Below are 115,343 nucleotides of genomic sequence, written 5' to 3'. Positions count from 1 at the left end.
AACGATTTATTTTGGTCGATACAACAATTGGTTTCAAGAAGAAATGCATTAGTAAAAGCACAAGCTGCTTTGAAAAACCAACTACATATTCAATTAAATCACCATTATCCAAGTTATAAAAAGTTTTTCTCAGAGGTAGATGGGAAAACAGCATTAGCGTTTTGGCAGCAGTATCCGTCAACCTCTTGTTTAGAGGGTGCGAATATAAAGCAATTAACAGCTTTTTTATTGGATGTTAGCAACAATACATGTTCAGTAAAGAAAGCAAGCGACATATTAAAAATTGTAAAAGAAGATGGACAAACAATGAAAGAGTATCAAGAAACAAGAGACTTTTTAGTAAGAAGTATTGTACGGGATATTGAGTTTAAAAAGAAGGAAATGAAATACATCGAAAGAGAATTAAAACGGTTAGTAAATCTACTAGATTATCAATTAGAGACGATGCCGGGAATAGAACTTGTGACGGCATCAGCATTAATTGCAGAAATTGGGGATGTAAGGCGATTTCCAAATGCCAACAAATTAGCACGATTCGCGGGGATTGCGCCTGTTTACTTTGGTTCTGGTGGGAAAGGTAAGACACATAAAAGCAAACAAGGAAACAGGGCGCTACACGCTTTATTTTATAATTTAGCTGTACAGCAAGTGCAAGTAGCAAAAGGAAGTAAGTTACCCAGAAACCCAGTGTTTCATGCATATTATCAAAAGAAACTTAAAGAGGGAAAAACAAAAGGACAAGCATTGGTATGTATTATGAGAAAGCTTGTAAACATTGTATATGGCATGATGAAATATAAAACAGCTTATGAATTGCCGATAGGGGAAGAAAAAGAAGTAGTTTAATAAGGTTTTACATGGTTTGCTTTTTTATTGTGAGAGTTTAAGATTACAACATAGGGTACGGGTAATACTCCTAAGATAACTGAAATAAAAGAGGGGGATCTTGGGAAACAAATTATTAAAGGGAAAAATGGAAGGAAAGAACTTGCGCCAAACGTACGTTATATTACTGAGGATGGTTATTAATATACAACAGATGAGCTTGGTAGAATAGTAGATGTTGAGGCAGAAGAATTAATACTTCAAAAAGGAAAACGAAATACAGGAATGCAGGTAGCAGCAGGACGAGAAAATAGGTTGCCTGATGATGACGGCGGACATTTAATTGCAACTATATTTAAAGGCTCTGGTAATATGGATAATTTAGTTCCAATGAATAGTAACTTAAACAGAGGAGAATGGAAAAAACTAGAGAATGAATGGGCTAATGCTCTTAATGATGGTGATAAAGTTAGGGTGAAAATAACGCCGAATTATAGCGGGAATTCAAAACGTCCAGACAGTTTTGTTATTAGATATAAAATTGGTGATGAAGATAGATGGAGATTGAGGAATTTTGATAATGTACCAGGAGGGAAATTAGATGAATGATGAAAAATTAAGCAAGTTATACAATGAAATAGCAGAGGTTGTAATTGATACAATTCCAGAGAATTGGTTTAAGGTTTACCTGTATGGTGAGGTTGGGGAAGGTGCTCAAGAGTCATATTTTTATTACTACCCTGAAGAGAATAGTACTCCTATTTACAGTCATAGTATTTTTGAACACTTTAATGTCCCAGAAGAAGAATATTTTAAGAAGTGGCATCGTTTGTTAGATTGTATCAAGAGAATGAAGAAAGAGTTTATTGATAATGATCAAGAAGCTTGGACAAATTTCACTATGATTTTTGATAATACAGGAAAGTTTAATATTGACTTTAATTATGATGACCTTTCGGATGAAAATTCGCACGAGAGAATGATTATTTGGGAATATGAACATCTTGGTCTTATGCCTAAAAGTAATTCAGGGAAAAAATACTTAGAAAAACATCTTAAAAATCTTGAAGATACAAAAAATTGAGTGCAATACCATATATGATAAAAGCTTGTAGTGGTTTAACGTAAACATGCATAAGCATATATGAGAAGTGGGTAGAAAAAGAAATGGCTATTTTGAAGAATAAACTCCATGATGGTTGTACCATTATGGAGTACAGTGTGCAATGATAGAATAGAAAACGAAGTACGAGCTTAGGCGAGATGACATTTTATTGGGTGCTGAATATAAACACATGGAATATATATTAAACTAACGAACTCGTACAAACTCGTAGGTTTTAACGTAGTAGTTGTCATGACATGTAAAAGGTGTCATATTGTTACTATAAAACTTACAAATTTAATGTTACTTAAAAAACATATGAACTTAAAGCACTTGATTGTCTATGAAAGGCAACAAGTGCTTTTTTGTGTTGTAACGTGAAAGTTTAAAAGAGAATAATAATTTTATAAGTGCATTAATTGTTAAATTTTTATAGATTGTAATGGCTATGTGCAGTGTATGACGATAGTAGAGGGATTGTATTATTTTTTGAAATCATCGTAAAGTACGTTTTAACGGGTGATGTAAGAATACATATAATAAGAGGTGGAGTTATGTCTACTACAACGGTAAATAACGCTATTCAACAAAAGGAGTCATCACAACAACAAGATGACGATGATCAAGAAGAAGGTACTGATGACGAAGGATAATGAAAAATAAAAAAGGATTTCTCATTAAAATTTAATATATACCTTGACAGTTACTAATATAACAGATATACTTCATATTAATTTCAAAAGAAAATATATTCTAAATATTAAAATGTGTTGAATAGGAGTAGTAAGGTCGTATATTTGTACAGAGAGCTATGGGTTGGTGTGACATAGTCAAATGACATCCTGAACTCGCCTAGGAGCAGTAAGGTGGAACGGAATCACATTCTTAGTAAATCTTAACGGTTAACCTTCGATATTAGGTTTGTAATCAAACGATTACTACTAAGGTGGATTCATAATGGAATCAATAAGGGTGGTACCGCGTTAAGTAAATGGCTTAGCGTCTCTTTATATAAAGAGATGCTGGGCCATTTTTTTATTTTATATAAAAAGAAATGGAGGGTTTATTTGGATAGGTTTATAAAATTTATTTATTTATATAAAAAGATTTAATTAGGAGGAAAATGAGATGAAACAGACGGAGCAATGGACTTCGAAATTAGGTTTTATAATGGCTGCAGCAGGATCAGCAATTGGACTTGGCGCGATATGGAAGTTTCCTTATATCGCTGGAAAGAGCGGGGGAGGAGCATTCTTTTTAATCTTTATATTATTTACTGTATTAATTGGACTACCACTACTTATAGCTGAATTTATGATTGGACGCAGTACACAAAAACAAGCAGTTGGAGCATTTAAAAGTATTGCACCAAATACAGGGTGGCACTGGATTGGACGCCTTGGCGTTGGAACGTGTTTTATATTACTTTCGTTTTATAGTGTTGTAGGTGGATGGGTATTAATTTATTTATTCAGAGGAGTAACTGGGCAACTTATTACTCCAGGACAGAATTACGGTACATTATTTACTGAAACAATTGGAAATCCCGCTTGGGCGATTATGGGGCATTTCGCTTTTATGTTCATTACGATTTGGGTTGTATCAAAAGGTGTACAAAACGGAATTGAAAAAGCAAGTAAATATATGTTGCCAGCATTGTTTGTTTTATTTGGTGCTCTTATTGTTCGATCACTAACACTTGATAATGCAATGGAAGGTGTGAAGTTTTTCTTACAACCAGATTTTTCAAAGATTACTTCAGAAAGTATTTTGTTCGCAATGGGTCAATCGTTCTTTGCGATTAGTATCGGGATTTCGATAATGGTCACGTATAGTTCCTATTTAAATAAAAAAGAAAGTTTACCAAAATCAGCAATAACAATTGTTGGATTGAATTTATTTGTTTCATTATTTGCAGGTCTTGCTATTTTTCCAGCTGTATTTTCATTAGGAATGGAGCCAACAGAAGGGCCTGGATTACTATTTATCGTATTACCATCTGTATTTAGTCAAATTCCATTCGGTGGGTTTTTCTTAACAGTATTCCTTGCACTATTTACATTTGCGACATTAACATCAGCATTTTCTTTATTAGAGACTGTTGTTTCAGCAGTAGCAAATGGTGAACAAGAAAGAAGAAGAAAATTATCATGGATGATCGGTTTCTGCATTTTCTTAGTAGGTATACCATCAGCGTTATCATTTGGAGTATGGAGTGATATTACGATTTTCGGAAAGAATATATTTGATGCAATAGACTTCTTATCTAGTAATATATTAATGCCACTTGGAGCACTATTTATTAGTATTTTCGTTTCATTCAAAATGGAAAAGAAGGTGCTAGAAGCAGAGTTTTTTGTAGGTGGAAATTATGGAAAGAAAGTGTTTACTTTCTGGGCATTTTTACTTCGATTTGTAGCACCGCTCGCAATAATTATTGTCTTTTTAAATGTAATAGGGGTTATTTAATATTGAATGTTATAATATTCAGTAAAAAAGAAGGTGATGATTATAAAGGCGCATTTGATAGAAACAGGGAAATACATGAATATTAGAGGGAAAAAGCTATACGTTGAAACGCATGGAAATCCTAAAAAGAATCCAGTCTTATACTTGCATGGTGGACCAGGAGAAAGTTGCTATGATTTTTCATTTCATCAAGCGGAACGTTTAAAAGATTCTCTATATGTAATTATGATTGATCAAAGAGGTGTTTGTCGCTCTGAAGAAATTACTGAGGACGAAGCTTTTGGATTAAAAGATTTGATTGAAGACTGTGAGGAACTAAAAAAAGTATTACAAATTGAGAAGTGGTCTGTAATTGGACATTCTTTCGGTGGATATTTAGCATTGTTATATGCGTCGATATATCCAAGTTCAATAGAGAAAATAATATTTGAAGGACCAACTTTCGATTTTGCATTAACAAGTAGAGCTTTGTTACAAAAGACAGGGGAGTTATTAAAAAAGTATGGAAAGGAAGAAGTAGCAGAAGAGTCCATAGCTTATTCATCTAGCAATGCTAGTTCAGAAGAGTTGCTTGATGCTTATATAAGATTAAGCGAAGAATTAGAAGAAAAAAGAATGGAGATTTACAATAATAAGGAAGATAGGACAGATGAGAGTTTATACAGTGATCAAGAGTGGGAAGTATTTTCAAAACGCTCCAAAATTCATTTTGATAGATTAAAATTAGAAGGAGCATGTCATACGTCATTATTATCTAAAATAAAAGATGTACAGAATCCAATGTTATTACTTGTAGGAAAATATGATGTAGTAACGTGTGAAAAACAAATTGAAACATTTAATAAAGATGCTCGAAACGGCAAGTATATCGCATTTGAAGAGAGCGGTCATTCACCTCATTATGAGGAAGCAGATAGATTCGCAGAAACAGTCATACATTTTTTGAAATGAAGAAAAGGGTGCTTCTATAAATAAGAAACACCCTTTCTAAATTTATGGATATGTGATTGTTATGTTAGGCCACTTACTTTGCCAATTCTTTTTAATAACTCTGTTTTTGTACATATGTATACGTTCTTTCGATTTAAGAAAATGAGCTGTTGGTCTTACTTGTAAGGAAAGAACATCTTCAATACCGCACGGAGTGGTTAATATAACTTTGTTTTTTTCGTTTAATGTAACCCCTAAAGCCGTTGCTGTTTCAGGAAATTTAGAAATAGCATCGATAGAAGAGGAATAGGGTGGCATGCTATTCACCACATGCATACGAGCTTGATTCTTTACTGACCAAGGTATAGAGGTATCCAAATTTATCAGTTTCTTTTCTAATGATTGTTCGTATACCTCATCTTTACGAAAAGGATCAAAATAAATGACATCAACGTCTGGTGTAGTCGTTCTTACTTCGTAGTTATGTAAAGTATCCCAAATTTTAGAACGAATAAATCCGGCACAAATCCACCAATCAGGTAGTTCTAATGATTTCGCTATTTGTAATACATTCATCATCCATGCATCGTTTTCTATTAAGCGAATTATATCTTGCTCTGTTTGTATATTCATTAATAAACTCACCTTTCTAGTAAATTAATGTATTAGTTCAATAATCCATAAAATCCAGTAAGCACCTGGTACAAATAGTAGTTGTGCTAATAATGTACCGAAAAGTCTAGAAAGCATTAGCCAACCGTACATTTTACTCATAGATTCAGCACCATGCTCTGATTGTAAAGCACGTTCTGTTAAAAGAGCGATGCGTGGATCGAGTAGTACCGTTAATAAAATTGTAGCAAAACCATTTACAAGACCAGAAGCTGTACTTGCGTTTGTTGCATAGTCTGGATTTAGAAAAGAAGCGTAAAGGGCAGCAAGAACACCTGCTGTATAAATAGCAGTAGCAAACATGTTAATAAGCATAATACGTTTTGGAATACCACCGATACGCAGTCTATGAATCATTTCTAACTTTGGAAACCGTACATATTTGTTTGTGTACTTTAATTTTTGAATGTTATTCGTCTTCATCATTCGAATGAATGAACCATCTGTTTCAAAGTTTTGAATGACGTATCCAAATAGTTTTGTCAAAGTTGGGTACAGTATAATCGCAAGCAATGTACCAACAGAAGCAGATAATAGAACGAGCCGTATAATATGCTCTAAATCAATAGAAGAATCTAATTTTGCTTCATCGACAATACCACCGATTAAAAAGGCTTGTAGTAAGTTAGATGTTCTTGAAATAAGCAGTACCATTCCTACGACGGATAAGGCAACGGCAATCTTTTTTAAACGTACACCAGCTAATCGAATACTATAAGAGCTAGTTTCAACAGCATGGATGACAATTGTGAAAGCCATTATAAAAATTAATGTAATTGACATTTGTTTCACCAGTTTCTATTAAAATAATTGTAACTTTTTTACTTTATCATATGTATCGTTTTTTGTAACTGAAAGTATGTGACATAGGAAAAGTAATTTTTCAGAAAAAAGATAATGATAGTATAATAGAAGGGGGAGTGGGGAAATATGTTATAGGTTACTTATAAAGTAAAATGAGTGGGGGAATGAAACATGTACACAACATTTCTATTTGATTTAGATGGAACATTAACGGATCCGAAAGAAGGGATTATAAATTCAGTATTGTATGCATTAAAAAAGGTTGGCATAGAAGAATTACATATAAGCGAGTTAGATTCATTTATTGGCCCTCCCATTCAGCAATCATTCATAGAGAGATATAATATGAGTGAAGGAGAGGTTGAACGAGCTGTTTTTTATTTCCGTGAATATTTAAAGCAGCGTGGTTTGTTTGAAAATAATGTATATGAAGGTATTCCGGATCTTTTACAACAATTAAAAAGTTCAGCTAATCGTTTATTTGTAGCAACTTCAAAGCCTACAGTATTTGCAAAGCAAGTACTAGAGCACTTTCAATTAACGGATTATTTTGAAGATATTGTTGGAAGTAATTTAGATAGTACAAGAATAAAAAAAGAAGAGATTATTGCTCATATTTTACACAAAAATGAAGAACTTAATAGAGAAGGGATTGTTATGATTGGAGATAGAAAGCATGATATAATCGGTGCGAATCATAATGAAATTGCTTCAATCGGCGTTTTATATGGTTATGGTAATAAAACAGAATTGACTGAAGTTGGTGCGACTCATATTGCGAATGATGTAAAAGAGCTACATCATTTTTGTATAGAGAATAGTTTAATAAAGCAGTAAATATAGAGAATACCAATCCCTTTATAACGTCTGACGATGAAATCGTTTTTTGTTTAAAGGGATTTTTTATATGTAATCGAATACTTATAATTAGACATTTTTAGCATGAAAAATTTGTATGAATAAGAGGAGGGGTGTCAGAATCAAAAGATTAGTAGTAGAAGTTTATCAATAGAAGTTTGAATTTTCAGTTTAATGGAGGGGTATAATTGGAGCTAGTTATTATATTATTAGCACTTAGTTTACTTATGTTTGTAGCATATAGAGGGTTTTCTGTTATTTTATTTGCACCGATATTTGCATTATTTGCGGTATTTTTGACAGAGCCTAGTTTTGTATTACCTTTCTTTTCTAATATCTTTATGGAGAAAATGGTAGGATTTATAAAGTTATATTTCCCTGTATTTTTACTAGGAGCAATATTTGGGAAAGTAGTAGAAATGTCAGGGATTGCGGACTCTATTGCAAAGACAATTATAGAGTTAGTTGGTGAAAAACGTACGATATTAGCGATTGTATTAATGGGAGCTATTTTAACGTATAGTGGTGTTAGTGTGTATGTAGTAGTGTTTGCTGTATATCCATTCGCAGCTAAGTTGTTTCGACAAGCGAATATTCCAAAGCGTTTAATCCCTGGGACAATCGTGCTAGGAGCAGTGACATTTACAATGGATGCGCTACCTGGATCACCACAAATTCAAAACGTAATACCTACAACATTTTTCAAAACGGACATTTATGCTGCGCCAATACTTGGAATTGTAGGAGCAATTTTTGTTCTTACATTAGGTTTACTATATTTAGAGAGTAGACGAAAGAAGGCCAAGGCAGCAGGTGAAGGATATTTTGGTTTCAACGATGGGAATACTGAAATGGCAGCATCTTTACAAGTAGAACAAAAAGATATGCCGTTACTTAAAAGTATTGAAATTACAAGAGTACAGCAAGTAATTGCTTTTATTCCACTTATTTTAGTAGGTGTAATGAATAAAGTTTTTACTATTATGATACCGAAGTGGTATCCGAATGGTTTTGATTTTTCTACAATTGGTATGAAAGCATTTGGAAAAGTAGAATTAAGCGCAGTAGTTGGAATCTGGTCAGTAGAATTGGCACTTATTATAGGTATAGTAACTACGTTATTATTATATTGGAAACGAGTAGTAACAGGATTTCAAGCTGGATTGAATACAAGTATTGGTGGAGCATTACTTGCAACGATGAATACAGGAGCTGAGTTTGGATTCGGTGGTGTCATCGCAGCACTTCCAGGCTTTGCGATTATGCGAGATGGCATCTCTGCCACATTCACAAACCCCCTCGTGAATGGAGCAGTCACGACGAATATTTTAGCTGGTATTACAGGCTCTGCATCAGGAGGAATGGGAATCGTTTTAAGTGCAATGGGAGATAAGTTTATTGCAGCGGCTAATCAATTTGATATTCCATTAGAAGTAATGCACCGTATCGTATCAATGGCATCAGGAGGAATGGATACATTACCACATAACGGGGCTATTATTACTATCCTTACAGTAACGGGATTAACTCATAAACAATCTTATAAAGATATCTTTGCCATCACAGTATTGAAAACGCTTGCTGTATTTTTGGTTATCGCATTCTATACTTTAACAGGAATTTATTAAAATTAGATAATAAATGAATGATAAGAAGGGGTGGAGTACTTGCAAGAAGTTGCTGAGTTTCGTATGCCGAAGTCTGTATTATATGGGAGAAATTCACTTGAAAAACTGGGGGAACAATCAAAGAAATTGGGGAAAAGAGCTTTCATAGTTTCTGATACAATTATGGAGAAATTAGGGTACATTGAAAAGTGTATAAAACAACTAAATGCAAAAGGTATTACTACTATTACATATAATAAAGTGAATGCAGAGCCTACAAATATACACGTGTTAGAAGCATTAACTGTATGTAAAGAAGGAAAATGTGATTTTATTATCGGTCTTGGTGGTGGAAGTTGTATTGATGCTGCGAAAGCAGTTGCGGTGTTATATACAAATGGTGGAGAAGTGGAAGATTATGTTCAAAAGGATTTAGAAATAGACAATGATCCGCTACCACTTATTGCAATTCCAACAACTTCTGGCACTGGATCAGAAGTAACAAGTGTAGCAGTAATAACGAATAAACGAACAGATGTAAAAATGATGATGAAGCATCCAAGTTTTACCCCGCAAGTAGCTATAATTGACCCGATTTTAACACGTTCGGTACCAGCTCATATAACAGCAGCAACAGGGATAGATGCATTATGTCATGCAGTCGAAGCATATATTTCTAAAGTTTCACAATCACTTACAGATGTACTCGCTCTTTCAGCAATTGAAAGTATTATGAAGTATTTACGTATTGCATATGAAGATGGAGAGAATATGGAGGCAAGAGAAGCGATGATGATTGCTTCCTTACAAGCTGGAATTGCATTTTCGAACGCATCTGTTACATTAGTTCATGGAATGTCAAGACCAGTAGGAGCATTATTTCATGTACCACATGGTATATCGAATGCAATACTATTACCTGCAGTTTTAGAATATACAAAAGGTAGTGCGGTAAAAAGATTAGCGGAAATTGGCCGCTGTTTAAATAAAGATTTGTATTCAGATTGTGATGAAGAAGTAGCTGACTACACGCTGAGGGAAATAAAAAAACTTTGTTTTGATCTTCGTATTCCAAATTTAAAAGAATATGGAATTGGTGAAGGTGAATTTGAAAAAGCTATTTCTAAAATGGCGTCAGATGCAATTGAAAGTGGTAGCCCAGGAAATAATCCACGAGTACCATCCTATGATGAAATCAAGCAGTTGTATCGAGAATGTTTTCATTATCGATATGAAGATTCTATAAAAACATCGAAGTGTTAATTTCAGAATATTCAACAAAAATTTCCGAGGAAATGAATTTAGAATTAATCTTCATTATTAACATCTTATTTAGGTTAAAACAAGACTTTATATGATAAACGTAAAGTCTTGTTTTATTGTGTATAATGTACATAATAAAATATCATTATTAGTTGTATAAAAATAGTTTAGGTAGGTGTTTGTATGAAAACGATAGGTCTTATTGGTGGGATGAGTTGGGAATCAACTTCTGAATATTACCGAGTCTTAAATGAAGAAATAAAAAGTAGATTAGGTGGGTTACATTCAGCTAAATGTTTAATTAATAGTGTGGATTTTGAAGAGATTGAACGATATCAGTCTAGTGGTGATTGGGATGGTGCAGGACAAATTCTAGGGAATGCAGCACATTCATTACAAAAGGGAGGAGCAGACTTTATAATTATTTGCACAAATACAATGCATAAAGTAGTTGGAAAAATAAAGGAGTATATTCATATTCCAATCGTACATATTGCTGATGCAACTGCAAAAGAAATTAAAAGAAAAGATATTCAAACAGTTGGTTTGCTTGGAACTAAATATACAATGGAGCAAGATTTCTATAAGTCACGTATTGAAGAGAATCATATAAAAGTAATGGTACCATCAGAAAAGGATAGAGATAAGATAAACGAAGTAATATATACGGAATTGTGTTTAGGAAAGATAATATCTCAATCTAGAGTATATTATAAAAGAGTTATAGATGAGCTAGTACAAGAAGGGGCACAAGGAATCATATTAGGTTGTACAGAAATAGGATTATTAATAAAGCAGGAAGACGTATCCATTCCGATATTCGACACAACTCATATACATGCAGTTGAAGCAGTTAATTTCGCCTTACAGAATAGAGTATAATTATATTATGTAACCTAGTGCGTATGTGTGGAAAACATTCAGAAAATACTTTATAATGTAAGTGGTTACATTTAAGGGGGAATGCGTATGTTTTCAGTTCAACCAATCGCATTTGTACATAATGAAAGAAGGGAAATAAAAGATGATGAGTGGGGAGAAGTAAGATCCTATATTACTTTAACTGAAATGTATACAGAGGAAAGTATACAAGGGATTGAAGATTTTTCTCATATTGAAGTAGTTTTTTATTTTCATAAAGTAACTGATGAACAAATTCAATATGTTGCTAGACACCCTAGAAATAATCATGATTATCCTAAAGTAGGCATTTTTGCACAGCGTGGGAAAAATCGTCCGAATCGCATAGGAGCAACAATTGTAAAGGTAATTAAAAGAGAAGGTAAATCAATTATTGTTGAGGGGTTAGATGCTATTGATGGCACCCCTATATTGGATATAAAGCCAATAATGAAAGAGTTTATGCCGAAAGAAGAAATTCTACAGCCTAAATGGGCAACGGATATAATGAGACAGTATTGGAAGGGGAACGGAGTAAAATGAGAATATATGAGGCAACAATTGCAGATTTAGATGGACTAGCATCAGTTTTTAATAACTATCGTATGTTTTATAGACAAGATTCTGATATAGAGGGAGCAAAAGTATTTTTACGAAATCGAATGGAGAGAAAAGAATCTGTTATTTTCGTGGCAGTTGAAGACGGTGAATATATTGGATTCACGCAATTATATCCATCATTTTCGTCTATTTCGATGAAAGAATTATGGATTTTAAATGATTTATTTGTACAAGCTGCTAAGCGCGGAGCAGGAACAGGAAAAAAATTATTAGAAGCTGCGAAAGAATTTGCCTTAGAAAATGGTGCAAAAGGTGTAAAATTACAAACAGAGATAGACAATCTATCAGCGCAGCGATTATACGCTGAAAATGGATATTTGAGAGATAATCGTTATTTCCATTATGAACTAACGTTTTAAAAAATCTTAGATGAAAAAGAGGCGCATTCATTTTGAAGGCGTCTCTTTTAAATTGCATTATAGTTGATTTAAAACCCAATTTGTTGCATCTTCAAAGTTTTCTGCAATGTAGTTTGGTTCAATATGAGCCCATTTGTCTCGGTATGTATGTAAAGCATCATATCCAGCGCCTGTTCGTACTAAAATCGTTGTTGCGTTTACTTTTGCTCCTGCAACGATATCAGTCCAGCGATCACCAACTACAGCACATTGTGTTAAATCAAGCCCATGTTTTTCCGCTGCTTTAAGAAGCATACCTGTACTTGGTTTCCGGCATTCACAACCATTACCATGTTTATGAGGACATACGTAAATATCATCAAAACCGAAGCCTTCTAATTCTTGTGAAAAATCGGCTATAGTCGCTATTCCATCCGCAATACCTGGTTGATTTGTGAAAGAGAAAATTTTTATATTTTGAGCTTTTAGTTTTTGCAAAGCTGCTTTTGTAAAGGGGAATAAAGTAAAAGATCCAGGGTAATGTATAGTAGTGTCACCGCCAATTGTACCGTCACGATCAATGAAAATTGCTTGAATGTTTGCCATAGTTATAGTCCTTTCCATTAAAAAGTAGTTTAAAAATATTTTACAAATCGATAGCCATTTACTTCATATCCCAATTTTTTATAAAAAGGATGAGCTTGTACTCGTTTTGTTCCACTAACTAGCCATGTGCCAATGCAATTATGCTTCTTTGCTAATTGCTCTGCATAATCCATTAATACTTGTCCAATGCCTTTTCGTCGTATTGTAGAATCAACGCTAATAATTGAAATTTCTCCATACCGAGTTACATCTTCTAAATTTTCACGTATACGAAACCCAAGTAATCCAAATGTAGTTTCTTCTTCTTCATAAACATATAAAAAATCAAAAGGACTCACTTTTACGAATTGCAATCGGTTGTTCATATCTTCATAGGAAATAGAGGATCCTTTTAATTCTTTCGTTAAAGAGCAAAGTGCATCTATATCGTCTATCGTCGCTTCACGAATTTGAAAAGACATATTATCCACTCCAATAAAATGTAATCAAATATTTATTATTCTGTTAAAAAATATTTTTTCCTGCTATGAAAATAAATATTTTATAATGATATATAGATAGTTATATGTTATTCTTTTCCTTGTTTGTATTGAAAATGGAAAGAAGGGGAATGTATGTTAGAAGTAAATATCCGCTCTGCTGGATATGAAATAGGTGAAAAAGCAATTCATGATATCGCTTTTTCTATTGAAAAAGGTGAATTAGTTGCTCTTATTGGCGCAAATGGTGCCGGGAAAAGTACGACGATTAAAACAATGCTCGGGTTGCTTGTAAATATGAATGGTGAAATATCATTTGGCGAGAAGAAGAATCCGTATGCATATGTGCCAGAACACCCGACATATTATGATTATTTGACGCTATGGGAACATATTGAATTATTAATGGCTGCTCGCGAGAACGAAGCCGAAAGCTGGGAATGGAAAGCTAAAGAGTTATTACATATGTTTCGAATGGATAAACATAAACATGAGTATTTATCAAAGTTTTCAAAAGGAATGAAACAAAAATCGATGCTCATATTAGCTTTTTTAACTGAGCCAGATTTTTATATCATTGACGAACCTTTTATTGGTTTAGATCCGGTAGCTACGAAAGAGTTTTTAAATTATTTATATAAAGAAAAAGAACGCGGGGCAGGAATTTTACTTTGTACGCACGTATTAGATACTGCTGAAAAAATTTGTGAGAGATTTTTACTCATTTCGCAAGGAACATTAGTCGCATATGGACATTTAGAATCTATCCAAACGTTAGCAGAAATGCCGGGTAGTTCATTATTAGACTGTTTTGATGTAATCGTAAGGCGTGAACAGCATGATTAAACAACAGTTTTATAAAAGATTGCGCCATGAACTAGGGCGGAAATGGAAATCCATACGTTCTATAACTGATTGGACAGTTGGGCTATATATTATTATTCCAGCACTTATATTTATAGGGATTTATTATCGTTCACTGTGGATGGAAGAACAATCGATGAGAGAGGCGGTTTATTTTGGATTAGGTCTACTGGCATTTTATGTGATTACATATGCAAGAGGAGTTCGTTCATTTTTTGAGCAAGCGGATAGTTTATTTTTAATTTCGTATCCAGCACACATGCAAAAGTTAATCCAGTATGGCATGACATATACGTTTATTCGGATAGCGATAACAAATGTAGTGGTAGTAGTTTCCATGTTACCAGTGTTGATAAAAAGTATTGGAGTGACGAAGGTACAAGTCGTATTATTTTGGCTATTCTTTACTGTATTTCGATTTATGTTGTCGTTGTTAACGAGATTTATTCATGTACGTGTGGGGAAACGATGGCTACTATGGATTATAAAAAATGTTATATTTTCTATAAGTCTATCCTTTTTTGGAGTGAGTCTGTTTCTTATTTATAAAAATTCATTTTATTCTATACTATGTATCGGTCTAGCAGTTTTTCTAATTATCGTATTGATAAAAGAAAAACTAAATTATAAAAATTCATTTTTTAAAGAGGTTGAGAAAGAGAAAGAAGAAAGTATGCGCTGGACGAGTGGGATTATGCAAGTTGGTGGTCATGCAGCTAAACCGAGTAGTTCGAATAAAAAACCGTGGATGTTTCCTCGTTCTAAAAAGTTTTTAGGGAAGAAAAAGGATTATCGTATTGTTGAATCCTTTTTGAAAGAATTCTTCCGTACAAGTAGTGCACGAATATTTTATATTCAAATTGTATGTATAAGCACAGTAAGTATTAGTATGAGTCCGAGGTGGATTGCGGCTATTATTCTCTTATTTGCCTTAGTTGCAATTTCTCGCTATGCACGTGATTATTGGAATGAATTTACGAAAAAAATGTTTCTTCATTTATATTGTGATGAAGGTAAATTACTATTGTTAAGATGGAAGGCAGATCGCTATTTATTACTTCCAGTAATACTTTTGTATGGAATAGTTATACTTTCTCATTTTTATTTATTACCAGCTGTAATTGCTGGGATTATTTTTATAGTATTGATTGGTTGGATTGTATTCTTACCATAGAAAAAGAGCCGGAAAATGGCTCTTTTTCTAGTCTGTAACACATTGATAAATAAAATATATTAAAACGAGTATACTTGCGGCGGAATACATGACATCTAAAGTCATCTGGTGGCCTCCTCATTGTTGTTGTATTTTTATTGTATGAAATCTTACAATTTCATATTCAAGTGAAAAATATGTGAACGTTAACAAAATTGTAAAGTGCAAAAATTACAATCATTTTGTATAATAGAAGAAACAACCGTTATATAAAATATAATGAGTGAAAGGGGAGGGAACATAAATGCCAAATTGGTTTAGAAAAACCTTAGTCGCATTAATTACCGTATTTACATTTGGTTTAGTGACGCCTCCTTCCATATTACTTGATAATGCCAAAGCTGCGGACAAGCCTACGAGCACAGCTGGGCAACCAAATTTGGAGAGCACGTCCTATACATATGAAGAAACGAATGACAGGTTAACCACTGATACTTTTATTACTTATGCGATGCAAGAAGCAGAAAAACAGTCTATGCAAAAGTTTGGTACTAAAATTGGTCCAGTAATTGAAGATGAGTTTAAAGATGTAGTATTACCAAAAATTGAAGAGGCAATTGCTGAACTTGCAAATGATGTACCAGAGGAGTCGTTACAATCATTAGCAATTTCTCAAAGACCGGCTGGTGGAAATAATGAAAAGATTTTTCACGTTTATGATACGAAATCAGGAAATGATTTACTTCGATTTCATGTAAGACGAGATCATCCACCGCAAGATGGTTACTATTTTAATTTCCACTATCATCGTTTTGATGATGGATACTCAGGACATCATGAATTAGGAAATATTTATTGGAATACGAATGTACCGCCAAAATGGCTTTCTTAAAAAGAACAAGAGAAAATCTTGTTCTTTTTTATTTTTATAGAAGGGTAAGACAACTATGTTGTTGAATAAGATAGGTTTAGAAAAAGAAGCAAAGGGTGTATGGGAATGCAAAAATATATTGTTTTTGACTTTGATGGCACATTAGTAGATTCACAAAATATATTTGTACCAATTTATAATCAACTTGCTGAAAAGCACGGATATAAAACGGTAAGGGAAGAAGAAATTGAGTATTTACGTAAATTAACGATGCCAGAGAGATGTAAACAGCTCGATGTACCACTGTATAAACTACCAATTTTAGCGCTGGAGTTTTATAAAATGTACCAACCGGCTATAAAAGACCTCGTTTTATTTCATGGGATGAAGGATGTATTAGATGAACTACATAAAAAAGGCTATGGAATTGCGGTCATATCCTCTAATTCAGAAGAGCATATTCGGGCATTTTTACACAATAATGATATAGAAAATATTCAAGAAGTATATTGCTCTAAAAACTTGTTCGGTAAAGATAAAATGATTAAAAGGTTTTTAAAATCGAAAAAGATAACAGAGAAAGATATGTTATATGTCGGTGATGAACAGCGAGACGTAGCAGCATGTAAAAAGGCTGGGGTGAATGTAATTTGGGTATCTTGGGGATATGATGTCATTGAAACGGTAAAAAAAGATGCGCCAGATTTTATGGTCAATACGCCGATGGAAATTGTCCAAGTAGTACAGGGGGCGTATTCTTAATATGAATACACTTCGAAAAGGTATTCATCATATTAAATTTTGGGTAGCAAATTAAGAGGAATCCATTTCTTTTTATGATATGCTTTTTCAATAATTTGATGGAGAAAGTGAAATATATTTTAAAGAAGTAGATGGGGAGATTGTAAAGACTTTAGGACCAAGACATATTTGTTACCAAGCTATTAAAAGAGAAGGTATTGATGAGGTAGCAGAGTTTCTTTCTAGTACGAAAGTGAACGTAATACGTGGTCCAATTGAAATGAATCATTATTCGGAAGGGTACTATACGATGGATTTTTATGATCCGAATGGGTTTATTATAGAAATAGCGTATAGACCAAATGTAGAAATATAAGGGGAATAAATATGAAGACAATTACAGCATGGCAAAACAATATACAAATAGTAAAAGATGCAGCGAATATTGAAGAAATTTCTAAAGGCTTTTCACCTGATAAAAAATATATAGTTACGACAATTGATGATGAAAAATATTTGTTACGGATTGGCGATATACAAGAGAATGAAAGAAGAAAAATAGAGTTTCAAATTTTAAATGAAATGGCAAAACGTAACGTACAGGCACAAAGGCCGATTGAAATAGGTATATTGGAAGAAGAAAGTGTATGCTATAGTATTTTTTCATATTTAGAAGGGGAAGATGCAAAGAAGCTATTGCCTACGTATTCACCAAAAGAACAATATGAAATTGGTATAGAGGCAGGAAAAGATTTAGCAAAAATGCATACATATGAAGCTCCTAATGATATACTTCCATGGTATGAAAGAGCAATGAAAAAACATCAAAAATATGTAGAGGCATATAAAACATGCGGAATAAAAATAAAAAATGATGATAAAATCATTAAGTTTATCGATGAAAATGAAATGTATTTACAAAACCGCCCGAATCGATTTCAACACGATGATTTTCATTTAGAAAATATAATTGTAGGGGATGGGAAATATGTAGGTATTGTTGATTTTAATGGTTATGATTGGGGCGACCCACTCCATGATTTCGTAAAAATTGCACTATTTGCAAGGGACATTAGTATCCCATATGCGATTGGACAAATTACTGGATATTATAACGGAATAATACCTGAGGAGTTCTGGAGATTATATGCGGTGTACGTTGGCATGACGGTTTTCTCTTCAGTTGTCTGGACATTACGAGCAGCACCGCATATGTTAGATGATACGTTAGAACGTCTTACTGTAGTTTTAGAGGATCATAAAGATTTTGAGCTATTAAAGCCCATTTGGTTTCAACCAGAAAAGATTAATATGAAATAGAAAGGTAGGTGTGAGTCACATCTACCTTTATTTTTTACCATTCTTCGTTTTGAAGTAGTTGTAATGCTAACTTTAAATCTACGTCTTCTTGTATATGTTCCGGAGTCCACGAGATATGTATATGTGGTTGAATACCAATTCCGGACATTCCTTCGCCTTTATCTATAATTGAAAGTCGTGAAGTAGGGTAGTAAAGAGCGAATGTATCAGCCCATTCCATTACTGCTAAATTAGAATAATCATTTAAACCAGCAGTAGGACGACCTATTACTTTTACTTTCAATGATTTTTTTGCAACTTCTACAAAAGAATCACCGGAACTTCCGCATGTAACATCTGTTAATATAACTACTCTATTAGGTGATTTTCTTCCGTTTATTTTTAATGATTGAAGTTCTTTTGGTAACTCAGAAGTATCAAATGTAACGAATCCTTTTTTATAATTCTTTTTTAAATCTTGAATAAACATATTAGTGAATAATTTGGAAAGTTCGTCTAAAGAATCATAATCTTCCATTTCGATGTCTTTTATACGTAAATGAAAGTTTCGTTCTGTATGATTTAATTGCATTATATCTGAAGGATCCAAAAGAGAAATTTCTTTGTCTTCAAATAAGTAAGGAAGTAGGTTGAAAAATGCGTCATCACTTCCGCCACGATTCAGTCGCACATCTATAATTAAGTTCGGAAAAGAATTAAGTTCATCTTTGTGTGAGTCTAATAGTTTATTAATAGCTTCAGTATTTGCAAAATCCGTCAAAGTAATTAAGAGTGTATCTTTATTATACTGTTTCAATGAATAAATAGGCGTGTATTCGTTTTGTTTATACTTTTGCAAAGTAATGGTTTCGGTTACTCCATTTTCATCTATGATTGTACAATTTGATGATTTTAATAAAACATAATCCCATTTTTCACGTTCATATGTATGCTCATTTAAATACTTCTTATATTTTATTAATAGCTCAGGAACTTTCATATTATCTAATGCTAGAATAGACTGTCCCTTTTTCACTCTTATTTCCTGTGAAGTGGATGTAATATATAGGCGGTCTTCGTATCTTTTTACTTGAAAGCCAACACTGTTAAGGGGTTGATTGTTAGAGATCATTTTGAAAAACATATGATTATCTTTAAAGTCTAATAAGTAATCACGTACAATTTCAGTAAATTGTACTGGTGTTAGTTCTCCTTGTTTCTCTAGTTTCTCGATTGTCTGTAAATAAGTAGTAGGATCGTCCCATCCTTTTTTATCTATACAAGCTGAATAATCGTGATGAGTAATCGAAACAATTTCTTTAAAAATTTCTATGTACACAGCTTTTCCTCCTGATAATTTAATTAGTTGAATAATAGAATTCTGTGCCCGTTACGTATTATCCTTTTTTTGATGAGGGATTTAAATGGAAATAGAGGGAAGTGTTATCATCCCTCTATTTAAAATTTATTTAATTTTCTTAAATGCAAGCGGCTGAGTACTTAGCATGGCTGGTACATGTAACTGAAGGGATGGGAATTCACCGTTCACATTCATTTCATATGCAAATAATAGATTCATTTTCATTTGGAATAAGTCAACTTTTGCAGAGAAGATGTCGTAATGATGATGCCCTAATTGAACATCCATCTCCATAAATTGTACATATAACGAATCATCTTGTTTGTATACTTGTAATGTTCCGTATGCAGAATGTTCAAAAGTACCAGTGTAGTCATCTAACTTGTGAGAAGGGGTAGTCCCTTTTATTTGTTCAGGAAGGGATTCAGTTGTTTCTTTCATCATTTCCTTCATTTTTTCAGTATCTTCTACTGCACGTTTATGCCAATCGATGGATTCTAATTCAAGTAGTTCATCATAAATTTGATTAGCGAGATAAGTAGGCAGTAATGTGCCTCCAGCATTCGTTAAAATGACAAGGCCTATGTTTTCTGTTGGTGTGAATGAAACAAGTGCTGAAAATCCATCAATATTACCGCCATGATGAATTACCTTATTACCACGATAAGCGCTAATAAACCAACCAAGACCGTAACTATTTAATGGAGATTCAGGAAGTGATAAAATTGGTTGATCTGGAATGAAATTATGTGGTGTATACATTTGTTGTAATAGTTCAGAGGAGATTAATTCATGATCTCCAAATTTCCCTTTGTTTAAGTGAAGCAGGACCCAATTTGCCATATCTTCAATTGTAGAATTAATACACCCAGCAGCGCCGACTGTATCGATGTTATGGAATGGAACTTCTTTTATTTCACCGTCATTTTCAACGTAAGGTAAAGCATAATCATCTGTAGTTTGTGAATCTGTAACAGAGAAGTTTGTATGTCTCATATTTAAAGGTTCTAAAATATGTTCTGTAGCGTATTGCTCCCACGTTTGATTCGTAATGTTTTCTACAATATAACTAATTGTCGCATACATTAAGTTGTTATACAGAAATGATGTGCGGAACGGTGCATCAAGCGGTAAATGTTTTATTTTTTCGACAAGATCTTCTCGAGATAAGGAAGAGCTATACCAAAGAGCCTCATGACGGCTTACACCAGTTCGATGAGAAGCTAAATCTCGTCCAGTAACTTGTGAGCTAGCAAGTAGTTCAGATAAAGAGAAGTTAGGTATATAAGACTGGACAGGAGTATCCCAATTAAACTTTTTTTGCTGTGCTAATAAACTTAATGAAAGTGTGCCAAAAGCTTTCGTTGAGGAACCGATTGCGAACCGAGTACTCGGTGAAACAGGCTCTTTTGTCTCTAAATTACGATAGCCGAAACCTTCTGAAATAATAACTTCACCGTCTTTTATAATAGCTACAGCAACTCCAGGAACATTTAAATCCTTCATCATTTTTTCAACTGTCGTTTGTAAAGTAGTCATTACAGGAGTTTCAATTTTAGACATACTTCTAACCTCCAAATATAAATTTTTCCCTACCGCCCTATACTTTCGGTAATAGAAAATGAAAACCTTTTTAATTATGGAAAGTTAATAATTTTGTAAGAATTACTGAAATAAATTTTATTAATCAAGATTATTAAATTTGCTGTTTTTCATGTTATGATAAATTCCATATAAGATTGAAAGAAGGTTTTTCTATATATGAAACATGCTGAAAATGAATACTTAAATTTATGCCGTCATGTAATGGAGCACGGTACGAAGAAAGAAGATCGTACAGGGACAGGCACTGTATCTGTATTTGGTTATCAAATGCGTTTTGATCTAAGTAAAGGTTTTCCTTTATTAACGACAAAGAGAGTGCCGTTTCGCCTTGTAGCAAGTGAATTGCTTTGGTTTATGAAAGGTGATACAAATATTCGCTATTTATTGCAGCATAATAATAACATTTGGAATGAATGGGCATTTAAGAGCTGGGTAGAAAGCGACGAGTATACTGGTCCTGACATGACTGATTTCGGTCTTCGCTCACAACAAGATGAGGAATTTAAAGTGCAGTACGATGAGCAAATGGAATTGTTTAAAAAGAACGTTCTAGAAAATGATGATTTCTCAAATAAATATGGTTATTTAGGTGACGTATACGGAAAGCAGTGGCGTGCTTGGAAAACGACAGCTGGTGAGACGCTTGATCAATTAAAAGATGTAATTGAAATGATTAAAAAAACGCCAGACTCACGTCGCCTAATTGTTTCCGCTTGGAATCCTGAAGATGTACCAAGTATGGCATTACCGCCTTGTCATACGCTATTCCAATTTTATGTAGCGGATGGCAAACTTTCTTGTCAGCTATATCAAAGAAGTGGTGACATATTCCTTGGAATTCCATTTAACATTGCAAGTTATTCATTACTAACACATTTAATTGCACATGAATGTGGTCTTGAAGTGGGTGAATTTGTTCATACAATTGGAGATGCACACATTTATACAAATCATTTTGAGCAAGTAGAAAAGCAATTGGCACGTGAAACACGTCCATTCCCGAAACTTACATTAAATCCAGATGTGAAATCTGTGTTCGATTTTGAAATGGAAGACTTAACAATTGAAGGATATGATCCACACCCAGCAATTAAAGCACCGGTTGCAGTGTAATTGTAGAGGAGATGAAAAGATGATAGTTTCATTTATGGTCGCAATGGACGAGAATAGAGTAATTGGTAAAGATAATAATTTACCTTGGCGTTTACCGAGTGAATTACAGTATGTAAAAAAAACAACGATGGGTCATCCGCTTATTATGGGCAGAAAGAACTATGAAGCGATTGGTAGACCACTGCCTGGAAGACGTAATATTATTGTAACTCGTAATGAAGGATATCATGTGGAAGGCTGTGAAGTAGCACATTCTGTAGAAGAAGTGTTTGAGCTATGCAAAAATGAAGAGGAAATTTTTATTTTTGGCGGGGCGCAAATTTATGATCTCTTTTTACCTTACGTAGACAAGTTATATATAACAAAAATCCATCATGCATTTGAAGGAGATACATTCTTCCCAGAAATCGATATGACAAATTGGAAAGAAGTTTTTGTAGAAAAAGGTTTAACAGATGAAAAAAATCCTTATACGTACTATTACCATGTATATGAGAAGCAGCAATAATAATAAAGGTTGATGTGAAAATTCACATCAATCTTTTTATTTGTATTCATCAATATGAGTTTATAGATGACATTCGATAGTGCTATAATAAAAGATAGCATGTAAAAATGCTAAAATTTTCTAAAGTATTTGTGTAGAAAAAGGAGGAGAATCGATTGAGAAAGATATGGGGGATTCTTTTTCTTTGCTTAACATTCATGTTAGTTGGATGTGGTAAAGAAGAAAAACCACAAGAAGCATTTGATACATATGCAAAAGCATGGAATAAACAAAAATTTGCAGAAATGTATGATCAATTATCAGAAAAGGCAAAAAAAGATATTTCAAAGAAAGAGTTCACTGAGAAATATGAAAAAATTTATTCTGGCATTGAAGTGAAAGATTTAAAAGTAGAAACAGGGGAAGTAAAAGAAGATAAAAAAGATGAAGGTCCTGTCCCTTTTAAAGTAAGCATGGATACAGTGGGTGGTAAAATCACTTTTGGCCATGAAGCAAAAATGGTGAAAGAAAAAGATGGAGATAAAGAATCTTGGAAAGTAGATTGGACTCCTGATTTCATATTCCCAGGCATGATGAAAGATAGTAAAGTGCGCATGCAAACGACGCAACCAAAACGAGGAGAAATATATGACCGTAACGGTAAATATCTTGCGGTAAATGGTAAAGCCTCTGAAATCGGAATGATTCCTGAACAGCTAGGGGATGCTGCTCCGCAAACGAAAGAAACGGTAGCGAAGTTGTTAAATATGTCTGTAGAAGAAATTGATCAAAAACTAGCAGCTAAATGGGTAAAACCAAATTACCTAGTACCAATGGGAATATTGCCTGAAGGAGCAACACAAAATACGTACATAGATTTACCGGGTGTTGCAACAAAACCAGTAAATGTTCGTTCATATCCGTTAGGAGAAGCAGCAGCACATCTTACTGGTTATATTGGAAAAGTGAATGCTGAAGATTTAAAAACGCTACAAAAGAAAGGCTATCAAGCGGATGATTCAGTAGGTAAAGCTGGTTTAGAGCAAGTACTGGAAGAGAAGCTACGCGGTAAAAAAGGTGGTCGTGTCTTTGTAGAAGATGCAAAAGGAAAAGAAATTAAAAATTTAGCCAAAACAGATGCTGTTGATGGAGAAAATGTAACTTTAACAATTGATAGCGCTGTTCAAGCCGAAATTTATAATGAAATGAAAAATGAGGTAGGATCAAGTGCAGCAATTAATCCAAAGACTGGAGAAACACTTGCACTTGTGAGCACGCCAGCGTATAATCCAAATACGATCGCAAGAGGGGCATCAAAAGCGCAACGCGATGCGGTAAATAATGATCCGAAGAAACCGATGACCAATCGATTTACACAATTATCAGTTCCGGGTTCTGTATTTAAGCCTATTACAGCTGCAATCGGTCTTGAAACGAAAACAATTGATCCAAAAGAAGAGTTGAAAATTGAAGGATTGAAATGGACAAAAGATTCTTCTTGGGGTAATTATTATGTAACGCGTGTAAAAGATGCAAATCCGGTTGATTTTGATAAGGCGATGAAATACTCGGATAATATTTATTTCGCACAAGAAGCTTTGAAAATCGGAAAAGATAAATTTATGAGTGAAGCGAAAAAATTCGGATTCGATGAGAAATTACCAATTGAATATGGATTCCCAGCTTCTAAAATCGCCAATGATGGTATTAAAAATGATATTCAAATGGCAGACACAGGTTATGGACAAGGGCAAGTATTAATGACGCCACTCCATCTAGCATTAACGTACGCACCAATTGTTAATGACGGAAACATACCTTCTCCATATATTATTAAAACAGATAAGCAACCAAAAGTTTGGAAAGAGAATGTCATTTCAAAAGGCAACCAGGATATATTAAAAACTGCTATGACGAAAGTAATTAATGATCCAGATGGTACAGGGAAAATTGCTAAAATTGATGGCATGACTCTTGCTGGGAAAACAGGTACAGCGGAATTAAAAGTATCAAAAGAGGCTGAAGGAAAAGAACTAGGTTGGTTCGCTGCATTTGATTTAAATTCACCAGATATGGTCATTACAATGATGATTGAAGATGTAAAAGGTAGAGGTGGAAGTAATATTCCAGCTGAAAAAGTGAAACATGTTTTTCAAAAATAATATGTAATAAAAGGCTATCTCTATAATTTGTAGAGGTAGCCTTTTTGTATGAAAAAACTCTTAATATCTATATAATTAATTTTAAAGAAACAAAATAAATCATTAACTTACGAAAAAAAAGTAGCTATTTTTTATTGACATTAATTAAAACTTTTTGTATTATACTTACATAAGGTAAGTTATTAACTTTTAAAAAATAAATCTTGAATTAAAGGTAAAGAGAGAAAAGGGAGAGAATACAATGACAAAAGTACTATTTATCACAGCAAATCCAAATTCAGCAGAAGGTTCTTTCGGAATGGCAGTAGGAGAAGCTTTCATCGAAGCTTATAAAAACGAGCATCCACAAGACGAAGTTGTAACAGTTGATTTATTCAATACTACTGTACCAGCAATTGATGCAGATGTATTTGCTGCTTGGGGTAAATTTGCAGCAGGTGAAGGATTTGAAACTTTAACTGAAGCTCAACAACAAAAAGTTGCAGCAATGAACACAAACTTAGAAACATTTATGCATGCAGATCGTTATGTATTCGTAACTCCAATGTGGAACTTTAGCTATCCACCAGTAGTAAAAGCATACTTAGATAACTTAGCAATCGCGGGTAAAACATTCAAATATACTGAAAATGGTCCAGTTGGCTTATTAGAAGGTAAAAAAGCACTTCACATTCAAGCTACAGGTGGCGTTTATTCTGAAGGAGCATATGCAGCTGTAGACTTCGGTCGCAATCACTTAAAAACAGTATTAGGATTCATCGGTGTAAACGATACTGAATATATTGCAGTTGAAGGTATGAATGCAAATCCTGAAAAAGCACCAGAAATTAAAGAAGCAGCAATTGCTAATGCTCGTGAATTAGCAAAACGTTTCTAATATAGAATACTTAAAAATGTCCAAACACTTGCTGTTTGGACATTTTTTCTTCTTTTTCCTTCGTTTGTCTAGTATAATGAAGGTCGGAATGATAATAGGTGGGGGTTCTGTATGATTCAAACGTTTTTTAAAATCTTTTATTTAATTTTAATCGTAATAGCGATTACACCGAGAATGTGGCGTCTTAAAAGACAAGTAAATACGATGTCGCCACAAGAAAAAGATAATGCTGTGTACAAAACGACAAATTGGTTTGGTAAGAAAATGGTACGTGTAGCTGGTGGGGCAGTAGAAGTTAAAGGGCTTGAAAATGTCCCGAAAGACAAGCCGGTACTAGTTGTAAGTAATCATCAGAGTAATATGGATATCCCTATTTTACTAGGTTACTTAAATAAACCAATTGGATTCGTTTCAAAAGCAGAGATTAAAAAGTTTCCAGTTGTACCAACTTGGATGGAACTTATGAATTGTGTATTTATGGATCGTAGCGATCGTCGTCAATCACTTCAAGCAATTAAAGATGGAATTGAGCTATTAAAGAATGGACATTCTATCGTAATTTTCCCAGAAGGGACAAGAAGTAAGGGTGGCGAAATTGGAGAGTTTAAAGCGGGAAGTTTTCACCTTGCAGTAAAATCTGGTGTAGCAATTTTACCTGTAACACTAGATGGGACATATAAAATGTTTGAAGCGAATGGAAACCGTATGAAACCAGCTCATGCAACAGTAACAATTTCTAAGCCGATTACACCTAAAGAGTATGCGAATATGGATATTAAAGAGTTAACGAAGCATACACAGGAAGTTATCGCATCACAATTACATAAGTAATAAAAAAGGTTTCAGCTTGATATAAGCTGAAACCTTTTTTATTATGCTGTAGGTAAGACGTAAAAGAGTACGCAGAAGAACATCATCGCACTACCACCTAAGACGAAGAGATGCCAAATGGCATGATTGAAAGGCAACTTTTCCCAAAGGAAGAATATAGCCCCTACAGAATATAAAATTCCGCCCGCTAAAAGTAGTGAAAAACCATGTCCAGTTAGATTTTCATAAAGTGGTTTAATGGCAACGATTATAAGCCATCCCATAATGATATAGCATAACGTTGATGCCTTAATAAAGCGACGTACAAAGAAGATTTTGAAGACGATACCCCCGATTGCTAGTGTCCATATAATAGCGAGTAACGTCCAGCCTAATGTTCCGCGAAGTGTAATAAGTAAAAAAGGAGTATATGTGCCAGCGATTAATAAATAAATGGCTGAGTGATCTAGTATAGTAAATAATTTTTCTACTTTTGGATGGTGAATGCTATGTAGCAATGTTGAAAACAAGTACAGTAAGAACATGCTTACACCATAAACCGTAAATGCAACTACAGCAGATGCGGTACCATGCTTAGAGGCGTGAATAATCAATATAATTAAGGCAGGGATGCTTAAAATGGCACCGATACCATGTGTAATTGCATTTGCAATTTCTTCTTTAACAAACTGCGTCATTCGTGTCATTTTTTCAGTCATAATGCAAATCCTTTCTACTATCATAAAATAATATGTCGTTTCCCTTACCATATCATACACAAGGGCAATAGAAAATGAAATTTGTATAATTGATTATATTTTTGAATTTTTTTGATAAAAGGCAATGGATTTGTTGACGTTTTCAAACTTTTTTGACAAAATAAAATTATGTAATAGTAGGACAAGGAATCTACTAATAAAGGGGATGGAGAAATGTTTTCAAATATTGGCTTTCCAGGGTTAATTTTAATTTTAGTAGCTGTACTCATTTTATTTGGGCCTAAAAAATTGCCGGAGATCGGAAAGGCTTTAGGGGAAACGTTAAAAGAGTTTAAAAAATCAACGAAAGAATTGACAGATGACGCATTTCAAGAGAAGGAAAAGAAGGAGAAAATGTAATGGATTTTCCTTGTAATGGATAAATAAAGTGTGGTGAACGAGATGGAAGATCAAGAAATGAGCGTAGTAGAACACATTGTTGAGCTTCGTAAACGAGTAATATATACAGTCTTATCATTTGTACTATTTTTAATTATTGGATTTACTTTTACGAAGGATATATATTTTTGGCTCGTAAAAGATTTGCCGATGAAGTTAACAGTTCTGGGACCGAGTGATGTATTGTGGATTTTTTTCTCGATTGCTACAGTATTTGCTATCGTTTGTACAATTCCTTTTGCTGCTATACAAATTTGGTTATTTGTAAAACCGGGTTTACATCCAAATGAACAAAAGATGACATTGATGTATATACCAGTATTGTCCATATTATTTATTGCTGGTTTATGTTTTGGATATTTCGTTGTAATGCCGTTTTTATTTCATTTTTTAACTACGATAGGTAACGAAATGTTTAATACGATGTTTACGACAGAAAAGTATTTTCATTTTGTTCTTAATTTAACAGTTCCATTTGCTGTAATTTTTGAATTACCTGTAGTTGTAATGTTTTTAACAAGTATTGGATTGTTGACGGCGGAATTTCTCATAAAAATAAGAAGGTATGCATACGTAGCATTGATTATCATTGCATCGTGTATATCACCTCCTGATTTTTTATCACACAGTTTAGTAGCTGTCCCACTTATTTGTATTTATGAAATTAGTATCGCTCTATCAAAGATTGTTACTAAGCGCAAAAAGAAAAGAGAAGAAATTCAGTCGAAAAGTGCCTCGTTATAAAGGCACTTTTTTTATTTATTTGTTATACTCTAGCTATAAACGTATACAATATATAGAAGAAAAAAATTATAGAATCTCCAAAATTTAGACAAACTTTGCGCTTTTATAAGTTTATACTGAATGTATTAAGTAATTTACGGATAACGAGATTCCTGTCTTAACGGATATTTAGGATGGGGGATGGATTAGGTGGAGATGAATAGAGGATAAATCTTCAAACTATAAGGATTAAAGGGACTGTCTAAGGATACTGTTGTATTCATAGGGGTCTCCACTTTAAACACGTGTTACAGCGTAAAGTAGAGAAAGTTCAAAATCCAATGAAAAAGAGGATTGATATTGTGATTACGAAAAGTTTTTATTTCACTCATTCAACAGGGGATTGTATTAAAATATTTGAAATCCCTGTCCTACAGGCGCAGCATCCATTATCGTTTCTAATTCAGTCTCGTCTTCAATTATTTATTGCAAAAATTCAAAAACAAAAACACCCAAGATTTTCGTATTCTTTCCGTGAATATTTACAAAATTGTTTGAAGTGGAATGATTATTTAAATGTATATAAAACAAATACTCTTGAAAAAAATGCATGATATAGAGTAGAGACAGGGTTAGAAACTCTGTCTTTTTCGATTTAGATATAAAAATATAATTAATTTGATGAAATTTCGTTCCAAATTGTTGAAAGCAATGGGAATACTAGTATAATAACAGGGAGAGCGTATTGGAAAGGGAAGAATATAATATGCAAAAAATTAAAATTGTAACAGATTCAACGGCAGATTTATCACAAGAGGTAATTGATAAGTATGACATTCATGTTCTACCATTATCAATCTCTGTAAATGGACAAACATATTTAGATCGCGTAGATCTACAACCGGATGAATTTATTGAAGAAATGCTTAAATCAGAGGAACTACCAAAAACATCACAACCAGCAATGGGTACATTTGTAGAAATGTATGACAAGCTAGGTGAAGATGGAAGTGAAGTACTTTCCATTCATATGACAAGTGGAATGAGTGGTACTGTGGCAACTGCAAATAGTGCTGCATCAATGACTGATACAAAAGTAACAGTTGTTGATTCGCAATTTATTACACATGCTTTAGCATATCAAGTAATTGAAGCTGCGAAAATGGCAAATGAAGGACGCTCACTAGAAGAAATTTTAAAACGTGTAGATGAAGTGAGAAAGAATACTCGTTTATATGTAGTAGTAAATACATTGGAGAACTTAGTGAAGGGTGGGCGTATCGGTAAAGGAAAAGCATTTATCGGTTCACTGCTTAATATAAAGCCAATTGCTAGCCTTGAAGATGGTGTTTATAACCCTGTAACGAAAGTGCGTAGCCAAGGCCAAATTGTAAAAACGTTAGCTAAGTTATTTGAGGAAGATACAGCTGGAAAAGTTGTAAAAGCTGTAGCAATTCCACATGCGAAAGCAATTCCTTTAGCTGAAAGTGTAAAAGAGGCGGTTGAAAAAGTGAGTGGGTTTGCTCAATCAGAAATTTTCTATACAACGCCTATTATTAGTACTCATACAGGTCCGGGTGCAATCGGATTTATGTATTTAGCAGAGTAATAAAAAAGCTACTTGAAAATATATTTCAAGTAGCTTTTTTATGTAAATAGAAAGTAAGAAATAAGTAGGGCTATACAGGCACTACCGCTAATGATATAGCGCGTCTGTAAATATCCATTCATAGAAAGCACCCTTTATAATTTTCTATATTATATGTTAGTTATAGAAAATAAGTAGCTCAGTTATACATGTAACGTTTCAATTTTTTCATTCACTTGCTTATCATTTGTTACGCTATTATAAGTGAAAGTTTGACCTAAGAAGAGTACATGCAGTTGTTCCCACGGTAACATACGCAAATTCCAATTATTTCGAAGTCTAGTTATTGCTTCGCGGGGTGTTTCATCGGCGAGTGCAAAAGCTCCGTAATGCATTGGAATAAAATGCGTAGCGTTTAAATCTAAATAAGCTTGCACTGCCTCTTCAGGTGAAACATGAGATACTTTCATAAACCATTCTGGTTCATAAGCACCAATTGGCATAAGAGCAATATCAATGGAAAAGCGTTTACCAATTTCTTTGAAACCTTGGAAATAGCCACTGTCTCCACAAAAATAAATGGTTTCCTCCATATTGTCATTCTTAATAATCCAGCCACCCCAGTGAGAAGTATTCATATCAAATAATGATCTTCTCGTCCAGTGTTGAGCAGGGACGAAGTGAAAGGAAACGTCATCAATAGTCGTACTTTCCCACCATTTATACTCTTCTACATTGTTGAATTTTTTACGAGTAAATAATTTTTTTAGCCCAATGGGTACTAAGTATAATACGTCATCGTTAAGTTGGCGAAGTGTTGAAAAATCTAAATGATCATAATGACCATGTGAAAGAAGGACAATATCAATTTTAGGTAGTTCTTTTATAGAAAGTCCAGGTTCTGTAAGTCTTGGAACTAGCTTTAATTTATTGGCCCATACTGGATCCGTTAATATATTAAGTCCATTCGTTTGGATAAGGAAAGTGGAATGCCCAATCCATGTGACAGTCGTCTTTTCAACATTACTTTGCAAAAATGCACTTTGTTTAACGGGTGATTGTTCTACTAAGAAAGAAAAATCTGTTTTGTTTTGCTTTCGTTCTTTACGCCAGCGTAAAAAAGAGCGAATTGATTTTTTTGTGCTAACATTATCCATATTTTCATAGCGCTTTGCCATGAACATCACCTCATTTAAAATCGTTGTAATTGTATTGTACCGAAATGTTGTTAAGGAATACAGTGTATAACATGGATGAATGTTTAAGTAATTGTAAAAAAATAGGGGTAGGTATTTACAAAAGCACCAATAAAATTAGTTTTGCAACTTCTATTTAGAGAAATATTAGTGGGAAAATGTATTTTGTCTAGTAATTCGCTTGAAATAAAGAAGTAACATACGTAAATTCGTACGATTTCGTGAACAAATGTAGTAAACAATTTTCTCGTAGTGTTAACTTTTGTTATGATAAACATAACCTATTTAAATTTAGGATAGAGAAAAGAGGTTTATATAATGAAGCGTTATCAAAAAGTAATTGGTCTTATGGTTGTATTTTGTCTCTTTGTACTTGCTGGATGTAGTGGATCAGGTTCAAAGCTTCGTAAACCATTGAATTGGGATTTAGAAACTTTCCAATTTACAAATCAAGATGGAAAGCCATTTGGCACAAAAGATTTAAAAGGGAAAGTTTGGGTTGCAGATTTTATGTTCACAAACTGTCAAACAGTTTGTCCGCCAATGACTGCTAATATGGCAAAACTGCAAAAGATGGCAAAAGAAGAGAAATTAGACGTTCAGTTTGTTTCTTTTAGTGTAGATCCAGACCTTGATAAGCCGGAGAATTTGAAGGCTTTCATTCAAAAGTTTACAGAGGATACTAGTAACTGGAATTTATTAACGGGCTATTCGTTAGAAGATATTACAAAGTTTTCAAAAGATAATTTCCAATCACTTGTAGATAAGCCGGAGAACGGTCAAGTTATGCATGGTACATCATTTTATTTAATTGATCAAAACGGAAAAGTAATGAAAAAGTATAGTGGCATTAGTAATACGCCGTACGAAGACATTATACGTGATATGAAGCGATTAGTGGATTAAAAATAAGGGTGCAAAGCACCCTTATTTTTTTACCTTAGTCTATGGATAAAATGTCATGTTGCTGTGGAAGTTTTGGTGCTCGAATTTCTAATACGCCATTTTGATACGAAGCTTTCGCTGCTTTTTTATTAATGGAGTACGGTAATTTAATCAATCTTGATGCTTCTGAAATGGAGCGTTCCCGGCGATAATAGTTATGAGATGTTTCTTCTTCAGCTTCTTCTAGTATCTCTTCTTTTACAGAGACTTTTAAGTATTCACTTTGTATTTCAATTTGAATTTGTTCTTTTTGTATACCTGGTAGTTCAGCTGTAACAACGAGTTCTTCACCAACTTCATATAAATCTACAGGGAATGTTAATAAACGGTTTCCTTTTTGGAAAAAATGATTTAAATCAGCGATTACATTACGAAGTGGTGTTTGCTCGAAGAAATCATCAATTTGCTTTAAATAATTGCGAACCGGTGGGCGAGAAGAGTCTTTTTTTTCTTCACTCATGGTATTCCCTCCTAGAAATCAATTTGCAATATCATATGACAAAAGCGGAGAAAGGTGAGTGCCTAGTTTTCATGTTTTCATAAAAAATTGTTAAAAATGTGAAATGGAGTGATTTTTTTATAGTTTTTGGTCGCCATATTCAGTTGATTATGCTAGTATAAATAGGGTTGATATAGTAGTATAGAGACAGAATGAAAACTGAAAGAGGGTAAGAAGTATGTGTGGTTTTGTAGGATGTTTATGTGAAAACCCTAGAGAGTTTTCAGAAGCAGAAAAACATCAATTTGAAAATATGAACACGATGATTTTCCACCGCGGTCCAGATGACGAAGGATATTTTCGTGATGAACATGTACAATTTGGCTTCCGCCGTTTAAGTATCATTGACTTAGAGGCAGGACATCAGCCGCTAACTTATGAAAATGATCGATATGTAATTATTTTTAATGGTGAAATTTACAACTATGTAGAATTACGTGAAATGTTACTTGAAAAAGGTGCAACGTTTGCAACGCAATCTGATACAGAAGTTATCATTGCATTGTATGCACATATGAAAGAAAAATGTGTAGACTATCTTCGTGGTATGTTTGCATTTATGATTTGGGATCGTGAAGAGAAGAAACTTTTCGGTGCACGTGATCACTTCGGTATTAAACCTTTATACATCGCACAACAGGGTGATACTACATTCTTCGCATCTGAGAAGAAAAGTATTATGCATGTGATGGAAGATAAAGGCGTTAATCCAACGTCACTGCAACATTACTTTACGTACCAATATGGTCCAGAGCCAGAAACATTAACAATTGATGTTAACAAAATCGAGCCTGGTCATTATTTCGTAAAAGAAATCGGTAAAGAGATGGAAATCCATCGCTACTGGAAACCTTATTTCAATGCTTCAAGTGCAACGAAAGAGGAGCATATCCAAGCGATTCGTGATGTGCTATATGATTCTGTAAAAGTGCATATGCGTAGTGATGTACCAGTAGGTTCATTCTTATCTGGTGGTATCGATTCATCTATTATCGCTTCTATTGCAAGAGAAATGAATCCGAACCTATTGACATTCTCTGTTGGTTTTGAGCAACGTGGTTTCAGTGAAGTTGATGTTGCGAAAGAAACTGCTGAGAAATTAGGCGTTAAAAACCATAACGTATTCATTTCAGCGAAAGAGTTTATGGATGAGTTCCCAAAAATCATTTGGCATATGGATGATCCTTTAGCAGATCCAGCAGCTGTACCATTGTACTTCGTTGCAAAAGAAGCACGTAAGCATGTAACAGTTGTTCTTTCGGGTGAAGGTGCAGACGAGCTATTTGGTGGATATAACATTTATCGTGAGCCAAACTCACTAAAAATGTTCTCTTACATTCCTAGCCCAGGAAAGAGCGTCCTAAAAGCATTAAGTGGTGCTCTGAAAGAAGGCTTTAAAGGAAAGAGCTTCCTAGAGCGTGGATGTACGCCAATTGAAGAGCGTTACTATGGAAACGCGAAAATCTTCCGTGAAGAAGAGAAAGCGGAATTAATGAAGTATTACAATGAAAGTGTTAACTATATGGATATCACGAAACCATTGTATAACGAAATTAAAGATTATGATGATGTAAGCAAAATGCAGTACATTGACATGTTCACATGGTTACGCGGTGACATTTTATTAAAAGCTGATAAAATGACAATGGCAAACTCATTAGAACTTCGTGTACCGTTCTTAGATAAAGAAGTATTCGATGTTGCATCTAAAATTCCAACTGAATTAAAGATTGCTAACGGAACTACGAAAGCTATTTTACGTGAAGCAGCACGCGGAATCGTTCCAGATCACGTATTAGATCGTAAGAAACTTGGATTCCCAGTACCAATTCGTCACTGGTTAAAAGACGAAATGCATGATTGGGCTATCAATATTATAAACGAGAGTAAAACAGAGCATTTAATCGACAAACAGTATGTATTAAACTTACTGGAAGCACATTGTGCAGATAAAGGCGATTATAGCCGTAAAATTTGGACTGTACTTGCGTTTATGGTATGGCACCAAATTTATGTTGAGCATAAATACGATACGAATAAGTTCCACGAAGAAACGAAACGTGCGTATAGCTTAGTTTAATTAGAAAAACCTTAAGATCGCATATGGTCTTAAGGTTTTTTTCATAAATAGGACGCATTATTGATACAATAATAGTAAAAGGATGGACAACATATGATTACGTTTGAGAAAGTTACTGTAGAAAATGAAAGCGTTGTTAAAGAAATGTTTCGCTCACATAGTTTAAGTGAGAAAGAAGTACAGTATTGTGTGAAAGTCGATGATACATATATTGGTGTAATAGATTATCGTGTTCAAGAGGAGAGTGCGATTTTATCTCAGCTAATTATTCACTTTGATTATCAAAGTTACGGTTATGGAACAAATACGTATTTTACATTTGAAACGATGATGAAAGAAAGAAATGTGAAAGAGATAAAGGTATTACAAACGGAATTAACGGAACAAGCAAAATCTTTCATTGAGAGCTTTGGTTTTAATGAGGAAGATGGAATATATGTGAAGAAAATATAACGATGAGTACTTATGCGGGATAAATATAAGGCAGGTGGATGTATGACGATGACTTCTGGTCTTGTATTAATTGGAGGGTGTTTTTTAGTAGCAGAGCTAAGCCATATGTTTATTCGAAAAAGAATGAATAAGAAGAGAAATCCATATGAATTACAATATGCGCCTGTGTTTTTCCTTTTATTTTGTATGCTTATTACATTACAAAACATAACGAACTTTCCGCCGCTTTTAAATATTTTTTTAAAGTTCGGTTTGCTGTATAGTACCACTGGAATAGCACTTTTATTTCTTTTATTTTGCATGCGTTATATTCACTATCAATCGTATATATTTATTTTAAATTGGTTAAAGCAAAATGATAGAAACCGCCTTACATAAGGCGGTTTTTTTATTTGTAATTGTAATGGCTTTGTATATAAAGCTCAAAATTTCATTAAAATTTATAAAAATGATTAGAGGATATAACATATTATCTGTTTTTAGTATGTGGTACTATGTATTCTTAATCTGTAACGTAAGTGGGTGTATAAATTTGAAATGTTAATCAACTAGTTTATATTAAGTGCTGACAAATAGTAGAAGGATTTTTTTTGGAGGTATCGTTTTTTATGTATAATATTGATATGTTGTTTCTTGAATGGATGACCAGTCTGGAAGGAAGTGTACTTACAACATTTTTTAAACTTATATCCAGTATTGCAAATGAAACGTTGTATTTAGTTGTAATTTCGATTTTATATTGGTGCGTTTCTAAAAGAAAAGCATTTCATATGATTGTTATGCTTTGTTTCTCTGGATATATAGGGATAGTGGCAAAAGAATTTATGAAAATCCCAAGACCGTATACATATGACGGAATTCAAGCTTTATATGAAAAATCAGTCGCAAGTTATTCTTTTCCAAGTATGCACGTCCAGTTAGCGACAACATTTTGGGGCTCATTCATGATTTTATGTAAAAAGAGAATCATTTGGATCATTGGAATTATTTTTATTATATTTATTGCTACTTCTCGTCTATATTTACGTGTACATTGGCTCAGTGATATAATAGGTGCCGTTTTAATTAGTGTCATAGTTGTTTATTTATATACGAAAGTAACAGTGGAATTAAGTGATAGGAAATTTATATTGTTACAACGAATTGTATTGGTAGTTTCAATCATTATGTATTTTTTGACGGACCAAATAGATAATTTTAAATTGCTAGGAGTTTTGACAGGTTCTACAATTGGTATCATGCTAGAAAATCATTTTATTAAAATGAATGAAACTAATAATTTAAAAATACAAGTGTCAAAAACAGTATTGGGTCTTAGTATCTTGTTAGTGGTACAGCTCCTATTAAAAAAAGTAATACCTGATATGTATTATTTACGTTATGTATTGACTGGAATGACAATTACTTTCTTATGTCCACTTATTTTTCACATGTTACGGTTAAATAATATGAGCAGTAAATAAGTACAAAATATTTTGAATAAAAATGAGGTTTAAATTATATATATTGAAAAAGTTTTCTGATATATCTATTGACAATGTATGAGATATACATTACTCTTTAAAAAGTAAATGATAATCAATTTCAACTAGGAGGACTTATGATACGCACTAAAAATATGCTTATATTTTGTATTATGCTACTAACAATCATAATCGCAGGGTGTAGTAAAGAAGAAAAGAAAGAAAATGATACATCAGCTAAAGCAAAAGATTCATATACGATAAAACATGCAATGGGCGAAACGACAGTAAATGGTACGCCAAAAAGAGTTGTTGTTTTAACAAATGAAGGCGCTGAGGCACTTTTAACTGTTGGAGTAACGCCAGTTGGAACGACAAAACCAAGAGCTGGTGATGAATGGTATCCTCATGTAGCGAAAGAGCTAAAAAATACGAAAGTAGTAGGAACTGAGCGTGACATTAATTTAGAAGCAGTAATGAAGCTTCAGCCGGATTTAATTATCGGAAATAAAATGCGTCACGAAAAAATATACGAGCAGTTAAAAGAAATCGCGCCAACAGTATATGCTGAAACATTACGCGGTGATTGGAAAGAAAACTTTACACTTTATACAAAAGCTGTAAATAAAGAAAAAGAAGGACAAAATGCTCTTAATGATTATAAAAAGCGTATTGCAGGAATAAGAGAACAATTAGGCGATAAAATTAATTCTAAAGTTTCAATTATTCGCTTCGTCCCTGGTGATGTTCGTATATATCAAAAAAATTCATTCTCAGGCGTTGTATTAAATGATATTGGATTTAAACGACCACCACTACAAGATAAAGATGAATTTGCAATTAAAGGAATTACAAAAGAGCAAATTCCAAATATGGACGGGGACTATTTATTCTATTTCACATCGGATAAAGATGCGGATAAAAATAATGAAGGAAACACGTTAGCGAAAGAATGGACAGAAGATCCACTATTTAAGCAGTTACAGGCTTCTAAAGATAATAAAGTATTCCAAGTAGATGAAGTGATTTGGAATACAGCAGGTGGTATTGTAGCTGCAAACCTTATGTTAGATGATATTGAAAAATATTTTCTGAAGTAAATGAATAATCGAGTGCATCACTTTAAATGGGTGATGCACTTTTTTATTGGTTAAAATACAGAAAATTCCTTCTTTTAATTATGGATAAGTTGTACAATTAAACCAATCATGGAATAAAGGAGTGGGAATAAATGAAAGCTACTCATAAAGATTGGATTTTGTTTAACGGGAGAATTGTAAATACGAAGGAAGAACAACCGATGATTCCATTAGAGGAGAGAGGCTTTCAATTTGGTGACGGTATATACGAGGTATTTAGACTATATGATGGGAAACCACATCTATTAGATTTACATTTGGAACGATTCTTTAATTCTATGGAAGAAATAAAATTAATTCCACCGTTTACGAAGGAAGAGTTGGTGGAAGAGTTACATCAAATGATTGAAAAAAATCAATTTCAAGAAGATGGGAATGTATATTTGCAAATATCAAGAGGGGCTCAACCACGTAATCATGTATATGAGTCAGACTTACAACCGACATATTTTGCAAATCTTGTTTCGTTTCCAAGACCAGTTGCTTCAATGGAAGCAGGAATCAAGGTAACAGTAGAAGAAGATATAAGATGGAAGTTTTGCCATATAAAATCATTAAATCTTCTTCCTAATATCATGATTAAAAATAAAATAAATGAACAAGGCTATCAAGAAGCGATATTAGTACGAGATGGCATTGTTACTGAAGGGTGTCATTCGAATTTCTTTATTGTGAAAAATAATAAATTGATTACACACCCAGCTGACAATTTCATTCTACACGGCATTACACGTCACTACGTTATTACATTAGCGAATGAGTTACATATTGATGTAGAAGAACGAGAATTTTCACTACAAGAAGTATATGAGGCTGATGAGTGCTTCTTTACAGCGACACCACTTGAAATATTCCCAGTCGTTCAAATTGGTGACGAGCAGTTTGGAAACGGCGAGAGAGGACCGATTACAAAGAAACTCCAAGTGGCATATGAAGAAAGTATTAGATTGTTTAAAGTTATGAACTAATATTGAAGAAAAAAGCTGGTATTCCTCCAGCTTTTTTTCATGATATAATTCAAGCATAGGACAAGATTTGAAAACGCTGTAAAAAGGGGATTTAATGTATGAATTATGAAGATTTTAAAGAAGTAATTCACGGTAGACGAAGTGTTAGAAAGTTCACAGAACAAGAAGTATCCACTAGTGATATAAAAGAAATTATTGATTGTGCTCGTTATGCACCGAGTGATACGAACTCACAAACTTGGGAATTCTTGGTCATTATGAACCGAGAAAAAATTAAAGAAATTGAACAAATGACATGGGATGCATTACATAAACTTGCGGCAAAAGCGGCAGAAAACGGAGAAGAGAAAGCAGGGAAATTACTTACACGTTCTTTCGGACCATATGCAACAGCTTTCTCGGAGGCACCAGTATTAATTGTATGTTTGGCAACGCCATATGAATCAAAGTTTCGTGAAAAAATATTTGATCCAATTGCTTTTGTTCCAGATTCAGTTTGGGAAGAAGAAGGAATTAAGAGTAGCTGTTTAGCGGCACAAAACTTAATGTTGGCTGCACATGCGAAGGGGCTTGGTACTTGCCCAATGACAGGACCTGTATTGTTAGCTCAAGGTGAACTACGACAATATTTACAAATTGAGCCTGAAAAACAAATAAATATGGTTATTTCACTCGGTTTTCCGAAAGATAAGCCGAAGAAACTTCCAAGAAAAGAAGTAGATGAGATTACAACATTTGTTTTTTAATTGCTGTATGGAAAAGACATTGAACTAACAATGTCTTTTTATTTTTGAGGGTATGTAATTCATATGTTGGGCTAAAATGATAGATAAGAGGGAATTACTATTTATTTCATAAAAAAAATTAATGTTCTATTAAGGAAAGTATGATACATTAATCGTGAGCAAGATTCTATTTGTTCATGAAAGTGTTGAAAGTAGTCTTAAAATCTAAAAGTTATTTTTGTATAATAAATTATAATGAAATGACAGGGGGGATGAATTTTGAAAAAATTCATAATCACTGGATTGTCTGTATTGTTATTAGTTGGTTGCGGTGCTCCAAAGGAAAAAGAGGGTACACAATCAAAGCCAGAAGAACAAGTTGTAAACGCAAGTAATGAGAATATAGTTGTATTTCCTGAAGGAGCAATGCCAATTGGAGAAGGGAAAGTGAAAGTTATTACTCCAGATGGCACTTCTGAAAATGGCAATATACCAACCGTATTCATTAAAAAGGATACTTTAATTCAACACGTTGAATTAGAGCTTTCTAATTTTCAAAATGATAAAGAAACATTCGTATTTGTAGATCAAGTATTTGCAGATAAACATCAAGTAACTAGTACAACACAGACAACAGTACAATTAAAAGAAAAGACGCTTGAAACAGGTAGTCATACAATTACTGCAGTTCAGTATGAAAACAATGACCCGAAAGGAAAGGTTATTAGTTTTAATCAAGCAACATTTGAGACAAAGCCTGCGTCTTAATAAGAATAAAAAGTACATTACTCAAAAAAGTAGTGTGCTTTTTTGTTTAGATGGAATGAGGTAATAGTGAATAATTTGGTTTACTATACAAGAGATAATTCACGTTACGTTCGATTATGAAATTCATGATTTGTTAATTGGAAGTGTATGGTTTGTCATTGTGTACCTGTTCTATGATAAACTCAAATTAAGGGAAGTTTTACAAGTAAAATGTAGGTATTTCATTTGAAATGTCGAATAGTACATACGATGTCGTAATAACAAATTTTCTATTGTTTACTGTGAAACAGGAGAAGGAGAGATAGTAATGAAGCGAGCTCTTATAAATATTGATTATACATATGATTTTGTAGCTGAAAAAGGTGCTCTAACTTGCGGTAAGCCGGGCCAAGAAATTGAGAAAGAAATTGTACAAATAACGAAGCAATATATTGAAAATGGAGATTACGTTGTCTTTGCGATTGATAAACATGAAGAAAATGATGTATATCATCCAGAATCAAAATTATTCCCGCCTCATAATATAGCTGGCACAAATGGAAGAGAGTTGTTTGGTGAATTACAAGATGTATACGAAACATATAAAAATGCTGAGAATGTATATTATATGGATAAAACACGATATAGCGCATTTGCAGGGACAGACTTAGAGATGAAGTTAAGAGAAAGAGGAATTGAAGAGGTTCATCTTGTAGGGGTATGTACTGATATTTGTGTTCTTCACACAGCAGTAGACGCTTATAATAAAGGATTTAAAATTGTTGTTTTTGAAAAGGCAGTTGCATCTTTTAATGCACAAGGTCATGAATATGCACTTGGACATTTTAAATCTTGTTTAGACGCAGAAGTGAAGTGAAAAAAGAGGCCGTTAAAAAAGGTCTCTTTTTTACTTTTAAATAGAAACGACATTTTGCTCGATTAGTTTTTTTAGGAACGGACTTATTTTTTCTGGTAACGCATTTATATCAAAAAATTGTACATGTAATGATTCAATTCCATCAGCTTTTAACGTACCGCCTGTAAGGTCTTTGCAAAGATATGCGATCGTTATAGGGTAAAATTCATCCCCGTTCGGTAATTTCACAAAAAATTCTTTTCCAGAAAATACGCTTATTAACTGTAAAGTTCCTATTTCAATCCCTGTTTCTTCGAGCACTTCTCGTCTTCCTGCTTCCTCTGTTGATTCACCTAGTTCAACGAATCCACCAGGGACACCCCAAATTCCATTTCGTCTTTGTTGAAGTAATATTTGTCCTTGTTCATTGAAAACAGCTACAGCAATTCCTGCTAGATTGAGTGGTCTTGATCCAATAACTTCTCTTAGTTCTTCGATATACCCTATTGTTAGTAACCTCCGCGAATCAAAATATTTTCAAATGAACTATTCGGCGCGGTATTATTATTTCCTTTTTTGTTGATGGAAGTATTGCGGTCATAAAATAAAGTCGTTTATAAAAAATTCTATTGCAATCTCCCTTTAGATTATGAAAAAGGGTATATTTATAGGAGGATGTGTAACAAGTCTTAAGGAAATCAAAAAGTATTACAATAAATCAGTTTTGTATGAAATTTTTATTAGTTAAGGAAGTGGATGGATGAGTTTATTAACGTATACTGAAGAATTTTTTAATTATGTACGGGAGTTTTTGCTTTTAAGATTTTTACTATTTGCTTTAGTTCTGATCATTATTTCTTTTGTAATAAACCGCATTATTGATTGGTTTTTTAGGAAATCAAGCTTTTTTGATGAAGAGGTAGAGCAAACGATTCAAAGTGTGATTCGATCTATTTTTAGATATATTATTATCATCAGTCTAATCATATATTTAATTAGCCAATTTGTAGATATAAAAAGTATCATTGCAGGTGCAGGGATAGCGGGGGTTGTTATCGGTTTTGCTGCACAACAGATGTTGAAAGATGTTATATTAGGCTTTGCGAGATTAGCGGACAAAGAGTTTCGTGTTGGCGATTTTGTTACTTTTAACGGAACAAACTCAGGAACGATTGAGGAAATTAGTATTCGTTTTATGCAAATTCGTGAATGGTCAGGAAAACTCCTTACCATACCACATGGAGAGATTAGAACGATACAAAATTTTAATAAAGGCTGGATGCGAGTAATTGAACGGATTACGGTAAGTTATCAGGAAGATCCTACAAGAGTAAAGGAATTGTTAGAAGAAGTTTGTGTTAATTGTAATGAAAAATTGGCTCCAAGTCTTTATAAAGTAGATGATGAAGCTGTTGAACCATTTAAATATGTTGGTGTTACAGATTTAAACCCGAATCTGAAATACGTTGGATATGAATTTTGTATTACAGGTTTAATAAAGCCAGAAGATTATTTTGAAACTTCTAGACAAGTAAGATTTGAATTAATGTCTATGTTCCATAAGAATCAAGTACAAATGCCAGCAGCCAATATGGTTGTTACTACTGAAAGTTTACAGCATATCCACAGTGGGCAATCTTTATCGGACAGCTAAAGTAGAACAGTTTGTTAAAAAAAATTCTGCTTCCAACATTGTATAGAATAAAAATAATAAAATGATTTGATATAAAGAAAGAGCTGAAGGAATTCAGTTCTTTCTGTATTTGTAGAATTTAGAAATTTCTTAATGTTATAATGGTAGTTGGTGATGAAAATGAACTTTGAAGAAAAAGAGATGCATCGTTTAGAAGCATTAAAAGCAATTGCTGAATTATTAAATGAAGCAACAGATTTACAAGACATGTTAGAAAAAGTGTTACATACATTGTTACAAGTTATGAATTTACAAACAGGGTGGATCTTTTTTATTGATGAAAGTGGAAAGCACCGTATGCTTGTAGATCAAAACTTACCACCAGCTCTTACGTGGCAAGAGAAAAAGCCGATGTGTGAAGGAGACTGCTGGTGTGTAGAGCGTTTTGTAAATGGCAGATTGGAAAAAGCGACAAATATTATTGAATGTAAGCGAATAGAGGATGCGATTGAATGTAATTGGGGAGATACCGAAGATGTTACGCATCATGCGACAATTCCCCTTAGATCTGGATCGGAGAAGTTTGGTCTATTAAATGTCGCCTCTCCTCAAAAAACACATTTTTCAGAGGAAGAATTAGCATTATTAGAATCGATTGCATTTCAAATAGGAACGACAATACAACGTATTCAGTTAGTGGAAAAAGAACGTAAATACGTAGTGGTAGCTGAAAGAAATCGACTTGCACGTGATTTACATGATTCAGTAAAACAATTGTTATTTTCTATTATGCTAACAGCAAAAGGTACTCTAAATATGACACAAGATAGAGACTTGCAAGAGATGTTGAGCTATATTGGAGAATTATCACAGGAAGCATTACAAGAGATGACACTTTTGATTTGGCAATTAAGACCGGAAGGATTAGAGAAAGGTTTAGCAGAAGCAATTAAAAATTACGGAAAGTTGTTAGGGGTTCACGTGGAAGTTCGAATTGATGGAATGGTTTCAATTGGAGATGAAATAGAAGAAGTTTTATGGCGTATTAGTCAAGAAGCAATACATAATTGTAAAAAACATGCTTCATGTGAAAAGGTAAATGTTCTTTTGAAAATAGAAAATAATCAGCTGTATTTTTACATAGAGGATAACGGAATAGGATTTATACAAGATCACGTAAGAGAGTCAGCGCTCGGCTTAAAAAGTATGAAGGAACGTATTCAGTTAATGAGGGGATCATTTCAAATAAAAACTGAGCTGAAAAAGGGTACGAAAATTGAAATTCAATTGCCGGTTTGAAGGGGAGAAGAAGGTTGAAAATTAAATTACTACTAGTTGAGGATCATCATATCGTTCGAAGAGGACTTGTATTCTTTTTGAAAACGAGAGAAGAATTTGAAATAGTTGGGGAAGCAGAAAATGGTGAAGAGGCATTAACATTTGTCCGAACGGAAAGACCAGATGTAGTATTAATGGATCTATCAATGCCGAAGATGGATGGTATTGAAGCAACAAAACGAATAAAACAATATGATGAAACAATAAAGATACTTATATTAAGTAGTTTTTCAGAGCAAGATTATGTTTTACCAGCACTAGAAGCTGGAGCAGATGGTTATCAATTAAAAGAAGTGCAACCTGAACAACTTGTTGCTTCTATTATTGCAGTACACCAAGGAAATACGAATTTTCATCCGAAAGTAACACCAGCACTATTAGGACGGTCAGCAGTTAAGAAGGAAAAAGAAAACCATTTTTCGATGTTAACGAAAAGAGAGCAAGAGGTACTTCGTGAAATTGCGAAAGGAAGAAGTAATAAGGAAATTGCAGCAGAGCTTCATATTACAGAACAAACTGTGAAAACACATGTTTCAAATGTTTTAGCTAAATTGGAAGTAGATGATCGTACGCAAGCTGCATTGTACGCAGTGAAACACGGGGAGAAATAATAAGTGTGAATAATTGTGTCACATATTATGAAAGAATACATAGGAACAATTAAAAGTTTATTGTAAAGCTGAATAAAGGTTTTTCTTCTTTCAATAATTAGGTACAATAAAGTGAAACTTTAATTAGTGGAGGGTCTATTCCCGCTAATTATTAGCTCACACCAATTGGGTTTTTACGGGATAAAGCTACGATGGAAGGGGACGATATGCTATGCCTGGAACAAGAAGTGGGATTGGAAAAATTCAGGCTTCGTTAAACGGTTTGTCACCGAAATTGCGAAGTATTGCCGAACATATTTTGAAACATCCACAAGATGTTGTACATAAATCTATTACTGAATTAGCAGAAGTTACGAATAGTTCCGAAGCTACGATATTCCGCTTATGTAAACACCTTGGTTTGCAAGGATTTCAAGATTTAAAGATTACATTAGCTCGTGAAATTGTACATACACCGATGCAAAATATTCATGAAGAAGTATCAGCAGAAGATAGTATGGTAACTGTTGCTAAAAAAGTTTTTCATTCGCATATTACAGGACTGCAAGATACATTACATTTGTTAAATGACACAGCATTAGAGCAAGCTGTAAAAGCTTTGCAAGAAGCAAATCGAATCGAGTTTTATGGAAATGGTGGCTCTGGTATTATTGCGATGGATGCGTATCATAAGTTTATGAGAACGGGTATTTCATGTATCGCTCATACTGATTCGCATTTTCAAATTATGGGAGCAGGTTTACTCTCGGAAAATTCAGTTGTTATCGCTATTTCTCATTCTGGTAGCAATAAAGGATTACTTGAAGCATTAGAAATAGCGAGAGCAAGAGGAGCTAAAATTATTGCGATTACGAGCTATCAGAAATCGGCATTAAGTCAACTTGCTGATATAACGCTCTATACTTCAACACGTGAGACAGAATTCCGCACAGAAGCAAGTTCATCAAGATTAGCACAGTTAAGTTTGTTAGATACTTTATACGTTGGTTTATCGTTACAACGCCAAGAAGAAACATTGCAAAATTTACAAAGTATACGTGAAACAATTTCGATGAAACGAATATAAAAAAAGCTCTTCAAATGAAGGGCTTTTTTTTATTGGTAAATAGTTTGCTGATTTATTTTCTTGTAGAAATATGTGACTTACTTATAGGCAGTGATAGACTCTCATTTTTAAAAATATAAAATAAAAACCGACTTATGCAATAATTCAAACATTGTTCATAATTTCACAATTTGTTTATGAAGTGTCATGTTATGATAAACATGTAATGATGATTGAACACTTAAATTTGGCACGATGATTAGCCAAACTAGTGAAGACAGAAGTTGTGAGATGAACTCATAAAAAATTCTAAAACACTAAAGGGGAGATCACATATGAAAGCAGTAGCAGTTAATAAAAATAGAAAAGCAAATATTGAAGTTATTGAAAAGGAATTACGCCCGTTACACTCAGGTGAAGCACTAGTAGATGTAGAGTATTGTGGGGTTTGTCATACTGATTTACACGTTGCAAATCATGATTTTGGAAACACAGATGGCCGTATTCTTGGTCATGAGGGTGTAGGTATTGTGACGGAAATCGCTGATGATGTTACTTCACTAAAGATAGGAGACCGTGTAAGTATTGCATGGATGTTCCAATCTTGTGGACGTTGTGAGTATTGCGTGACTGGTAGAGAAACATTTTGCCGCGAAGTTAAGAATGCTGGTTATTCAGTAGATGGTGGTATGGCTGAGCAATGTATTGTTACAGCTGATTATGCGGTGAAAGTACCAGAAGGATTAGATCCTGCTCAAGCATCATCAATCACATGTGCGGGCGTAACTACATATAAAGCAATAAAAGTATCAGATATTAAACCTGGTCAACCTATCGTAATCTATGGTTGTGGTGGATTAGGTAACTTAGCTATCCAATATGCTAAAAATGTATTTGGTGCAAAGGTAATCGCAGTAGATATTAATGATGATAAACTAGCCTTAGCAAAAGAGGTTGGTGCTGATATGACTATCAATCCAATTTCTCAAGGTCCTGCTGATAAGATTATTCAAGAGGAGTTTGGTGGTGCTTATGCTGCTGTAGTAACAGCTGTTTCAAAAGTAGCCTTCAATTCAGCAGTTGACGCAGTACGTGCTTGTGGTAAAGTCGTTGCAGTAGGTTTACCAGTAGAAACTATGGATTTGAACATTCCGCGTCTTGTACTAGACGGAATTGAAGTGGTTGGCTCTCTAGTCGGTACTCGTAAGGATCTAGAAGAGGCATTTATGTTCGGGGCAGAAGGGAAAGTAGTGCCGGTTGTTCAAACTTGTTCTTTAGATAAAGTTCAAAATGTATTCGAAGAAATGGAACAAGGTAGAATTCAAGGGCGTATGGTAATAGATTTTAAACAGCATAATTGTGATTGCAAATAATTCACTTTAAATATAAAAAGTATGAGTCTAACAAAGTACATGTAAAAAAGTTAGACTGCATAAAAAAGATGATCCCTGTATTCAATAGGGATCATCTTTTTTATATTCTACTGATATCAATGTCAATTCATACTTGATTAATGAGACATGATTAAAGGTTCACTTTATTTGCAAACGAAAAAGAATCTTTATGTTTAACAAATTTCTTTTGATCTGGAACGGATTGAATTGCTACAGTTTGCGAATCTCTTGCTTTCAGTGTATCTTGAATCCCGATTGTCATAAGCTTAATAAATAGAATCGTAATAAAGAATGAAGAGAGAGTATAAAAAATAATCCACCATGAAAGATTCATTTCATTACGATTTAATCCAATAAGGCCTGCCCAATCATTAGATAGAGAAACAGGTTTAAGCACTCCGTCATAGAGTTCACGCATTTGTATCCCGCCAATTACAATGTTAAGCAACGCTAAATGGATAACGAGTATGAGTGTTTGGACGATATGTTCCATAAATAATACAAATAAGCGGTCAAGTAATAAGACTCGTAAGTGTTTTTTGATAATATGAAAACGGCTAGCACCCAGTAATTTTGAACTTAAGATGTAATCTCGTTTCATAAATTCATCAACCTCTGAGGATATATATAAAGAAAGTGTAGGCAGAGCGACGAAAATAAGTACGAGTACTTGATAAAACGTAAATGAAATATTTGGATCTAACCCATCAGCATTTGATATGATTACAATATTAACGGGCGTGATGAGTATGAATGCGATAAATAGAGTTGGAATATAATAAAAAACTTCTGAGCATGCCTGGAAAAATCTCTTGAGTTTTGGAGCAAATAAACTTAAGAGGATTCCTATACATGTTCCACATAAAATTCGAAAGAAGCTAATTGCGACGGCTAATAAAATAGTGAATTTTGCTCCTTCTACAATTTGTAAGAAAACAGACTCTCCAAAACGATCAGATCCAAAAGGCGGAATTAACGATGGCGGAAAGGGAGCCTTTCCAAGTAATTCGTTATTGTCATTGTAAAGTAACTGAGGAGGTTTTGGGATGTTATCTTTAAAGAACCAACTATAAATAAAACTAGCTGAAATAAGTATGAATAGATAAGTAAAGCCGACTAAAAAGCGTTTTGATTTCCAAATAGATTTCATAATGCTACTCCTTTCAATTGCTTTTGCCATCTACTCATCATGAATGAGATTATTTGGAAAATGGCATAAAACGGTACAATAATCATAACAAGTATGATAAATGCAGCTGGAGGTGAAACAAACTCCTTATTAAATAAAAATTGAATAATGCCTTCCATATTAAAAACAAATTCTAATATGAATAAATTAGAAAGTAAGAAAACAAAAATCGTTTTTAAATGGTGGAAGAAGTGGATAGATATATTTTTGAATAAATGAATGCATAGTATATAACTTGATGAAAGGCCTTTTCCATAGGCAACCTCTACATAATCTTTTCCATGTTCTTCTTTTATGTATAACACCATCATCCGAAACATTTGTAATGTAGGTAAGACTGCTAAAGATAAAATAGGGAGTAAATAAGCTCGATTTTCATTAAAAGAAATAATGGTGACAGGAGATTCCCCAAATTTCTTAAGTACCCATATGAAAAATATTTGCAAACAAATCATCATCATCATATCAGGGACAGCTTCTAATATGAACACAATTCGGTTTATCCATTTTTTTATATAATCTTTTGCTAAAAAATAAAAAAATGCCATGCTAGATGATAGAAAGAGCGCAAGTAAAAAGGCTAAAAATAATACAGTAAATGAATATAGGTAAGGTTCTAAAACAGTTGGGAATAAGGGTGTTTTTTTGAAACTACCAAATTTCGGGTCTGATCCTATAACCACTAATGATTCAGGGGAGAAAACATCTTTTAACATAGTAACAATCTGATTAAAAAAAAGAATTGGTTGAAAGGTAAATCCATTTTGAGTGATAAATAAATAAGGTAAATTTAATAATAATAAGAGTGATAAGAGAATCGATGAAAGCTTTATTGTGAATTGAGATATTATATTTAACATTAAATCCCTCCGACATCTTTTTACAACATTATACAATAAATTCCTTGTTATTGTTTTTATTTTTCTGAAAAATAAGAAATTAATTAAGTTTTATAATTATAATACGTAACATAAATTTATATGGTTAAAAGGTTATAGCAAGGAGCCGATTCCTATGTCTATTAAGAAAAATGCGCAGTATTTCCATTTTCGAGGCATTTACTTTTCTTCAGTTGATTGGCATTTGGTGCTATTCCATTGCTATTAAGTTAATAGAACTAAGTTTTCTTAAAATAAAAACCACCGAAATATAGAAGTAGTTTTGAACGTAAGGAATTTGTAAGAAAGGAGTAAGAAAAAAGAGATTTTCAATGTGTATGATCAAAATATAGAGAAGAACGAGAGGGGGAATAGTTACTATATATTTTTATAAAAACAAATTAATAAAACTCTATGGAAGAAAAGAAGAAATTATAGAAGTTAACAGACATCTGAAGAAGAGGGATTAATCATTTATTAGGTCAGAGAGTTGCTTGTAGAAATAATTGACCTATAGATGATTGCAAATTCAGTGTTGACTTTTATCATTGGGAGAGTTGATAGCTATGTGGTTAGCATATGACATACCTATCAACCATCAATACAATTTAAATAGGGGAGAGGAATGCTTTATGAAAACACGCAGTAAAATTACATGTGCAAGTCTAGCACTTTTAATAGCTGGAAGTTCCCTGTTATATATAACACCAAACTCAATTGTAAAAGCAGAACCCACGCAAAATGTATCTAGTTCGTTACAAACAAGTACGCAAAGCGATCGTACTTCCGTTAAGAAAGCAATACGGGATGCACTACAACTTGGATACCCGGGAATACTCGCTAACATTTCTAAGGGTGGTAAAACTTGGAGTTATACCGCTGGGGTAGCGGATGTGAGAACCAAGAAACCAATGAAAGCAGATTTTCGCTTTCGTATTGGCAGTGTAACGAAAACGTTCATTGCAACAGTTCTACTTCAATTATCTGGAGAGAATCGTTTGAATCTAGACGACTCCATTGAAAAATGGTTGCCTGGTGTCATTCAAGGAAACGGATATGATGGTAACCAGATTACGATCCGGCAAATATTGAATCATACAAGTGGTATTGCTGACTATATAAATTCAAAAGACTTCGATATTATGGATACAAAAAAATCGTATACGGCTGAAGAATTTGTAAAGATGGGGATTTCACTCCCCCCAGACTTTGCCCCAGGAAAGGGTTGGTCTTATTCAAACACAGGATACGTATTACTGGGGATCCTTATTGAAAAAGTAACTGGCAACAGCTACGCGGAAGAGGTTGAAAATCGGATTATTGAACCGCTTGATTTGTCAAATACATTTCTACCTGGTAATTCAAGCGTGATTCCAGGCACCAAGCATGCCCGTGGCTATATCCAACTAGACGGAGCAAGTGAGCTAAAAGACGTTACGTATATTAACCCAGGTAGCTCGGATGGAGATATGATTTCTACTGCTGACGATTTAAATAAATTCTTCTCATACTTACTCAGTGGTAAATTGCTGAAGGAACAGCAGCTAAATCAAATGCTTACTACAGTTTCTACAGATAGAGAAGGAGCGGGGTATGGTCTTGGAATCGTTGAATTTAAGCTTCCGAACGGTGTCTCGGTATGGGGACATAGAGGTAGTGTTCTAGGGTTTTCCACTTTTGTTGGTGGAACACTTGGAGGCAAGCATACATTGGCCGTCAATTTGAACAGCTTTAACTTTAGTAATCCTGATCCTTTTAAAAGTATTTTACTTGCTGAATTTAGGAAGTAGGCAAAAAGGAGAAGTTTTGTCATAGTTTTATCCTTTTCGGCAAGAAGACTCCATCTGATTTGTGTTACGGGTGAAGCCCAACAATTCAGGGGGAGATGAATTGCCGTCAGCAGATAGACGAAACAATTTTGTTTCTTTTGTCTTACGATATAATCTGCCCTAGATAAGGAGGGAATATATCGTAGGACAACGAAATTGAATAATGATAATCATAATCATTTGGCTGCTTGAACCAAAAGGAATTACGATGAAGACCATGTTCACATTTTGTTCCGTTCTAAATATTGATTTGTCAAAAGTAGTTAACAGTTACAAAAATCAGTGAAAGTATTACGTAAACAAAGGAAAAGAGAAACCATGCAACGATTCACGCAGAAACAGAATATCGGACGAGCTTGTCTCACAGCTAAAGAATTCCGCTTACTGCAACGCATGTCACATAGTTCAAAAGCATTGCGAAATGTTGGATTGTACACGATAAAACAAAGTTACTTGAACAATAACAAGATGGCTACTGTAAAAGCAGTGGACACTGCTATGCAAGCCGATATGAACTACTGGGGCATGCAATCAAACTCTGTTCAAGCGATTCGTAGAGCTCTATTTACAGAAGTGAAGAGCTTTTTTAAAGCGTTGGAACAGTGGAAGAAAAATCCTGGGAAGTTCACAGGGCGTCCGAAGTTTCCAAATTATTCTCGTTCCACTGACAAACGAATCATTGAAATCTATCAGGTGCCAAAAGTAGATGATAACGGGTATTGGATCATTCCGATGAACGTTGCATTCAGAAAAAAATTCGGTTCTATTCAAATACGTATGCCTAAAAACTTAAGGAATAAAAAAATCTCCTACATTGAGATTGTACCGAAGCAAAAAGGTCGGTTCTTTGAGGTGCATTACACATATGAAATGCACGTTTCTCAAATGAAGAAGCAATCCACGACTACGAGTAACGCTTTGAGTTGCGATTTAGGTGTAGATAGATTAGTAAGTTGCGCAACCAATACAGGTGATGCATTTTTAATTGATGGAAAAAAACTAAAATCCATTAACCAGTACTTCAACAAAATGATACGTAATCTCCAGCTGAAAAATATAGAAAATGGACTTTCCAAACGCGTTGTAACGAATAAAATCGCTGCACTTTGGCATAAACGAGAAAGAAAAATAAATGGTTACATTTCACAAACGGTAGGCTTGTTGTTCCAAAAAGTGAAAGCATTTGGCATAGATACGGTTGTCGTAGGGTATAACGCTGGCTGGAAACAAAAATCTGATATGGGGAAAAAGAATAATCAAACATTTGTTCAAATCCCATTCCATAAACTGATGGCAGCGATTGAGAATAAATGTATAAAAGAAGGTATCCGATTTTTAAAACAAGAAGAAAGCTATACTTCAAAAGCTAGTTTTCTTGATAAAGATCCGGTTCCAGTTTGGTCTAAGGATGATAGAACTCATTATCGCTTTAGTGGCAAACGAATTACGCGTGGTCTGTACCAAAGTAAAGCAGGAACATGCATCCACGCTGATATTAATGGTGCATTGAATACATTGCAAAAATCAAGAGTTGTAGAATGGGATGACAATCTTAGAGTGAAAACGCCAATTCTATTAGAAGTGCAAAAACGTAAGGCTGTTGCTTCGCGCATAGCTTAGTAGGTGCGTCAACCATCCATGTGTACTCGACTTGTCGGGGCTTGTAGCACACGCCAGGTTAATCTGAGTGGTGGCTTCTTCCACAAGGAAGAACTGCTCTTTTTCGGAAGGGTGGTGCAAGTGGGAAAACGATCGTTCGTTGCCAGTACCAACCAAAAACTTACTTGGGGTGTTACCATAAGGTGGCATGAATGCTAGAGCGTCAAACTGTCTAGCGATAGACCGAAAAGACCTAGCGTTCTAACTCAAGCCCCCACTGAAAGGCTTTATCTCAGTGGGGGTAGTTGACAGTTTAAAATATACCATTTTGGTGCAAAAAACAACTTACTCTAAAAAAATTTAATACTCGTAATTAAGTATAAAAGAACGCTATCGTTTTAAGTAAATATTTCAGGAGGGTTTTATGAAAAAGAAAATGATTACTGCACTTGGTGTTTCTGCTATAATACTGACTAATTTTGTAGGAAGTACTTATGCAGACTCGAAAACAGGAGTTTCTGTTACAGCTCCCTACAATAAAAATCAAATAGCGGAATGGTTAGAAATGCACGCGAAGCCTTTAAAAACAACGAATCCAAATGCATCTTTTAATGATTTAAAACCACTTAAGAATATGGTAGGTTCAGCTTCAATTGTAGGTTTAGGTGAAGCTACGCATGGGGCTCATGAAGTTTTTTACGATGAAAAACCGTATTGTGAATTATTTAGTATCTGAAAAGGGCTATACCAACCTAGTTTTAGAAGAGGGGTGGGACAGAGCTTTAGAACTTGATCGATATGTTCTTACTGGTAAGGGAAATCCAAGCCAACATCTATCACCTGTATTTAAGACGAAAGAAATGTTAGATTTACTTGATTGGATTCGGCAATATAATGCTAATCCAAAACATAAATCTAAAGTGCGTATCATCGGGATGGACATTCAATCAGTAAACGAGAATGTTTATAATAATATAATAGAATATGTTAAAAGAACCAATTCAAAACTTGTGCCGAGGGTAGAAGAGAAGATAAAAGGTCTTATTCCTGTAACAAAGGATATGAGTACTTTTGAAAGCCTTACGAAAGAAGAAAAAGAAAAGTATATTTCAGATGCTAAACAAATTAGTGCTTTATTAGAGGAAAATAAAAGTTATTTAAATGGGAAATCTAAAGAGTTCGCATGGATAAAACAAAATGCTCGTATTATTGAACAGTTTACTACAATGTTAACGTCACCTCCTGATAAACCATCGGATTTATATTTGAAACATGATATTGCAATGTATGAAAATGCGAAGTGGACTGAAGAACATTTAGGAAAAACCATTGTCTGGGGACATAATGGACACGTTTCGAAAACAAATATGCTTCCTTTTATATACCCTAAAGTAGCTGGGCAGCATTTAGCGGAGTATTATGGAAAACAGTACGTATCTATTGGAACGTCAGTTTATGAAGGACAATACAATGTCAAGAATAGCGATGGTGAATTTGGCCCATATGGAATATTAAAATCGGATGATCCAAACAGTTATAACTACATCTTTGGACAAGTTAAAAAAGATCAATTTTTTATTGATTTACGTAAGGCAAACGGCGTGACAAAAACTTGGTTAAACGAACAAAATCCAATTTTCGCTGGAGTAACTAACGAAGGGCCTCATATACCCAAAACTGTTGATATATCATTAGGTAAAGCGTTTGATATACTTGTTCAAATTCAAAAAGTGAGTCCATCTCAACTACATCAATAAATTTAGAATAATATACCTTAATGAAAAAATACGCTATTCTTTCTATAGAATCATAGGAAAGGATGGCGTTTTTGTATCTGATCTATTACAACAATTTGGTTAAGGAATTTAAAACTTTTTATCTCCTAATACCTTATGAAATCTTACTAAAAATGTTAGTTTTGTACAACGAACCACATACCCATCAAGCTAAAGAACTAGTTACCCAAAAACTAGAAAAAGAGTGTGTTGCGAAACGAATATGATGCAATTTTACCGGACGGAAAAGCTACATATAGTATGTAAATGAAATGGAATTAGGGGATTTATTTTTCGTTATGAAAAAAATTTTCTTTTTAAAACTTGATTAAAGAAAAAATATTTTATATACTGATTCATGTAAACGGTTTACTAGATCGTATTTTGCTAGAAACGAAGGGAAGATTCGTATGGAAACAAGGGGGAGAGTAATCGGGATTGATATCGGTACCACAAGTACAAAAACGGTTGTGTTCACAGAAAAAGGAAAAGTCGTTGCATCACATGCAGTTGATTATCCAATTATTCAACCGAACGTCGGATGGGCTGAGCAAGATCCGGATGTAATATGTGCCGCTGTCTATAAAACTGTAAGCGTTGCCATCGAAAAGGGTAATGTATTACCAGAAGATATTTCTTCAATCGGTATTAGTACAGCAATGCACGCATTAATTGCAGTAGATGAAAATGGTGCGCCGTTAACGCGCTCTATTATTTGGGCAGATAATCGTAGTACGAAACAAGCAGAAAAATTATTACAACATATGAATGGACATGAAATTTATAAACGTACAGGTACACCAATTCATCCAATGTCTCCACTATCTAAGTTGTTATGGATGAAAGAAGAGGAACCAGAATTATATAAAAGTGCTTATAAATTTATTTCTATTAAAGAGTATGTTATTTACCAATTATTTTCACGCTACGTAGTTGATTATTCCATTGCTTCTGCTACAGGGTTATTCAATTTAGAAACGTTAAATTGGGATGTTGATGTGTTGGGAATGTTAAATATTTCTACAGAACAATTATCAACTCCAGTACCAACTACATATATTTTATCGGGTATGAAACCGGAATTAGCACAAAAGATGGGGATTCGTAAAGATACTCCAGTTGTTATTGGTGCAAGTGATGGAGTTCTTGCGAATGTAGGCGTTGGTGCAATATCGCCTGGCTCAGCTGCAATTACGATTGGAACAAGTGGTGCAGTTCGAACGATTTCATCAAGTGTTAATACAGATGAAAAAGGAAGAACGTTTTGTTATGCATTAACAGACGAGCATTGGGTGATCGGCGGACCAACGAATAACGGCGGAATATTATTGAGATGGTTACGTGATGAATTTGGTAGTCCGGAGCAAGAAGTAGCAAGGAAGCTTGGGATTGATCCGTATGATTTATTAATTAAGTATGCGGAAAGTGTACCGGCTGGAGCTGATGGATTACTGTTCTTGCCTTTCTTATCTGGTGAACGTGCACCTTACTGGAATGCAAATGCTCGTGGTACATTCTTCGGAATAAACCTTCAGCATAAACGAGAACATTTTATACGTGCAGTCATGGAAGGCGTTTGTATGAGTGTATATTCAGTAGCGCTCGCAATCAGGGATTGTACCGGACCACTTACTGAAATACGCGTTTCAGGAGGATTTGCGAAATCTCCATTTTGGAGACAAATGTTATCCGATATGATGGGAAAAGAATTGCTTGTTCCTGAAAGTCATGAAGCATCTGCGCTTGGGGCAGCGGCAGTTGCTTTATATGCTGTAGGAAAAATCGATTCTCTTGAAGAGGTAAAGGATTGGATTGATATTGTCCATCACCATGTACCGAATAAAGAAAATACGGCTATTTATTTAGAAATGTTTTATATGTATGAACGACTTTACAATCGTCTGAAAGAAGAATTTGATTGTATAGCTGCTTTCCAACGTAAACAATAGGGGGATTGGGAGAAATGGTAGTTGGGATCGTACTAGCGGCAGTTGTCATACTACTTTTACTTATTACGGTAGTAAAATGGCATCCGTTTGTCGCATTAATTTTAACAGCAATCGGTGTAGGGCTGGCAATGGGAATGCCATTGATTGGAACTTCACCAAAAGATCCAGGGATTATTGATTCTATTAAATTAGGGCTTGGTAATACGTTAGGGTTTTTAGCGATAGTTTTAGCACTAGGAACGATGCTTGGAAAAATGATGGCTGAATCTGGCGGTGCTGAACGAATTGCTAATACATTGATTGATCGTTTTGGGAAGAAACGTGTTCACTGGGCAATGATGTTCGTTGCATTTTTAGTGGGAATTCCAGTGTTTTTCCAAGTTGGATTTGTACTATTAATTCCATTAGTATTTACAATTGCGTTAGAAACTGGGGTATCACTTATTACAATCGGTATCCCGCTTGTAGCAGGGCTATCTGTTGTACACGGACTCGTTCCGCCGCATCCAGCAGCGATGGCAGCGGTAGGTATTTTTAAAGCAGATGTAGGGAAGACAATTTTATATGCATTAATTGTCGGACTTCCAACTGCAATTATTTCAGGTCCGCTTTATGGAAAATGGATCGGTGCTCGTATACATAAAGAAGTACCATTAGATATAGCGGAGCAATTTATTGAAAGAGATAAGAAGAAGGAACTTCCTAGTTTCGGAAATACATTGTTTACTATTTTACTTCCAGTATTTCTTATGCTAGGTGCATCAATAGCGGAAGTAGCGCTAAGCAAAACAAGTCAACTTGCACAAGTATTGCACTTTATTGGAGATCCAATAGTTGCATTATTAATTGCAACGATATATTCTTTCTTTAGTCTTGGTTATGCAAAAGGTTTCTCAAAAGATAAAGTGTTACAATTTACAAATGATTGCTTAGGCCCAATTGCGAACATACTGTTAGTTATTGGTGCAGGCGGAGCATTTAATAAAGTATTATTAGATTCTGGAATTGGAACGACAATCGCAGAAATGGCGAAAGAATCTCACATTTCACCAATATTATTAGGCTGGGGAATTGCGGCACTTATCCGAATTGCAACTGGATCAGCTACTGTTTCAATGATGACAGCTGCTGGAATTGTTGCACCGATTGCGGCAAGTACACCAGGTGTAAATGTTGAACTACTAGCACTTGCAACAGGTGCTGGGTCATTAATTTTATCACATGTAAATGATTCTGGATTTTGGATGATTAAAGAGTATTTTGGAATGACAGTGAAAGAAACATTATTAACATGGACTGCAATGGAGACGATACTATCTGTTGTAGCACTTGGACTAATTTCGTTATTAAATATATTTGTATAGAATGGGAGATTGATTAATATGAAACTAGGTTTAATTGGATTAGGAAAAATGGGATTCCCATTAGCGGAACATTTATATGAAGACAAGCATGAAGTAGTTGTATATGACGTAAATAAAGAGCTTGTTGAAAAGGCAGGAAAACTAGGAATTACTGCACGTCATACATTAAAAGAAATGATTGCTGAACTAGAAGCTCCTCGTACAATTTGGGTAATGGTACCTGCTGGAGAAGTTGTAGAGTCAGTACTAAAAGATGTATATCCATTATTAGAGGAAGGCGATATCGTTATTGAAGGCGGAAATTCATTCTATAAAGATACGTTACGCCGTGCAGAAGAAGCGAAAAGCTTTGGTTTACATTACGTAGATATCGGAACATCTGGTGGTGTAGAAGGAGCGAGATACGGTGCTTGCTTAATGGTTGGTGGAGAAAAAGAAATTTATGATCAATTAGAACCTTTATTTAAAGATTTAGCGGTAGAAAATGGGTATTCTTATGTAGGCCGCGTTGGTAGTGGGCATTTCTTAAAAATGGTACATAACGGTATTGAGTACGGCATGATGCAAGCAATCGCTGAAGGCTTTGAAGTGTTAGATAAAAGTGATTTTGATTTCAATTATGAAGATGTTGCAAAAGTATGGGCGAACGGATCAGTTATCCGTGGCTGGTTAATGGACTTAACTGAAAAAGCATTTGCAGAAGATCCGAAACTAGATGGCATTAAAGGTGTAATGAACTCTTCAGGAGAAGGGAAATGGACTGTTGAAACGGCACTTGAACTTCAAGCAGCGGCACCGGTAATCGCGATGTCACTATTTATGCGCTACCGTTCTCAAGAAGATGATACATTCCATGGAAAAGTAGTTTCAGCACTACGTAATCAGTTCGGCGGACATGAAGTTGTAAAAAAATAAGGATGTTTTTGAAAAGAAACTTGTGCATAAGCGCAAGTTTCTTTTTTTATAGCTTAAGAAATCACTAATTTTAAAATAGCAATCAGTCATTGTTTTTTATTACAAATGACAGCTTCAACGTTCATCGATTGAACAATGTATTTAATATTTTCGTCTTTAACTAATAATAAAGTTGTAAAGGATTCATACATACTCATAAATGCTTAATCCTTGTTTTTGTTAGTAATAATTAACTCATTCTAGCTAATGTCCCAATATAAAAATAAGAATAAATAAAATGAAGTTTTCATAAATAGTAAAAGGATGCTTATGTCATCAGTGTAGCTATGAAATGGTGTTACATATGAAAAGAGCGTGTTAATAAAATATGAGGTGGTTAAATGGGAAATGAGCAAGTGAAGAATGTAGGAGAAGAAAAAAAATTATGTCTTTGTATGATTGTTAAAAACGAGTCTAGAATTATGGAAAGATGTTTAAATGCTACAAAATCAATTGTAGATTTTGTTTCTATTTGTGATACTGGATCAACTGATAATACACCTGAAATTATTGAAAATTGGTGTGAAGAAAATGAAATTCCTGGAACAGTTCATCATGAACCATTTAAAAACTTTGGTTATAATAGAAGTTTAGCTGTTTCATTAGCACAAAAAACATATCCAGAAGCAGACTATTTATTAATATTAGATGCAGATATGATATTAGAAGTTGATCCTGAGTTTGATAAGACTAGTTTAACGGAAGACCATTATCTTACACTGCAATATGATATTCATATTAAATATTGGCTTACACGGCTTTTAAAAGCTTCTTTACCATGGAAATCTGTCGGTGTTACTCATGAGTATTGGGATATAGATCGTTCCAAAGTTGGAGCGAATTACAATACGAGAGTAGCTAGGCTAGAGACGCTTGTCGTTAATGATCCTGGGGATGGCGGTAGTAAAGCTGATAAATTTGAAAGAGATGAGAGGTTGCTGTTACAAGGAATAAACGACCCAGAAACAACGCCAGACTTGCATATAAGATATTTATTTTATTTAGCCCAAACTTATTTTCATTTAAGTCAATTTGAAGATTCAATTAAATGGTATAAAAAACGAGTGGAAGCAGGCGGATGGGTTGAAGAGGTATTCTACTCGTTATTGCGAATAGGATTTTGTTATGAACAATTAGCGAACCGTTCAGCCAATAAACAACATGAAGTAACAGAAGCGGATGAAAAAGAAAATGCTAAGAAGCAAGAAGAACAATATACAGCATTAGCTGTTCTTTATTTTCAAAAGGCGTGGGAATATAGACCAACTAGGGCTGAGCCGTTATATCAACTTGCAAGAATGTATCGATTAAAATCTCAAAGCAATATTGCTTTGATGTATGCCCTGCAGGGAAAGGAAGTGCCTTTTCCGAAAGATGATCTTCTATTTGTAGATTATCATGTGTATGATTACTTATTTGATTATGAGATTTCTATAAATGCTTTTTATATACCACATAAAAAACATTTAGGTGCAGTATCACAAAAATATTTAGAATCGAAAAAAGAAGAGTTACCATTGCATATAGCAAATATGGTGGAAAGTAATGCGAAATTTTATTAAATACAATTTCGGTTAAAGGAGTAGTGGAGTAATCATGGAATTAATACGATGGGCGCTAGAACTAGGGGAATCGGTGCATGGAAATACGTATGAAGAATTGATGCCACTACTAGATTACTATTATGATCGTGATCATTTAAAAGCGTATTGTATCGCAAATCTTCTTTTAGACATGGACGTAGCAGATGAGCATCGGCAAAGAATTGAATTAAGAAGGTGCATTGCTGCTTATTATGCTGGATTATATAGAGTAGCAAAAAAACATGCAAATGAGCTTTTACTGAAATATCCGGATGTGGATTTATATAAAAATAATTTAAGGTTAATGGAAGCATATTTGAATAAAGGATATGATTATTGTCTGTTTATATGCCCAAAGACGTATGGGAGCTTCATAGATGTCGCGCGAGCTTTGAAATGGCGATTAGAGCAGGAGGGAAATACAGCAATCATATCAGAAACAATACTAGAAAATGTAAAAAATACAATTGTTTTTGGAGCGCATACATATGCACATAACCCGAATCTACTTCCGAAAAATGCAATTATTTATAATCTAGAACAGCTATATGAAGGAAGCCCTTATGCGCACCCACTTTATTTAATGTTATTAAAAGATAAAGAAATTTGGGATTATAGTAAACAAAATATAGAATGGTTAAAACAAAAGGGAGTAGGAAAAGAAATAAAACATGTAGGAATGAACTATGCACCAACTTTAGAAATAAAAAAAGATGCATTTGAAGATGAGATTACGGAAGACATTGATATACTGTTTATAGGTGCTCTTAATCCGAGGCGGCAAGCTATTTTGGATCAATTAAAAGCAGTTGCACCCAATTTAAATATTGTTTTTAAAAATAATGCTTGGGGAATTGCTAGAAATGAGCTAATTGCTAGGTCTAAAATTATTTTAAATATTCATTTTTACTTATCAGGAATTCTTGAGACACCACGTGTTTCTTATGCAGTGGCAAATAAGAAGTTTATTATTTCGGAAAATAGTAATCCCGAAGACGAGATAGAGTGGCCAGGAATTGTATTTACTTCGTACGAAAAAATGATAGACAATATAATGAAATATGTAGCCTTACCAGAAGAACGTATCAAATTAGCAGAAAAAGCGTATAACCATTTTGAAGCTAAAGGTAGTATAGGCATACTGAGTCCTAAAGGGGAGAAAAAGTAATTGTGAAGAACTCATACTTTCGTATGAGTTCTTTTTTTCTTCTATCATACTATTTTATCAAGATAGTTCCCTCTTTATATTGTGTTTTGTATAGAAATTTCTGATAATATATAAGTGTAACTTGAAAACAAAGGGGAGAAATAATGATGAAACTAGTTGTTATTAACGGTACACCAAGAAAATTCGGTAGAACTCGCGTGGTAGCAAAATATATTGCAGATCAATTTGAAGGGGAATTATATGATTTAGCGATAGAAGAGTTACCGTTATATAACGGGGAAGAATCACAACGCGAATTAGAAGCGGTAAAAAAATTAAAGGCGTTAGTGAAAGCTGCTGATGGGGTAGTATTATGTACACCAGAATATCATAATGCGATGAGCGGCGCGCTGAAAAATTCATTAGATTACTTAAGTAGTAGTGAATTTGTTCATAAACCTGTCGCATTACTTGCGGTTGCAGGAGGCGGTAAAGGTGGAATTAACGCATTAAACAGTATGCGCACTGTTGCTAGAGGGGTATATGCGAATGCAATACCAAAACAAGTGGTGCTTGATGGACTTCATGTACAAGACGGTGAACTCGGAGAAGATGCAAAACCATTAATTCATGATTTAGTTAAAGAATTAAAAGCATATATGAGTGTATATAAAGAGGTGAAAAAGCAACTAGGAGTTGAGTGATATGTCATCTCTATATAAAGATTCACGCTTGTATTTCATTCTGGGGGCCAATAGTCTATCAGCTATTGGTTCCGGAATTGTAATGATAACGATTCCATGGTTGTTAATTAAAGAAAGTGGCGGGGAGACAACGTTTGGCTATGTTTCCATCATCTCAACTCTGATTATGTTTTTATTAACGCCATTTATCGGGCAAAGTATTGATCGCTTCTCAAGAAAATCTTTATTGTTATGTAACGAAGGAATCGGGATAGCCGTAATCGGAATAATGGTTATATGGGGATTTGCGGGGCAATCCTATCATTCTATTCACTATATTCTTATTTATATAGCAGGGTCTTTTTACTATTTGTTATTTTATCCTACAATTTTTGCATTTAACCAAGAAATTTTTCAAGCAGAACATTATAAAAGTTTAAGTGGGACGATGGAAATACAAGGACAGTTAACACAAGTTATTTCTGGAGCAGCCGCGAGCTTCCTAATTGAAATTGTGTCTTTGAAGTGGATTTTGTTAGTAGATATGTTTACTTTTGTAGGAGCACTTTTCCTGTTCTTATGTATACCATACGTAAAGAAAAAGGAAGTAAAAAAGAAAGTAACATTTAAGAAGCAATTGTTCGAAGGAATTCACTTTATGAAAAAACGTCCCAAGCTCTTTTGGTTCTTACTGGCCACTTATATGCCGTTTATCGGTGTCATGATGGCAAATTATTTAATACCAGTTTATATTTCGGATATACTCAAAGCCAATGCCTCTGTATATGCAATAGAGGGCATGATGTACGGTGTCGGAGCGGTTGTTGCAGGGATCTGTATTCCACTTATAATGAAATATGTGAAAACAGAAGTTTCAATCGTTATGACGATGTTCATTTATGTAATTTCAATTACCGTAATGATTATTGAACCTTCCGTAATTTTGTTATATGGACTTGCGATTTTACATGCGATTGGAAATGCGGGGACAAGAGTGGCGAGAAATGTATTGATGATGGAGGAAATTCCAAACGAAGTAATGGGACGCGTAGACAGCTTATTTCGATTAATTGGTACAGGAATACGAATTGTATTATTAATGCTGTTTACAGCTGGTGTATCTAAAGCTGGGGTAATGCTCCCTTTTTACGTATTAAGCTGCATATTGATCTTTTCATTAGGAATCGCTATTTATTATGTACTTTCACAACGTAAAGTAGGGACGAACGTTTCAAATAAATCAATCGTATAAAAAGTTCTTCTGCCTTCCTATCTTTTTCTATATAATAAAAAGAAAGGGAGTGCAAACTTATTTATGAACAAATGGATCTTGCTTATCATCTTATTATTACCACCAATATACATTATTTATATGACGTTTCGAATGAAGAAAGTTGCTCGTGAAAAGTTGAGCCATGACTCTCCGTACGTTCTTATACTGGGTGCAAAGTTATTTGGAGATAGACCGTCTTTATCTCTTCGAAATCGTTTAGATGTAGCGCTGGAATATTTATATTCTCATCCTGATGTAAAAGTAATTGTTTCAGGCGGTCAAGGGGAAGATGAAGATATACCAGAAGCTCACAGTATGAGAAACTATTTAATAGCACATGGTATAGATGAGAGTCGTATTTTAATAGAAGACAGCTCTACAAATACGTATGAAAATTTAAAGTTTAGTATGGATTTATATGATGTGAAACATGCGGTAGTTGTAAGTAATACGTATCATTTATATAGAACGAAAATAATTGCAAAGCGTTTAGGTATGAAGATGGAGGCACTAGCTGCTGAAACACCAATGCGTTCTAAGAGAAAAATGTATGTGCGTGAATATGCTGCTATAATAAAAACAATATTGTTAGACCGTTAGAGCTCAAATGTGAGCTCTTTTTTTGTAGAATAATGCGTATCATTTGAAATGAATTCCATATTCCATCAAAATAAAGGAAACAATGATAAAGGAGTTGTATTTGTGATTCAGTTTAATCAAGTGTCAAAATCATATGAAGATGGCACAAAAGCAGTGGATTCATTGCATTTAGAAATTAAAAAAGGAGAATTTTTTGTTCTCATTGGTCCGAGTGGTTGCGGGAAAACAACGACAATGAAGATGATTAATCGTTTAATTGAAACGACAGAAGGCTCAATTTTAATCGATGGAAAAGATATTCAACAATATAATATTAATGAATTACGTTGGGATATAGGGTACGTGCTGCAGCAAATCGCTTTGTTTCCGCATATGACAATTGCAGAAAATATTGCAGTTGTTCCTGAAATGAGAAAATGGAATAAAGAAAAAATAAAAGCCCGTGTCGATGAGTTGCTACAGATGGTCGGGCTAGAACCAGATGTATATCGTAATCGTATGCCTGATGAATTGTCAGGGGGGCAAAAACAACGTGTTGGTGTCGTACGGGCATTAGCCGCAAATCCGAAAATCGTTCTTATGGATGAACCGTTTAGTGCGTTAGATCCGTTAAGTAGGGAACAGCTTCAGAAGGATATTGTACAATTGCAAAAAAAGATTCAAAAAACAATTGTGTTCGTAACGCATGATATGCAAGAAGCGTTATCGCTTGGAGATCGTATTTGTATTATGAAAGAAGGAAAAGTTGTTCAATTAGATACACCAGAAGGTATTATACATAATCCGAAAAATGAATTTGTAGAGGAGTTCATTGGAAATCGTGGACGACCTTGGTATGAGGGGAAAAGTATAGAAGATGTATTACCACTTGATGAAAGCATGCGGGTAGAAGGGGAGGCACTATCATTACATTCTTCTTTACAAGAAGCATTAGTTCGTGTACGAGCTGAAGAAGTCGTTCCAGTTGAAGAAAATGGTCAATATGTTGGCGCTTTAACAAGTCGTCATATTGTCAATTACATTGTTGAACAAATGAAGGAAAGAGGCTAAACAGTGACTGATTTTATACAAACGTTCCAAGAACGAAAAATAGAATTACTAACTGCATTAAGTGAGCATCTACAAATATCGCTTATTTCATTATTTTTTGCAGTAATTATTGCAGTGCCACTTGGCATTTTATTAACGAGAAAAGAACGACTGGCTGAGTTTATAATAGGAACTTCAGCAGTAATGCAGACGGTCCCATCGCTTGCATTACTAGGACTATTAATTCCGTTAGTAGGAATTGGCAAACTTCCAGCCATTATTGCATTAGTTGTGTATGCACTATTACCTATTTTACGAAATACATATACAGGAATAAGGGAATTAGATGAATCTCTAATAGAAGCAGCGAGAGCTATGGGGATGAATAGTTGGAGAAGACTGTGGAAGGTAGAACTTCCTCTTGCCTTACCAATTATTATGGCCGGTATTCGTACGGCGATGGTATTAATTGTTGGAACAGCTACATTAGCAGCTCTGATAGGTGCTGGTGGGCTCGGTAAACTCATTTTACTTGGTATCGATCGGAATGATCATGCGCTTATCATTTTAGGGGCCGTACCAGCCGCGTTACTCGCTTTATTCTTTGATGTAGTACTTCGCATACTTGAACAACCAAAACGCTCTTCTAAGCGTGTTATATTGACGATATGCATCGCTCTTGTAATGGTCGCCGCTCCATTTCTTTGGAATACGCAAAAGAAAGATATTGTTATTGCGGGGAAACTTGGATCAGAACCTGAAATTTTAATTCAAATGTATAAGCAGCTTATTGAACAAGATACCGATTTACACGTACAATTAAAACCAGGTCTTGGAAAAACAGCGTTTGTATTTGAAGCGTTAAAATCAGGAGAAGTAGATATATACCCAGAGTTTTCAGGAACAGCTTTATCTACTTTCGTGAAGGAAGAACCGAGAAGTACAAATCGTGATGAAGTATATGAACAAGCTCGCATAGGAATGGAAAAGAAATATAATATGGCCATGTTGAAGCCAATGGAGTATAACAATACATATGCATTAGCTATGCCGAAAAAAATAGCAGCTCAAAATAATATAAATACAATTTCTGATTTAGGGAAAATTGCACAGGATGCGAAAGTAGGATTTACATTAGAATTTGCTGATCGTGAAGACGGTTATAAAGGAATGCAAAAATTATATAACTATAAGTTTTCAAATGTGAAAACGATGGAACCGAAACTACGTTATAGTGCAATTCAATCAGGGGATGTTAACGTAATCGATGCATATTCAACAGATAGTGAGTTGGAGCAATACGGACTTAAAGTACTAAAAGATGATAAAGGATTATTCCCACCATACCAAGGTGCACCATTATTAAGAAAAGAGACATTACAGAAATATCCTGAACTTGAAAAAGTGTTAAATAAATTATCTGGGAAGATTACAGATGAAGAAATGCGAAAAATGAATTATGAAGTAAATGTGAATGGGAAAAGTAGTGAAGAGGTTGCGAAACAATTTTTACAAAAGGAGAATTTAATTCGTTAATTTTACAAAAAATATACAAATTTATATGTGTGAAATGACCGTTCATTACAAAATGAACGGTTTTTTTGTGCATACTTATACATTTTTTCAAAAAAGTATTCCATTTTTCTTCATTTTCTTTTAGAATAAGTAATGTTTTCCTGAAAAAATATAAGAGAAACGTCTATTAGAGAAAAGGTGACTTTAATAGTTGAACGAACATAACACCTAGAATGACAGATGGGGTGGTACAAATAGAAAAGAAGTTAGGGTTTTTTCCATTAATTGCATTAGTAGTCGGAACAATGGTTGGTGGCGGTGTTTTTAGTTTACCGCATGATTTAGCAGTAGGAGCGAATAGTGGATCTATAATAATTGGCTGGTGTATTACAGCGATGGGAATGATTCCACTTGCGCTCGTATATCAAACGTTAGCAAGACAAAAACCGGAGCTTGAGGGCGGAATTTATAGTTATGCACGTGCTGGTTTCGGTGAATATATTGGATTTAACAGTGCTTGGGGATACTGGCTAGCAGGAATTTTAGGAAACGTTGCAACAATCATGTTACTGTTTAGTACATTAGGTTATTTCTTCCCCATTTTTAAAGGCGGAAATAATGTTGCGTCTATCGTTGGAGCATCGCTTTTATTATGGACACTTCATTTTCTAATTTTATTTGGAATTCGTGAAGCATCAATTATGAATGTGATCGCAACAATAGGAAAATTGGTTCCAATCGTATTATTCATTGTTGTCATGGTAACAGCGTTTCGATGGGATACATTTACACATGATTTTTGGGGAGAAGGAACTATTTCAGTTTCCTCTATACTTGGTCAAGTGAAAAATACAATGCTTGTAACTCTTTGGGTTTTCATTGGGGTTGAAGGAGCGGTAGTATTATCTGGAAGAGCAAAAAATAGTCGAGATGTAGGTAAAGCGACAGTATTAGGGCTTATTTTAGTAATGTCTATTTATATTTTAATTTCTGTCCTATCAATGGGAGCGATGACAAGGGGAGAGCTTGCTGTTTTAGAAACGCCGTCAATGGGACATGTATTAGAACATGTTGTTGGGACATGGGGCGCAGTTGCGATTAATATCGGATTAGTTGCTTCACTTGTAGGTACATTAATAGGTTGGTTTTTACTTGTTTCTGAAATTTCCCACGTAGCAGGAAAAGATGGCGTGTTTCCGAAAGTCTTTACGAAAACAAATAAAAAACAAACGCCGCATATGGCATTATGGATCTCAAATGGTGTTGCCCAAATTATCTTTATAATTGTTCTGTTTTCAGAATCAACATATCAAATTATGTATTTCATAGCATCAACATCAATTTTAGTACCATATTTATTATCAGCGTTATTCCAATTTAAATTGGTAATTACAAATGAACTAAAAGATGCAAAAGTAAAAAACGGTTTGCTAGCTTTAGCTGCTTCCATTTACTCTGTATGGCTTATTTATGCAGCTGGTTTAAAGAATTTATTACTCGTTTCAATCGTATATGGAATCGGGATTATTGTTTATATGTATGCAAGAAAAGAAAAAGGGAATCGTTGTTTTACTGGCATAGAGAGATATGTAATGTGGGCAATTGTAGTTGCAGCTGTCACATCTCTTTATATGTTATTGACTGGAAATATAAAAATGTAAAAGTCCTTTTCATTTAAAGGGCTTTTTTCTTTGTCTAGAGAATATTTAATACATAAGATATTCAGGAGGGATGAAAATGGAAGAAAAAGAACAGTTGACTAGAATTGCTGATTTAGCGAGTGAAGTAAGGAAAGTATTAGTGCAAGAATCTTTTTTTAATCATCATCCTGAACTGCGAGGAGTGATTGAAAATTTAGCGAGTGCTGTAGAGAATTTGGCGGAATTACAGCAAAATAAAGATGAAAACGCTGAAGATCGATTACGATATGTACTTGCTAAAATAAAAATTGCCCATAATGCCATTTTACAAGAAAAAAAAGCATTTCCATCTCATTAATATACGTTTTCATTTTGAACCTGGCGGATAACGTCAGGTTTTTTGTTTCTAGTTTTGTGTTTCTTTCATACACTAAGAATAGTATGAAAAAAGAAGGTGACGAAGGTGAAATTACATAAAGCTCTTCAGCCAAGTTTTATAAAACGAATGTACTATATGAGGTTTATCGGAAAGTTTACAAAAGCAGAGAGAGAGAAGAGTGGAGAAAATTTCTTTGTACAATGCCTATCGCCAATACCATTCACGTTACAAGAGCAATTAAAAAATGAACCATACGTATTTGAAGGTTTATGTAGCAATAAAAAGAATGAAAAAGTCTTTTCGGAATTAAAGAAAAGAAAATTAGAAAAACAATTGGTTATGTTTCGTCTCTATTATGAAAGAGGACATATATACGTGGAGTTAATTTGTGCAGAAGAACCGCGAGAAATGGCAAACGACTATAAAATGATTCCAGTACCTAAAGTTTCCGATTACAGAAAGGGAGAGTCTTTAGAAAGAAAACTTAGTAATGGTTATTTGTCATTTCTAATGCCAAAATATCCGAAAGACTTTGAGCCTCCTGAATTATTGTGGCACGAGGGAAGGTTATATGGAAATATATCTTTAAAGTCATCATCAATTAGTTCAATCGCATATTTTGAACAGCAGCGGGAATGTAAGTATATAGAATTAAATGACTGGATGAAGTATGTAGAAATAGCGGTAGAAGATCAATTATATTTTGTAAGCAATCATGTGTATGAGCAATTAAAAAAACGAATGACTGAAGAAGGTAAGCTTGTAGAGGTAGAGGAAATAAAAGTGCATAAGGATGAATGGGAATGGGATGAGCGTGAATCCGTCTTTTTACAGTATGTAAAAAGTTTTGTGCGTAATAAAGGGATATATTTGGATGAAACGGATATTTATAATTTTCATATAAGCGTAAAAACAAATATGTTGACGATTCTTGGTGGTATACCAGGCGCTGGGAAATCCCGTTTTGTGCAAGCTTATGCAGAAGCACTCGGATTAAAGTATGGGGAAGAATTGGTTTGGATTCCGATTTCACCATCGTACCAAGAACCACATGATTTACTTGGTTACCTTCACCCAAATGGTACTTTTATTGAAAGTGAAACAAAATTAGTTAGGGCATTAATGAAAGCAAAAGAAAATCAAAATCAACTGTATATAATCGTTTTTGATGAAATGAATATGTCACATATTGAGCATTGGTTTACTCCGTTTCTATCTGTTCTTCAACTTGAAAAGCAAAACCGTATTTTAAATTTGTATGAAGGTGTACAAGAAAAAGAAAATCCAATTCCACCAACAATTGAAATTGGAGAAAATATTATATTTGTAGGTACTGTAAATTTTGATGAAACAACGAAAGAGCTCTCAGATCGATTATTAGATCGGACGAATGTAATAACTTTACGAAAGATTCCGTTTTGTGAGATGTGTATGGAACAAGAGAAAGTTGTATTACAACCACCTCTGAAAGTAACTGCAGGAGAATTTCGCATAAATTGGGTCAGGAATAAATCAATGATTGAAGTGTTTTCTGAAGAAGAGTTAGAGCTATTAGATAAGTTACATGGTGTATTGTCATCACACGATGCGTCAAAGGGAATTTCTTTTCGATGTGCAAACGCAATAGCTACTTACTTGCAAAATATACCGTTCCAAAATAATCATTCCTATATGATCAGTAGAGAAGAGGGATTTGATTTACAAATAAAGCAACGTGTATTGACGAAAATAAGAGGGACTGAAATGATGGTGGGTTCTTTACTTTCAGAAGAAGTAAAAAGGGGAGCGACATTAGTACCTCTCTTGCAATCTCCACTTGCAAACAGAGTATCTACATTTGAACACTCTTTAGCATATATAAGAGAAAAGCGTAGAGAACTGGAGTTGTATGGCTATGCAAAATGAAGGGCGATATGAAACAGAAATCGTTGATACGAAAGAAACACTTCCTTTTGTATTAAAGTTAATCATTGGAACAGAGGCAAAAGGGGAATATATTTTATTAAATCGTCTTTGTACATCTACTACAGCATTAGTTCAATGTATTTATAAAGTACAAGAATTAAAACCAATCAGATTGCATTACCATTATGAAAGTCCAATGAATATTACTTTTATATGGAATAAAGTATATGAGGGGCAGAAAAATATAAAAGAGTCAAAGTATGAAATAAATGAAAAAAAACAAAAAGTACTAATATATGAACATGGTAAAACAGAATTCTTTTATCCATGGCGTTGTGGTTTATATCATTTTGAAGTGAATATAGAAGATAGAACGTATTATGGCGCTTTTCAAGTCGTCCCTAAAAATTTTTTTGATGACCAATTTGAAATGATTCAAAACTATGTGAAATCAATTTTAAATGAGTTGATTTTAGATAGAGGTTATTATAAAAAGACTTTCTCTACACTTAGTGATATTGAAGATTCTTCTTATTTAGTGTTACTTAGAAAGTTGCCGCAAAAAATGAAAAAGATAAAGCAAATTTTTAAGAAAATAGAATCGAGTTCAAAATTTATACATGAATATAAATGGGAAGAAAAGGAGCGTAAAGCAACGAGAAAAGGAACCGTAGTAGCGGATAGAAAACCGTATGCAAAATATTATAATCGTAAGTTTATAGAACAAAAAAATAGTAAGGAAAATGCATTTCTTAAATTTAAAGCGATGCAATTTTATCTCTATTTACTTGAAGCTGAAAGTTTTTTGTGCCAAACAATTGAAATATTAGAAAGAGCAAAAAAGAAGAAATCTGAAGAATTTCAAGCTGTAAAAACGATTATACAAACAATTGAGCGTAATGGATCAGTTACCGATAGAGAGAAACAAAAATATAAAAATTTACATTTACTAAAAGAGGCGGATTTACGAAAAAGTTCTATGAAGATACAAGAATATAAAATATTAGCGCATTTTGTACATGAAAGTGTACAATATTTTCAAACTTTAACGCATTCTCCATTTTGGAGAGAAGTTTCTGAAACGGGTAACATGAACTCACATAATTTACCGATACCACATCAACAATTACTACAGCATTTAGATATACTTCCACAATATACAGAACAATCCCCATCTTTATTATTTGTTTATAAACCAACATTTTTAGTGTATGAATACTACGCTTTTTTTATCGTTATTTCCATGTTAGAGCAAATTGGTTTTGAGGCTAGAAATTCCATTCGTGAACAAATACAGGAACATTTTTATGTTGATGGATTACAAGATGGAACGACAGTAGTTTTACATCGAGATGATATTAGAGTGAATGTCGCATTTAATGATTTAATTGAAACACATCCACTTATTGCATTAAGTAAAGGGAGTAATTTTTATAATGGAGAAGACACGAAGAAGCCAGATATTCGCTTAGACTGTTATGTAAAGGAAGAAGAGAAATATGTATATCAATCTTCTATTATTATTGAAGTGAAGTATAGCCCAATGTACAATATTTTTCAGCACGTTGGAAATACAAAAGCAACAGAGCAAATGTATAAGTACTGGTCTATAAAATATGTAGAAGAACAGGATGGAAGGCGAGTCTATTATCGAAGGGCCATTTATGAAGTCATTTGTGTATATCCAGGAAGTCATATGCACAGTAAAAAAATTGAGTCTGGGTGCGGTGTGTTCTTGCAACTATATCCATATAAAACGAAACAAGGAGAAGAGAAATTAGCTGGAAAACATGGAATGGTACAAATTTTTGAGAAGTGGTTAAAAAGCATTAAGAAGTAAAAGAAATCCTTTTTCATAAAGGATTTCTTTTAGATTAAGCAGAATTATATGCAGTATGGAAAGAAGCATAATACGATTTGAATTTGAAAATAATCTAAATATGTTGTAAGAAGAGCGGTACATGAGGGATAAAAGACAATAAAGGTGGAATTTAATTCATTTTACAGAATATAATAAGTCGTAAATATTTTTAGTTGCATACGAAGATTTGTTCTTATATGATAGATAGTGAAAGCGTTATCAAAAACAGAGCGGCGATGGGAAAGGCGGGTATATATGTTCCAGCGTGTTCAAACAAAGGAAGAACATTTTTGGTTCGAGCAACTATGGGGAGATTTTTGTGAAGAAAGAAACTTAATGTTCGTAGAACGTAATTTAAATCCATCACGATTTTTATTAATAGAAGATGAACATCATATCGGTACAGTAGAATGTATTAAGTATACGGTACCAGAACAATCAAATTCTGAGTTTTTCTATCCGTTTTCTAAAAATGACTTAGTGAAAGATTTGAAAAATGTATATGAAATAGGCAAGTTAAGTATTGCGAAAACGTCTCGTGGGAGAGGACACTTCAAAAGATTAACAGCTATTTTATTTATGCATGCATTAGAAACGAAAGCAGAATGGTATATTGCAGCAGTTACAAAAAGAATGTATATGTATTTATTAACACTCGGTTTCCCAATTGAACCGATAGATAATCCATTTCAGTTTCATGATACTTTACAAGGTGTACCAGTACGAATTCATGCCCGAAAAGGGGCTACACATTTGTATTCTTTAAAAGAATTTCGAGATGTGATTCAAGGGAATGCTCATGCACAGGCATTAATCGCAGAATACAGTAAAAATATTATGTTAACCAAATAAAACGAAATGAATATGTATAATAAAGAGAATGCTATTTTAATATGAAATCATTCTTCATGAAAAAAGACCCTTATTATTTTAATAAGGGTCTAAAAATTATAATCCAAATATACTAAAAATCATTTTACGGCGCTTCGGTTTTTTTTCTCGTTCATATGTTGGTTTTGTATCAGGAGTAATATATATTGGTTCTTCTTTCTTAAGGGAAACTTCTAGCTTTTGAATTCGCTCTAACATTTCCTCCATTTCACGGCGATGTTGTAAAAGTTGGTACGTAACAACATCATTTGCTTTATCTTGCATTTGTTCTTCCATTCGATCTAGCCTTCTTGTAATAGTGTTTAATTGAGCGGTTAATTGCTCAAAATCATGCGATGATATGTTTTGAACAATTGTGTTTACTTGAGTTTTTAATTCTTCAACATCATTTGATGATGTTTTTTGAGCAGGTTGAGAGCTTTGGGGATGCTCTATTTGTGAAAGATGGTATTCTAACATTTGATCTAAATCATCTTGTGTAAAAATAAAGTGACCATATTTATTTTTTTCTATCGTAAGATTTAATTGTTGTGCAATCCGGACAACAGCTTTTGGGCTAACACCTAATTTTTTTGCGATAAATGGTGTTTTATATTCCAAAATAATCCCTCCTATATATATCCTGTTGAATGATTTCGATCTATGAAGTAAGTTCCCTTCTGGTGTGACAAAAGAAGTGTAGAATCGGCAAAGAAAGTGTTTTTTCACGAAATGAGGCTGTGAAGAATATATCGTGTATATAAAAAACATTGTAAGATTTAGAATCATTTGACTAAGGGAAATGAATTAGATTATCATAATGATAAATATCTTTTTTATGTATGCATATAATATATAAAAAGGTGGTTGCTAATGTAGAATTTTGTTAAAGTATTAGAATGCTTACTTCACTTGAATAAAATTAAGTAGGAGGTGGCTTCCTTGCTTACAATGTAAGTAAGGAAAAGTATTTGGACATATATAGTATAAGTATAGTGATTGTTTTAATTGCCTTAACGGCATTTTTCGTTGCAGCAGAATTTGCAATTGTTAAAGTGCGAAGTTCACGAATTGACTATTTAATTGCAGAAGGAAATAATCGCGCAACACCTGTCAAAACAGTCATTACAAACTTAGACGAATATTTATCAGCTTGTCAGCTAGGAATAACAGTTACAGCTCTGGGGATTGGGTGGTTTGGTAAACCTGCATTAAAGCAAATGTTTGACACTCTTTTTGTAAATTTGAACATTTCTACTCAACTAGCAGACATTTTTGCTGTAATTTTAGTGTTTTTGCTTATTACATTTTTACATGTTGTAATAGGGGAATTGGCCCCAAAAACATTTGCGATTCAAAAAGCTGAACAAGTGAGTTTATTTGTTGCTAAACCGTTAATTTTCTTTTATCGTATGGCGTTTCCGTTTATTTGGCTATTAAATGGATCAGCCCGAATTATTACGAAGTTCCTAGGGTTGAAACCGCCGAAAGGGCACGATGAGGTTCATTCAGAAGAAGAATTACGGTTATTAGTTTCAGAAAGTTACAAAAATGGCGAGATTAATCAGTCTGAATATAAATATGTAAATAAAATCTTTGAATTTGATGATCGTATAGCAAAAGAAATAATGGTACCCCGAACTGAGATGCATATTATAAGTAAAGAAATGCCTGCTGAAGAAGCTTTGCAAAAAATGTCTCGGGAAAAATATACGAGATATCCAGTTGTTGATGGTGATAAAGATCACGTAATAGGTTTTGTAAACTTTAAAGATATTTTCACAGATTTTGTGCAGCATAAGGCGGTTAGTAATAAGAAAGTAGAGCAATATATTAGGCCAATCATTTTAGTTATCGACTCTATCCCAATACACGACTTATTTTTAAAAATGCAAAAAGAAAGAACACATATTGCTATATTGATAGATGAATATGGTGGTACGTCTGGACTTGTTACTGTTGAAGATATTTTAGAAGAAATAGTTGGAGATATTCAAGACGAATTTGATACAGATGAACAGCCAGAAATTCAACAAGTAAGTGAAACGAAAACAATACTAGAGGGAAAAGTGCTTGTTAGTGAAGTAAATACGTTATTAGGTTTAACGATTGATGATAATGGTGTTGATACAATAGGTGGTTGGATTTTAACGAAGAATATAGAAATTGCTGAAGAGGATTTCATTGAAATTGAAAATTATAAGTTTTGTGTGAAAGAATTAGATGGACACTATATTAAGAGATTAGAAGTTACAAAAACTGTAGAATCAATTGTTATGTTAGAAGATGAAAAACAAATTTCATTACAAGAACAAATTAGTTCATAGACTCTGCTATATGGCAGAGTTTTTTTGAGCATAATGTTTTTTGGAGAATAAGGGCTATGATACAATGACATAAGTCAGACCTTTCACTAGGTGAAGTATTGCTGTATACATATATTTGGAAGGAGAAGAATTATGAAAAAGCATTTATATATAAATGGAGATTGGAAGTCTGTAAACACGTATAAACCATTATACGCACCATATGCTGAAGATACATTAGCGGAAATTGCACAAGGAACGGAAGAAGATGTAAAAGAGGCTGTTACTGCTGCAAAAAATGCAATGAAAAAAATGAATACATTATCTGCATATGATCGTGCGACTATTTTAGAGAAGGTTGCACAAAAAATGGATGAAAGAAGAGAAGAATATGCAGAGATTATTGCAAAAGAGGCCGCAAAACCAATTCGTGCTGCGAGGGGAGAAGTAGATCGTACTGTTCAGACATACAAATTTGCAGCGGAAGAAGCGAAGCGTATATACGGCGAGACACTGCCACTTGATGCAGCACCTGGTGCAGATGGCCGTATTGCCTATACAATAAGAAAACCGATTGGGGTTATAGGGGCAATTACACCATTTAACTTTCCATTAAATTTAGTAGCACATAAAGTTGGCCCTGCAATTGCTGCCGGAAATACAGTTGTATTAAAACCAGCTGATCAAACACCATTATCGTCTTATGCATTAGTTGAATTATTTGAAGAGGCTGGATTGCCAAAAGGAGCTTTAAATATTATTTCTGGTCCTGGTTCAACTGTAGGTGAGGCGATAGTTACAAATGATGATGTTGCTTCCATTACTTTTACGGGAAGTCCGAAAGTTGGAATTGGAATTAAGGCAAAGGCTGGGTTAAAGCGAGTTACGCTAGAACTAGGGTCAAATGCTGCTGTTATTATTGATGAAGATGTAGAATTAACGGATGAAATAATTGAACGTGTAAAATGGGGAGCATTTGTTAATAATGGACAAGTTTGTATTTCGGTACAACGTGTTTTTGTACATGAAAAGAGAATGGATGAATTTCTTTCAAAGCTAACGAAAGCGATGGAAACAGTTGTTGTTGGTGATCCACTGCTTGAAGAAACGGATGTATCGGCTTTAATTTCGAAAAAAGATGTAGAGCGAATTGAAATGTGGGTGCAAGAAGCAGTTAAAGCAGGAGCGAATGTTTTATATGGTGGTAAGAAACGTGATGAAAGGATTTTTGAACCAACTGTATTAACGAATGTTCCAGAGCATGTATCTGTTCAGTGCCAAGAAGTATTTGGTCCACTCATGACTGTAAATACATTTAAAGAATTTGATGAAGCAATAGAGAAAGTAAATCATTCGCGTTACGGTCTACAAGCAGGCGTATTCACAAATAATTTGTTCAAAGCAATGCGTGCGATTGATGAGCTAGAAGTTGGTGGTGTCATGATAAATGATATTCCAACGTTCAGGGTAGATCATATGCCTTACGGTGGTGTGAAAGAAAGTGGTACGGGGCGTGAAGGTATTAAATATGCAATAGAAGAAATGACAGAAATGAAATTAGTGTGTATTAAAAAATAAAGTAATTAGAACTTAAACATCGTAATAAAAAAACGAGTAGGAAATGTTTACGATTCCATACTCGTTTTTTATGGTTTGTTTTACGTTTCTCGGAACAATTTCATTTAATCAAGTGTACCTTTTACTTCATTTCTTGTTTGAAAATAGCATCTTCTACATAAATTTGTTCTTTATCTACAGCAGTGCTATGAGATAATACTAAACCGATTGGTGTTTCTGTACCTTTATTTTGAACAATTGTAAAAGGAATATTTTTTTCATTTGCTAATTTGATGTATTTTGATAAATGTGGGTAAGCAATGCCACCATTTAGGAATATTTGTAATGATTGAGAAGAGCGCATGCTACTAGCTACTTCAGAATATACATTACTTTGCATTACTTGACCGATAGTTAAAGCGATTTCCACACGCTCACGTAATGTAGTTAAATACATATTACGTTCTTCTGGTTTGTTCTGCTTTTGGCCGTAAATGCCTTCTTGGAGATAATCTTCCACATTTTTATTTACCATATTTTTCACACCTTTCATTTTCTATTGTACGAAAGAATGAAGCAGGATGCAAAAAAAGTCTCATCAAATGTAAAAAACTTTGAATGAAATGAAGGAAAATGGAATGTATCAATCTAAACAATTAATAAAGTCGTAAAAATTTTATCAACACATATTAACAAAATGTGACAATAATCTATTAACGAATCGCGATTTTTGTGTTAATATTCAAAATATAAAGGGTGTTCGTCGCATGGAAATGGAGGGAATGGGGGTTTTTCCAATCGATAAGGATATTAAAGAAGTATTTTGTTCGCACTTGAAAAACAACAGGCACCAATTCGTTGAGAACTGGAAAAACAAAATGATAATTTCCGATAAAGATCCATTTAAACTAGAAGCAGTTCAAAATGGAGAGGATTTATTAGAGTTAATTATCGAACTTACTATGGAAGAAAAAGATATAGATTATCTTCAGCCATTATGCGAGAAAATTGCTATTGAACGTGCAGGAGCAGATGCGAATATTGGTGATTTTGTTTATAATGCAAATGTGGGAAGAAATGAGCTTTTCGAAGCGATGTGTGAATTAGATGTTAGCGCACGTGAATTGAAACCAATTATGGCTCAAATACATACTTGTTTTGACAAATTAATTTATTATACTGTTTTAAAATACTCGGAAATTATATCAAAAAATTTAGAGGAAAAACAGCAATATATTAACGAAACACATAAAGAAAGGCTGACGATTTTAGGGCAAATGTCAGCTAGTTTTGTACATGAATTTCGTAATCCACTTACTTCCATAATGGGATTTGTCAAATTATTGAAGGCGGATCATCCTAGTTTATCGTATTTAGATATTATTTCGCATGAATTAGACCAATTAAATTTTCGTATTTCGCAATTTTTACTCGTATCGAAAAAAGAAATGTGGACTGAATCAGAACGATTTTGGCTTAATGATTTGTTTCAAGATATTATACAGTTCTTATATCCGAGTTTGGTCAATGCAAATGTTTCGATTGAAAAGAATTTGCCGTATCCAATTTCATTTGTTGGCTATCGGAGTGAAGTGAGACAAGTAGTTTTAAATATATTAATGAACTCAATTGACGCTCTTGAATCAATGAAAGAAGAACGAAAAATTATCATTGACGTATTTGAAGAGGATCAAGTGATTCGAATTGTGATAAAAAATAATGGGCCAATGATTCCAGCTGAAAATGTAGAAACGATTTTTGAACCATTTGTAACTACTAAAAAGTTAGGAACTGGTATTGGGTTATTTGTATGTAAACAAATTGTAGAAAAACATAATGGGTCCATCATGTGCCGTTCAGATAACGATTGGACAGAATTTCAAATTGTATTTCAAAAATAAACAGTCTACACCAAATGAATGGTGTAGACTGTTTTAATTCGTAAGTATAACGGCTTCTAATTTAGGATCTTTCGTTGAATAACCTAAAATTGAAATTGTATAAATGATGTTCGGTTCGACTTTGAAATTCGGTATAGTTAGTAAGACGCTTGGATTATCTGCGAGTGAAACTTCAATATCTGCTGTACCAGGGCTAACTTCTAAAAAATCTGTTATTTGTTTAAATAGTACATTTTCAAATAAATGATCTCCACCTTTTAAATCTATATTTACAACAGGGGTATCTGGAGAAAAATGTGCAAAGCGTATTTTTGCTTGGCCAGCTGGTAAATGTGTATTATCAAGCATAGGTTGTAATTGTAGATGATTATCACTATTTATTGCGGCAAAAGTATAAGTGTGATTTCCCATTATCGGTACTAAAGCTGAAAAAATGGGAGTTTCGTTTCCGACAGGAACAATATCTATACGGTATTTACCTTGCCCTAATGTTAAATAGGGACTAAATTGTTTAAACGAAATATTTTTAATAACCTTTTGCCCGTTTACTAAAATGTCAACTGCAGGTGTATTTGAAGCAGAGTGAAAAAACCTTATGTGTGACGGTAAAGTAGCTTCTTGTGAATCTCTTTTTTCATATGCCTGTACAAGTTTCGTAAGTGCATCATAATATTTCATATATAACTCTACATATTTTTTCGGATTATGAAATTGATAGTAACGAGCGAGTTGTTCGTAACGTGCAGCTTCTTGTCCATATTTTTCGAGTTCAGATTGAGACATGAACATTCCTCCTTTGTCATCATTAAAACTATATGTTTAGCAAGAACGAGGTTATGCGAAAAAATGGTTTTTAAAGGAGAAAATTTGTAATGAAGACGTTGAAATGCATGGTCTGAAATTCTTAAAAAATAGGGGTTTTTTAAATTATAGGCAAATACACATACGAAGTGATAATTGTCCTACATAATTTATAAAGAAATGGTAGTTTGAATTTGAGGGAAGGAGTGACGAATTGGGATGTGGTTATCCCAAAAGTGATTGGGAATGAAGTTATGAAGGATTTTGTGCTATAGTTTTTGATTCATTTTTGCAAGTGAAGGTATTAACCGGTAATAGAGCGTCGTGCCGAACTGATTAATGTGGTTAATCGGTTCTTTTTTTATTGTACTAAACGAACGGTAATGTATGTGGAATATTGGTTTCTATACAAATAATCGCTATGCATTTAGTAAGGATAATTGTCGAATTTTGTTTGAAAATATGCAATATAAAGTAGGTGAATAGGAAGGAGTTTAAAGGGAGTTTCGTCGAAGTTTACACAATGTCGGCAATTGAGCGAGGCTGGCATTATGTTAGAAAAATATTTAGTGAAGCGTTAATTTTATATAAGGGAGGGTTATTTGAGCGTATAGATAAGGGTTGGTCTTCAATTTAAGTTCTGAATTTTCTGTTTTTAAAATTGTATTTAGCACTCATTTGTATATTTTATAATAGTTTTTTGATAAATTCACTGCTTTCGCAGAGGGTTCTTTTTTATGAAAGAAACGTCAATTTTCTTCATATATATATACAAATTGGAGAAATGGGGGAGCGCTATGCGCGATTACTTAATTAAACCACTTGTTGGTCAGCCGTATCCAATGATTTCACATGGAAAAGGTGTGTATTTGTATGATCAAAACGGAAATAAATATTTTGATGGCTCGTCAGGGGCAATTACGGCAGGGATTGGGCATGGCGTAAAGGAGATTGCAGACGTTATCAAAAAACAAGCAGAGGAGATTGCTTTCGTTTATAGATCACAGTTTACGAGTGAACCAGCTGAAAAATTAGCGAAGAAATTAAGCGATTTAAGTGTAGGAGATTTGAACTGGAGCTTTTTTGTGAATAGTGGTACGGAAGCAAATGAAACAGCTATGAAAATTGCAATCCAGCATTTTCAAGAGCGAGGTATTCAAGGGAAGCATAAAATTTTGTCACGATGGATGAGTTATCACGGTATTACGATGGGAGCCTTATCAATGTCTGGGCATCCACTACGCAGACAACGTTTCGTGTCAATTTTAGAAGATTATCCAACTATTCCAGCTCCATATTGTTTTAGATGTCCGGTGCAAAAGGTATATCCGACTTGTCAGCTTGCTTGTGCGACTGAACTTGAAAGATCAATTGAAAGAATTGGAGCAGAACATATCGCAGCTTTTATTGCTGAACCGATTATCGGAGCAGCTGGAGGCGCAGTCGTTCCGCCGAAAGAATATTATAAAGTCATTAAAGATATTTGTAGTCATTATGATATTTTATTTATTGCTGATGAAGTAATGACTGGACTTGGTCGTACTGGCGCATGGTTTGCGATGGAGCATTGGGGTGTAGAACCGGATATTATGACCCTTGGTAAAGGTTTAGGAGCTGGGTATACACCAATGGCAGCGACGGTTGTAAGTGACCGTGTTCTGGAGCCGATTTTACGAGGGTCACGTTCTGTTATGAGTGGGCATACGCTAAGTGCAAATCCATTATCTGCAGCAACAGCGCTAGCTGTTATTGATTATATGGAGAAACATAATCTACCTGAAAAAACAGCTGAAAAGGGAGAGTATTTAATAAAAGGATTACAGAAAGTTCAGCAACAATCGACAATCATTGCGGATGTGCGCGGAAAAGGGTTGCTGATTGGAGTAGAATTGCAACCGTTTACAAAGGCGTCGGAACTTATTTCGGTTGCAGCTAAAAATGGTCTTCTCTTATACCAAGCCGTTTCAGGGCAAGCAGGAAAAGAAGATAGTGCACTGCTTGTGGCACCGCCAATGACAACTACATATTCCGAGTTAGATGAATTACTTTCAATTTTTGCAAAAAGTGTAGAAGAAATGATGCAAAAAGGAGGGCATAGTATCGCATGACAACTATTACGAATACATTCGATAAATTAAAAGAGATTGAGGAAGTAATTTCTTTATTCCACGATGATATGACATTAATGTTTGGGGGATTTGGGGGCATCGGATCCCCTCCATCTTTAATACAGGCGATATTAGAAAAAGGAGTTACAAATTTAAATTTAATAGGGAATGACACAGGATTTCCTGATGTAGGAATTGGTCGTCTTGTTACGAATGAAAGAGTAAAATCGTTAGTTACTTCTCATATTGGTTCAAATCCAAATGCAGGAAGACAACTAAACGAAGGAAGGTTACAAGTTGAATTTTCTCCCCAAGGAACATTAGCGGAGCGTATTCGCGCTGGTGGTGTAGGACTTGGTGGGGTGTTAGTTGATGTAGGTGTTGATACGATTGTAGAAGAAGGAAAACGTACAGTTGAAATGAATGGTAAGACATATTTAGTTGAAACAGCATTAACTGCTGAGGTTGCGATTGTATATGCGAAAAAAGCAGATCCATTTGGTAACCTTGTGTTTGACAAAAGTGCTCGTAATATGAATCCTCACGTAGCTATGGCAGGGGATATAACGATTGTAGAGGCAGAAGAAATCGTTCCACTTGGAAGTTTAGATCCAGAAGAAATTGTTGTCCCAGGAGTATTTGTAAATTATATCGTACCGTCGGAAGGAGTGAATTGGAAATGGGTATGGGCATAGAAGTGAGAGATAAGATTGCTAGACGTGCAGCGAAAGAAATACAAAATGGTATGATTGTAAATTTAGGAATTGGCATACCATCGCTTGTACCGAATCATCTGCCTGACGATATAAATGTTATGTTTCATGCGGAAAATGGAATCGTAGGTATGGGACCTACGCCAAGTAAAGGAAATGAAGACGAAAATTTATGTAACGCAGCGGGTTTGCCAACCTCTCTTATTACAGGAGCAAGTTATTTTGATAGTTGCACAGCGTTTGGGATGATTCGAAAAGGTTTACTAGATATAACAATTCTTGGTTCATTACAAGTAAGTGAGAATGGTGATTTAGCAAACTGGATTGTTCCAGGGAAACGCGTTCCAGGTATTGGGGGAGCGATGGATTTGGCACAAAAGGCGAAGCGAGTCGTTGTTGTGATGAACCATGTTGATAAATACGGAAATGCAAAAATTGTTTCGGAGTGTACATTACCATTAACTTCAAAGAAATGTGTAGATTTAATTATTACGGATATGGCAGTTATGGAAGTGACGCAGGAGGGACTTGTTTTACAAGAATTGATGAGTCCATACACAGTGGAAGATATAAAACAACATACAGAAGCAGATTTTGAAATTGGCTCTAACTTACTAGTAATTGAATGAGGGGAGATGTAATATATGGAGCAATTAAAAAAACAAGTTTGTGATTATATTGAGAGTCATGAAGAGGAAAGCGTAAAATTTTTAAAACGATTAATTCAAGAAAAGAGCGTATCTGGTGATGAAAGTGGTGCGCAGGCAATTGTGATTGAAAAATTACGTGAGCTAGGTTTAGATCTTGATATTTGGGAGCCTTCATTTTCTAAAATGAAAGATCATCCCTATTTTGTATCACCGCGTACAAGTTTTTCAGATAGTCCAAATATTGTAGCGACTTTAAAAGGAAGTGGCGAAGGGAAATCTATGATATTAAATGGACATATTGATGTCGTACCAGAAGGAGATGTGAACCAGTGGGACCATCATCCTTATAGTGGTGAGAAAATAGGAAATCGTATATATGGTCGTGGAACGACAGATATGAAGGGCGGCAATGTCTCACTTATGCTTGCGATGGAAGCAATTATTGAATCTGGTATTGAATTAAAAGGAGATATTTATTTTCAAAGTGTAATTGAAGAAGAAAGTGGCGGGGCAGGAACATTAGCGACTATATTACGAGGATATAAAGCGGATGGTGCCATTATTCCTGAACCAACAAATATGAAGTTTTTCCCGAAACAACAAGGGTCCATGTGGTTTCGCTTACATGTGAAAGGGAAAGCAGCACACGGTGGAACACGCTATGAAGGAGTAAGTGCAATTGAAAAAAGTATGTTTGTTGTAGAACATTTGAGAAAACTGGAAGAGAAAAGAAATGACCGAATTACAGACCCATTATTTAAAGGAATACCAATACCAATTCCAATTAATATTGGGAAAATTGAAGGTGGGAGCTGGCCAAGTTCTGTTCCTGATTCTTTAATTTTAGAAGGAAGATGCGGTATCGCGCCGAATGAGACTATAGAGGCAGCAAAAGAAGAGTTCGAGAATTGGATCGTTGAATTAAATGATGTGGACAATTGGTTTGTTGAAAATCCAGTAGAAGTAGAATGGTTTGGAGCGAGATGGGTTCCTGGTGAACTAGAAGAAAATCATGAGTTAATTACAACTCTCGAGCATAACTTTGTTGAAATTGAAGGGAACGAACCAATTATTGAAGCATCTCCGTGGGGGACTGATGGAGGTTTATTTACACAAATCGCCAATGTACCAACGATAGTATTTGGCCCAGGTGAGACGAAAGTAGCACATTATCCAAACGAATATATAGAAGTTGATAAAATGATAGCTGCCGCAAAAATTATTGCATGTACATTACTAGATTGGTGTGAGGTGAAAAAATGAAATACTATGAATCTTTTAGAGAACAGACGAATGGTTATACAATAGAAGGCGTTTTAGACTATTTTAATAAACGAATTCGAGTAGACCACTGCACAGGAAATATTGAGAGGATTATCCAAACAATTGACGAATTAGCAGAGAAACATTCTTTCACTAAATGTATTGTTAAAGGAAAGGGAGAGCATGTTTCAACATGGCTCTCTTTCGGTTTTTTATTAGAAGCAACGATACCACATTATTTTCAAGGTCACGATGCATACTTCTTCGTGAAATTTAATAATGATGAAAGACGAAATAGTATTCATTGGGCTGAGGAAGATACCATTTTAAGCGGTGTAAAAGCGAAAGAAGTAAAGGAAAAAATAGTTCCAGAGAAATTTCTATTAAGAAAAGCGACAGTAGAGGATGCGGAAGAATTAGCAGCTGTCTTTGGGAAAGTATTTGAAGTGTATCCAACTCCTTTAAACGAAGCGAGTTATGTAAAACAAACGATGAAAGAAGACGATACAATTTACTTTGTGTATGAATTCGAGGGGAAAATAATTAGTACGGCGTCTGCAGAAATGAATATAAAAGAAGGAAATGCAGAATTAACGAATTGTGCTACTTTACCTGAATATCGTAAACATGGGTTTATGAAAAGTTTACTAATTAAGTTAGAAGAAGAACTTCAAGAAAAATCGATTTTCTGCTCGTATACAATTGCTCGATCGCTTTCTTTCGGAATGAATGCGGCATTTCATCAGTTAGGTTATACGTATACAGGAAGATTGGCGAACAATTGCTATATTTTTGATAAGTTAGAAGATATGAATATATGGGTGAAAGATTTGTCTAAATAGTACGGTATAAAAATAGAACGGAATCGTCATGCTTATAATCGCACATAGGTATGCCGAAAATTCGGCATATAATTGCTGGATTTTCGGCAAGAGGGGGGATGACATTGCTAGCAGTTTCGACACAAGAAGTCATTGAAGCGATTTTGGGCAGTATTGATGAGGCAATACACGCAGTAGATGAAAATGGTATTACAATTTTCTATAATACTGTAGCTGCAAAACACGATGGATCAAAAATTGAAAAAGTGTTAGGTAAACATTTGTTAGAAGCGTTCCCTTCTTTATCTAGGGAAACAAGTACGTTGATGAAAGTGTTAGATACAAAAAAACCAATCGTTCATCAAGTTCAGCATTATCAAAATTTAAATGGGGAAGACATTTGTACAGTAAATACAACATTACCTATTTTTATAGATGGAAATATTGCTGGAGCTGTTGAAATCGCAAAGGATTATTCCACAGTTCAAAAACTTACGGATACAATTGTAGATTTGCAGTCGAAAATAAAGCGGTCATCTAGAAAAAAAGCAATCAAAAAGCATGTTGCATTTGAGACGATAGTGACGAATGATGCTCGGTTTAAACAGACGAAAGAATTAGCGCAAAAAGTAGCCCCAACTGATGCAAATGTTTTAATATATGGGGAAACAGGAACAGGAAAAGAGTTATTTGTACAAGCGATTCATGAAGCTTCTAAGCGGAAGAACAAGCCGTTTATTGCACAAAACTGCGCAGCTTTGCCGGAGTCGCTATTAGAAAGTTTATTGTTTGGAACGACGAAAGGTAGTTATACTGGGGCAATTGAACGAGCGGGATTATTTGAACTTGTAGATGGAGGGACATTGTTTTTAGATGAACTGAATTCAATGCCGCTCGATTTACAAGCGAAGATGTTACGTGTATTAGAGGATGGTGTTATTCGTCGAATTGGTGATAATAAGACGAGAAAAGTGGATGTTCGTGTTATTACCGCAATGAATCAGCCACCAGAAGTATGTTTAAGAGAGAATAAAATTCGCACTGATTTATATTATAGATTAAATGTGTTTTCATTATATATTCCGCCGCTACGTGAAAGAACGGAGGATGTATTATTATTAGCGTCTTATTTTTTGAATGAATATAATAAAAGTTATAAAAAAGGTGTACTTCAAATGGATCAGGAAGCGAAAGAAAGACTACAGGCTTACCAATGGCCTGGAAATGTTCGGGAGCTAAAACATACGATTGAACATGCTGTCATTATCGCAGAAGGGAATACATTAACAGCAAATTGTTTACCGCGTGCATTTCGGAAAGAGAATCTTCCAAAGAAGAAGAGAATATTACCGCTTAGAGAAGCACTTCATCAAACGGAGAAGGAATTAATAGATCAAGCGTTAATTGAAACGGAAGGGAATATATTACAAGCTGCAAAAATGTTAGGTATCCCTCGTCAAACGCTTCAATATAAACTGAGTAAGTACGACAAAACCGCCGAATAATTGGCGGTTTTTGTGTGTTTGCACCAATAAAAGAGCTTTTACATATATAAAAAGTAATGAATATGATAGTATGTATGGATTTCATACAATGCTTAAAAATATTTTTTCGCTTATGTAATAGGGTTCTCCGTACATTTACTTATCAATAAAGTAAAGTTGGCATAACTATTGCTTATATAAAGGATGAGCGTATAAAAAGGGGGAATAGCAATGTTACACGATGTATACAAACCAAATCGTCACTGGAAGGATATCGAGTTGTGGAAGGATGTTACTGAAGAGCAATGGAATGATTGGGTTTGGCAATTAACGAATACGATCAAAACGTTAGATGATTTAAAGAAAGTAATTAACTTAACATCTGAAGAAGAAGAGGGCGTTAAAATTTCAACGAAAACGATCCCGTTAAACATTACACCGTACTATGCTTGGCTAATGAATCCTGATGACCCACGCTGTCCGATTCGGATGCAATCAGTACCGATCTCGGAAGAGTTATATAAAACAAAATATGATTTAGAAGATCCGCTTCATGAAGATGAAGATTCACCAGTTCCAGGATTAACACATCGTTATCCTGACCGTGTATTATTCTTAGTAACGAATCAATGTTCTATGTATTGTCGTTACTGTACACGCCGTCGTTTTAGTGGACAAATTGGAATGGGTGTGCCAAAGAAACAATTAGATGATGCAATTGCTTATATTAGTGAAACGCCACAAGTACGTGACGTTTTAATTTCTGGCGGTGATGGACTTCTAATTAATGATAAAATTTTAGAGTATGTATTAAAAAATTTACGAGAGATTCCGCATGTCGAGATTATTCGTATCGGAACAAGAGCGCCAGTAGTATTCCCGCAGCGTATTACAGAAAACTTATGTAACATTATTAAAAAATACCATCCAGTATGGTTAAATACACATTTCAATACATCTATTGAAATTACAGAGGAATCGAAAAAAGCATGTGAAATGTTAGCGAATGCTGGTGTTCCAGTCGGAAACCAAGCAGTAATTTTAGCTGGTATTAACGACAGCGTGCCAATTATGAAAAAACTTATGCATGACCTAGTAAAAATCCGTGTACGTCCATACTATATTTATCAATGTGACTTATCTGAAGGTATCGGTCACTTCCGTGCACCAGTATCTAAAGGTCTTGAAATTATTGAAGGTTTACGCGGACATACGTCTGGTTATGCGGTTCCGACATTCGTTGTTGATGCACCAGGAGGAGGCGGAAAAATTGCGCTTCAACCAAACTATTTAATCTCGCAAAGTGCAGATAAAGTTGTGCTTCGTAACTTTGAAGGTGTAATTACAACGTATCCAGAGCCAGAGAGCTATATCCCAGGAAGAGCAGAAGGGTACTTTAAAGAAATCTATCCAAACTACGAAGAAAAACGTTCAGATGTTGGTATCGCAGGTCTTATGAGTGATAAGAAATTTAACCTTGTTCCAGACGACTTACAGCGTATGAACCGTCGTAAAGACTATGAAGATAATGACACTCATGCATCATTAAAAGATAAACGTGATAAGCGCGACCAATTGAAAGATAAAAAATATCAAGCACAAATGGCTAAATTAGAAGAGAACGACAAAAAAACTGAGGGTGATGCAGTATGAATTGTATGTGGTGTGACGGTACAGAAGCGAAAGAAAGCTTGAATACTGTATATTGGGAATTACCAGATGGTACGAAAGCCATTGAAATCCAAGAGACACCATGCATTTCTTGTTCCTCATGTGGTATGGACTATCAATCAGATCAAACTGTGAAAGAAATAGAAGATCAGTTGTTTTTAATTTATACGAAAGATTTACCAAAACAACTAACATATGAAGAATTAATGGGAAGACCAAGACTACTAAAAAGGAATTATTTCGACTTTTAACCAGCTTTTATGCTGGTTTTTTTCTTTTTTGCCTTGTATAATGTACCCAAGTTAGAAAGGTAGGGAATATTTTTGAAAAAGACATTTTACCACTATATGATGAAGCATCGTGCAGCTTTATTTAGTAATGAAATATCGAATTTAGCAGAGGCAATGTATGATGATTTAAGTTTTCCAAAGCAATCTGAAGATTATGATGAAATTAGTTCATACTTAGAGTTAAGTGGAATGCTAGAAAGTATGTCTATATTTGATGAAGCATGGGATTTGTACATACAAGAGAGATAAAAACTATATGAAATTTTTTGATGTGAAGCTAGTCTATTTGCTAGCTTTTTTTACGTTGTAAATAAATTTTCATATGATGATATTTTTTATTGAAAAAATTTATGAATATACGCTTCTGTGATAAGCGTTTTTATGTAGATTGCATATACTGTTATCAAAATCACGACGTCAAAAAAAGGAGAGATATAGATGGCAAGGAAAAAGCAACCTAAATATAACGTAGGGGACATAGTCGTGATTACGCTATATGGAACCGTTGGTAAAATCACAAATATGAAGGTTTTAGATGGAGTTTACGTATACGAAGTCAATAATCACGATGGATTTTACGTAGAGCAAACATTGCAGCACGTTTCAGAGCAAGATATGAAAAAAGGTGAAACTGAGTGGATTGAATTAAATTATAATTTCACATTTGGTGATCTCGTGCAAGTAACAGGTTATGATAAAGATGTGTTTCGTATTGTTGGTTTTCGTACAGAAGTATGGAGATATAAAAATGACGCATGGGAAGATACAATATATGAATTGTCACGAATTACGGATGGTGAATGGTTAGAAGCGGATGAATCAGATTTAACGTTACTTGCCAATGCTCAAACGGCAAATGCAATTTTGAAGAAAATGAAACAAGATAAAGCTGGCATGAATAAATTAGATTTAGGAAAATTAAAGTCAATTAACAACTCAAAAAAAGTGAGTGTTAAGACAAATCGTCAAGAAATCATTGATGGATTACTTGATATTTATAACGATTACCAATTGTTATTTGATACATTTAAAGATGAAGAATACAAAATTGTTATGGATGTTGTTCATAATTATTTAGTTAAACTGACAGAGAGAAAATAGTTAACTAGAAAGAGAGAATGAATTGAACAACAACATATGCAGTATAAGGTATGCCTACAATTATTAAAAAAATAAAAAGCCATTTAACAAGAGAGTCTGCCCATTGATCTTCATGCATGAACTCTTCTTTTGTTTGCCCTACTTCTTGCTTTACTTCGTATTGGTATTCCATAATTATTTCCCCCTTTTTGATAGCTTGTACTACCATCGTATGCACCTCGTCCAAAGGATATGACCTATAAAAAAAGAAAAACTATTTTTCTAATCTCATATACATAATTTTGAGATTTTTTCATAAAACAGAAATAAAGGAGTGATGCTCATGAAGGAAATTGAAGTCGTAATTGATACGGAAGAGATTGCGGAGTTTTTTTATGAGCAACTAATTGAAAGAGGATACGTTCCAAAACGAGAAGAAATTGAAGATCTCGCAGATATTACATTCGAGTATTTATTAGAGAAATGTATGATTGATGAAGTTTTTGATGAAGAAGATGAGTGAAAGTAACGACGGGCTTAACTCGTCGTTTTTTACTCTTTACAAACTTGTCACAAACATAGCCGACAATTATTGGTATAATTAAAAGAAAATTTTACTCAAGAGGTGAAGGGATGTTCAAAAAAATTATTGATTCTTTATTAGGAAAGAAAAAATATCGTTCGTATTCAAGTAGTGATTATCGTCATAGAGGGCGCTCATATTCAAGTAGCGATTATAAACGACGTTCATCTGGTTATGGGCATCAACATTATAAAAGAAAACGTAAAAGCCGTAGTTTCTTTTCAAGTAGCTGATGAAATGGCGTCATGTACTAGCTTTATTTGATAGACCACTGCGAAAAAATACAATTGTTGCAGGACGTTATAAAATCGAATCAGTAATTGGAATGGGTAGTTATGGGGTTACATATGTCGTTAATGATTTACAAATAAATAGATATAAAGTCTTAAAACAATTAAGACAAAGTAAACAAAGATATGAGTCTGGTAGAAAATCATTTGAACAAGAGAAAATGATTTTGCAAACATTAAATCATCATGCAATTCCTAGTTTATACGATCATTTCGTATGGGAGAAAAAAAGCTTTTTTGTGATGGAATATATGCCTGGTAAAAATTTCGAAGATTATATTTTCTTAGATGGGCATGTATATACAGAACGTGAAGTTTTAAAAATTTTATATGAAATATTAGAAATTGTATCGGTGTTTCATAGTGTAGGTATTATTCACCGAGATTTACGCATTCCAAACATATTAATGAAAGAAAACCAAATTAGTATTATTGATTTTGGATTGGCTAAATTGAAAGGTGAGGGTGATGAACGAGCTACAACTTATGAAGGTGAACAAGCTTTGATGCGAGAAGTTCATTTTCGTAGCGACTTTTATGCGCTTGGTCATTTCTCATTATTTTTATTATATGCAGGCTATGAATCTAATGAAAAACATGAAAAACCATGGTATGACGAATTAACTTTGGAAAATTATAATCGTGAAATGCTTATGCGAATGTTACAAATAAAATCGCCGTACTATGAGAATGTACAAGATTTAAAAAAAGATGTAGCTTTTGCTTTAGAAAGGATGGAGGTTCCATGTTTCAAAAGTTTTTAGCAAGCGTTGGTATTGGTAGTACAAAAGTAGATACAGTTCTTGAAAAAGATGAGTATATTGTTGGAGAAGAGATACTAGGGAAGGTTCATATAACTGGTGGTTCAGTTAGCCAACAAATTGAAAGCATTTACTTAACGTTATCAACATCATATGTACGAGAAGTGGATGATAAAAAAGTAACAGCAACATATGATCTAGAGCGAGTTCGTTTAACAGAACCTTTTTCTGTTGAGCCGAATGAAAAGAAAGAAATTCCATTTTCATTTAAGGTGCCAGTTGAAACGCCACTTACACTTGGAATGAAAACAGTTTGGGTGCATACAGGTCTTGATATTAAACGCAGTATAGATCCAAGTGATCGTGATTATATTCAAGTGTTGCCAAATGCACTATTAAATAGTGTGTTAGAGAGTGTAAATCAATTAGGTTTTAAAGCGCGTCATATAGAATGTGAAGAATTACCGTATCAATTACGTAAGCAAGTTCCATTTGCACAAGAATTTGAGTTTGTTCCTGTTTCCGGACAGTATTATGGGAAATTAGACGAACTAGAATTATTAATCTTGCCAAGTGCTTACGATCGCCTAGAGATTATTATGGAAGTTGACAGAAAATCTCGTGGATTAGCAGGTTTATTTGCAGAAGCGCTGGATCTTGACGAGAAAGTGATTCGCTTTACAGTAACAAATGAAGATATTCCAACGATGAAAGAAAAAATTAACAATTATATTTTTTAATAAACTATGCATAAAAAAGAAATGGAGAGGAAAACTAAAACAACCGCTCCATTTTTTTGCATAGTGAGGTTATGTATGTGAAACGATATCGACATTTATACTTGTTAAGTTTTACGCTACTCATTTGTTTTGTCGTATTATCACTTTCGTATCATACCGCTTGTATTGAGAAATTTGACAATATAGTCGCGCATTTTATTCAAAGTTTTCGAAACGACTATTTGACAGCCTACTTTACTTGGGTGTCTTTTATTGGTTCTAAAAGAGTATATTTTCCGTTACTCATTATTCTTGTAATGTACTTTCTCGTTAGAAAAAAATTGCTTAGTGCATTACTTCTAACAATTAATTATTATGGATCTCGTTATTTAAACAGTATGCTTAAACTATGGTACGAACGAGCAAGACCTGATGTAACGCAGCTTGTTACTGCAACTGGATATAGTTTTCCGAGCGGTCATACGATGAATGCTACTGCTTTTTTAGGATTTATTGCATACGTCACGATTACAGAAGAGCGTATTACATTGCATAAAAAATTGTTGATTATTTTTATAGCAAGCTTTGTTGTATTATCTATTTCAGTTAGCCGAATATATCTTGGCGTTCACTATCCATCTGACATATTAGCAGGCTGGGCAGCTGGCGGTAGCTGGCTCGTTTTATGTGTTATATTTCATAAAGCGTTCATTAAAAAAGAACCTATGTCATAATAGGTTCTTTTTCCATTGGTTCAACATGAATATGTGCATGGTAAATGCCAAACTTTTTCCGAAGCATAGCCTCGATGTTATCAGTAATACAATGACTTTCACCAACATCCATACGAGCATCTACTTCGATTGTAATATCAACGTACGTTTGATTCCCATACATACGCGCTCTAATATCTACGATGTTTTCCACACCACCAATATGTTCAATAGCATCAGCGTACTCTTCCATCTTATCTGGATCGATTCCATCCGTTAGCATATGAGAAGCTTCTACGAAAATCTCCCATGCGGTTTTACAAATAATAAGGCCGACAAGTAGAGCTGCAATCGGATCTAAAATAGGCATTTGGAACTGTGAACCGACAATACCTACTACTGTACCAATACTTACGAGAGCATCTGATAAATTATCCTTTGCAGCGGCCTCTAATGATTTGCTTTTTGTTCGAGCTGCAATCTTTTTCGTATACAAATATACAAAGTACATAACGACAGCAGAAAATAAAGCAACCCATGCAGCAAGGACGTTAGGCGCTGCTTGTTTCGGATTTAAAAAAGATTGAATGGCACTAATAACAACTTCTAATCCGACCGTTGCCATAATAAAAGAAGCAACCAGTGATGCAATTTGCTCCGCACGCGAATGCCCATATGGATGATCTGGGTCACGAGGTTTACGAGAGATTTTTAGACCAATTAATATCGCCAAAGAAGCACCGATATCCGTTAAGTTATTTAAACCGTCAGCACGTAATGCGCTAGAGAGGGTAATATAACTGATGATGATTTTCATAGAGGATAAAAATATGTAGGCCATAATGCTGACAATCGCACCTTTATCAGCTTCTTTATGAGAAAGAGTATCCATTTTAATCACTCACCTTTCTGCAAGGAATTTCTTTCTATAAATAGAGTATCAAACGAAACTCGTGTGGGTCTATACAAACATTGTTGACGTTTTATAGCTTTTTAAGAAGTGGATAACAAAGTTTCGTGAAGGAAAAATATGTTGTAAGGTGCAAAGTTAGGGTGTGAAATTAATTGGGATTGATTTACAATTAAAGGGTGGGGGTAAGCGGATGAAAAAACAAATATTTTTCTTACTATGTTTTGTTCTTACAATAACTGGGTGTAATTCATCAAATATCGAGAATGTGAAGGAACATAATATTTCTAAAGTATCCATATCTACTTTTAATGGCTTCGGTGGATTAAATGAAAATTATTTTCTAAACGTAGAAGACAAACAAATAATCAGTGGAATTAATAATATGTTTAGTGACATGAAAAAACAAAAGAGAAAAGGTGAAATACCACAATATGATATACTAATTACATATGAAAATAGTGATACGAAGGGTATACATTTATACCTTGGAGATGAAGGAGAAAGGAGTGTAATTATGTACATTGGTCATGAAGACACAGCATATTACACTTCTGAAGATATGACGAAACAACTACGAAAGATAATTGTGAAAAAAGAGAAAACCCTCTGAAAAATATTTTTCAGAGGGTTTTCATCTTAGTATGCTTCTAAAAACTCAGTAACTTGTTCTTCAGTTTTTGCGTTAGCACTATGTAAGTGGCCTAGCTTCTCATCATTTTGATATACAAGTAAACTTGGAATACCCATTACTTGATACTCCTCAGCGATACTTGGGAACTCATCTTTATTAATAGAATACCATTCAAACTTATTGAACTCTTCCATTACATCCCCGATAAAATTGTCCATACGTACGCAATCTGGGCACCATGTAGTAAAGAACTTAACAACTACTGGCTCCTCACTTGCGATGATGTCTTTGAATTCCTGTTCAGATTTGATTTCTTTCATGTTTTGTTTCTCCTTTTTCACTATCAATATTTTTGGTTGTTTAGCTGGTGTATTTGCTATGAAATGAAAACTTCTAACGAGAGTTTTTCTTTTCGAATAATTCGTTAGCAAATTGATCCACCGCAGTTTCTTGAAGTCCTGGTATAACATGTGAGTAGGTATCCAGTGTGATTCTACTCTTTTATTTCCTAGTCGTTCATTTGCTATTTTCAGATATGCATCTTAATTCTAGAAATGAATATTAGGAACCTCACTTTTCTTTATAAGCTTTTTCGTGAGCTGTGTCAAACTTCTGAAATTATAAGGTTACTATTATAAGTAGGATAAATTGAATTGTATTCATGTTAGCCATTACTATAACATTCTTTTTCTCAGATATTTTTATGAGATGTTTATGAAGCAGCAATAAAGTAATGTCGGATAAAACAAGCAATCTTTTTCCAGCACTTAGAGAATGTAAACGGTGGATGATCATTACTCATAAATTTTATGAGTGAATTGAACAACAAGCAGGAAATTCAAAAATTGATGTAGGGGATGCATGTATGAATTTAAAGGAATCGTTATAAGAACTTATTCGTGAAGTTGTGAGAGAAGAGGTTAGGGCGGCGTTAGCTGAGTTCCAGCAACAATCACAACCAAATAAAGTAATGTGGATGAAAGAAGTGCGAGTAACAAGAGGGAGAATTGCTGCACTGTATAGAGCGAAAGAAAAACATGATGTGGAACGAGAAAGGAATCGTAAGAACATCTTAGGAATTATTCAGCGGTTAAGAAGTCAGGCGGTTAATGTAGATGTGGTAGAAAGAGATCATTATATTATTCTTTCAGAGGGGGGAATTAGGATGTTGAGATGGATCGTAAAGAAACTGTTTTCAAAAAACGCCCACCCTGCATTGTTTTTGAGAAACAAGAAGGTGAGCTTAAACGAAACGAATTGGATTTGTGAAAATTGTGTCCAAATTAAGCGTGAACAGGGTATTGAAAGAAATGACTATACCATTTGCATCTTATTCCATAAATAACAAAGTTGGTGAGCTTCTGATTCAAGTGCTATTAAATGATCATTATTAATAGAGTTATTCGTATACATTCTGTTCTTTTGGATGTTAAGGACCGTATAATTCACATCGTTATGTTCATTTGAAAATGTTGATTCATTTAATAACGTCAGTGTTGAGTTGATGTTATATTTATCAATTCGCTCTTTTTTTCCTTTGAAAAACAGTTTAATAAGATGCGGCTCATCATTAATGAGCAAACCGAGTTCAGGTGATGAGCGGACGATTAAATTATCTGATAACCAATGTGATTTACCTGGATCAAACCAAGAGACGTCTTTGTTTTTAATAAATTTTTTGTACTGCTTTATAACATCAATATAGTTTTGCTTTTTCTTCTGGTCAACAGTTTGTATTAATGTTTCAAAATATTCAAAAGGTAGTTCGTTTTTATGAAATTTAATAATAGTTTCTCGTAATTGTTTCCAGTAATCAAAAACTGGGTGATATTCAGGTTGAGATTTTAGATTCTTTACAAAATTTGTTTTTGCTGCACTACTTTTCAGTGTGAAGTCTAAAAATTGTGTAAGTCCCACCTTAATTTCCGCCATGTTACACCCCCTTTCCAAACATTACTAATTCGATATTGAAAAGGGAAATCCTGCATTTTTAAGGAGGTGAACTAGATGCTAGAAAAATCGATGTTCATGCACAATGGCCATTGTAAAGCTGATCCAGAAATGCCAATTAATTTTATATATTTAGCCAAGGTGCGTGAATTTCGTGCCTTTTGTGTTTCTTATTGAGTATTGCTAATACGAAAAAAGGTCCTGTTGTTTCCAACAGGACCTTTCCTAAAATGGCAAAGAGTAACTCTTACCTTACTCTTCTCGTATATAATACCTGAAAAAGATAGATGTGTATACAACAAGAAATTCCAATATAATTATTCGAATATAGTGTTTAAAAATAATAAGGTGGGATTTAAAATAAGGAATTAAATTACAAATGTTGATTTATCAATTGGTTTGAATGTTTTTCTATCAACTTGTAGTAAATAAAGTGATATTGAGATAATAAGATATGTAATTTTGCATACCGGATTGTAAAGTTGAATAAGGGTGTACATGATCTAAATGATACGGAAGTTGAGGAGAGTAATACTGAAATTTCATTAACTTGTTTACTGTGTGAAATAAATTCATTTGAATAGAAGCAAAAATAGAGGTTTGCCTTAGACATTTATGAAGGTTAAGAATATTTATAACGAAAGGAGTAAAATACACAGGTCTGATTTTTGTAATGATGGAGGGAATTGTTGTGGACATAACTCAAAGTATGGCACGAATCGTGGTTAATGGGAAAGATCTTCTGTTTCGTTCAGTTAGAACTTCTGTATGGAATCAAGGGCCTGTAAATGATTTAATTGTTTCGACAAACCTGAGAGTTGAGGAGCTTTATCAGTTTATGTGGTCGCAAGTGCCAGTTATGCTTGCGATGTATTTTCTTCAGGGTGCGGACTTAATGAGGTTTGCTAGAATTATTGGGATTAATCAAAGTGTAACAGGAGAATACATTTATCATTTCTCTTGGGGGTAAAACGAATTTATAGTAGCTTAACAGCTGCTTTTTTATTTTGTAAGGAATTTTAGGAGATGATGCATATGAGGTTAGGAAAATAAGATTAGAGTGTGATATAGGTAATTTATTACTATGTTTAAAGTTCGTAAAGATACTCAGTGACTTTTCTTAATACAAGGGGTTTTACAAACTAATGTATAAAAGTATATATACGAAAAATGAAATGAATCGAATTTTGATTATGACTAATATCCTTTCCATGAATATTGCGATTTTAAAAAAGTAAATAGGGGGACCGCTTTTTTGTCCCTCTGTTTTTTTAATATTATCCACAAATAGTTCCAGTTGCTATACCAGTTAGAGCAAGCCTTACTGGGACCGTATCTATAACTGTATTTGTAACAGTATTGATAACAGAAACAGTTTGAATTTTTAACAGGTAGATGTGTGAGTGAATAGGATGAAAGTAATTACTTAATGTTGGGATAGGTTATAAATGGAGAACCAACTAAAAGAAATATTTGGTGCATTGATAGCAGCTATAGGTACAATAACTTCCGCTATTGGAAGTACACCGTTCTATTTTATAAGTAGTAATGTAAGGGAGGATTTAAATATATATGGAAACACATTACAAGCAGTTGGTAACGCTTTAGAGGCTGATGGTCAAGGAGAAATATCTCTTGAAAAAATCGGAAATGAAATTCAATCAATTGGTAATGTAACTGTAATATCTGGATTGGTTATTGAGTTTAAAGATGAAACAAAAATAAAATTAGTGATTGCTGGGAATTGGACACAGGCTTTAGGAGGACTTACAGCATTAGCAGATGAATTTGAAGATGCTTCAGATAAAGATGAATCTTTTAATATTGTAGGAAACTTATTGCAAGCTATAGGGAATTCATTGCAGGCAATTGGAGGGATTTATGAACTGAAAAGTATTAGAAGAGAGCGGCAGGATAGTAAAGACGAACTAGTAAATGATACGGAGGGGAACTTAGACAATCAAGTAAATAGTGAGCTGGATAAAAAGAAAGAAGGACAGTCAATAGATACCATAGGCAGTTGGATCCAAGCTGTAGGTTCTGTATTTTCATTAATTGGACAAATACGTGAAGAAAGTGAGGAATTAGAAGGGAGCGATTGATAGACTAGCTTAAAAAATAAAATTGTAACTATCTTTTAAAATAATAAATGGTGATTTTTACTTTTTTTGATGAACCATTTTTATATAAAAATCATATAATATGTTGTAGGACAAGTAACCAGCTTATAAACTATTAAATACTCAATGAGATTACCTTTTGTATATCTTCGCATCTACTGATTCAGATGCTCTTTTTTATCGAACAAAACGCCCATTATGATAGGAGGTTAATAATGGGGATGACATTAGAGGAATTAGAAAAGTGTTATATTAAAGCCTTAATTGAGGGAGCAGAGTACGTAGCTGTTCAGATTGAAATGGATGGATTTCAAAGTGATGAAGTAATTATTAACGACAAATATAATATAGATTCTGAATTAAAGTATTATAAGAAAACATACAATGAAAATTTAGAACATAGATGGACCCCAGGGATTCGTATTATAGGTTTTGCATATGGCTATTCGTTCTCAGAAATTCTACATGAATTAGGATTGCTAGTGAAGTAATGATTAAACAAATAGCAGTTATTGTACGTGATGCCGTGATTTTAATGGCGTCTTTTTTTGTTGTGAAGGAAAGATAAAAATAAAAAAGAGAGCTTAAACCCTCTTTTTAATAAATACCTAACTTTTATGCACAGATTGGAATCCCTAATGCTATTAAAGTCAATGCTACTTGAAGTGAAAGTTCTAATCTCGCAATTTCGATTCCAGCAACTGATACCACTAAAAGAGGTTGTCCATTAACGAACAAAACACAACTTTCCATGCTTACACCTCCTTTCTAGTAATCTACTACAGTATATGAATTAAATTTAAAAATGTTATATATTAATAGATTAATTTAATAAAATTGATAAATTAATCTATTATATAAAGTGACTTTCAATAGTCTAACAGCTGCCTTTTTGTCACCTTATAAAAAGGATATGAATATATTGGTAGTATATAAAAGCATAGGAGTGATAGATATGTTTTTTGCAAAGTTACGTGGTAGAAATGAAGTCCCACCAGTAGAAACAGACGCTCGAGGAGAGGCTTTCTTTAAATTAAGTCGGGATGAACTTAGCCTAAAATTCAAGTTGGATCTATTCAATATAGAGGATGTAACAGCTGCCCATCTGCATCTTGGAGCAAAAGGAACGAACGGTCCTGTGATAGCTTTTTTATTTGGACCAATAACAAATCCGGTTTCAATAGAGTGTGCAACGCTTACGGGAATGATTACTCAAGAAGATTTGGTTGGGCCGTTAGCGGGTCAAACATTATCTACTCTTGTAAATGAAATCATATCTGGAAACATTTATATTAATGTTCATACAGTACAACATCCTAATGGTGAAATTCGTGGACAATTGAATTATTGCTAAGAAATTATAGTAGTGAAAAATAAAGCATCCGTTTAGGGTGCTTTTATTTTGTGGAGGATGTATAGATAGATAATTTACCTTTAATAATCTTAAAAATTCATTTGTATAGTTTCGAAAGTAATCGAATTGAATTAGAAATAGTGAATTTTTTATCTTTTTAGTTTGTAAAGTAATTATCGAAAACTTGTAAATGAAATGCCCCTCCGAAAATTAAATTAGTATTAGTAGATAAACTTTGTAAATGAAATATGAAAGTGTAAGAGATAATAGAAATTTTTAAACCTAATCAAAGCTAATAGACTAACTTTCAGCACCCACTGAAATAAAGAATCATAACATAATTTGTAATAACTTATATAAAAGTGAGCTGAAAAAAATGTTTTATTCGTATTTTTATTCTCAAGCGGGTATGCGACCAGCATATGGTACATCTATAACGTATAGCGGAGCACAAAGTACAGTTCAAGCTGTTCAACAAGCGTTACAAATGCAACAACAAATACAAATGCAGCAACAAGGTATCCAGCCGTATTATTCATCTATGGAGTATTTTTATCCAGTGCAACCTATTACACCATATGGAAGTTCTTTTCTTACGATCCCATACGGAACTGTATTTAACCTATAAAGTGAAAGTTTAATTAGTTCGGGGCAAGCATCCCAAACCGATTATTAGGCCTTACCAATCGGGCATATACGGGGCACAAGGCCCCCACCTAACTTTCTCGCATGTGCCGAATTGTGAGGTGTGAGCCTTGTTTGTCACAAATGGCGAGATGAAATTGTGTATATGTAAGCGTCAATTAGTCGTCACATATAATTTGTAAATAACCCATGAGATAATCGCCGTACATACTAAAAGTAGAGTTTTTGTTGTAAGAAGATACCGATTAAAGAAAGAATGGGAATTATCTAATCATGACACATGATGGTTAATGGCTTTGTATGAAAGGATACATGAATATTTATTTATACGGACGAAACAAACTTCCAAGTCTTACTTGAACAAGGTCGAGATACAACAAAGAAGTCCTATCTGTGGTTATATCGTACAGGACGATTGTCATTTGACAATCAACCTACAAGAGCAGGTAAACATCCGAATCGTTTTTTACTGGCTTTGAAGTATATTTACAGTCATAACATCTTATATTTTGTTTATAATTGTAAATAGTTATTTGAATTTATAAGAGTTATTTCTTTTTTTGTAAATAAAAATATAAAAAGGAAAAATAATGCAACTTTTTAACTCGCTTATTCGTGTTATATGTGAAAGGAGGAGGGGGATGGAAATTGAAGAAATATATAAGATTTATATCAACGATGTGTACCGGTATTTATTTTCCCTTTCTCGTAGCCATCATGTAGCGGAGGACTTGATGCAGGAGACTTTTTATCGGGCGTATCTTTATCTAGAAGACTATGAAAACCAAAAGGTAAAATCATGGCTTTTTAAAGTGGCATATCATACGTTTATTGATTTTGTTAGGAAAGAGAAAAAAGTATCTTTTGTAGGAACGGAGGAATTAGAGGCAATTCAAGCAGGTGAATCTACAGAAGAGTATGTAGTCGCAAAAAATAGTTATGAAAAACTAATTCAGATTATTCATACTTTGCCGGTGGTAGAGGCGCAAGCTATTTTATTATGTGATGTACATGAATTAACGTACGAAGAGGGTGCTTCTGTATTAGATTTAAAGTTAAACACGTATAAAAGTCACATATTTCGCGGGAGAAAGAGATTAAAACAATTATTAAAGGAGGAAAAGAGTCAAAATGACAAATGATAAACCTCATTCCGAACAAGAAGATTATAAAGAATTGTTACAAGAAGCTCTTCAGCAAAGGCCTGCTTCTCTTCCTGATGGAAAACAGGAACAAGTGTTGAAAATAGGAAAGAAAAGAGCGCGTATTACGAATGTTTTAATTGTATTTACTTTTTTATTACTTATTCAACCTATATTGTATATATCTACACTCGCATACTATGTATTTGCACCTACAAACGCAATGGAGATACGGAATGTAGTAAATCAAACGTTAAGTGTAACAGAACCAAATGTATTTTTGAAAGATAGGGACATGGAGCAATCATTGTTACCGCTTAGTTTACAATTGCATTTTGATTTGTATAAAAGGGTAGGGAAGAAAGATATTCGAATAGGAGAAGAGAAAACAGATTATGTATTTAGTAGAGCAACGAGAGTAAGCCGTGAATATACAACAGATGAAAAAATTCCAGAAATCCCGTATATAGATAACGAGGTATTGTCTCATCCTAATAATTATAATGCGTCCTATAATAGTAGCGAAGAAGCGCAGGTATTAAAGGGTCTTCCACAAGAATCTGTAGTAGAAGCATTTGTATCTTTTAGAGAATTATTGAGTGTACAAGAGGTAACGAATATGTATCCTACTATTGATATTGTGTGGTATGCCGTTAATACAGGATTAGAGGAGAAGCAAACGAATGACGAGGGTATGTATGTTGCCCCGGTTGGCTTTCCGGCAGATATGATTTCAAGGCCAAGTGGTGCTTTTGTAAGTGATTCACCTCATGAGGAACAATTTATTGATGTGTTAAAGTCATTACAGAAGCATGAAAATTTAGCAGTGAAGCTATCTAGAGCGAAAGTATTAGAGTTGTCAAAGCGTATTTCTTTCCTTGAAAAAAATGGGGTAAAAACATATGGGGCAGTTGTAACAGGACCTAAAGCAGAAGTTGAAAAATTGATGAGCCACGAAAAAGTTAGAAAATTGAAAGTAGGTGAAGCGAGATTATGGAATTGGCATTCTTAAAAAAAAGAAAGAATCATATTTATAAACAGGAAACGTGGATGGGGATTATTTCATTAATTATTGCCTTTCTAGCGTTATTGTATTTAAACATTATATTGCTTATTCAAGAAACATTTATAGGTAAAGGTTTTCTGCAAATAGTTGGTATTGGATTGGTTTGCTCAGTCGTAGGTATGATTACAAAAAGCAAAAGTCGGAAATATGCATTGTGGGCATGTAGTTTATATCTTTTTATGCTGCTGTTTTCTATATTTGGATTTATGTTAGGTTGGATGATAAGCTTTGGGCCATAAAAATGTGTGAAAGAGCGAATGTAGATTCGCTCTTTTTTTATGTATAAAAGTAAAATAGATAAGAGAAGAGCCTATCAAATTTGAATAAAGAGCACTATACATCTAGATTGTGGTTTTGTGGGGATGTTATGTGTATATAAATAGGCGACAAGTATAGGACTAAAGTAATAGCTCGTCCAAACATTATGAATCTCTTTTACATAATATGGAGTAATAAGCATGAAAGGGGAACTAGTATGTCTTGCTATTACTACTGTAAGTATTGTAAAGAGTATAAAAAGAAACAGCATGACTGTTGTAAGAACACTAGTAAGTGTAATGACAACAAGGATAAGCTTGTTAGGGCATCAGCATTTAGAGCTAGAAATACGGTGGATCAAACGGTTCCTGCCAATACTTTTGTAAAGGTATTGTTCCAAAATGAACAATTTGATTTAGCAAATGAGTATAATCCAGCAACGTCCATTTTTATTCCAAAGACTAAAGGAGTTTACTCAATTATAGGAACGATTGGTTTTTTTCCAAATAATCTTAACTTAAATTATAGAGCACGCGTAGAAATTCGTGTGAATGGAAACGCAGCAATAGCTATAGATAATGACTTTTTCGGTCCAATAAGTTTTGGGAATGTAGTAAGTGTTTCGACGATTATTCAATTGAATGAAGGAGATCAAGTTGAGGTTTATGCACAAAGTAGCATAGACGGAGTGTTAAGTCCTTCAGAAGATGGCTCACATTTTGAAGCTGCGAGATTCCCTTCTCCAATAAAATAAAGTCGAGTATATAGAAGATAGAGTGTAATCCTCACCGTAATGGTGGGGATATTTTATTCTATTGAAAAGAGTAACAGTTTGTCCAAACTATTTTAATCTATGTTACATAGAATGTAATAATAAATTTAAAGGGGGACTTACTACGTCTTATTATTATTGTAAGTATTGTCAAGGCTACAAAAATAAAAGTCATGATTGCTTTAGAAAAAATAGTCTATGTGATAGAAAGTATGTAAAAGTGAATTGTTGTGAGGATAAGAAAGAAAAGCTTGTAAGGGCGTCTGCATTTAGAGCTGTTAATACAATGAATCAGCCTGTCCCGGAAAATACTTCTGTTAAAGTATTATTTCAAAATGAACAGTTTGATTTAGCGAATGAATATAATCCAGCAACATCTATTTTTATCCCGAAGACTAAAGGGGTATATAGTGTATTAGGGAATATAACATTCTCCCCAAATGATTTTAATGTAAATTACAGAGCTAGAGTTGAAATTCGTGTGAATGGAAATCCGGCAATAGCAATTGATAATGATTTCTTTGGGACTGGGGTATTTTTTAATAATGATGTTTCAGTAACTTCTATTCTTCAATTAGAAGCAGGGGATTCAGTTGAAGTTTTTGCTCAGAGTAGTGTTGCTGGAGTGATTGTTCAAAATGTTAATGGTTTTAATACAGTTCACTTTGAAGCTGCAAGATTCCCTTCTCCAACTGAATAATGAAGACAATAAAATACTTTTCAGTAGGTTTAGTTAATCCCCTTCACCAAATGGTGGGGGATTATTATTGTTTTTCTAAAATATATAAGTAAATAGGTTAAATGTATTTTATTTCAGGAGCATTTCGCATGCTTGGATGTATTGATGAAAGTGAAAATAAAAACGACAATGAGGTACAACATAAAAAAATGAAAGAGAAAGTTTCAAAATTATTTTTTGCAGTTTTGGGGTGGAAAGGGCTATCTTATTTTGAGTAGTAGATCTTCTGCAGGTAATAAAAAGAGTACAATGAAACAGGTACTATGGTAGTGAAAGTTCTTTCGCACTAAATTTGCTAGTCGTCATATGGAATAGAAAAGACATATTTAACATATGTTTGTGCAGGTATTACTTAATGTACGGAAAGAAATAGCATTAAGGCGATTGTGGTATATATAAATAAAATAAACCCTAAGATAAGTAGTATTGGATGTAACTTGAACATATTTGCCCTCCTTGAGTATATAAAGAATTTTAATACATCTTTAGTTAATTTAGAAGGGGAATTTCAAATTCTTAAAAATCGAAAGAAAATGCAAGGGTTATAGTGAATGTATAATAAATAAAGAAGTATTGTTGAGTGCACATTGATTAAAGTGTTTATAAGCAGCGGGTGAGTTTACCACTCATGAAACATAAAAATGTACAGGTTTATATGTACAAAATGAGGGATAAATAAAAAAGAGCATACATACAAAGTACGCTCTAAAGAAAGATAGGTTTTATGAGTGGATAATCTCCATACGATAATATATGCTCAGTTAATAAAAACGTGTAAAAAATCAATAGATTATCAATGGAATCTCATGTAATGAGTAATTTTAGTCTATTACCAGAGTCGTCTAGCTAACTAAATTGTAAGGATTGTGAATAGAACAGACTAACAATTGGATAATGATCGCACTTCAGTTTCGTATTTCTTATATTTTGGATATTGTGTAATAGTTTGACATTTAGGTGTGGACAGTTGATTAATTATAGAAACATTTGTAATTACCTCGTTACAAGGACCGAAAAATGTAACTTTTAGTTTTGAATTTGGTGGAACTTTGAGCACGATAGGTTTTTTTTCCATGAAATCAGCTCCTAAGATGCAGTATGGTATACTGCGCTTTTTCGTTTAGATTATAAAGACGTATTAGTATAATATGAAATTTTAGTTGATTTGATAATGGTATGGAGTTTTATGATGTGATCAGAATGTAAAAATTGTATATTTTGAAAAATAATATAGGTTCTCTTTATTTATATTATAGATAGCTAGTATTAAGTATCTATAAGTAGTTACATGTTTTTCGGGATACGTAAATGGTCATATTTCTGGTACATAGTAAGATGACCTTTACTATTTGAACAAAAAGAATATGATACATAGTTTTTCAAATGAAATGAATTACATGTGGAAAACACATTGTTTACACAAGTACACTGTATTGTTATTCCTGTAGAATAATAAAAGTGAGGTATTTTGAATTGAAAAAGAAAAAGCTATTTTTAGGAACAATTATTTCATGCGTAGTACTGGCATTATCTGCATGTGGTTCCTCAGACAACGTAGTAACATCGAAAGTAGGAAATGTTACAGAGAAAGAGTTAAGTAAAGAATTAAGACAAAAATATGGGGAAAGTACTTTATACCAAATGGTGTTAAGTAAGGCGTTGCTAAATAAATATAAAGTTTCAGATGAGGAAGCAAAAAAACAAGTAGAAGAAGCAAAAGATAAAATGGGTGACAACTTCAAATCGACTTTAGAGCAAGTTGGATTGAAAAATGAAGATGAATTAAAAGAAAAAATGAAGCCAGAAATTGCATTTGAGAAAGCGATTAAAGCGACTGTTACAGAAAAAGATGTAAAAGATAACTATAAACCAGAAATGAAGGTAAGTCACATTTTAGTAAAAGATGAAAAGACTGCTAAAGAACTGAAAGAGAAAGTAAGTAATGGTGAAGACTTTGCGGCTTTAGCGAAGCAATACTCAGAGGATACTGGTTCAAAGGAACAAGGCGGAGAAATAACTGGTTTTGCTCCAGGGCAAACGGTGAAGGAATTTGAGGAAGCTGCATATAAATTAGATGCAGGACAAGTAAGTGAGCCAGTAAAAACAACTTATGGTTACCATATTATTAAAGTGACAGATAAAAAAGAATTGAAGCCATATGATGAAGTAAAAGATCAAATCCGTAAAGATTTAGAACAGCAAAGACTGCAAGATACAACAGGCAAATGGAAACAGCAAGTAGTCAATGATTTATTGAAAGATGCTGATATTAAAGTGAATGATAAAGACTTTAAAAATACATTTGAATTTCTAGAAAAGAAATAATGACTGTAATTAGAAAAGGGAACCTATATAGATTCCCTTTTCTAGTTAGTGTGTGAGTTATAAATAGATAGTAAGACAATACAATATTACATTTAAATATTAAGAATTACAATGGGAATTTATGTAATTGTTTTAAGGTGGAATGATCATTACTTCATAAAATATTGATATTATAATGTTTTCTTTTTTTAATTTCATTAAATATAAAACGAATTTATTAATTTTATCCCGCTATTTACAGGCAGTTTGATTGGCGTGGGCTCATTTTTAGTGGGAGGATGAACAAAACCTTAATTGATTTAAATTTTACTTGATTGTAGTGGATAAACATAATTTGCAGAATGAAACATACAATATTATTGAAAAAATATTAATGCTAAATGAATTGAAAAGCAGAACATTCTATTAAAATGGATGTTCTTTTTAGTATGAAATTTTCAGGGGAAAGAATGAATACTTTTAAGTGAATTATTGAATAGATAAATAAATTATATAGGGGGAGAAAATGTGAAAGTAATTTTTCAAAGAGAAGGCGGAGGGAAAATTTTTGAGTCGTATGATGAAGATATAAGTAACCTATTAGCTATTTTAAAAGAAACGAAAGGGATTAAGATCGGAATGGTAGATTATGAGGTATTAAAATACGAATTAGAGTATTTTCGTCACCCCAAAAAAGCAGTAACAGAGAGGGAATTACATATAATAGTACAACCGAAATATATTTAATAATAAGGATTAATTAATTATTATTAGTGTTTTACAGTATGTACGAAAAGAGAGTGTTTAAATTGCTCTCTTTTCATAGAAATTTATAAGGAACGAATTGTGGTTCATTATAAATTTCCTAAATTTTGTGAGTTCGTTCTTTATAATATATGCTTTTATTTATAGATGGTTAATAAAATCGAAACATTATAACTTTTTAGTTTAGGCAGGGATTTTATATTTGAGTAGATAAATGTTTACATTAAGTATTTTTTATACGGATATTGGAGGAGTAAAGATGAGTTTAGCAAGTTATATTGGGTGCAATGTAGAAATTCCGTTAACAGATGCAGATTCTAATGATGTAATTGTTTTTGGACCGTGTTTTTCAGATGAAAGTATGCTTAAAATTGTACAAGAGTTTCAATTTCAAACAAGTTACACGTATGAGATTTCAACAATGTGGGGCATTGAACTTCATGAGTGGCAAAATGAAAAGGAGAAGAAAGAAGCTAAGAAAAAGCTATTAACTTTATGCTCGATTATGGAAGGGTATTTAAATGATGGGGACTATTTTGAATTATTCAGTTGTTGGGTTGGTGATGAAGATAAGGAACGAGTGGGAGAATTAAAATTAAAAATAAATCATTTTCATATAGATGAAATTTGTATTCCAGAAAGAACACTTGTCAGGATAGAAAAATAAATATAGAAATATACGTTATTAAAAAAAAGCGACTTTACTTTGTATGAAGTCGCTTTTTTAGTTGATACGTGAACGTCCTATTAAATAGGAAGTAAGAAACGCATTTGATGAAGAAAAAATAAATGATTTAAATTATATTTTATTAAAAATATAAATATATCTCTTCTCAAAGGAACGTAGGTTCGTGTATAATTAGAACGGATGTTCTTTCGGTTGCAGATAGTAAAAGAATTAGAAGTAAAGTGAAACTGTAATTAGCGGTGGGCATCGTCTACTGGTTATTAGCTTTCACCAATTGGGCGTTTATGGGCAGTTGATTTTCGCGCATGTGATAAATATGAGCCCAGCAATTATTAAAGAATAATTAAGGAATAATATGTGTGAGAGTGAATGGATGATCAAGGAGATAAAGAAATGAATGATGTAAAGGTGCAAAAAGAAGAAAGAGAATGGGTTCCATTTACAGTAATGTCGGAACAGTTGTTAAGTATGCGAAAAGTTATTGGAGAGAAATTTAAAGTACAAAAACCGCTCTTAACAAAAGAAGAAAAAGAGAGGATTTTTGATAAATTATTAATGTCATTGTTGACTGAGAAAGAAATATTGGTGACATATTTTGAAAATGGCTACATCCTTACTAGCTACATGACAGTGGTACATATAAATCCGCTAAAGCACATTATAATGTGCACTGACGCATTTTATAAAACTTACGTATTTAATACTACGGATATTATTGAAATAACGTAAAGTAAGCTGAATTTTAACTTTTAGCTTACTTTACGTTATGTTAGATGTGGAACAGAAAAAATGAAACGAAAAAGCAGCTAGCTTCATACTAGCTGCTGAGCCCCAGGGAAAGGGAGAAAAAGATAGGGTACTCCAAAAATCAACAATAGCTGTGTAACAGCCTGATTATAGTATAGACAAATTTTAAATTTTTAAACAGAACGATGAAAAAATAGGATTAGGCTGTACCAACTTGATTTTGATCTGCAAGGTCAGAATCAAATGTATTAGTCGCACTCACACCGTTAAAAGTATTAACAACAAAACCAACGTTTGAAGCACCAGATCCATTATAAGCCTTCGTATTTTCTTTCGGAGAGACGTTGTAGAAATCCCCTAAGTTAAATGAACCGTTACTATTTTGTACAACTAAATTCCCTACAACTGAGGGCATAGTTTTCACCCACTTTACAATCATTTGTTAACACTATTATATGGTCTTATAGTCCAAATGGTTCATGTAAAAAAATTGTGGAATAGTAAAACGTTTGAAGTGTAGCTCATAATAAAAGTGTGTTAAACTGAATGTAAGGTTTAGTAACTAAAATGCAATTGTATAATTATTATATACGAAAACAAAGGAGGCAAAATGTAATGAATAATGTTATAAAAAAAGTAGATTTAACAGATGCAAAATCAAGTAATCTTGTTGCACTTATTTATAGCAATGAAGTTATATTGGTTGAAGAAGCATTTTGTCCAAATGAAATAAAATTAAAGTTTAATGAAATTGCAATTTTATCATCTATTAAAACAGCGCATATAATGAAAGTATCTATCAGAAAAGAACTTGAAGCAATTTTTCATGACACGGGTGTTTTATTGGTGAAGCATAGTGTTGAGTATGGAAACAGTCAATCTATCACCATGCATTTTGAACAATTTAAAAAGTTGCAATATGAGATTGAGAAATTAAATAAAAGTATGTGATGAGACTAGATGAAGATTTTAAAAGTAATACCGAGATAAATAATGAATTCTTTAATATATAAACAAAAAGAGTAACTGTTATGGTTACTCTTTTTGTTTATATAAAAATTCTTACTAAAGTATGAAATGATTTCATACTTTAGTAAATGGTTGAATGAAAAGGGTGAGTGTAAAATATTGTAAAGGAGGAGATGGGCTTGAAGCGAAACAACATTGGGAAAATTGTAATTATAACAGGAGTGACGCAAGGTTTAGGGCGTGCAATGGTTGATCGATTTCATGAATTGGGATGGAGTATAATTGGCTGTGGACGTTCAAAAGATAAAATTGAAGAATTGAAAAGATATTACGGTAAGACACATGATTTTCAAATCATTGATGTTTCAGATTCTCAGTAAGTAAGTAGTTGGGCAAACTATATACTTAATAGTAATAAAGCACCCGATTTATTAATAAATAACGCATCGATCGTTAATAAAAATGCGCAATTGTGGAAAGTTCCAGCTCAAGAATTTGAAAATATAATGAATGTAAATGTAAATGGTGTAGTAAATGTAATAAGAGCATTTGTTCCGGCGATGGTAGCCAGGAAAGAAGGAATTATTATTAATATGAGTTCTAGCTGGGGAAGAGAAGGTGAAGCTGAGCTTGCACCATACTGTGCCTCGAAGTTTGCAATTGAAGGTATCACGAAATCAATGGCACTGGAATTGCCTCATGGTATGGCTGTTGTTGCTTTAGATCCGGGTGGAAGTATTAGCACGCCAATGCTATATTCATGTGCACCACAGTATGTAAATGAATCGCCTACACCTGAAATGTGGTCACATCACGCAATTCAATATATATTGAATATAACAATGGATAAAAATGGATATTCATTGACTTGTCCAGCGTGCGTATGAAAATCAGTATCTTTTAAGTATTTATATTATTAGTGATAAACGCTTTGCTCAAAAAAAAGTACCTTAAAGGTGCTTTTTTGTATTAGTAACACATTATAGAATGCACAAAATTACATATAGAAAATAAATATGAGATAGAGGATGCCATTTGTGTATGTCGAAAGTACTAGAAAATTTTTAAATAGGTGATAAGAATGAACCTAAGCGGTTTAAAAGTGACAGGAGCGTGGTTTCAAGTAGGAGGAAATCTTACAGCGGCTATTGGGACTACAAGAGGATTTATTGGAGAAGAGGAAGTTGAATCAGATCTTGTAATTGTAGGAAGCTTATTACAAGCCCTCGGGTATATATTACAAATTATAGCGAGTAATGATAACGAAGATGAAGCTGAAAGAGAAAACCAAAATAAGTGTTTGGAGAATAAGAGTGAAATGCTCGATAAAATGGGCATTGAATTATTGGCATTAGGGAATATATCAAATGTAATAGGAACATATTTTAACATAAATGAACAATTGAAAGAGAATGATTATCTCATAATTGTAGGGAATAGTTTACAATCGATTGGAGCTTTTTTAGGAGTAGAAGCGGCTTTACTTCAGATGAAAGCGATACAGAGAATTATAATACTAGGCAATTCTTTGCAAAGTTTAGGCGCTGGACTTCAAGCGTATCAAGGTATTGTTAATGTATTGAAGAATGGAATAGAAGATGACGATAATATGGTTGATAATAAAAATGAGAGAATAATAGCGCTTATTGGTATTTGGATACAAGCAATAGGAACTATTATTTCTGCAATTGGATTAACTATAATAGAGAAAGAAGAAAGATTAGAAAAAATAAAAATATGAAATTGTTTTTTTAAAGGGGGTATGTAAAATTACAATTTTACATACGTAGAAAAGTTGAAGTGGTAGGTTTTTTTGCATTGGAATAGAATATATAACAGTAGAAAAGTTATTAGTGTATGAAGAGAGATAAAAAATACAAAACAAGGAGTTTTCAAGAGATGATGTATGTATTGGCAATTATTCTTCCACCTGTAGCCGTATTATTTTGTGGAAAACCATTTCAAGCAATAATTAATTTCATATTAACATTAATATTTTGGGTTCCAGGGGTTATACATGCGATATTAGTTGTGCATGATAAAAAAGCAGATCGGCGATTAAAAAAACAAATTCAAGCATATGATGAAATTAATAAGAGGAATAGAAGGTAATTGGATCGTGAAACTATATAAAAAAGAAAGGAGGATAATATTATCCTCCTTTCTTTTTATATAGTGGTTAAGTTTAAATTTTTGTGTAGCGGTAAGAATTTTTAATATAAGTATTGTGATAATAACTTTTAGAGTGTGCGTTTAATAAACTAGTGTAAATGTTTTGAGGTACGTTAAAGAAATCATACATTCCATGCTTTAATTGAATGCGTAAAATCATTGAAAAAGGATTATAGCCAACAGCAACTATATTTTTTGAGATAACGGGAGATAATTTCATTATTACGCAACTCCTTATTTTTCAGTTTTGATGATTTCTAGTAGATATTGAGGTTGTGGTATTGAAATCCTTATAATTAAAGAGGTATTATACTTATATGCAATATATTAAATGTTTGTTATACGTAATCATAAGGAAGTTCACACGAAGTACATATCGTTGTGCTATTTTTATTTCACCTTTGATTTATAAATAAGAAAATATTGACCATTTGAAAAAAAGGTATATTATTTATACGAGGTATTAAAAATTCACTTTTTATATTCTATGCTTTAAGGGGCAGCATTATTAGGAAATATGGAAGTGAAAATAGTTTGTAAAAGAAGTATTCTAAAATTTATAATCTGTGAATTAGGAAAATATTGAATGCTCCAGGTCAATATACTTTTTTAATTAAATTCATTTTAGAAAGTGACCTCAATATTTTGAAGTAAATCAACGGGAGAATTGAAAGGCAGGAGAAAGTAACATGTCAGAAAATTATCGTTCTCGAGAGGAGCGACGACAAGTTAAAAAGAAAAAACAGCCAGCTTCTAAAACACAAAAACCAAAAGGTAAAACATCATTCTTTCGCAAGTTTTTAATTACTTGTTTATTACTAGGTATTGTTGGTTTAGTGGCGGGGGTTGCTACCTTTTTCGTAATGATTAAGGATGCACCAAAACTTGAGAAAGCAAAACTTGTTAATCCGTTATCCTCAAAAATTTATGATAAAAATGGCGATTTGGTATATGAATACGGGAAAGAAAAACGGACAAATGTTACGTATGATCAAATTCCTAAATTAGTAGAAAATGCATTTTTAGCAACAGAAGATGCACGTTTTTACGAACATAGCGGAGTAGACTTTAAAGGTACTGCCCGTGCTGTTTTGGTAAGTCTTAAAGGAGATTACGGTTCACAAGGTGGAAGTACGATAACACAGCAGGTTATTAAAAACTACTTCTTATCGATGGAAAAAACATCAAAACGTAAGGTTCAGGAAATATATTTAGCGTATAAGCTAGAACAACAGTATTCAAAACATGAAATTTTAGAAATGTATTTAAATAAAATTAACTTAGGAAACCGTTCATATGGAATCGCAACAGCAGCACAGAACTACTATGGTAAAGAATTGAAAGATTTAACATTACCAGAAGTTGCGATGCTTGCAGGTTTACCAAAAGCACCGAATAACTATGATCCGACGAAAACAGAAAATATTCAAAGAGCAACAGAAAGAAGAGATGTTGTACTAAAATTAATGAATCGACATGGTTATATTACGAAAGCAGAAATGGAAGAAGCTTCGAAAGTTAAAGTAACAGATGGACTTAAGACTGCAACTGTACAGGCAATGCCATATCCTGCATTTATGGATGCGGTTGTGAAAGAAGTTGAAAAGGAATTGCCAGATGCTAATATTGGTTCTGACGGTTTAGAAATTTATACAACTTTAGACATAGAAGCACAAAAGGCTGCCGACAGGATATTAGATACTAATATTATTAATTATCCAAATGATAAATTCCAAGGTGCTTTCACATTTATGGATACGAAAACAGGTGAGGTTCGTGCTATAGGTAGTGGGCGCGGTGAAAATAAAGCAGTATTTAAAGGGCATAATATGGCAATTGAATTAGATCGTGCAGCTGGTTCAACTATGAAGCCAATCTTTGATTACGGTCCTGCAATTGAATATTTAAAATGGGCTACGTATCATCAAATTGATGATTCTCCATTTAAATATTCAACTGGACAAGAACTTCGAAATGCGGACAGAAGTCATTTAGGCCCAATTACTATGCGTGAAGCGTTAAAAATGTCACGTAACGTTCCAGCAGTTAAAACTGCAAAAGAAGTAGGACTTAATAAATCAAAGGAATTCTCTGAGAAATTAGGTATTACATTTAATAAAGCGCCGGCAGAATCTACAGCTATTGGTACAAACGAAGTATCACCAACAGAAATAGCGGGTGCTTATGCGACATTTGGTAATGGTGGAAAGTATACGAAACCGCATTTTGTTAAGAAAGTAGTTTATCCAGACGGCAAATCACAAAGTTTTGGACAAAAACCAAAACAAGTTATAGCTGATTCTACAGCATATATGATTACTGATATGCTTCGCTCAGTAGTGACATCAGGTACTGGTACAGCGGCAAATATTAGTTCTTTAGATGTAGCTGGTAAAACGGGTACAACAAACTATGATTCAAAACAATTAGCGAAATTTAATATTCCAGAAAGTGCAACTCGTGATAGTTGGTTTGCAGGTTATACGCCGCAATATACGATGGCGGTATGGACTGGATATATGAAAGATGGTAAAGACGAGTATATTAGTAGTAAAAATACGAAAATCGCACAGTTGATCTTTAAAGAAATGATGAGTGAGTTTGCTACTGACAAATCACGCTTTAAAATGCCAAGTAGTGTTATTCAAGAAGGTAGCGAGCTACGTATAAAAGGTGAAAAACGTGATTCTTCTCCAAATACGAGCGTACCAGACACGACAGAACAACCAAAACAAGATCAGCAGCAAAAAACTGAAGAAGAGAAAAAGCAAGAAGAATTAAAGAAACAAGAAGAACTGAAAAAACAAGAAGAACAAAAGCAACAAGAAGAACTTAAGAAGCAAGAAGAACTTAAGAAGCAAGAAGAACAAAAGAAACAAGAAGAGCAAAAGCAACAAGAAGAACAAAAGAAACAAAATGAACAAAATAATGGAGGAGGCCAAGGAACCACACCTCCAGCAAATAATGGAGGAGGCCAAGGGAATACGACACCTCCA

118 protein-coding genes, 9 pseudogenes and 1 other annotated feature (1 of these 128 only partly in view) are annotated in these 115,343 nt (G+C 33.8%); of the genes and pseudogenes, 102 read left to right on the top strand and 25 right to left on the bottom strand.

The window, feature by feature from the left end; all coding sequences use genetic code 11:
- The 6 genes and pseudogenes from ACYVEC_RS17520 to ACYVEC_RS17495 form a co-directional block, all read left to right on the top strand.
- Window positions 1-846, top strand: partial view of an IS110 family RNA-guided transposase gene (locus ACYVEC_RS17520; protein ID WP_460507480.1) — the 3' portion only. The gene continues 390 nt to the left of window position 1, outside the view; 846 of the gene's 1,236 nt are visible here — the last part of the coding sequence; the start codon falls outside the window, past its left edge; it ends in the stop codon at window positions 844-846.
- 75 nt (window positions 847-921) lie between these two features.
- Window positions 922-1,434 (top strand): annotated as a pseudogene (locus ACYVEC_RS17515) (DNA/RNA non-specific endonuclease).
- Entirely contained in the window at window positions 1,427-1,909 is a 483-nt protein-coding gene (locus ACYVEC_RS17510) for an antitoxin YezG family protein (RefSeq protein WP_000997352.1), read from the top strand. The pseudogene ACYVEC_RS17515 and the gene ACYVEC_RS17510 overlap by 8 nt, the downstream one beginning before the upstream one ends.
- A 533-nt stretch (window positions 1,910-2,442) precedes the next feature.
- Window positions 2,443-2,583 (top strand): annotated as a pseudogene (locus tag ACYVEC_RS17505) (PepSY domain-containing protein); the annotation flags it as partial.
- 108 nt (window positions 2,584-2,691) lie between these two features.
- Window positions 2,692-2,940 (top strand) — a binding site (T-box leader).
- Window positions 2,941-3,058: 118 nt separating this feature from the next.
- Complete coding sequence (locus ACYVEC_RS17500; protein ID WP_063223288.1) at window positions 3,059-4,399, top strand: sodium-dependent transporter; 1,341 nt, start codon at window positions 3,059-3,061, stop codon at window positions 4,397-4,399.
- A gap of 36 nt (window positions 4,400-4,435) precedes the next feature.
- A complete protein-coding gene (locus ACYVEC_RS17495; protein WP_080468526.1) occupies window positions 4,436-5,350 on the top strand; it encodes an alpha/beta fold hydrolase in 915 nt (304 codons plus the stop codon).
- Window positions 5,351-5,392: 42 nt separating this feature from the next.
- Here ACYVEC_RS17495 and ACYVEC_RS17490 read toward each other — a convergent pair whose 3' ends face one another.
- Together ACYVEC_RS17490 and ACYVEC_RS17485 are read right to left on the bottom strand one after the other, a co-directional pair.
- Complete coding sequence (locus ACYVEC_RS17490; protein WP_275718881.1) at window positions 5,393-5,962, bottom strand: nucleotidyltransferase family protein; 570 nt, start codon at window positions 5,960-5,962, stop codon at window positions 5,393-5,395.
- A gap of 24 nt (window positions 5,963-5,986) precedes the next feature.
- A complete protein-coding gene (locus ACYVEC_RS17485) occupies window positions 5,987-6,784 on the bottom strand; it encodes a lipid II flippase Amj family protein (RefSeq protein WP_275718882.1) in 798 nt (265 codons plus the stop codon).
- Window positions 6,785-6,976: 192 nt separating this feature from the next.
- Here ACYVEC_RS17485 and ACYVEC_RS17480 point away from each other — a divergent pair, with 192 nt between their 5' ends.
- The 6 genes from ACYVEC_RS17480 (at window position 6,977) to ACYVEC_RS17455 (ending at window position 12,413) form a co-directional block, all read left to right on the top strand.
- The gene (locus ACYVEC_RS17480; RefSeq protein WP_275718883.1) at window positions 6,977-7,642 is read left to right on the top strand and encodes an HAD family hydrolase; all 666 of its coding nucleotides are present in this window, start codon (window positions 6,977-6,979) and stop codon (window positions 7,640-7,642) included.
- A 209-nt stretch (window positions 7,643-7,851) separates the two neighbouring features.
- Entirely contained in the window at window positions 7,852-9,291 is a 1,440-nt protein-coding gene (locus ACYVEC_RS17475) for a GntP family permease (protein WP_063223293.1), read from the top strand.
- Window positions 9,292-9,330: 39 nt separating this feature from the next.
- A complete protein-coding gene (eutG, locus tag ACYVEC_RS17470; RefSeq protein ID WP_063223294.1) occupies window positions 9,331-10,533 on the top strand; it encodes an alcohol dehydrogenase EutG in 1,203 nt (400 codons plus the stop codon).
- A 183-nt stretch (window positions 10,534-10,716) separates the two neighbouring features.
- Window positions 10,717-11,415: an aspartate/glutamate racemase family protein gene (locus ACYVEC_RS17465; RefSeq protein ID WP_275718884.1), complete on the top strand. Its 699-nt coding sequence runs from the start codon at window positions 10,717-10,719 to the stop codon at window positions 11,413-11,415.
- Between the two features lie 87 nt (window positions 11,416-11,502).
- Entirely contained in the window at window positions 11,503-11,976 is a 474-nt protein-coding gene (locus ACYVEC_RS17460) for an SAM-dependent methyltransferase (protein WP_063223296.1), read from the top strand.
- Window positions 11,973-12,413 (top strand): GNAT family N-acetyltransferase, encoded by a 441-nt coding sequence (locus ACYVEC_RS17455; protein ID WP_001223856.1) that lies wholly within the window; start codon window positions 11,973-11,975, stop codon window positions 12,411-12,413. The genes ACYVEC_RS17460 and ACYVEC_RS17455 overlap by 4 nt, the downstream gene beginning before the upstream one ends.
- 57 nt (window positions 12,414-12,470) lie before the next feature.
- Here the strand turns inward: ACYVEC_RS17455 and ACYVEC_RS17450 are convergent, their stop codons facing one another.
- Window positions 12,471-12,998: an HAD-IIIA family hydrolase gene (locus tag ACYVEC_RS17450; RefSeq protein WP_063223297.1), complete on the bottom strand. Its 528-nt coding sequence runs from the start codon at window positions 12,996-12,998 to the stop codon at window positions 12,471-12,473.
- A 29-nt stretch (window positions 12,999-13,027) separates the two neighbouring features.
- Window positions 13,028-13,459, bottom strand: a complete 432-nt coding sequence (locus ACYVEC_RS17445; protein ID WP_098556199.1) for a GNAT family N-acetyltransferase — start codon at window positions 13,457-13,459, stop codon at window positions 13,028-13,030.
- A 153-nt stretch (window positions 13,460-13,612) separates the two neighbouring features.
- Here ACYVEC_RS17445 and ACYVEC_RS17440 point away from each other — a divergent pair, with 153 nt between their 5' ends.
- From ACYVEC_RS17440 to ACYVEC_RS17415, 6 genes and pseudogenes are all read left to right on the top strand, one after another.
- A complete protein-coding gene (locus ACYVEC_RS17440) occupies window positions 13,613-14,323 on the top strand; it encodes an ABC transporter ATP-binding protein (RefSeq protein WP_098556197.1) in 711 nt (236 codons plus the stop codon).
- On the top strand, window positions 14,316-15,515 hold the full coding sequence (locus ACYVEC_RS17435) for an ABC transporter permease (RefSeq protein ID WP_063223300.1): 1,200 nt from the start codon (window positions 14,316-14,318) through the stop codon (window positions 15,513-15,515). The genes ACYVEC_RS17440 and ACYVEC_RS17435 overlap by 8 nt, the downstream gene beginning before the upstream one ends.
- Window positions 15,516-15,798: 283 nt before the next feature.
- Window positions 15,799-16,386 carry a YpjP family protein gene (locus tag ACYVEC_RS17430; RefSeq protein ID WP_063223301.1) on the top strand — a complete coding sequence of 196 codons (588 nt, stop codon included), beginning with the start codon at window positions 15,799-15,801 and terminating at the stop codon, window positions 16,384-16,386.
- 105 nt (window positions 16,387-16,491) lie between these two features.
- Complete coding sequence (locus ACYVEC_RS17425) at window positions 16,492-17,127, top strand: HAD family hydrolase (RefSeq protein ID WP_063223302.1); 636 nt, start codon at window positions 16,492-16,494, stop codon at window positions 17,125-17,127.
- A gap of 79 nt (window positions 17,128-17,206) precedes the next feature.
- Window positions 17,207-17,482: pseudogene (locus ACYVEC_RS17420) on the top strand (VOC family protein).
- 11 nt (window positions 17,483-17,493) lie between these two features.
- Window positions 17,494-18,426: an aminoglycoside phosphotransferase family protein gene (locus ACYVEC_RS17415; RefSeq protein ID WP_275719538.1), complete on the top strand. Its 933-nt coding sequence runs from the start codon at window positions 17,494-17,496 to the stop codon at window positions 18,424-18,426.
- Window positions 18,427-18,460: 34 nt separating this feature from the next.
- Here the strand turns inward: ACYVEC_RS17415 and ACYVEC_RS17410 are convergent, their stop codons facing one another.
- Together ACYVEC_RS17410 and ACYVEC_RS17405 are read right to left on the bottom strand one after the other, a co-directional pair.
- Complete coding sequence (locus ACYVEC_RS17410; protein WP_063223304.1) at window positions 18,461-19,744, bottom strand: S41 family peptidase; 1,284 nt, start codon at window positions 19,742-19,744, stop codon at window positions 18,461-18,463.
- Between the two features lie 126 nt (window positions 19,745-19,870).
- Entirely contained in the window at window positions 19,871-21,328 is a 1,458-nt protein-coding gene (locus ACYVEC_RS17405; protein ID WP_063223305.1) for a serine hydrolase, read from the bottom strand.
- A gap of 198 nt (window positions 21,329-21,526) precedes the next feature.
- On the opposite strand from ACYVEC_RS17405, the gene ACYVEC_RS17400 reads away from it, so the two are divergent.
- From ACYVEC_RS17400 to ACYVEC_RS17380, 5 genes are all read left to right on the top strand, one after another.
- Entirely contained in the window at window positions 21,527-22,483 is a 957-nt protein-coding gene (locus tag ACYVEC_RS17400; RefSeq protein ID WP_063223306.1) for a thymidylate synthase, read from the top strand.
- Window positions 22,484-22,502: 19 nt separating this feature from the next.
- On the top strand, window positions 22,503-22,991 hold the full coding sequence (locus tag ACYVEC_RS17395) for a dihydrofolate reductase (RefSeq protein ID WP_060630671.1): 489 nt from the start codon (window positions 22,503-22,505) through the stop codon (window positions 22,989-22,991).
- A 155-nt stretch (window positions 22,992-23,146) separates the two neighbouring features.
- Window positions 23,147-25,132, top strand: coding sequence for a penicillin-binding protein 3 (gene pbpC / locus ACYVEC_RS17390; protein WP_063223307.1), 1,986 nt, complete (start codon window positions 23,147-23,149; stop codon window positions 25,130-25,132).
- Between the two features lie 241 nt (window positions 25,133-25,373).
- Entirely contained in the window at window positions 25,374-26,009 is a 636-nt protein-coding gene (locus ACYVEC_RS17385; protein ID WP_063223308.1) for an FMN-dependent NADH-azoreductase, read from the top strand.
- Window positions 26,010-26,120: 111 nt separating this feature from the next.
- Window positions 26,121-26,840, top strand: a complete 720-nt coding sequence (locus ACYVEC_RS17380; RefSeq protein ID WP_063223309.1) for a lysophospholipid acyltransferase family protein — start codon at window positions 26,121-26,123, stop codon at window positions 26,838-26,840.
- 41 nt (window positions 26,841-26,881) lie between these two features.
- Here ACYVEC_RS17380 and trhA read toward each other — a convergent pair whose 3' ends face one another.
- Window positions 26,882-27,538, bottom strand: a complete 657-nt coding sequence (gene trhA / locus ACYVEC_RS17375; protein WP_063223310.1) for a PAQR family membrane homeostasis protein TrhA — start codon at window positions 27,536-27,538, stop codon at window positions 26,882-26,884.
- Window positions 27,539-27,751: 213 nt separating this feature from the next.
- Here trhA and ACYVEC_RS17370 point away from each other — a divergent pair, with 213 nt between their 5' ends.
- The 4 genes from ACYVEC_RS17370 (at window position 27,752) to ACYVEC_RS17355 (ending at window position 30,308) form a co-directional block, all read left to right on the top strand.
- Window positions 27,752-27,937, top strand: a complete 186-nt coding sequence (locus ACYVEC_RS17370) for a twin-arginine translocase TatA/TatE family subunit (RefSeq protein WP_000492443.1) — start codon at window positions 27,752-27,754, stop codon at window positions 27,935-27,937.
- Window positions 27,938-27,979: 42 nt separating this feature from the next.
- Window positions 27,980-28,720, top strand: coding sequence for a twin-arginine translocase subunit TatC (gene tatC / locus ACYVEC_RS17365; protein ID WP_063223311.1), 741 nt, complete (start codon window positions 27,980-27,982; stop codon window positions 28,718-28,720).
- Between the two features lie 341 nt (window positions 28,721-29,061).
- A complete protein-coding gene (locus ACYVEC_RS17360; protein ID WP_000629012.1) occupies window positions 29,062-29,313 on the top strand; it encodes a DUF2535 family protein in 252 nt (83 codons plus the stop codon).
- A 152-nt stretch (window positions 29,314-29,465) separates the two neighbouring features.
- Window positions 29,466-30,308, top strand: a complete 843-nt coding sequence (locus ACYVEC_RS17355) for a DegV family protein (protein ID WP_063223332.1) — start codon at window positions 29,466-29,468, stop codon at window positions 30,306-30,308.
- 182 nt (window positions 30,309-30,490) lie between these two features.
- Here the strand turns inward: ACYVEC_RS17355 and ACYVEC_RS17350 are convergent, their stop codons facing one another.
- Complete coding sequence (locus ACYVEC_RS17350; RefSeq protein ID WP_199677605.1) at window positions 30,491-31,465, bottom strand: MBL fold metallo-hydrolase; 975 nt, start codon at window positions 31,463-31,465, stop codon at window positions 30,491-30,493.
- Between the two features lie 336 nt (window positions 31,466-31,801).
- On the opposite strand from ACYVEC_RS17350, the gene ACYVEC_RS17345 reads away from it, so the two are divergent.
- Window positions 31,802-32,389, top strand: coding sequence for an SCO family protein (locus ACYVEC_RS17345; RefSeq protein ID WP_063223313.1), 588 nt, complete (start codon window positions 31,802-31,804; stop codon window positions 32,387-32,389).
- Window positions 32,390-32,423: 34 nt separating this feature from the next.
- Here the strand turns inward: ACYVEC_RS17345 and ACYVEC_RS17340 are convergent, their stop codons facing one another.
- Complete coding sequence (locus tag ACYVEC_RS17340) at window positions 32,424-32,888, bottom strand: Hsp20/alpha crystallin family protein (RefSeq protein ID WP_001288083.1); 465 nt, start codon at window positions 32,886-32,888, stop codon at window positions 32,424-32,426.
- A 217-nt stretch (window positions 32,889-33,105) separates the two neighbouring features.
- Between ACYVEC_RS17340 and asnB the strand changes: the two genes are divergently transcribed.
- From asnB to ACYVEC_RS17295, 9 genes are all read left to right on the top strand, one after another.
- Window positions 33,106-35,007, top strand: coding sequence for an asparagine synthase (glutamine-hydrolyzing) (gene asnB, locus ACYVEC_RS17335; protein ID WP_063223314.1), 1,902 nt, complete (start codon window positions 33,106-33,108; stop codon window positions 35,005-35,007).
- 93 nt (window positions 35,008-35,100) lie between these two features.
- Window positions 35,101-35,460 (top strand): GNAT family N-acetyltransferase, encoded by a 360-nt coding sequence (locus ACYVEC_RS17330; protein ID WP_063223315.1) that lies wholly within the window; start codon window positions 35,101-35,103, stop codon window positions 35,458-35,460.
- 48 nt (window positions 35,461-35,508) lie between these two features.
- Window positions 35,509-35,838: a hypothetical protein gene (locus ACYVEC_RS17325; protein ID WP_063223316.1), complete on the top strand. Its 330-nt coding sequence runs from the start codon at window positions 35,509-35,511 to the stop codon at window positions 35,836-35,838.
- Window positions 35,839-36,068: 230 nt separating this feature from the next.
- Window positions 36,069-36,923 carry a phosphatase PAP2 family protein gene (locus ACYVEC_RS17320; protein ID WP_063223317.1) on the top strand — a complete coding sequence of 285 codons (855 nt, stop codon included), beginning with the start codon at window positions 36,069-36,071 and terminating at the stop codon, window positions 36,921-36,923.
- Window positions 36,924-37,060: 137 nt separating this feature from the next.
- Complete coding sequence (locus ACYVEC_RS17315) at window positions 37,061-38,023, top strand: ABC transporter substrate-binding protein (protein WP_063223318.1); 963 nt, start codon at window positions 37,061-37,063, stop codon at window positions 38,021-38,023.
- Between the two features lie 131 nt (window positions 38,024-38,154).
- Window positions 38,155-39,030, top strand: coding sequence for a D-amino-acid transaminase (gene dat, locus ACYVEC_RS17310; protein WP_063223319.1), 876 nt, complete (start codon window positions 38,155-38,157; stop codon window positions 39,028-39,030).
- Window positions 39,031-39,128: 98 nt separating this feature from the next.
- On the top strand, window positions 39,129-39,776 hold the full coding sequence (locus tag ACYVEC_RS17305) for a nitroreductase family protein (protein ID WP_063223320.1): 648 nt from the start codon (window positions 39,129-39,131) through the stop codon (window positions 39,774-39,776).
- A gap of 258 nt (window positions 39,777-40,034) precedes the next feature.
- Entirely contained in the window at window positions 40,035-40,523 is a 489-nt protein-coding gene (locus ACYVEC_RS17300) for a hypothetical protein (protein WP_063223321.1), read from the top strand.
- A 307-nt stretch (window positions 40,524-40,830) separates the two neighbouring features.
- Entirely contained in the window at window positions 40,831-41,379 is a 549-nt protein-coding gene (locus tag ACYVEC_RS17295) for a cysteine hydrolase family protein (protein ID WP_063223322.1), read from the top strand.
- A 36-nt stretch (window positions 41,380-41,415) separates the two neighbouring features.
- Here the strand turns inward: ACYVEC_RS17295 and ACYVEC_RS17290 are convergent, their stop codons facing one another.
- Complete coding sequence (locus ACYVEC_RS17290) at window positions 41,416-41,865, bottom strand: NUDIX hydrolase (RefSeq protein WP_460507733.1); 450 nt, start codon at window positions 41,863-41,865, stop codon at window positions 41,416-41,418.
- Window positions 41,866-42,118: 253 nt separating this feature from the next.
- Here ACYVEC_RS17290 and ACYVEC_RS17285 point away from each other — a divergent pair, with 253 nt between their 5' ends.
- From ACYVEC_RS17285 to adhP, 5 genes are all read left to right on the top strand, one after another.
- Window positions 42,119-43,012 carry a mechanosensitive ion channel family protein gene (locus tag ACYVEC_RS17285; RefSeq protein ID WP_063223324.1) on the top strand — a complete coding sequence of 298 codons (894 nt, stop codon included), beginning with the start codon at window positions 42,119-42,121 and terminating at the stop codon, window positions 43,010-43,012.
- Between the two features lie 159 nt (window positions 43,013-43,171).
- Window positions 43,172-44,290, top strand: coding sequence for a GAF domain-containing sensor histidine kinase (locus ACYVEC_RS17280; protein WP_063223325.1), 1,119 nt, complete (start codon window positions 43,172-43,174; stop codon window positions 44,288-44,290).
- A 14-nt stretch (window positions 44,291-44,304) separates the two neighbouring features.
- Window positions 44,305-44,940 (top strand): response regulator, encoded by a 636-nt coding sequence (locus ACYVEC_RS17275; RefSeq protein WP_063223326.1) that lies wholly within the window; start codon window positions 44,305-44,307, stop codon window positions 44,938-44,940.
- 211 nt (window positions 44,941-45,151) lie between these two features.
- Entirely contained in the window at window positions 45,152-46,006 is an 855-nt protein-coding gene (locus ACYVEC_RS17270) for a MurR/RpiR family transcriptional regulator (protein ID WP_063223327.1), read from the top strand.
- A gap of 314 nt (window positions 46,007-46,320) precedes the next feature.
- Entirely contained in the window at window positions 46,321-47,358 is a 1,038-nt protein-coding gene (gene adhP, locus ACYVEC_RS17265; protein WP_063223328.1) for an alcohol dehydrogenase AdhP, read from the top strand.
- A 151-nt stretch (window positions 47,359-47,509) separates the two neighbouring features.
- On the opposite strand, the gene ACYVEC_RS17260 is transcribed toward adhP, so the two are convergent.
- Together ACYVEC_RS17260 and ACYVEC_RS17255 are read right to left on the bottom strand one after the other, a co-directional pair.
- Complete coding sequence (locus ACYVEC_RS17260) at window positions 47,510-48,529, bottom strand: ABC transporter permease (RefSeq protein WP_063223329.1); 1,020 nt, start codon at window positions 48,527-48,529, stop codon at window positions 47,510-47,512.
- The gene (locus tag ACYVEC_RS17255) at window positions 48,526-49,428 is read right to left on the bottom strand and encodes an ABC transporter permease subunit (RefSeq protein ID WP_460507447.1); all 903 of its coding nucleotides are present in this window, start codon (window positions 49,426-49,428) and stop codon (window positions 48,526-48,528) included. The genes ACYVEC_RS17260 and ACYVEC_RS17255 overlap by 4 nt, the downstream gene beginning before the upstream one ends.
- A 650-nt stretch (window positions 49,429-50,078) precedes the next feature.
- Here ACYVEC_RS17255 and ACYVEC_RS17250 point away from each other — a divergent pair.
- The 7 genes and pseudogenes from ACYVEC_RS17250 (at window position 50,079) to gnd (ending at window position 58,877) form a co-directional block, all read left to right on the top strand.
- Complete coding sequence (locus ACYVEC_RS17250; protein ID WP_063223333.1) at window positions 50,079-51,236, top strand: serine hydrolase domain-containing protein; 1,158 nt, start codon at window positions 50,079-50,081, stop codon at window positions 51,234-51,236.
- A gap of 240 nt (window positions 51,237-51,476) precedes the next feature.
- Window positions 51,477-51,555, top strand: a pseudogene (locus ACYVEC_RS17245) (IS200/IS605 family transposase); the annotation flags it as partial.
- Window positions 51,556-51,593: 38 nt separating this feature from the next.
- A complete protein-coding gene (locus ACYVEC_RS17240; RefSeq protein WP_199677602.1) occupies window positions 51,594-52,895 on the top strand; it encodes an RNA-guided endonuclease TnpB family protein in 1,302 nt (433 codons plus the stop codon).
- Window positions 52,896-53,298: 403 nt separating this feature from the next.
- A pseudogene (locus ACYVEC_RS17235) lies at window positions 53,299-54,631 on the top strand (erythromycin esterase family protein).
- 428 nt (window positions 54,632-55,059) lie between these two features.
- Window positions 55,060-56,598: a gluconokinase gene (gene gntK, locus ACYVEC_RS17230; protein ID WP_063223446.1), complete on the top strand. Its 1,539-nt coding sequence runs from the start codon at window positions 55,060-55,062 to the stop codon at window positions 56,596-56,598.
- A gap of 14 nt (window positions 56,599-56,612) precedes the next feature.
- The gene (locus ACYVEC_RS17225) at window positions 56,613-57,962 is read left to right on the top strand and encodes a GntP family permease (RefSeq protein ID WP_063223445.1); all 1,350 of its coding nucleotides are present in this window, start codon (window positions 56,613-56,615) and stop codon (window positions 57,960-57,962) included.
- 18 nt (window positions 57,963-57,980) lie between these two features.
- The gene (gene gnd, locus ACYVEC_RS17220) at window positions 57,981-58,877 is read left to right on the top strand and encodes a phosphogluconate dehydrogenase (NAD(+)-dependent, decarboxylating) (RefSeq protein WP_063223444.1); all 897 of its coding nucleotides are present in this window, start codon (window positions 57,981-57,983) and stop codon (window positions 58,875-58,877) included.
- Between the two features lie 86 nt (window positions 58,878-58,963).
- On the opposite strand, the pseudogene ACYVEC_RS17215 reads toward gnd, so the two are convergent.
- Window positions 58,964-59,131 (bottom strand): annotated as a pseudogene (locus ACYVEC_RS17215) (DUF2711 family protein); the annotation flags it as partial.
- A 126-nt stretch (window positions 59,132-59,257) separates the two neighbouring features.
- On the opposite strand from ACYVEC_RS17215, the gene ACYVEC_RS17210 reads away from it, so the two are divergent.
- The 12 genes from ACYVEC_RS17210 to ACYVEC_RS17155 all read left to right on the top strand — a co-directional run bounded on the left by ACYVEC_RS17210 (window position 59,258) and on the right by ACYVEC_RS17155 (window position 73,383).
- Window positions 59,258-60,478 carry a tetratricopeptide repeat-containing glycosyltransferase gene (locus tag ACYVEC_RS17210; RefSeq protein ID WP_060630698.1) on the top strand — a complete coding sequence of 407 codons (1,221 nt, stop codon included), beginning with the start codon at window positions 59,258-59,260 and terminating at the stop codon, window positions 60,476-60,478.
- Between the two features lie 34 nt (window positions 60,479-60,512).
- A complete protein-coding gene (locus tag ACYVEC_RS17205) occupies window positions 60,513-61,667 on the top strand; it encodes a CgeB family protein (RefSeq protein WP_063223443.1) in 1,155 nt (384 codons plus the stop codon).
- A 146-nt stretch (window positions 61,668-61,813) separates the two neighbouring features.
- Window positions 61,814-62,350 (top strand): NADPH-dependent FMN reductase, encoded by a 537-nt coding sequence (locus ACYVEC_RS17200; protein WP_016088035.1) that lies wholly within the window; start codon window positions 61,814-61,816, stop codon window positions 62,348-62,350.
- Window position 62,351: 1 nt separating this feature from the next.
- On the top strand, window positions 62,352-63,581 hold the full coding sequence (locus tag ACYVEC_RS17195; RefSeq protein ID WP_063223442.1) for an MFS transporter: 1,230 nt from the start codon (window positions 62,352-62,354) through the stop codon (window positions 63,579-63,581).
- A gap of 63 nt (window positions 63,582-63,644) precedes the next feature.
- On the top strand, window positions 63,645-64,202 hold the full coding sequence (locus ACYVEC_RS17190; protein WP_336448255.1) for a YdcF family protein: 558 nt from the start codon (window positions 63,645-63,647) through the stop codon (window positions 64,200-64,202).
- Window positions 64,203-64,304: 102 nt separating this feature from the next.
- Window positions 64,305-65,252, top strand: a complete 948-nt coding sequence (locus ACYVEC_RS17185) for an ABC transporter ATP-binding protein (RefSeq protein ID WP_063223440.1) — start codon at window positions 64,305-64,307, stop codon at window positions 65,250-65,252.
- 3 nt (window positions 65,253-65,255) lie between these two features.
- Window positions 65,256-66,767, top strand: a complete 1,512-nt coding sequence (locus ACYVEC_RS17180; protein WP_063223439.1) for an ABC transporter permease/substrate-binding protein — start codon at window positions 65,256-65,258, stop codon at window positions 66,765-66,767.
- Between the two features lie 212 nt (window positions 66,768-66,979).
- Complete coding sequence (gene arcD / locus ACYVEC_RS17175) at window positions 66,980-68,407, top strand: arginine-ornithine antiporter (protein ID WP_063223438.1); 1,428 nt, start codon at window positions 66,980-66,982, stop codon at window positions 68,405-68,407.
- A gap of 76 nt (window positions 68,408-68,483) precedes the next feature.
- Window positions 68,484-68,744 carry a hypothetical protein gene (locus ACYVEC_RS17170; RefSeq protein ID WP_063223437.1) on the top strand — a complete coding sequence of 87 codons (261 nt, stop codon included), beginning with the start codon at window positions 68,484-68,486 and terminating at the stop codon, window positions 68,742-68,744.
- Between the two features lie 105 nt (window positions 68,745-68,849).
- A complete protein-coding gene (locus ACYVEC_RS17165; RefSeq protein ID WP_063223436.1) occupies window positions 68,850-70,670 on the top strand; it encodes an AAA family ATPase in 1,821 nt (606 codons plus the stop codon).
- On the top strand, window positions 70,660-72,510 hold the full coding sequence (locus ACYVEC_RS17160; RefSeq protein WP_063223435.1) for a hypothetical protein: 1,851 nt from the start codon (window positions 70,660-70,662) through the stop codon (window positions 72,508-72,510). The genes ACYVEC_RS17165 and ACYVEC_RS17160 overlap by 11 nt, the downstream gene beginning before the upstream one ends.
- Window positions 72,511-72,786: 276 nt before the next feature.
- Window positions 72,787-73,383: a hypothetical protein gene (locus ACYVEC_RS17155; protein ID WP_016088027.1), complete on the top strand. Its 597-nt coding sequence runs from the start codon at window positions 72,787-72,789 to the stop codon at window positions 73,381-73,383.
- Between the two features lie 96 nt (window positions 73,384-73,479).
- Here the strand turns inward: ACYVEC_RS17155 and racA are convergent, their stop codons facing one another.
- Entirely contained in the window at window positions 73,480-74,022 is a 543-nt protein-coding gene (racA, locus tag ACYVEC_RS17150) for a chromosome-anchoring protein RacA (protein WP_063223434.1), read from the bottom strand.
- Between the two features lie 350 nt (window positions 74,023-74,372).
- Here racA and ACYVEC_RS17145 point away from each other — a divergent pair, with 350 nt between their 5' ends.
- Entirely contained in the window at window positions 74,373-75,728 is a 1,356-nt protein-coding gene (locus ACYVEC_RS17145; protein WP_063223433.1) for a hemolysin family protein, read from the top strand.
- A gap of 132 nt (window positions 75,729-75,860) precedes the next feature.
- Window positions 75,861-77,285: an aldehyde dehydrogenase family protein gene (locus ACYVEC_RS17140; RefSeq protein WP_063223432.1), complete on the top strand. Its 1,425-nt coding sequence runs from the start codon at window positions 75,861-75,863 to the stop codon at window positions 77,283-77,285.
- 121 nt (window positions 77,286-77,406) lie between these two features.
- On the opposite strand, the gene ACYVEC_RS17135 is transcribed toward ACYVEC_RS17140, so the two are convergent.
- Window positions 77,407-77,799: a YueI family protein gene (locus ACYVEC_RS17135; protein ID WP_063223431.1), complete on the bottom strand. Its 393-nt coding sequence runs from the start codon at window positions 77,797-77,799 to the stop codon at window positions 77,407-77,409.
- A 232-nt stretch (window positions 77,800-78,031) separates the two neighbouring features.
- On the opposite strand from ACYVEC_RS17135, the gene ACYVEC_RS17130 reads away from it, so the two are divergent.
- Window positions 78,032-79,165, top strand: a complete 1,134-nt coding sequence (locus tag ACYVEC_RS17130; RefSeq protein WP_080468540.1) for a BA2291 family sporulation histidine kinase — start codon at window positions 78,032-78,034, stop codon at window positions 79,163-79,165.
- A 33-nt stretch (window positions 79,166-79,198) separates the two neighbouring features.
- Here the strand turns inward: ACYVEC_RS17130 and ACYVEC_RS17125 are convergent, their stop codons facing one another.
- A complete protein-coding gene (locus ACYVEC_RS17125; RefSeq protein ID WP_098556360.1) occupies window positions 79,199-79,948 on the bottom strand; it encodes a DUF4397 domain-containing protein in 750 nt (249 codons plus the stop codon).
- 815 nt (window positions 79,949-80,763) lie between these two features.
- Between ACYVEC_RS17125 and ACYVEC_RS17120 the strand changes: the two genes are divergently transcribed.
- The 10 genes from ACYVEC_RS17120 (at window position 80,764) to ACYVEC_RS17075 (ending at window position 90,067) form a co-directional block, all read left to right on the top strand.
- The gene (locus tag ACYVEC_RS17120) at window positions 80,764-82,074 is read left to right on the top strand and encodes an aspartate aminotransferase family protein (protein WP_275719552.1); all 1,311 of its coding nucleotides are present in this window, start codon (window positions 80,764-80,766) and stop codon (window positions 82,072-82,074) included.
- Window positions 82,071-82,769, top strand: a complete 699-nt coding sequence (gene atoD, locus ACYVEC_RS17115) for an acetate CoA-transferase subunit alpha (RefSeq protein WP_063223428.1) — start codon at window positions 82,071-82,073, stop codon at window positions 82,767-82,769. The genes ACYVEC_RS17120 and atoD overlap by 4 nt, the downstream gene beginning before the upstream one ends.
- The gene (locus ACYVEC_RS17110; protein WP_063223427.1) at window positions 82,754-83,416 is read left to right on the top strand and encodes a CoA transferase subunit B; all 663 of its coding nucleotides are present in this window, start codon (window positions 82,754-82,756) and stop codon (window positions 83,414-83,416) included. The genes atoD and ACYVEC_RS17110 overlap by 16 nt, the downstream gene beginning before the upstream one ends.
- 15 nt (window positions 83,417-83,431) lie before the next feature.
- Window positions 83,432-84,700 carry a peptidase gene (locus ACYVEC_RS17105; protein ID WP_098556364.1) on the top strand — a complete coding sequence of 423 codons (1,269 nt, stop codon included), beginning with the start codon at window positions 83,432-83,434 and terminating at the stop codon, window positions 84,698-84,700.
- A complete protein-coding gene (gene ablB / locus ACYVEC_RS17100) occupies window positions 84,697-85,542 on the top strand; it encodes a putative beta-lysine N-acetyltransferase (protein WP_063223425.1) in 846 nt (281 codons plus the stop codon). Before ACYVEC_RS17105 ends, ablB begins: the two co-directional genes overlap by 4 nt.
- 98 nt (window positions 85,543-85,640) lie before the next feature.
- A complete protein-coding gene (gene rocR / locus ACYVEC_RS17095) occupies window positions 85,641-87,026 on the top strand; it encodes an arginine utilization transcriptional regulator RocR (protein ID WP_098556366.1) in 1,386 nt (461 codons plus the stop codon).
- Between the two features lie 210 nt (window positions 87,027-87,236).
- A complete protein-coding gene (gene kamA, locus ACYVEC_RS17090; protein ID WP_098556368.1) occupies window positions 87,237-88,658 on the top strand; it encodes a lysine 2,3-aminomutase in 1,422 nt (473 codons plus the stop codon).
- Window positions 88,655-88,927 carry a YokU family protein gene (locus tag ACYVEC_RS17085; RefSeq protein WP_063223422.1) on the top strand — a complete coding sequence of 91 codons (273 nt, stop codon included), beginning with the start codon at window positions 88,655-88,657 and terminating at the stop codon, window positions 88,925-88,927. Before kamA ends, ACYVEC_RS17085 begins: the two co-directional genes overlap by 4 nt.
- 72 nt (window positions 88,928-88,999) lie before the next feature.
- The gene (locus tag ACYVEC_RS17080) at window positions 89,000-89,215 is read left to right on the top strand and encodes a YozE family protein (RefSeq protein ID WP_000750725.1); all 216 of its coding nucleotides are present in this window, start codon (window positions 89,000-89,002) and stop codon (window positions 89,213-89,215) included.
- A gap of 189 nt (window positions 89,216-89,404) precedes the next feature.
- Window positions 89,405-90,067 (top strand): hypothetical protein, encoded by a 663-nt coding sequence (locus tag ACYVEC_RS17075; RefSeq protein WP_063223421.1) that lies wholly within the window; start codon window positions 89,405-89,407, stop codon window positions 90,065-90,067.
- 4 nt (window positions 90,068-90,071) lie between these two features.
- On the opposite strand, the gene ACYVEC_RS17070 is transcribed toward ACYVEC_RS17075, so the two are convergent.
- Complete coding sequence (locus ACYVEC_RS17070; RefSeq protein WP_064774808.1) at window positions 90,072-90,239, bottom strand: DUF3930 family protein; 168 nt, start codon at window positions 90,237-90,239, stop codon at window positions 90,072-90,074.
- 150 nt (window positions 90,240-90,389) lie between these two features.
- Here ACYVEC_RS17070 and ACYVEC_RS17065 point away from each other — a divergent pair, with 150 nt between their 5' ends.
- From ACYVEC_RS17065 to ACYVEC_RS17045, 5 genes are all read left to right on the top strand, one after another.
- Window positions 90,390-90,569 carry a YozD family protein gene (locus tag ACYVEC_RS17065; RefSeq protein WP_000658451.1) on the top strand — a complete coding sequence of 60 codons (180 nt, stop codon included), beginning with the start codon at window positions 90,390-90,392 and terminating at the stop codon, window positions 90,567-90,569.
- Between the two features lie 110 nt (window positions 90,570-90,679).
- Window positions 90,680-90,862, top strand: a complete 183-nt coding sequence (locus tag ACYVEC_RS17060) for a hypothetical protein (RefSeq protein ID WP_016088012.1) — start codon at window positions 90,680-90,682, stop codon at window positions 90,860-90,862.
- Window positions 90,862-91,683, top strand: coding sequence for a serine/threonine protein kinase (locus ACYVEC_RS17055; protein WP_063223420.1), 822 nt, complete (start codon window positions 90,862-90,864; stop codon window positions 91,681-91,683). Before ACYVEC_RS17060 ends, ACYVEC_RS17055 begins: the two co-directional genes overlap by 1 nt.
- A complete protein-coding gene (locus ACYVEC_RS17050; RefSeq protein WP_063223419.1) occupies window positions 91,665-92,420 on the top strand; it encodes a sporulation protein in 756 nt (251 codons plus the stop codon). The genes ACYVEC_RS17055 and ACYVEC_RS17050 overlap by 19 nt, the downstream gene beginning before the upstream one ends.
- 77 nt (window positions 92,421-92,497) lie before the next feature.
- On the top strand, window positions 92,498-93,133 hold the full coding sequence (locus tag ACYVEC_RS17045) for a phosphatase PAP2 family protein (protein ID WP_063223418.1): 636 nt from the start codon (window positions 92,498-92,500) through the stop codon (window positions 93,131-93,133).
- On the opposite strand, the gene ACYVEC_RS17040 is transcribed toward ACYVEC_RS17045, so the two are convergent.
- A complete protein-coding gene (locus ACYVEC_RS17040) occupies window positions 93,123-94,004 on the bottom strand; it encodes a cation diffusion facilitator family transporter (protein ID WP_063223417.1) in 882 nt (293 codons plus the stop codon). The two genes, ACYVEC_RS17045 and ACYVEC_RS17040, sit on opposite strands and share 11 nt — an antisense overlap.
- A gap of 211 nt (window positions 94,005-94,215) precedes the next feature.
- On the opposite strand from ACYVEC_RS17040, the gene ACYVEC_RS17035 reads away from it, so the two are divergent.
- Window positions 94,216-94,635 carry a hypothetical protein gene (locus ACYVEC_RS17035; protein WP_063223416.1) on the top strand — a complete coding sequence of 140 codons (420 nt, stop codon included), beginning with the start codon at window positions 94,216-94,218 and terminating at the stop codon, window positions 94,633-94,635.
- Between the two features lie 26 nt (window positions 94,636-94,661).
- On the opposite strand, the gene ACYVEC_RS17030 is transcribed toward ACYVEC_RS17035, so the two are convergent.
- Window positions 94,662-94,976 carry a thioredoxin family protein gene (locus tag ACYVEC_RS17030; protein WP_063223415.1) on the bottom strand — a complete coding sequence of 105 codons (315 nt, stop codon included), beginning with the start codon at window positions 94,974-94,976 and terminating at the stop codon, window positions 94,662-94,664.
- Between the two features lie 73 nt (window positions 94,977-95,049).
- Window positions 95,050-95,409: pseudogene (locus ACYVEC_RS17025) on the bottom strand (site-specific integrase).
- Between the two features lie 142 nt (window positions 95,410-95,551).
- On the opposite strand from ACYVEC_RS17025, the pseudogene ACYVEC_RS17020 reads away from it, so the two are divergent.
- A pseudogene (locus ACYVEC_RS17020) lies at window positions 95,552-95,641 on the top strand (helix-turn-helix domain-containing protein); the annotation flags it as partial.
- Between the two features lie 329 nt (window positions 95,642-95,970).
- Here ACYVEC_RS17020 and ACYVEC_RS17015 read toward each other — a convergent pair.
- Window positions 95,971-96,588 (bottom strand): hypothetical protein, encoded by a 618-nt coding sequence (locus ACYVEC_RS17015; RefSeq protein WP_063223413.1) that lies wholly within the window; start codon window positions 96,586-96,588, stop codon window positions 95,971-95,973.
- Between the two features lie 691 nt (window positions 96,589-97,279).
- On the opposite strand from ACYVEC_RS17015, the gene ACYVEC_RS17010 reads away from it, so the two are divergent.
- The 3 genes from ACYVEC_RS17010 to ACYVEC_RS17000 all read left to right on the top strand — a co-directional run bounded on the left by ACYVEC_RS17010 (window position 97,280) and on the right by ACYVEC_RS17000 (window position 99,217).
- Window positions 97,280-97,576, top strand: a complete 297-nt coding sequence (locus ACYVEC_RS17010; RefSeq protein ID WP_063223412.1) for a hypothetical protein — start codon at window positions 97,280-97,282, stop codon at window positions 97,574-97,576.
- Between the two features lie 478 nt (window positions 97,577-98,054).
- The gene (locus ACYVEC_RS17005) at window positions 98,055-98,708 is read left to right on the top strand and encodes a DUF6944 family repetitive protein (RefSeq protein WP_063223411.1); all 654 of its coding nucleotides are present in this window, start codon (window positions 98,055-98,057) and stop codon (window positions 98,706-98,708) included.
- Between the two features lie 233 nt (window positions 98,709-98,941).
- Window positions 98,942-99,217, top strand: a complete 276-nt coding sequence (locus tag ACYVEC_RS17000; protein ID WP_063223410.1) for a hypothetical protein — start codon at window positions 98,942-98,944, stop codon at window positions 99,215-99,217.
- A gap of 124 nt (window positions 99,218-99,341) precedes the next feature.
- Here the strand turns inward: ACYVEC_RS17000 and ACYVEC_RS16995 are convergent, their stop codons facing one another.
- Window positions 99,342-99,479, bottom strand: a complete 138-nt coding sequence (locus tag ACYVEC_RS16995) for a DUF3956 family protein (protein ID WP_000443219.1) — start codon at window positions 99,477-99,479, stop codon at window positions 99,342-99,344.
- Window positions 99,480-99,681: 202 nt separating this feature from the next.
- Here ACYVEC_RS16995 and ACYVEC_RS16990 point away from each other — a divergent pair, with 202 nt between their 5' ends.
- The 9 genes from ACYVEC_RS16990 to ACYVEC_RS16950 all read left to right on the top strand — a co-directional run bounded on the left by ACYVEC_RS16990 (window position 99,682) and on the right by ACYVEC_RS16950 (window position 104,920).
- Complete coding sequence (locus ACYVEC_RS16990) at window positions 99,682-100,080, top strand: CHRD domain-containing protein (RefSeq protein ID WP_063223409.1); 399 nt, start codon at window positions 99,682-99,684, stop codon at window positions 100,078-100,080.
- Window positions 100,081-100,456: 376 nt separating this feature from the next.
- Window positions 100,457-100,708, top strand: coding sequence for a DUF3947 family protein (locus ACYVEC_RS16985; RefSeq protein ID WP_063223408.1), 252 nt, complete (start codon window positions 100,457-100,459; stop codon window positions 100,706-100,708).
- A gap of 333 nt (window positions 100,709-101,041) precedes the next feature.
- The gene (locus ACYVEC_RS16980; protein ID WP_080468536.1) at window positions 101,042-101,254 is read left to right on the top strand and encodes an IS66 family transposase; all 213 of its coding nucleotides are present in this window, start codon (window positions 101,042-101,044) and stop codon (window positions 101,252-101,254) included.
- 112 nt (window positions 101,255-101,366) lie between these two features.
- Window positions 101,367-101,867 carry a sigma-70 family RNA polymerase sigma factor gene (locus tag ACYVEC_RS16975; protein ID WP_063223407.1) on the top strand — a complete coding sequence of 167 codons (501 nt, stop codon included), beginning with the start codon at window positions 101,367-101,369 and terminating at the stop codon, window positions 101,865-101,867.
- Complete coding sequence (locus ACYVEC_RS16970; protein ID WP_063223406.1) at window positions 101,857-102,879, top strand: anti-sigma factor; 1,023 nt, start codon at window positions 101,857-101,859, stop codon at window positions 102,877-102,879. Before ACYVEC_RS16975 ends, ACYVEC_RS16970 begins: the two co-directional genes overlap by 11 nt.
- Window positions 102,861-103,172 carry a hypothetical protein gene (locus ACYVEC_RS16965; protein ID WP_063223405.1) on the top strand — a complete coding sequence of 104 codons (312 nt, stop codon included), beginning with the start codon at window positions 102,861-102,863 and terminating at the stop codon, window positions 103,170-103,172. The genes ACYVEC_RS16970 and ACYVEC_RS16965 overlap by 19 nt, the downstream gene beginning before the upstream one ends.
- Window positions 103,173-103,357: 185 nt before the next feature.
- Window positions 103,358-103,945 carry a C1q-like domain-containing protein gene (locus ACYVEC_RS16960; protein ID WP_371830851.1) on the top strand — a complete coding sequence of 196 codons (588 nt, stop codon included), beginning with the start codon at window positions 103,358-103,360 and terminating at the stop codon, window positions 103,943-103,945.
- 106 nt (window positions 103,946-104,051) lie between these two features.
- Window positions 104,052-104,663: a C1q-like domain-containing protein gene (locus tag ACYVEC_RS16955; protein ID WP_199677660.1), complete on the top strand. Its 612-nt coding sequence runs from the start codon at window positions 104,052-104,054 to the stop codon at window positions 104,661-104,663.
- A 128-nt stretch (window positions 104,664-104,791) separates the two neighbouring features.
- Window positions 104,792-104,920 (top strand): hypothetical protein, encoded by a 129-nt coding sequence (locus ACYVEC_RS16950; RefSeq protein ID WP_257148973.1) that lies wholly within the window; start codon window positions 104,792-104,794, stop codon window positions 104,918-104,920.
- 662 nt (window positions 104,921-105,582) lie between these two features.
- Here the strand turns inward: ACYVEC_RS16950 and ACYVEC_RS16945 are convergent.
- Window positions 105,583-105,777 carry a hypothetical protein gene (locus ACYVEC_RS16945; RefSeq protein ID WP_063223403.1) on the bottom strand — a complete coding sequence of 65 codons (195 nt, stop codon included), beginning with the start codon at window positions 105,775-105,777 and terminating at the stop codon, window positions 105,583-105,585.
- Window positions 105,778-106,175: 398 nt separating this feature from the next.
- Between ACYVEC_RS16945 and ACYVEC_RS16940 the strand changes: the two genes are divergently transcribed.
- From ACYVEC_RS16940 to ACYVEC_RS16925, 4 genes are all read left to right on the top strand, one after another.
- A complete protein-coding gene (locus tag ACYVEC_RS16940) occupies window positions 106,176-107,027 on the top strand; it encodes a peptidylprolyl isomerase PrsA (RefSeq protein WP_063223402.1) in 852 nt (283 codons plus the stop codon).
- Between the two features lie 507 nt (window positions 107,028-107,534).
- Window positions 107,535-107,753: a hypothetical protein gene (locus ACYVEC_RS16935; RefSeq protein ID WP_063223401.1), complete on the top strand. Its 219-nt coding sequence runs from the start codon at window positions 107,535-107,537 to the stop codon at window positions 107,751-107,753.
- Between the two features lie 277 nt (window positions 107,754-108,030).
- Complete coding sequence (locus tag ACYVEC_RS16930) at window positions 108,031-108,438, top strand: KH domain-containing protein (RefSeq protein ID WP_063223400.1); 408 nt, start codon at window positions 108,031-108,033, stop codon at window positions 108,436-108,438.
- A 414-nt stretch (window positions 108,439-108,852) separates the two neighbouring features.
- The gene (locus tag ACYVEC_RS16925; protein ID WP_199677597.1) at window positions 108,853-109,188 is read left to right on the top strand and encodes a YolD-like family protein; all 336 of its coding nucleotides are present in this window, start codon (window positions 108,853-108,855) and stop codon (window positions 109,186-109,188) included.
- A 217-nt stretch (window positions 109,189-109,405) separates the two neighbouring features.
- On the opposite strand, the gene gerPF is transcribed toward ACYVEC_RS16925, so the two are convergent.
- A complete protein-coding gene (gene gerPF, locus ACYVEC_RS16920; RefSeq protein ID WP_001141565.1) occupies window positions 109,406-109,621 on the bottom strand; it encodes a spore germination protein GerPF in 216 nt (71 codons plus the stop codon).
- A gap of 200 nt (window positions 109,622-109,821) precedes the next feature.
- Between gerPF and ACYVEC_RS16915 the strand changes: the two genes are divergently transcribed.
- From ACYVEC_RS16915 to ACYVEC_RS16900, 4 genes and pseudogenes are all read left to right on the top strand, one after another.
- Window positions 109,822-110,157, top strand: coding sequence for a hypothetical protein (locus ACYVEC_RS16915; RefSeq protein ID WP_063223398.1), 336 nt, complete (start codon window positions 109,822-109,824; stop codon window positions 110,155-110,157).
- 197 nt (window positions 110,158-110,354) lie between these two features.
- Window positions 110,355-111,062: pseudogene (locus ACYVEC_RS16910) on the top strand (SDR family oxidoreductase).
- Window positions 111,063-111,256: 194 nt separating this feature from the next.
- Window positions 111,257-111,916 (top strand): DUF6944 family repetitive protein, encoded by a 660-nt coding sequence (locus ACYVEC_RS16905; RefSeq protein ID WP_063223396.1) that lies wholly within the window; start codon window positions 111,257-111,259, stop codon window positions 111,914-111,916.
- Window positions 111,917-112,074: 158 nt separating this feature from the next.
- Entirely contained in the window at window positions 112,075-112,287 is a 213-nt protein-coding gene (locus ACYVEC_RS16900) for a YqaE/Pmp3 family membrane protein (RefSeq protein WP_060630746.1), read from the top strand.
- A 73-nt stretch (window positions 112,288-112,360) separates the two neighbouring features.
- On the opposite strand, the gene ACYVEC_RS16895 is transcribed toward ACYVEC_RS16900, so the two are convergent.
- On the bottom strand, window positions 112,361-112,567 hold the full coding sequence (locus ACYVEC_RS16895; protein WP_063223395.1) for a KTSC domain-containing protein: 207 nt from the start codon (window positions 112,565-112,567) through the stop codon (window positions 112,361-112,363).
- Between the two features lie 469 nt (window positions 112,568-113,036).
- On the opposite strand from ACYVEC_RS16895, the gene ACYVEC_RS16890 reads away from it, so the two are divergent.
- A partial coding sequence (locus tag ACYVEC_RS16890) for a transglycosylase domain-containing protein (RefSeq protein WP_460507398.1) occupies window positions 113,037-115,343 on the top strand: 2,307 nt, incomplete at its 3' end.

Source organism: Bacillus sp. MN7755, from assembly GCF_054771475.1.
This window is presented reverse-complemented; position numbering and strand designations above follow the sequence as displayed.

What these genes read in the sequence shown, in the direction of transcription:
- ACYVEC_RS17430 (WP_063223301.1), top strand. Translation starts at nt 15,799, where the DNA reads ATGCCAAATTGGTTTAGAAAAACCTTAGTCGCATTAATTACCGTATTT.
- ACYVEC_RS16905 (WP_063223396.1), top strand. Translation starts at nt 111,257, where the DNA reads ATGAACCTAAGCGGTTTAAAAGTGACAGGAGCGTGGTTTCAAGTAGGA.
- ACYVEC_RS16990 (WP_063223409.1), top strand. Translation starts at nt 99,682, where the DNA reads ATGTTTTTTGCAAAGTTACGTGGTAGAAATGAAGTCCCACCAGTAGAA.
- ACYVEC_RS17450 (WP_063223297.1), bottom strand. Translation starts at nt 12,998, where the DNA reads ATGGCAAACATTCAAGCAATTTTCATTGATCGTGACGGTACAATTGGC.
- ACYVEC_RS17000 (WP_063223410.1), top strand. Translation starts at nt 98,942, where the DNA reads ATGGGGATGACATTAGAGGAATTAGAAAAGTGTTATATTAAAGCCTTA.
- ACYVEC_RS17435 (WP_063223300.1), top strand. Translation starts at nt 14,316, where the DNA reads ATGATTAAACAACAGTTTTATAAAAGATTGCGCCATGAACTAGGGCGG.
- ACYVEC_RS17195 (WP_063223442.1), top strand. Translation starts at nt 62,352, where the DNA reads ATGTCATCTCTATATAAAGATTCACGCTTGTATTTCATTCTGGGGGCC.
- ACYVEC_RS17455 (WP_001223856.1), top strand. Translation starts at nt 11,973, where the DNA reads ATGAGAATATATGAGGCAACAATTGCAGATTTAGATGGACTAGCATCA.
- ACYVEC_RS16970 (WP_063223406.1), top strand. Translation starts at nt 101,857, where the DNA reads ATGACAAATGATAAACCTCATTCCGAACAAGAAGATTATAAAGAATTG.
- ACYVEC_RS17120 (WP_275719552.1), top strand. Translation starts at nt 80,764, where the DNA reads ATGCGCGATTACTTAATTAAACCACTTGTTGGTCAGCCGTATCCAATG.
- ACYVEC_RS17155 (WP_016088027.1), top strand. Translation starts at nt 72,787, where the DNA reads ATGTTCCAGCGTGTTCAAACAAAGGAAGAACATTTTTGGTTCGAGCAA.
- ACYVEC_RS17060 (WP_016088012.1), top strand. Translation starts at nt 90,680, where the DNA reads ATGTTCAAAAAAATTATTGATTCTTTATTAGGAAAGAAAAAATATCGT.
- ACYVEC_RS16925 (WP_199677597.1), top strand. Translation starts at nt 108,853, where the DNA reads ATGAATGATGTAAAGGTGCAAAAAGAAGAAAGAGAATGGGTTCCATTT.
- ACYVEC_RS17385 (WP_063223308.1), top strand. Translation starts at nt 25,374, where the DNA reads ATGACAAAAGTACTATTTATCACAGCAAATCCAAATTCAGCAGAAGGT.
- ACYVEC_RS17210 (WP_060630698.1), top strand. Translation starts at nt 59,258, where the DNA reads ATGGGAAATGAGCAAGTGAAGAATGTAGGAGAAGAAAAAAAATTATGT.
- ACYVEC_RS17325 (WP_063223316.1), top strand. Translation starts at nt 35,509, where the DNA reads ATGACTTCTGGTCTTGTATTAATTGGAGGGTGTTTTTTAGTAGCAGAG.
- ACYVEC_RS17260 (WP_063223329.1), bottom strand. Translation starts at nt 48,529, where the DNA reads ATGAAATCTATTTGGAAATCAAAACGCTTTTTAGTCGGCTTTACTTAT.
- ACYVEC_RS16965 (WP_063223405.1), top strand. Translation starts at nt 102,861, where the DNA reads ATGGAATTGGCATTCTTAAAAAAAAGAAAGAATCATATTTATAAACAG.
- ACYVEC_RS16895 (WP_063223395.1), bottom strand. Translation starts at nt 112,567, where the DNA reads ATGAAATTATCTCCCGTTATCTCAAAAAATATAGTTGCTGTTGGCTAT.
- ACYVEC_RS17015 (WP_063223413.1), bottom strand. Translation starts at nt 96,588, where the DNA reads ATGGCGGAAATTAAGGTGGGACTTACACAATTTTTAGACTTCACACTG.
- trhA (WP_063223310.1), bottom strand. Translation starts at nt 27,538, where the DNA reads ATGACTGAAAAAATGACACGAATGACGCAGTTTGTTAAAGAAGAAATT.
- kamA (WP_098556368.1), top strand. Translation starts at nt 87,237, where the DNA reads ATGTTACACGATGTATACAAACCAAATCGTCACTGGAAGGATATCGAG.
- ACYVEC_RS17270 (WP_063223327.1), top strand. Translation starts at nt 45,152, where the DNA reads ATGCCTGGAACAAGAAGTGGGATTGGAAAAATTCAGGCTTCGTTAAAC.
- ACYVEC_RS17105 (WP_098556364.1), top strand. Translation starts at nt 83,432, where the DNA reads ATGGAGCAATTAAAAAAACAAGTTTGTGATTATATTGAGAGTCATGAA.
- ACYVEC_RS17280 (WP_063223325.1), top strand. Translation starts at nt 43,172, where the DNA reads ATGAACTTTGAAGAAAAAGAGATGCATCGTTTAGAAGCATTAAAAGCA.
- ACYVEC_RS16945 (WP_063223403.1), bottom strand. Translation starts at nt 105,777, where the DNA reads ATGGAAAAAAAACCTATCGTGCTCAAAGTTCCACCAAATTCAAAACTA.
- ACYVEC_RS17295 (WP_063223322.1), top strand. Translation starts at nt 40,831, where the DNA reads ATGAAGCGAGCTCTTATAAATATTGATTATACATATGATTTTGTAGCT.
- tatC (WP_063223311.1), top strand. Translation starts at nt 27,980, where the DNA reads ATGGAAGATCAAGAAATGAGCGTAGTAGAACACATTGTTGAGCTTCGT.
- ACYVEC_RS17040 (WP_063223417.1), bottom strand. Translation starts at nt 94,004, where the DNA reads ATGGATACTCTTTCTCATAAAGAAGCTGATAAAGGTGCGATTGTCAGC.
- ACYVEC_RS17480 (WP_275718883.1), top strand. Translation starts at nt 6,977, where the DNA reads ATGTACACAACATTTCTATTTGATTTAGATGGAACATTAACGGATCCG.
- ACYVEC_RS17050 (WP_063223419.1), top strand. Translation starts at nt 91,665, where the DNA reads ATGTTTCAAAAGTTTTTAGCAAGCGTTGGTATTGGTAGTACAAAAGTA.
- adhP (WP_063223328.1), top strand. Translation starts at nt 46,321, where the DNA reads ATGAAAGCAGTAGCAGTTAATAAAAATAGAAAAGCAAATATTGAAGTT.
- ACYVEC_RS17330 (WP_063223315.1), top strand. Translation starts at nt 35,101, where the DNA reads ATGATTACGTTTGAGAAAGTTACTGTAGAAAATGAAAGCGTTGTTAAA.
- ACYVEC_RS17485 (WP_275718882.1), bottom strand. Translation starts at nt 6,784, where the DNA reads ATGTCAATTACATTAATTTTTATAATGGCTTTCACAATTGTCATCCAT.
- ACYVEC_RS17380 (WP_063223309.1), top strand. Translation starts at nt 26,121, where the DNA reads ATGATTCAAACGTTTTTTAAAATCTTTTATTTAATTTTAATCGTAATA.
- ACYVEC_RS17395 (WP_060630671.1), top strand. Translation starts at nt 22,503, where the DNA reads ATGATAGTTTCATTTATGGTCGCAATGGACGAGAATAGAGTAATTGGT.
- ACYVEC_RS17305 (WP_063223320.1), top strand. Translation starts at nt 39,129, where the DNA reads ATGAATTATGAAGATTTTAAAGAAGTAATTCACGGTAGACGAAGTGTT.
- ACYVEC_RS17200 (WP_016088035.1), top strand. Translation starts at nt 61,814, where the DNA reads ATGAAACTAGTTGTTATTAACGGTACACCAAGAAAATTCGGTAGAACT.
- ACYVEC_RS16900 (WP_060630746.1), top strand. Translation starts at nt 112,075, where the DNA reads ATGATGTATGTATTGGCAATTATTCTTCCACCTGTAGCCGTATTATTT.
- ACYVEC_RS17055 (WP_063223420.1), top strand. Translation starts at nt 90,862, where the DNA reads ATGAAATGGCGTCATGTACTAGCTTTATTTGATAGACCACTGCGAAAA.
- ACYVEC_RS17225 (WP_063223445.1), top strand. Translation starts at nt 56,613, where the DNA reads ATGGTAGTTGGGATCGTACTAGCGGCAGTTGTCATACTACTTTTACTT.
- ACYVEC_RS17135 (WP_063223431.1), bottom strand. Translation starts at nt 77,799, where the DNA reads ATGGTAAATAAAAATGTGGAAGATTATCTCCAAGAAGGCATTTACGGC.
- ACYVEC_RS17415 (WP_275719538.1), top strand. Translation starts at nt 17,494, where the DNA reads ATGAAGACAATTACAGCATGGCAAAACAATATACAAATAGTAAAAGAT.
- gnd (WP_063223444.1), top strand. Translation starts at nt 57,981, where the DNA reads ATGAAACTAGGTTTAATTGGATTAGGAAAAATGGGATTCCCATTAGCG.
- ACYVEC_RS17160 (WP_063223435.1), top strand. Translation starts at nt 70,660, where the DNA reads ATGCAAAATGAAGGGCGATATGAAACAGAAATCGTTGATACGAAAGAA.
- ACYVEC_RS17340 (WP_001288083.1), bottom strand. Translation starts at nt 32,888, where the DNA reads ATGAGTGAAGAAAAAAAAGACTCTTCTCGCCCACCGGTTCGCAATTAT.
- ACYVEC_RS17460 (WP_063223296.1), top strand. Translation starts at nt 11,503, where the DNA reads ATGTTTTCAGTTCAACCAATCGCATTTGTACATAATGAAAGAAGGGAA.
- ACYVEC_RS17250 (WP_063223333.1), top strand. Translation starts at nt 50,079, where the DNA reads ATGAAAACACGCAGTAAAATTACATGTGCAAGTCTAGCACTTTTAATA.
- atoD (WP_063223428.1), top strand. Translation starts at nt 82,071, where the DNA reads ATGACAACTATTACGAATACATTCGATAAATTAAAAGAGATTGAGGAA.
- ACYVEC_RS16915 (WP_063223398.1), top strand. Translation starts at nt 109,822, where the DNA reads ATGAATAATGTTATAAAAAAAGTAGATTTAACAGATGCAAAATCAAGT.
- ACYVEC_RS17370 (WP_000492443.1), top strand. Translation starts at nt 27,752, where the DNA reads ATGTTTTCAAATATTGGCTTTCCAGGGTTAATTTTAATTTTAGTAGCT.
- ACYVEC_RS17320 (WP_063223317.1), top strand. Translation starts at nt 36,069, where the DNA reads ATGTATAATATTGATATGTTGTTTCTTGAATGGATGACCAGTCTGGAA.
- arcD (WP_063223438.1), top strand. Translation starts at nt 66,980, where the DNA reads ATGACAGATGGGGTGGTACAAATAGAAAAGAAGTTAGGGTTTTTTCCA.
- ACYVEC_RS17355 (WP_063223332.1), top strand. Translation starts at nt 29,466, where the DNA reads ATGCAAAAAATTAAAATTGTAACAGATTCAACGGCAGATTTATCACAA.
- ACYVEC_RS17405 (WP_063223305.1), bottom strand. Translation starts at nt 21,328, where the DNA reads ATGTCTAAAATTGAAACTCCTGTAATGACTACTTTACAAACGACAGTT.
- ACYVEC_RS17035 (WP_063223416.1), top strand. Translation starts at nt 94,216, where the DNA reads ATGAAAAAACAAATATTTTTCTTACTATGTTTTGTTCTTACAATAACT.
- ACYVEC_RS17030 (WP_063223415.1), bottom strand. Translation starts at nt 94,976, where the DNA reads ATGAAAGAAATCAAATCTGAACAGGAATTCAAAGACATCATCGCAAGT.
- ACYVEC_RS17510 (WP_000997352.1), top strand. Translation starts at nt 1,427, where the DNA reads ATGAATGATGAAAAATTAAGCAAGTTATACAATGAAATAGCAGAGGTT.
- ACYVEC_RS17125 (WP_098556360.1), bottom strand. Translation starts at nt 79,948, where the DNA reads ATGTCTCAATCTGAACTCGAAAAATATGGACAAGAAGCTGCACGTTAC.
- rocR (WP_098556366.1), top strand. Translation starts at nt 85,641, where the DNA reads ATGACATTGCTAGCAGTTTCGACACAAGAAGTCATTGAAGCGATTTTG.
- ACYVEC_RS16985 (WP_063223408.1), top strand. Translation starts at nt 100,457, where the DNA reads ATGTTTTATTCGTATTTTTATTCTCAAGCGGGTATGCGACCAGCATAT.
- ACYVEC_RS17170 (WP_063223437.1), top strand. Translation starts at nt 68,484, where the DNA reads ATGGAAGAAAAAGAACAGTTGACTAGAATTGCTGATTTAGCGAGTGAA.
- ACYVEC_RS17400 (WP_063223306.1), top strand. Translation starts at nt 21,527, where the DNA reads ATGAAACATGCTGAAAATGAATACTTAAATTTATGCCGTCATGTAATG.
- ACYVEC_RS17085 (WP_063223422.1), top strand. Translation starts at nt 88,655, where the DNA reads ATGAATTGTATGTGGTGTGACGGTACAGAAGCGAAAGAAAGCTTGAAT.
- ACYVEC_RS16995 (WP_000443219.1), bottom strand. Translation starts at nt 99,479, where the DNA reads ATGGAAAGTTGTGTTTTGTTCGTTAATGGACAACCTCTTTTAGTGGTA.
- ACYVEC_RS17490 (WP_275718881.1), bottom strand. Translation starts at nt 5,962, where the DNA reads ATGAATATACAAACAGAGCAAGATATAATTCGCTTAATAGAAAACGAT.
- ACYVEC_RS16950 (WP_257148973.1), top strand. Translation starts at nt 104,792, where the DNA reads ATGCTTGGATGTATTGATGAAAGTGAAAATAAAAACGACAATGAGGTA.
- ACYVEC_RS17140 (WP_063223432.1), top strand. Translation starts at nt 75,861, where the DNA reads ATGAAAAAGCATTTATATATAAATGGAGATTGGAAGTCTGTAAACACG.
- ACYVEC_RS17130 (WP_080468540.1), top strand. Translation starts at nt 78,032, where the DNA reads ATGGAAATGGAGGGAATGGGGGTTTTTCCAATCGATAAGGATATTAAA.
- ACYVEC_RS17075 (WP_063223421.1), top strand. Translation starts at nt 89,405, where the DNA reads ATGGCAAGGAAAAAGCAACCTAAATATAACGTAGGGGACATAGTCGTG.
- ACYVEC_RS17440 (WP_098556197.1), top strand. Translation starts at nt 13,613, where the DNA reads ATGTTAGAAGTAAATATCCGCTCTGCTGGATATGAAATAGGTGAAAAA.
- ACYVEC_RS17255 (WP_460507447.1), bottom strand. Translation starts at nt 49,428, where the DNA reads ATGTTAAATATAATATCTCAATTCACAATAAAGCTTTCATCGATTCTC.
- ACYVEC_RS17110 (WP_063223427.1), top strand. Translation starts at nt 82,754, where the DNA reads ATGGGTATGGGCATAGAAGTGAGAGATAAGATTGCTAGACGTGCAGCG.
- ACYVEC_RS16975 (WP_063223407.1), top strand. Translation starts at nt 101,367, where the DNA reads ATGGAAATTGAAGAAATATATAAGATTTATATCAACGATGTGTACCGG.
- ACYVEC_RS17500 (WP_063223288.1), top strand. Translation starts at nt 3,059, where the DNA reads ATGAAACAGACGGAGCAATGGACTTCGAAATTAGGTTTTATAATGGCT.
- dat (WP_063223319.1), top strand. Translation starts at nt 38,155, where the DNA reads ATGAAAGCTACTCATAAAGATTGGATTTTGTTTAACGGGAGAATTGTA.
- ACYVEC_RS17445 (WP_098556199.1), bottom strand. Translation starts at nt 13,459, where the DNA reads ATGTCTTTTCAAATTCGTGAAGCGACGATAGACGATATAGATGCACTT.
- ACYVEC_RS17010 (WP_063223412.1), top strand. Translation starts at nt 97,280, where the DNA reads ATGATGGAGGGAATTGTTGTGGACATAACTCAAAGTATGGCACGAATC.
- ACYVEC_RS17190 (WP_336448255.1), top strand. Translation starts at nt 63,645, where the DNA reads ATGAACAAATGGATCTTGCTTATCATCTTATTATTACCACCAATATAC.
- ACYVEC_RS17065 (WP_000658451.1), top strand. Translation starts at nt 90,390, where the DNA reads ATGAAGGAAATTGAAGTCGTAATTGATACGGAAGAGATTGCGGAGTTT.
- ACYVEC_RS17350 (WP_199677605.1), bottom strand. Translation starts at nt 31,465, where the DNA reads ATGGCAAAGCGCTATGAAAATATGGATAATGTTAGCACAAAAAAATCA.
- ACYVEC_RS17070 (WP_064774808.1), bottom strand. Translation starts at nt 90,239, where the DNA reads ATGGAATACCAATACGAAGTAAAGCAAGAAGTAGGGCAAACAAAAGAA.
- ACYVEC_RS17495 (WP_080468526.1), top strand. Translation starts at nt 4,436, where the DNA reads ATGATTATAAAGGCGCATTTGATAGAAACAGGGAAATACATGAATATT.
- ACYVEC_RS16930 (WP_063223400.1), top strand. Translation starts at nt 108,031, where the DNA reads ATGAGTTTAGCAAGTTATATTGGGTGCAATGTAGAAATTCCGTTAACA.
- gerPF (WP_001141565.1), bottom strand. Translation starts at nt 109,621, where the DNA reads ATGCCCTCAGTTGTAGGGAATTTAGTTGTACAAAATAGTAACGGTTCA.
- ACYVEC_RS17425 (WP_063223302.1), top strand. Translation starts at nt 16,492, where the DNA reads ATGCAAAAATATATTGTTTTTGACTTTGATGGCACATTAGTAGATTCA.
- ACYVEC_RS17345 (WP_063223313.1), top strand. Translation starts at nt 31,802, where the DNA reads ATGAAGCGTTATCAAAAAGTAATTGGTCTTATGGTTGTATTTTGTCTC.
- ACYVEC_RS16960 (WP_371830851.1), top strand. Translation starts at nt 103,358, where the DNA reads ATGAATCTCTTTTACATAATATGGAGTAATAAGCATGAAAGGGGAACT.
- ACYVEC_RS17205 (WP_063223443.1), top strand. Translation starts at nt 60,513, where the DNA reads ATGGAATTAATACGATGGGCGCTAGAACTAGGGGAATCGGTGCATGGA.
- ACYVEC_RS17005 (WP_063223411.1), top strand. Translation starts at nt 98,055, where the DNA reads ATGGAGAACCAACTAAAAGAAATATTTGGTGCATTGATAGCAGCTATA.
- ablB (WP_063223425.1), top strand. Translation starts at nt 84,697, where the DNA reads ATGAAATACTATGAATCTTTTAGAGAACAGACGAATGGTTATACAATA.
- asnB (WP_063223314.1), top strand. Translation starts at nt 33,106, where the DNA reads ATGTGTGGTTTTGTAGGATGTTTATGTGAAAACCCTAGAGAGTTTTCA.
- ACYVEC_RS17240 (WP_199677602.1), top strand. Translation starts at nt 51,594, where the DNA reads ATGCAACGATTCACGCAGAAACAGAATATCGGACGAGCTTGTCTCACA.
- gntK (WP_063223446.1), top strand. Translation starts at nt 55,060, where the DNA reads ATGGAAACAAGGGGGAGAGTAATCGGGATTGATATCGGTACCACAAGT.
- ACYVEC_RS17465 (WP_275718884.1), top strand. Translation starts at nt 10,717, where the DNA reads ATGAAAACGATAGGTCTTATTGGTGGGATGAGTTGGGAATCAACTTCT.
- ACYVEC_RS17315 (WP_063223318.1), top strand. Translation starts at nt 37,061, where the DNA reads ATGATACGCACTAAAAATATGCTTATATTTTGTATTATGCTACTAACA.
- ACYVEC_RS17285 (WP_063223324.1), top strand. Translation starts at nt 42,119, where the DNA reads ATGAGTTTATTAACGTATACTGAAGAATTTTTTAATTATGTACGGGAG.